Raw genomic sequence first — 115343 nt, forward strand, 5'->3', positions numbered from 1 at the left:
GCCCCGTTAAATTCAACTTGTTGTGCTGTTTGATTGTTATTAAATATCACCACAATAGATTCAATGTTTGGATCTAAATCCTCACCAATTTCATCTGACAAGCTCATCACGATTAACCCAGCTTGATGCTGCTCACCAGTATTATGGAATTGAACCCGGTCAATAACGTCTTTTTCGCTGCGTAACCTAAACAATACCGAACTTGCACGTATATTTATAAACTCAGCGAATACATTGGCGGCAAACTCAATTTGAGTTGCTGATACATGATCTCTTTGTTGATTGTTATTTAAGACAGTAGAAATTATTGGCCAATTGGCTTTATCCTTTTCCGCCGGAGGTAAACCCACATCGTAGTTATTATTTTGTTTAGAAAAATCGACTGCGTTAAACCAATCGCCATAGTCATAACTGTCACGCAAAAACGACTTTGAGCGTAAGAGCTCAGCGCCCATATGTAAAAACGGAATGCCTTGAGCCATTAACGGGTAAGCCAGAGACATATTTTGAATACGAACGCGGTCAGTACTTTCCATAGAATATGGTAAACGATATTGATGATTGTCCCACAAGCTTTGATTGTCGTGTTTTGATACGTAATTAATTGTATCTGCTGGGTCTAACGCATAACCTGCCGGTGAGCCACCGTAGTTGATATCTTTACCAAGTTTGATGTCACCAACTGAGTCTTGAAGTGGAAAGTTTTGTAAATTGCCGGCTAAACCTAATCGTACAACATCCATTAATACTTGATAGTGAGCTAGTTGTTTATCTTCTTGTTGCAGATCATTTGGTATCACCAGTAAACCATTTCCTATGCCTTGGTCTCGGCGTAAGCCTTCGGCATTTGTTTGATAGTTACCGCCACGAATTGCATCTCGTAACCTGTCGGTAAAGGTGCCAATTTCGGTTCCTGCCATTTCATACTGGCTGGCTTGAATAAACTGTTTGTTGTTGGCTACTTCTCCAAAATTCCAACCTTCGCCATAAAAGTAAGTGTCTGGGTCGACTTGCTGTACGGCTTTACGAGCATTTAACATTGCTTGTTTTGGTTGGTGTCCCATTAAGTCAAAACGGAAACCATCTATTTTGTGATCACGAGACCAAACGATGAGGGAGTCTGTCATTAACTTTTCCATCATGGCGTGTTCCGTTGCACTGTTGTCGCAACAAGTAGAGATCTCCATAACACCAGAAATTGGATCGTATCTATGGTAATAACCAGGGACAACTTTATCTAATACAGATTTGTCATTTAAGCCAGATGCAAAGGTGTGGTTGTAAACCACGTCCATGATCACTCTAAAACCTAAGTTATGTAACGACGTGACCATTTCTCTGAATTCAATAATCCGACTTTCCCCCTCTGGATTAACGGCATAGCTGCCCTCTGGTACGGTATAGTGGTATGGGTCATAACCCCAATTGTAATTGTCTTTTGCTCTAATTCTTTCCATGACATCTTGTGCTTGAGAGCCACGAGTATCAAAACTGGCTAATAATTGTTTTAGTGTTTTGTTGGCGATGTCTTGGTCGTTACAGTGTGAAAGCTGAGGATATAGTTGGCACACTTTGGTCATAGAGTCGTTTAAATCAATGGCGCTGTTTGTATCTTCATCTACGGTTGATATATCGTAAGTTGGCAATAAATGGATTGTATTTAAACCTGCTTTTTTAAGCATAGTTAAATGTTGAATGCCATCGGTGTTGGTTTCGCTAAAGGCTTTATATTTACCTTTGAATGCAGGGTTAGAAAGTTGTTGTTCCGATGCACTAAAATCACGGATGTGAGTTTCATATAGTATTAAGTCCTCAGGCGCATTTAAGTTAGCAACGGTTTGCGTTAGCCATCCTTTTGGGAAAGTGTCTGGGTTATTTAAATCTATTATTTGTGAATACTTACTATTAGTTGAAAGGCTAAGGGAATAGGGATCTGTTGTGGTTAAGGTTTCAAACTTTTGTGAAATAGGATGATAAACATCGAGCTGATATTGATAATAGTCGAATGGCTTTGCTTCGCTGGTAGTGACAGACCAAATACCTGTGCTGTTATCTTCTGTCATGGTCAAAGGTGAACCAATAGCTTGATGGTTTTTATCAAATAGTAATACATTTAACTTGGTTGCGGTTGGAGCCCATAATTTAAATGTGACTGTATTTTTATCACTATCCTTATAAATTGTTGCTCCGTAATTGTTTTCTTCATTTGCGTCATTTTCATTAGCGGTATAAACAAAATCTAACACGCCATATATTTGTACGTTAGAGGTCTTAATTAATTGCTCAGCTTGATACTGAATAACTTGGTTATGGCCTTTTAATGCAGCTTTTATATCGAGTTGACTTGGTACTTGTAAAGCCATGAAGCTAGATAAATGTGGGTATTGTTCAACTAACTCTTGAGGCAGGTTAGTGGCGGTTAAACTATGGAGCTGAACGCGACCATCGAGCAACTTAGTTTGTAATTCAAATCTAGTATTGGCTTGGCTATTACCGACGACAATAATGGTGTCGGATAACCAATGTGCTGCACTATCTAGGTTAGTTGGTGTGTTTGGCTGCGTATTCGAATTTACATTCGTTTCATTATTGCAGCCAGTTAATATAGTGAGGGTGGTGATTAATAAAATCAGCACCAAGTGAGTGTTTTTCATAAAGCCCCTGTTGTTGATCAGGCAGGGGAATTAAACCACTCAGTTTCTTGAGTTAAGAAGGACCAAGCGATAAATCGACTAATTTTATTCCCTTGTCCCATATCGATAATTTTTATTTGCTTTGCTTTTGATTTTTTTAGCTCAGCTTGGATTATTTCAATGTTATCTTTCTTGGAGATAAGACTAGTAAACCATAGCACTTGTTGGCTGTAGTTAGAACTTTCACGTACCATCCTGCATACGAATTCAGCTTCTCCACCGTCACACCATAATTCATTTGCTTGGCCGCCAAAGTTAAGTTTGTCTGACGATTCAGACTTACCTTTACGTGTGGCTGCTAAATTATTTAGTTTACGTTGACTGCCTTTTTGCGCTTCTTCAGCAGACTTATGAAAAGGCGGGTTACACATAGTAAATGCAAATTTATCCGTGGCATTTATTACGCCTTTGAATATGTTATTGGCATTGTCTTGGCTACGCAGTTTTATGGTTTTTGTTAATCTTGGATTCACTTTACACAATTGAGTAGCGCAACTGATGGATATTGGATCTATATCTGTTCCAACAAAGATCCACTTATATTCATACGAACCAATAATTGGGTAAATTAAGTTAGCGCCTGTGCCTATATCTAGGCCTTTAATATTTTTGCCTGTCGGTATTTCACCATTAAAGCTTAGTGCTAATAAGTCGGCAATATAATGAATGTAATCGGCACGTCCTGGAATAGGAGGGCACAAATACTGAGGTGGAATATCCCAAAAGCGCAATTGGTAAAAGTGCAGCAATAACGCTTTATTTAGTTGTTTGACGGCATCTGAAATCGCAAAGTCGATGGTAGGATTACCCGCTTGATTGGTGCCAACATATTGGGTTAATTCAGGATTCACTTTACATAAAGTATCAAAGTCATAAGCCACACCATTAACGGCTTGGTGTCTGTTTCTTGGGTGTAAACGCGATTTATTCATTATTAGGTGCGGCCATAGTAAGTATACAAAGAGTGCTATATAAAAGTGCTTCTATAAAGGGTGTTATATAGAAGCGCTTCTATAAAGAGTACTTATATTAAAAATAATGTTGCGATTATAACTCAACATACTCTTTTGTTTCTTCATTATAAGACTCAACCACACCCGTTTTTATATTATAAATCCAACCGTGAAGATTTAACTGACCAGATGTAAGTTTTGAAAACACCGCAGGGTGAGTTTTTAAGTGATGTAATTGCAATACTATGTTCTGTTTCGTTAGCTCATCTAAATGTGAGTCATCCAAACCTGAAGGTTGGCAGTTATGCTTAAATTCAACGGACTCTTTCGCGGCTCTAACGTGATCGATCCATTCTTTTACATGAGGCAAGTTTTTAACTCGTTCAGGATGCATAGCAGCTTTCATTGCTCCACAGTGACTGTGACCACAAATAATAATGTTTTTTACATTCAACACAGAGACAGCATATTCAATGGATGCCGTCATACCACCGGTTTCATTTGAATGCGGAGGAATTATATTTCCCGCGTTACGACAAATGAATAATTCACCGGGATCGGTTTGGGTAATTAAATTAGGATCGACACGGGAGTCGGAGCAAGTGATAAATAATACGTCAGGATCTTGATTTTCTGCCAATTCTTCAAAACGAGTTTGGTGTAATGGATAGATTAAGGTTTGAAATTTCTTCAAACCATCGAGTATTTTTTTCATCTATTAATTCCTAATTAAGAGCCTATTCAAAACAGTATAATTGTTTGAATTTATTATAAATAGTTTTGTTATACACTTTACATACTGATCGGATGTGACCATAAGTACAAACTTGAATCGTTTTCTTTAGTTTAGTTAAGGTAAAACCTTATTTGAAACGAAAAACAGTTATAAAAAAAGCCCTGATAGTCAGAGCTTTAATTATGTATTTATTCTTTTATTTCAGCCAAATTTTTTGCCAATGACTCCGGCAATAAATCATGTACCTGACCAATCAGCTTTTGCAACGCTTGGTTGTTGTCGGCCACTAAATTAATGTGTCCCATTTTTCGTTTTGGTCGGACACTTTTGTCGTACCAATGTAAATGCGTATTGGCTAGCTTCATGATGTCGGTGCTTGGTTTTGGCTCGCCAACGTAATTAACCATAGCGACTAAATGCTGCGCTGAGGTATCACCTAAAGGTAAACCTGCAACCGCTCTAATATGATTTTCAAACTGACTGGCTGCACAACCTTGTTGAGTCCAATGACCTGAGTTATGTACTCTTGGTGCAATCTCATTTACCAACAATTGTTCGCCTGTTTGGAATAGTTCTATAGCCAACAAACCACAATAATCTAATTCGTCTGCAATAGCTTGATGAATCGCTTCTGCACGTTGTTGTAGCTCAGGCGTTAAATCTGGCGCTGGCGCTAATGACAAAACAAGCTGCCCGTCAGCATGATGATTCTCGGTAAGCGGATAGTATTTATGCTGGCCATTGGCGTCGGTAACACCTAATAACGATATCTCACGTTCAAACAAAATACATTGCTCGGCAACTAATGGCATAAACTCAAAGTCAAAATCAGCTAAGTCATTACACACAGTGGTTAAATCCTGTGCCGAAAATATACGCCATTGACCATAACCGTCATATCCATCACGGCTGGTTTTTAAAATTAACTTAGGGCCTAGATTGTCATAAGCATTTTTTAAATCGTTAACACTATTGATAATTTGGTGTGTGCAGTTTGGAATACTTAACTTTTCTAATAATGCTTTTTCAACAATGCGGTCTGCACCTGCGGCAATCGCAGCTGCATTAGGTTTAAACTTTCCGCTATCTTGAGCTTGTTTAACCAAGTCTTTTGGTAAATGCTCAAACTCAGAGGTAATAGCTTTACAGGCTGAAAATGCTTGCTCAATGGTTATATCTAACACGGTTTTATCTACCGCATTTACGCATACTCGTTTGTCTGCATCAACGGCAATAATATTAAGTCCCAACTGAGTAGCACCTAAGTACATCATACGTGCAAGTTGACCATGGCCTAATACGACAATTATGTCGTTGCCATTATTTAAGTAAGACGCGTTACCTATGAATGTTTGAGTCATTTGGATACCGAAAAGTTAAAATAGAAAGTGAAAATTAAAAGTCTAATTTATGATTATCTAATACGTCTTGAGTTTGTGCGGCTCTAAAGTCTTTGATTTTTTGCGTCACAATTGGGTCGTTTAAACCTATGATTTGCGCTGCTAATAAACCAGCATTGCCAGCACCAGCTTCACCAATTGCTAATGTACCAACGGCAACACCTTTTGGCATTTGCACAATAGAATATAAAGAATCAACGCCACTTAGTTTACTTGATTTAACCGGTACACCTAAAACTGGAATATGAGTAAATGCCGCTATCATGCCCGGTAAATGTGCTGCGCCGCCAGCGCCAGCAATAATAACCTGGTAGCCTTTTTCTTCAGCGGTTTCTGCGAACTCTTGTAACAAGTGCGGTGTTCTATGGGCAGACACAACTTCTGCATGATATTCGATACCTAAGGTATCTAACATTTCTGCGGCATGTTTCATTGTTGGCCCGTCTGATTTTGACCCCATAACAATTGCAACTTGTTTCATATTCTAATCTTCTATTTATATAGTTTAGTTAAAAAGACATTGATGTTAATCAATGTAAGCAGTGTTTGTGTGGGCGATCCTAACAAAAAAGGGGGTAGGGATCACCACCGATGTGAGCAAATTAGCCACAGCATTTTTTGAATTTTTTACCGCTACCACAAGAACAAGGACTATTGCGTTCTGGTGTTTTTTCAAAAGTAATTGGTTTTATTTTATTTAACACAGCGGTTAATTCTTCAATGGACTCAACGGCGTCTGTGGAATCATCAACCGAGATGTTGGCAAATAAATTAGCTTCGTTAACCAGAGCTTCTACTTCTTGCTTACGTTGTTCAGAAACAACTTGTAAGGTTAATGGAAACTTCTTACTTCCCAACTTTTGGTTTGATTTGGTATTAAACCCATGGTTTGTGTGATCAAGTCGTGCTGGTTGACGACCTTTAAAGAAAAATTTATCAGACATTCGTTACTCATATAAAACGGTCAATAGGACTTTTTTAGCAAGTCGTAAAAGGATTTGTAGCTTGGCGCGGGATTATACATTAGTTACCGCTAAATACAGTCAAAATATGAACGGATAAAAAGCAATAATGAAATCATCTGCTAAAATTAAATGCATAAGAATTATAAACGGCCAGGACGCTTAAAATAAAAACTTATCTTCAATATGCCAAAAAGTTAAAGAACTACATAAAGTTAATTTGGCTCACCACCATTATCTTCATACTTTGCTTGTTTTTTTATACCACAGAGTTAGTTAATCGACTCTCTGATATTGGATCGTCAGTCCATCAACATAATGACAAAATGATCCAAATTAATGATGGAATATCTAAATTAAACCAAGCGATGGGCTTTGGTGGTTATATCCATAATTTCAAAAACTATGTGATCCGTAATGATAAAGTAATATTAGATGAGCTCGGCAACGACATACTCATGTTTGATTCCGCCATTAAACAACTTTTAGTTTTGTTCACTGAACCAGATGAACACAATGCTATTAACACGCTTAGAGAAACCATCCATCAGTACCAGTTAAATTTAGCCACACTAAAGCAGTCGCGTAATAATTTAAGCGTTAGTCAAAGAGACAAATTAGTTCAAGTTGATGACAGTGATGCACTAGATGCTATGTCCTTGTTAACCAAAAGAACATTCGAGCTAAATAAGTCCCATAATCAAGTTACCCAAGTGGCATTTAACCACATGGTATTGTGGTTGCTTTCTGGTGGTTTTTTATTGCTATTCATCATTATATTCGCTCTTTCTCTATTAAAAGCAATTCATAAACTTAAAACCGTTTATATAGATTTAGCTAAGGCATTAGAGCAAAGTGATTTATTAATTGCTCATGCACCGGATGCTATGGTGAGCATTTCTGAGGAGGGGGTTATTGTTCGGAGTAATGAACAAATGTTCTGTTTATTTGGTTATGAAAAAAACGAATTATTGCATAAGAATATCACTTTTTTATTACCAGACGATGCAAAAGGCGGTCATCACCTCCATGTGAATTCTTATTTTAATTCGCCAAGTTGTCGCGTTATGGGGGGAGGCAATGAAGGAAAGCCGTTATTTGGTAAGCATAAAAATGGCCAGCTGATCCCAGTTGAAATTAGTTTAAGTAGTTCCGTTATTTCTGGAAAGAGAATAAGTACAGCGACAATAAGAGATATCTCGTTACGAGTTGAAGCTGAAGATAAATTGAAAGTGGCCGTTAAGTTAGCCGAGTTTAATTACACAAAACTCCAGCAAGCCCAGAGCAGTTTAAATGAAAAGCAGATGTTCAACTTAATGCTGAATAAACTGCCTTTGTGCACCTTGTTGTTAAATGAGGATGCTGAAGTCTTACTGGTAAATGACACTTTATTAATTGAGACAGGTTTTGACCAACAAGAGATAAAAAAATTAGCATTTGATCAATACATAAAAGCAAATGAAAGTGAATACTGTGCTGTGTTGCACGAACTTAAAAATAAAAAACAAATTAACCCAAATGAAATGTTAACTTTTTTAGGAACTTTGACCACTAAACAGGAGGTTATGATCCCAGTTGAAATTAGCATTTCTAGTTACTCTTACAACCGGCAGGTTTATAGATTGTTGTCACTTAAAAACCTAAGTGACATTAAAGTGATTGAAGATAAATTGGTTAATTCCGTTGAACGATTTACTCGAATTATATCAGCCATTGAGGATGGGATATGGGAGTGGGATTTAGTTAATAATACCGTCGACTACTCTCCTCAATTTATGAAAATAATAGGTTGTGAAAACGAAACAACACCTCAGTTTAGTCATTGGTTTGAACATATTCATCCAGACTATAGAAACAAAGTACACGAGACCATGGCGGCTCATTTTGCATCAAAAGATAAATATGAAGTTGAATATCTAGGTTTAAATCATAGTGGTGAATACAATTGGTTTTTCAGTATTGGGAATTCGATTTTTAATGATGATAATGAAGCCGTGATGATGTCGGGCTCATTACGAAACATTCACCATAGAAAGTTATTAGAAACTGCGTTTGCTGAAAAATCTCAATTTTTAACAACTATCTACGAAGGCTCTAGCCATGCAATTTGGGTATTAAATGTTGAAGCGAATAATGAATTTAGGTTCTCGGCATTTAACCGAACCGCTTGCCGGAGAATAGGTGTTACGGAACAGGATGTTATCAATAAAACCATCACAGAGTTAATGCCATCTATTTTTGAAGATCAGGATCCAGCTTATTTTATTAATCATTACACCGATTGCGTTAAGTCAGGTCAGGATAAAGATTATATTGAGTATATAGACATAGATAATGAAGAGCGTTGGTATCAAACCTCCTTGTATCCAATTAAAGATGCTAACGGACAAGTTATTAAAGTTGTTGGAACCGCCATTGATATCAGTGAACAAAAAAGATCCGAGAAGGATCTTGAAGAACATAAGTTATTTTTAGAAAAAATGATAGATTCTGCAGTTTGTGGGCTCTATGTTTATAATTTACCAAGACAAAAAAACGTTTTAATCAACACCCGCCATACCGAAATTTTAGGCTATAGCATGGATGAATTAAACAACCACGCTGATTTTATTAGTTTATTCCACCCTGATGATTATTCTCGTGTATTGGCTCATACCAAAAAAGTGGCAAAGTCTAAAGATGGTGAGCTCTCTTCTTTGAAGTTCCGCTTTAAGAGCAAAGAAGGGGCTTGGGTTTGCTGTTATTTATTTAGCTGTATTATCAAATATGATGCGGATAATAAGCCATTATTAATGTTGGGAACTTTTGTTGATATTACCGAGATCACATTACTGATGGATCAGTTACAAGAGTCTAATGAATATTTAGAACGTTTTGCATTTGTCGCCAGCCATGACTTACAAGAGCCATTAAGAAAAATAACCGCCTTTTCAACTTCACTGGCCAACCGATTAGAAACTGAAATACAAAATGACAGCACAATAGAATTTGAATTTTCACGATTGATCAATGCCTCCGAGCGCATGCGCGATATGATCAAAGACTTATTAAAATTATCACGAATAAGCAGCTCAGGTTTAGAGCTGAAAACATACTATTTGTCTGACATCTTAAAGCAAAGTATTGACTTGCTGAGTCACTCAATTGAAGAGAAACAGGTTGAATTTGAGTTAATGGATACTAAGAATAAGCTACAGGTTGACCAAGGTTTACTGGTTCAGTTATTTCAAAATCTGATTTCTAATAGTATTAAATTCAAAGTTGCCGATATAGCACCTAAAATAAAAATAAGTAGTGAGATACTGGACGGTAATTTAGTTATTACCTATAAAGATAATGGGATTGGTATTGCTGCAAAATTTGTTGAGCAAATATTTGAACCATTTAGACGTCTACATAGTAAAGATAAATATACCGGAAGTGGAATTGGACTCGCTTTGTGCCGTCAAATAGTGACAGTTCATGGTGGCGTTATTGAGTGTAGCCAAGATGTGAAATACGGGGCTGAATTTATAATTACAATACCACTGGTTGCCAATTAAAAGGTATTTGAATGAATGACATCATATTAGTAGAAGATGACTTAGATGATATATATTTTTTTAAAAGAGCGTGTGATTCAGTCACACCTAAACCCAATTTAATTACATTAAACGACGGAACCGAATTAATTACATACGTACAAGAAAATAACTGTTCAGGCAAAGTCATATTACTTGATTTAAACATGCCAAAGATGGGCGGGTTAGAAGCATTACGTAAGTTAAATGAACTCGATAAAATCAATCAATTAGTTATTATTGCTTATACGACATCGGATCACGCAATCGATATCAAGACTGCATACCAACTAGGCGTGAAGTCATATTTGACGAAACCAGACAATTTACCGCAACTAATTAATTTAGTGGATCATATTTCACAATACTGGTTTAAGCTCAATTTAACGTTAAAGGAATAGAAATGAGAAGTGAGCTAACAATTTATCTATTAGAAGATAATAGCGATGATGTTTATCTATTTAAGAAGTTGTTGGAAAACGACAATGCCATCAAATATTCTACTTTAGAGACCGATAGCTTAACCGAGCTGAATAAAATGATAGATTCGTTAGTGCCTGACGTTTTAGTTATCGATTTAAATATTAGTGAGTCGTTAGGATTAGAAACATTAGTTGCTGTTCGCAAGTTTAGTTTGGATATACCAATAATTGTATTAACGGGGAATGATGATGCATTGGGTATTAAAGCTATCCAATTAGGTGCTCAGGACTATTTATTAAAAACGGAAATAACCCCGTCGTCATTAAAACGAGCGATTCAATTTGCCCGTGAAAGGCTTATTTTGTATACCGCACTTAGTCAGTTAGCCACACGTGACAAATTAACTATGTTACATAACCGTGCTGCCTTTGACGAACGCCTGGAAGGCGTTGAATCTGACTTTCAGCGTTACCAAGTTAAGTATTCAATATTAATGATAGATATCAATCACTTTAAACCGATTAATGACTCTTATGGTCACCTGGTTGGCGATAAAATTTTGCAGCATATTGCACATAGATTACAGATGTTTAATCGTGCTTGTGACTTTGTTGGCCGTTTTGGTGGTGATGAGTTTGTACTGATAGTGCCTAAGCTCGATAGCAAAGAAAAATTGCATGATTTCATCGACAATAAAAGAAAGGTATTGAACGATCAATATGCGATTCAAACCATATCTGATGAAGTGGTTAATATTCCAATCACGGTTTCTATTGGTGGTGCTATTCGTGGTCTTGATGGACTTTGCCCTAAAGAGCTAATTAGTATTGCAGATAAAAACATGTATAAAGACAAGCCCTCAGCTTAGGCGCATCAACTTAGCTATTAGCTCTCATGTATTGTCATAGGTTACAAAGAGGCTGAAGGTTAATAGCTAGCTCGTTTGTTGAAGGCTAGCTGTTTTTGCTTTTAACAGGGTAATTAATTGCTCTGGATTAATCTCTATTTCTAGCCCTCTTTGGCCTGCACTGACATAAATATTGTTATGCTGTAAGGCTGAATTATCAATAACCGTAACTAAGCGTTTTTTTTGTCCAAAAGGACTCACGCCTCCTAAAATATATCCGCTAGAACGTTCTACGACAGCAGGCTCTGCCATTACAATCTTTTTACAGCTGATTAGTTTTGCCACGCTTTTTAGATTCAATTTTGCAGCCACGGGAATAATAGCCACAACCAACTGTTGTTTTTCGGTACTGACCACTAACGTCTTAAATACTTGTTGTTCAGGTAAGTTCAATTTACTCGCTGCTTCTAATCCATAGGATTGGGCATTTACATCGTGTTGGTAATTAAGAACCTGGTGGAGGATGTTGTACTTTTTTAAGTAGTCGATGGCTGGCGTCATTTAATTTCCAGTTATTGTCGTTAACGAGTATTAATTTAGCGTATTAAGCTTGGCATTTAAAGTGATTGAATTATACTGTGAATATTAACAGCTAACTTGTAAGACAAGGATGCCAGTCATGAATCCACTATCAACTGATTTAAATCCAGCAGGGCTTAATCCAAAAGAGCTCAGCCCAATCAAACAAACATTACTGCAATACTTTGGTTTTTCCGAATTCCGATTAGGCCAAGAACCTGTGATTAACGCAGTGGTGAGTGGACGTTCTAGCGCAGCTATATTCCCAACGGGGTCAGGCAAAAGTCTGTGTTATCAATTGCCCGCGCTGCATATGCCAAATTTAACCTTGGTTATCTCTCCACTTTTAGCGTTAATGCAAGATCAGATAAGTTTTTTAAACAGCAAAAACATTCCAGCTGCTAGCATCGACTCTAGTTTGTCCCGTGAGCAAGTTAATCAAATAATGCAGGATGTAAGAGCAGGCCACATTAAAATATTAATGGTGGCAGTAGAGCGTTTAAAGAATGAACGTTTTAGACATTTCCTACAAAGCATAGCTATATCATTATTAGTGGTGGATGAAGCGCATTGTATCTCTGAGTGGGGTCATAACTTTCGTCCCGATTACCTAAAGCTGCCACAATATCAAAAAGACTTTAATATACCGCAAGCCTTATTATTAACGGCCACCGCCACACCTCAAGTAATTGAAGATATGGCGAACAAATTTAATATCCAGCGAGAAGATGTAACAGCCACTGGCTTTTACCGCCCTAATTTAGATTTAAGCGTTGAAGCGGTAAGTGATAAAAATAAGTTGTTTTTCTTAGAAAACTGGCTGCTACACGAAGCCAGATACAAACCCGCATTTAATCATAATATTCGAGATAAAAAAGATAGAACGGCCAGTATAGAGCCGACTATAGTTTATGTGACTTTGCAGCAAAGCGCAGAAGTTGTAGCTGGATCATTGGCTAAAGCTGGTTTTAATGCAAAAGCCTATCATGCGGGAATGAACAGTGAGATACGCCAGGTTATTCAAAGTGACTTTATGGCGGGTAATACGGATATTATCGTGGCAACAATAGCCTTTGGTATGGGCATAGATAAAAGCAATATTCGTCACGTTGTGCATTATGACTTACCTAAATCAATTGAAAACTATTCTCAGGAAATCGGCCGTGCAGGGCGTGATGGACAAAAATCTGATTGTTTAGTTTTGGTGAATCGCGACAATATTAGCGTATTAGAAAACTTTATATACGGTGATACGCCAGAATACGCCGGTATCGAACATGTGCTGCAAGATATTAATCAAAACAAACAAAACGGTAAGTGGGAGTTTCAACTTTATACCTTGTCTATGGAAGCCAATATTAGGCAGTTACCGTTAAAAACCTTATTAGTTTATTTGGAAATCCAAGGCTTGATACAGCCTATGTATTCTTATTTTGCTGAATATAAATTTAAGTTGCTGGTGGATGAACAAGTCTTGTTATCGCAATTTAACGGCGAAAGGTTATCTTTCGTTCAAGCCATTTTACAATATTCACAACGCGCAAAAACCTGGTGGACAGCAGACATAGATGCAATTTGTCAGCAATACAAAACTGATAATGCAATTAACGACAGAGCTCGTGTGGTTAAAGCATTAGAGTACTTTGATGAAAAGGGTTGGATAGAATTACAAGCCAAACAAATTACAGAAGTGTATCGAGTTAATGTAGAGCAGATAAACGTAGCTCAGCAAAGTCAAAACTTAACCAGTTACTTTGAACAAAAGCAACAAGGCGAAGTAGCTAAAATTCATAATATGCTGCAAATGTTTGAACAAAATAAATGCATAACCCATCAATTGGCGACTTATTTTGGTGATAACCAAGTGCCTCTTCAATGTGGGCATTGTAGTGTGTGTGCAGGCCATCAAGTTATCATTCCTCAACCTGTTGGAAGAGTGCCATTGGAGCAAACCCGCGTCCATCAGTTAGCCAAAGAATTTGTAGATCATTATTACGCTAAATTCTCCAGTCAGCCGTCTTTGGTATTAACAACACGTTTCCTATGTGGAATAACCACACCAATTTTTACTAAATTAAAAGCCAGAAGTATTAACGGTTTTGGTCAGTTAGCTGAATATCCTTATGCTGAAATTCAACAAATGTTGAGCACTAATATTTAACTAGGGGAAATCCCTATAAAACTGAATGACGATTGTTTGTATTTGAGATTTAAAAATAGTTCTGTTATAAAACAGCCGTTTAAAATCATTAAACTTTCATTTATAGGGAATTAGAAGTATGAAATCACTCGTTATATTAGCCTTGTTGCTTTTACCTTTCGTATCACATTCAGCAGAAATGGATGATCAAACGGTTGTGGAAATACCACAAGGTTGGGCTATTAATCTTCAGTTGGGGTTGGCATCTTTAAATCCTGAATTAAGCTCTCAAGGGATTGGTGATAGCGCATCAAGCTTTGGTCTGTCATTTGATAAGCTGAATGATGATATATACATGAGCTTTTTAATTAACGTTTTAAACTTAGACGACAATGAAGGTTACAGTGAAGAGGTTGTAGGCACTAGTTATAGTAATTCAGGTCAACGTTCAACTGCAAAATCGAACGCCTCAGCATCATTGCTAGGCGCCGCAGTCGGTAAAGCTTGGTTTGTAAATAACAATAAAACGATGCTTTACGCTCAAGGTGGTTTTAACTTTGTAGCAGAAGCGTCACGTAATATACCTAATTGCTCTAATTGTGGAGGAACAGATCTAAATATTGATAGTGGGTTGTTTACTCGTTTTGGCGCAAATATTTTTCTTGATAATGCAATTATCGGTGTATTTTCAATTGTTTCTTTAACTGGCGATATTGACAATAATTTTGGAATCTCAGTTGGATTTCAATATTAAATGTTAAGCATTGAAAAACTTAAGTTTACTTAAAACATAAAAAAAGCCCACATTATGAATGTGGGCTTTTTTATATTTATAACTTAAATAAAGTTTTGTTACAGGAAAATTAAAACCCACACTCTTTTTCAAACACCATCAGTTCTTCTGTGTCAGGATGTTTTATTTCTAATCTTTGTGCGTGCAATAACAATCTATCTGCTTGTTTAATAATGTCTTCAGGTGCATATAAACGGTCGCCAAGAATAGGGTGGCCTAACTCTTTTAAATGCACACGTAATTGATGACTACGGCCGGTAATTGGAATTAACTTAACTCTACTCCAATCATTTCCATCTGTGTTGCCACGTTCTAATACTTCATAATGCGTTAACGATTGTTTACCATTTTCGTAACAAACCATTTGTTTTGGACGATTTGGCCAGTCACAAATTAATGGCAAGTCGATACTGCCTTTGTCTTGCTCAATGTGGCCAGAAGCGACGGCGATATAAAACTTATTGGTTGCACGCTCGGCAAATTGGCGGTTTAAAAAACGCAGTGCCTCTTTGTGCATCGACATCACAATAATGCCAGATGTCATCATATCTAGCCTGTGAACTATGCCTGCATTTGGCCAAACTGTCTGTACACGCAACATTAAAGAATCAAAGTGCTCTTTGTGTCTACCTGGTACCGACAGTAATCCACTTGGTTTATTCAGCGCCAGTATATGTTCATCTTGATATAAAATGTCGATGTACGGGTCAGTCGGTGGATTATATTCCAACAATGCCACAGGCAATTATCCTTGTGTTACAACAATTAAGCGTATGGCGTCTAAGCTAACTTGTGCCATTTCAATTTCTTTTACTGAGTTATCAATCTGCTGCTGTAAGAAGTTAATCTCTTCATCACGAATCGCCGGATTAACTTTTTGTAATGCAGTTAATCTGTTTAACTCTTGTTGGCGGTTAGTTAACATCTTGTCTTTAGCGTCTAACTTTATTTCAGTAGCGTGCGTCGCGGCTATGGCTTCACTCTTTTCAACAAGTACGCCTATCTCTTCTTTTAATGCTTTAATTAATTGTAATGACATTGTTTTTTTAGCATTTTTAAGCATTTTATCTAACGAGCCTTGTTTCACTTTGTCGGCTAAATTATTACCATTTTTATCCAACAATAAACGGATAGCGGTATTTGGCAAAAAGCGATGAAGTTGCAGTGATTTTGGCGCTGTGGTGGACACCACAAAGCTAGCTTCAAGCAAAATAGTACCTGGTGCTAGTTGTTTATGAGGTAATAAACACACTGAGCTATTACCCAACTCACCAGAGGTAAGCATATCTAATACGCCAATAACCATAGGGTGTTCCCAACTCATAAAGTGTTGGTCTTCTTGTGATAATGCCGTTTCGCGGTCAAAACAAACCGTCATGCCATCTTCTAGCAAACTAGGGAAGTGGTCATTTAACATGTGTTCGCCTGGATGCAATATAGTACTAAATGTGGCTTTCTCTTCTTGCTGAACGCCAAATTGATCCCAGACTCGGCCCATGTAAGTCATTAACTCTGTGGAGTCATCCATTTCATCAATTTCTTGGCATATCTGTTTAGCTTTTTCGCCACCGCTTGAATTAAGTTCAAGTAAGCGGTCGCGGCCATTTTCAACATCTTGTTTTAATTCTAAGTTTCTAACATGACAAGCGTTAATTAAGTCGGCTTGGGTATCTTGTTCTGATCTATTTAACAGCACGTCAGATATTTGTTGTTTAAATTCTTCGGCCACAATACGTGCTGTGGTTGACGTTTGTTCAAACGCATTAAAGCTATTTTGGAACCAATTGAACAAATTCTCTTGTGCGCTGTTGATTAAATATGGAACGTGAGTTTTTACCGTTTCTGTTTGACCAATACGATCCAAGCGGCCAATACGCTGCTCTAGCAAGTCAGGGTTAGCGGGTAAATCAAATAACACTAAATGATGAGCAAACTGGAAGTTACGGCCTTCAGAGCCTATTTCAGAACAAATTAACGCTTGTGCGCTATTTTCTTCATCGGCAAAATAAGCGGCAGCTTTGTCTCGTTCAATTATGGTCATGCCTTCGTGGAATACGGTGGACTTTAACCCTTCTTTTTCAAACAGAGCATCATCTATCTTCATCGCGGTTTCAGCATGAGCACAAATCACTAAAACTTTTTCGCCTTTGTTTTCTAGTAAGAAATTACAAAGCCACTGAACTCTAGGATCTAAATTCCACCATGCATTATTTTCCGTAAAAGATTCTGTCACGCCACTGTCGTGTTGAGTCTCTGGTTGCAAGCCCATAAACGTCGTACCGTTTGGATAACCCTCTGGAGCAGTTAGCGGATAAGGCGTTACGCTACGTTCTGGAAATCCTTTAATACCTTGACGACTATTCCTGAACATAATTCGGCCAGTACCGTGACGGTCTAACAAGTCAGAAATTAAGGTTTGTGCTAATTCAGTTTTATCTGAGCTCGCTTGATAGTCGTCTACGTTTTTAATACTACTACTGTCATTTAATAAACCAGATAAAACCTTATACTGCTCACTGGATAATGCTTGTTCAGATACTAATGCATTAGCGATTTCTGCAATTTGTTGGTAATGACTTTCTTCTTGTTTAAATTTTTCATAATCATGGAAACGGTTTGGATCTAACAATTGTAAACGAGAGAAGTGTCCAAAGTGACCTAATTGATCAGGCGTGGCTGTTAATAGCACTAAACCTTTAGTTTGCTGTCCAATTGTTTGCACGTGAGTGTATAACTGTTGAATTTCAGAATGTGCATTATTCAACGTTGACTCATTTTCAGGAGTAATATGATGTGCTTCATCCACAACAACCAAATCCCATTGGCTTTGTAATAATGCTTTTTGCCATTTTTCATCACGAGATAACCATTCCTGGCTAATAAGAATTAACTGTTCGCTATCAAATGGCGATACCGCGTCTTCTTCTTCCCCTGCGGTTTCTAATTCAGCTTGGCAGCGTTGGTCGTCGAAGATGGAGAAATGTAAATTAAAGCGGCGTAACATTTCGACTAACCATTGATGTTGTAAACTCTCAGGCAGTACTAACAATACGCGCTGTGAGCGGCCACTAATTAATTGCTGATGGATGATCAAACCGGCTTCAATGGTTTTACCTAAGCCCACTTCGTCGGCTAGCAACACTCTTGGCGCAAAACGTTTACCTACGGTGTCGGCAATAAATAACTGATGAGGTATCAAGCTAACTCGAGCGCCTTGTAAGCCTTGCAAATTCGATGACTCTAATTCTGCTTTATGCTGATGGGCTTCCATTCTTAATGAAAACCATTGGCTACGGTCAAAGTTACCTGTGTATAAACGAGCTTCTGGTGTATTTAATTTAATGTGATGGTCGAGCATGATCTCTTTTACTGAGACATCTTCGCCTGTGTCGGTACGCTTACCTTTATAAATTAGTGTGTTTTGCATTTCTTCAACATGCTCAACAACAAATTTAAACTCTTCCAAGGAAGATAAGGTTTCACCCGCTGAGAATTCGACACGCATTAATGGAGCTTGGTCTTGGGCGTAATTTCTTGTTTCATCCGCCGCAGGAAACAGGACTTGAACAAATCGAGTGTCCACTTGGATAATGGTACCTAAACCTAAATTATTTTCGGCTTGACTTACCCAACGTTGACCAATTGCAAAATTCATTAATGAAACTCCTAGAATACCCAGATTACACCGCTTTTGAGGGCGCGTATTGTACTTGCCTTAACGAACAATTACAGTAATTAATTTAGTTAACACAAACGTGACAAACTATTACTGTTAACGATAGGTCAGAATCAATGAATTTGATTTAAAATAGAACAATATTATTCTAAATAATAGAAGTGCAGGGCGATTTGTATCGAACCAATTTACTGGAGACGTTGTAGGTAAGAAACCATCTGTGTTATTGCCGCTTTTATTACACTGCAATAACACATGTTTTTGATAGGTTACAAAGAATAGCCTTTTACTATATTTGCCAGTGAGGTCGCTGTATTTTTCAACTCATGGCTTTCTTTGGTTATTTCTTCCATATTGGCGGCGGTTAACACACTAATTGAACTTGCTTCTTGGATACCTGTATCGACTTCATTGGTGCTATTTTGTTGCTGCTCTGTAGCGCTTAGTATTCTCTCATTCATTTGTTCTATTTGAACAACAGACAAAGACATAGTCTCTAACGCTTCTTTAATATTAATGTTTTCATCAACACATACTTTTGTTCTGCTGATGTTTATTTCCATATTTTTTCCAGAACTTAACACGCTCTGTTGAATACGTTCCACAATGGACTCAATATCGCCTGTCGATTTTTGCGTTCTAATTGCCAAGGTTCTTACTTCATCTGCAACAACAGCAAAACCACGACCAGTTTCACCTGCTCTTGCCGCTTCAATGGCCGCATTGAGAGCGAGTAAATTTGTTTGATCAGCAATGCCTTTAATTACTTCAAGCACTTTACTAACCTCGGCGCTGCTTTCTGTCAGCTCACTAATATTTTCAGATGTTTTGGTAATAGAAGATGAAAGTTCGTTGATACTGTGCAGTGTTTTTTCCGATACATCTTTGGTGTGCTGTACATTGTTAGAAACATCTTTGGATACGTCAGACGCATCATGGGCTTCATTTACAATCGAATTTGTGAATGACCTAAGTTGCTCCGTTTTTTCTGCTGCACCGTTAATAATAGTGTTTTGTTTTTCAATGTTTTGATTAATGTTAACAATATTACGCTGTGCGTTGTCGGTGGCATCCGTTAATTCTTTTGCTGAGCTTGCAACCATACGTACCATGTCTTGTAGCGTGGTCATAAACAAATTAAATTTTAAAGCTACTTGAGTAATCTCGTCATTACCAATTACTTTCATACGTTGACTTAAGTCTCCTTTTCCGTCAGCTAACTTTGCCATAAATGCATGTAGAGTTTGGATAGGGAGGGTAATAGAGCGCGTAACGACTAGCGTAAGTGCAATGCCAGCAATAAGAACCAGCGTGACTATGATAATGGCAAAAGTAATCGAATTGTTCACATCTTCGATGGCCATTAACTGTTTTTCTTTCCCCATATCAATGGTTTGTTTTATGACATTGGCGAGTAATAACTGTAAGTCACTTTCAACTTTATCTAGGTAAGCGTCTGCGGGAATAACCGCTAATCCTTGCCCGGCAATAATACTTAACTGTTCGTCGCGCCATAAAGCCGAAACATTAATAACTTCATTGATCATTTTTAATGTTTCAGCAGAGGTAGATAGTTGTTTTAATGTGGAAAAGTCGTCCATCATTAGGTTGTATTTGTTATGGACAGTGTCAGTGACTTCTTTGTTGTCATAAGGTTGGATTTTTAATTTTATCCGGTCTATAAAGCTTTTCAGGTCACGAAAACCATCCCAAGCTTCACGCGCATGGTCGACTTGGCTTAATGTGATATTAGAGGTACTAATTGTTTGATTACTCAAACTGTAAAGCTGATAAGAAAGTATGATAGCTAACAGTATTGAAATACTGTTCATTAAGGAAAAGCTAAGTAATATGCGTTTATAAATACTCATGAATATGTCCTATTGCGGTAAAATCGGAAGTGACACAACCATCGCAGGCCCAGTCAGAGTATGTAAAAACTCAATGATATCTTGCATTTCTTGAGCATTCAGAGCGATTGGTGACATAAGTGGGCTGAGAGATGGTCTTGGCATGCCGCCGCTAATATAATGCACAATAACGCTTTCTAAAGATGCAAGGCTTCCGTCATGCATGTAAGGTGCACGTTCGTTAATATTCCTCAGTCCTGGAGTTTTAAAGGCGTGTTTATCGTATTCTTGTTGTGTTAGTTCGTAGCGACCTAAATCCACGCTGTCGAATACACCAGCATCATGAAATTTATTATCGGTAAAGTTCCAACCTGTATGACATGTGGAGCATTGAGCTTTACCGTTAAAAAGACTGAATCCATTTTTTGCCGAATCACTAATCGCGTCTTCTTCACCATTTACCCATAAATCAAAAGGGGCTTGAGAAGAAACTATTGTTCTTTCGTACGTGGCAATTGCTTTTGAAATGGTTTCTTTGCTTATGCCCTTTGACGGAAATGCTTTTTCAAACCAGTCTCTATAACCTTCAATTTTACTTAAGCGTTGAATCGCTTCCTGTATAGGTAGGTTCATTTCTACATTACTTTCTATTGGACCTAGAGCTTGCTCTTCTAGTGTGGCGGCTCGGCCATCCCAAAAAAACGGTTCTACCCATGCCATATTTAATACTGTGGGTGCGTGTCTTGGTAACTCTTGTGCTTGAGCGCCAACGGCTTTGGCTCTTGGAACTTCCCAACCGAAGGAAGGATTATGGCAAGAGCTACAATTTAGGTTTTCATCTTTACTTAATCTTGGATCAAAAAATAACATTTTACCTAACATGGCTTTGGTTGCTGAATATTGATTATCTGCTGGGAAGGGGATGCTATCAGGGCGTTTGTACTGTTGTTTTAAAGCAGTTATATCTGCTAAGGCACTGAATGGAATAACTAAAATCAATAGCAGTTTGACTAGGAGGCTATACTTCATGAAAATTCTTAACCCTTTAATTAATATTAAACATCGTGAGTTTAGTAGACAAAACGACTTAATGTATATTTAAAGACCTGAGTAACAATGAAAAAATTTCATCAAACATTCATATTTATTGGCTACATTTATATTAAGCACTGATATTTATTTAAAGGGCGATATATGAAAAAACAACAAGAAAGTAGCGCTGATAAAAAATTATTTGTTTTAGACACCAACATATTACTGCACGACCCCCATGCATTTTTCAATTTCCAAGAACATGATGTATTAATTCCAATGACCGTATTGGAAGAGCTTGACCATATTAAAGATCGTAACAAAGATGTATCCCGCGATGCACGTGTGGCTATTCGTTCATTAGAAAACACCTTACAAGATGTAACTCCAGAGTTAATGATTGCAGGTGTGCCGCTTAACCGAGGGGATTTAAAAGACAGTACAGTGACTGGGCATCTTCTTATTTTAAACGATCACCATATTAATCCAGAAGTGTCAGGTTTACCTGGTGGTGAAAATGACAATAAAATTATAAACGCGGCGTTATTTCTACAAAAAAAATACAGTCAAAAAAATGAGCCGGATGTCACCGTTGTTCTGGTTACCAAAGACATTAACATGCGATTAAAAGCTAAAGGTGCAGGGTTAAAACATGTTGAAGACTATAGAACCGATCAGCTAATTGATGACATACGTTTCCTTACCAAAGGTTATGAAGAGTTTGAAGGTGACTTTTGGCAAAACGTTGCTGCAGTTGAAACAACCACAATAGGCCGAGACACCACACATTCAGTTAAAGCGGAGAATTTAGAAAATACATTTATCAATGAATATTTACTGGACGATAAATCTGACTTTGCAGCACGTGTGGTAAAAAAAGACGATGATCATATCGACTTACTTGATTTAGGCCGACAGCGTCTGCTTGCTAGAGAAGCTTGGGGAATTAAACCTAAAAACATTTATCAGGGAATGGCACTTAATGCCTTACTTGACCCCAATATAGAACTGGTTATTTTAACCGGCCCTGCTGGCTGCGGAAAGACCTTGCTGGCGTTAGCTGCTGCACTTGAGATGGTGGTGGAACAAGGTATTTACGATAAAATATTAGTGACGCGTAATACGCCAGAAATCGCGGAGTCGATAGGTTTTTTACCGGGAACGGAAGAAGAAAAAATGGCACCTTGGTTAGCTGCGATTACGGACTCGTTAGAAGTGCTGCATAAAAACGATGAGAACCCGAGCTCTAGCCTTAATTACATTATGGAAAAAGCCAACATCCAGTTTAAGTCCGTTAACTTTATGCGCGGTCGCAGTATACAAAATGCAGTGGTGTTGTTAGATGAATGTCAGAACTTAACCGCATCACAATTAAAAACAATTATTACTCGCTGCGGTGAGGGGACTAAATTAGTGTGTTCAGGCAACTTAGCGCAAATTGATAGTAACTATCTTACCGCGGTAACTTCAGGATTAACTTATATAGTTGAGAGATTTAAAAACTTTGAAGGCAGTGCAACTGTGAACTTAAACGGTGTTGTTCGCAGTCGTTTAGCGCAATTTGCGGAAGAAAATTTATAACGGTTAACGTGTATTTATATTAAAAATGGATGTTAGTGGCCGATTCACTCGGTCACTAACACAATATATACCTTGAAAATAAAACGAATAACTATCGATGGATTGGCTGTGCAAGAACTAGAAGGAGTTAATGACTTTCCTGTGGTAAATGGTCGTCAAACTGACTTCTAATCTCGTTAAAAAGATGGAACTTGTTAAAGAATATATCAATTAGTTCAGGGTCAAAGTGTTTGCCTTTTTGCTCATTAAGTAACTGAAATATCTGTTCATCGCTCCACGCTTCTTTGTAAACTCGATTACTACCTAATGCATCAAATACGTCAGCTATCGCGGTAATTCTTCCATATATATGGATGTTATCGCCCACTTTATTATTTGGATAACCTGTGCCATCCCATTTTTCATGATGCTCATAAGCAACAATAGCTGCGGCTTGTAAAATGTCTCTGTTACTACTGCGCAACATGTCGTAGCCTAATACCGCATGCGAGTCCATGATCTCGCGTTCATCCGCAGTAAGTGGCCCTGGTTTATTTAATATGGAGTCTGGTATTGCAACCTTTCCAATGTCATGCATTGGGCTGGCTTGTTTTAATATTTCAGACTCTTTTCTGGATAAGCCATATTCCACCGCTAATACTCTAGAATATTCCGCCACTCTTTTTACATGGTTGCCGGTTTCTTTTGAGCGGCTTTCACCAATAGCCCCCATCATAAAAATGATTTCTTTTTGAGTTTCTACAATATCTTTATTAAGACTACCAATTTCATACGCCATATTATTTAAGCTATCCATTAAATAGCCGATTTCATCAAAACTCGTGATTTTAAGATTAATATCATAATCACCATTACTTATTTTCTTTGTTGCTACGTTAAGTTCTTTAAATGAATGTTTGAATGTGGCCAATAACATTTCTGACAAACTCCAGCCAAAGGCGATGACGACAAATAACATAAAAAATAACACTGGATATTGATTGTTTATAAATACTGAATCTTCGGTGATCAGTAGGAAATAGATAATGATCCCAAATAAAGCGCAAGGAAATAATACAACGGCGAGAAAAAGCATCTGAATTTTATTTCTAAAACTTAGGGCTTTGTTTTCATGACTAAACATTGAGTTGTCATTTTTGAAAATTGATGTGAAAAATATTCTTTTATTGTAAATGTCTAAAGCAAAAAAGGTAAAGGCATAAGCCGCAACACTAATGGTTAATTGTACGGCCAGATTGGTGGTAATAAATCCACTGGATGGGATTAAATCTAAAAACACTAAAACCATGATTTGAAATATGGAAAAGAACCAACCGTATAAAATCACTTTAGATAAGGTGATAGGTAAGTTAATTATTTGTGTTTTAACTTGTTGTGAAATCTTTAATTCTTTGCTGCCAATAGCTTTAAGTAATGGGTAATGAATGTAAATTCCAGCCAGAATAGGCACTAAGTAAGCTGTAAGGTATAAGTATATAAATTCATTAATGAGCAATTCATGTGTGGTTGCTAGAGAGAAATTGGTTATGTCAGTCGTTGCTTGAATATGCGATGAGAATATTTGGTGGAAAAATAATAATAACCAAGTCATTAAAAAATTAATGGCTAAGACGATTAACACTACTGTCGACAGATGTTTGATCAGGATAATTTGTGTCTTATTTATTGCCATACTCTGAACATACTCATTTTTAATACTAAATCTGTAAAATTAAATGTTTAACAAGACATCACATCACCGGAAACTTATAGATGCTAGCCGCACACTCCACATGACTTTATTAAAGGAGTAGTAACTATAGCTTGCAAGGCTCTATTAGCAAATGTGTATTTGTCTGTTGGTCGCTGTGGTTTTAAGGAGATATTAGGAAAATGATAAGATTGATTATTGCGGAACTAAATTACTGCTGCTCTAGGGCAGTAAGTAGATACTCTCGTAATGTATTTAGGTTGGCATCGTAACTTTTACGATGAGGTAATATCATATTTAGTGGTGAGTTTTCTTTTTCAAACTCAGGTAACAAAGGGATTAAACGTCCAGCTTCAATATCCTGGATAACATCAAACCCTGTCTTATAAACAATCCCAGCCCCTTTTAATGCTAATCGGCGAAGGTAGTCGCCGTCATCGGATAAATGTTTCCCCGTTACTTTTACTGAAAATACCTGTTTGTTTTGAAAGAAGCGCCAGATATCCGTTAGGTTATCGTCACCGGTAAAGTGCAAACAATTATGTTGTCGTAAATCTTCAGGTTTTAATGGGGTACCGTGCAAAGCTAAATACTCTGGAGATGCACATAAGATTCGAGTGTTGTTTCTTATTAAAGGTAAAGATATTAAAGATGAGTCGTTTGGCTCACCGTAACGTAAAGCCGCATCAACGGTTTGCGAGTAAAAGTTGGCATACTTATCACTTAAGCGCACTTTTAGTTTTATATCTGGATATTGAATTTGAAACTCACAAAGGTGTTCCATAAGAATATTGCGGCCAAAGTCTGACGGTACCGATAAGGTCATGCTTCCTTGTAAGCTATTGAGCTGAACTGACTGTTTCCCTTGAGTTAAGCTCTCCAGCGCTTTTCTGGCGTGAGGCAAAAAGTTATGACCGGTTTGCGTTAAGGTTAAACTGCGGGTAGAACGTTGTATTAAACGGGTGTCTAAATCTAGCTCTAGCCTTTTTAGCGCGGCACTTGCAGCCGCAGGGGTTACTGATAATTCACGTGCTACTGCAGATAAGTTACCTAGCTCGCTTGCGAGTACAAAAACCTTAACGTCAAAAAATTTCATGGTTATTTTCAAAATTTAATTGAAAGTGAATTCGATTTTACCACCATTATCAAAAATAATTTATCTTTTATACTGCTAATTCATAATCAGAGGAGATTAAGTTATGTCATTAAAACGTTCATTTTTATTCACGGTATTTACGGTAGCAGTTTCTTTGTTATCTAGTGTGTCAGCTAATGCGGCTGATTTTGCAAAAGCGCCTTTTGAAAAAGAGTTGTTTGATAAATTACAAGCTAACGGCGAAGTTGTGCTTGTTGATGTATATGCACCTTGGTGTCCTACTTGTAAAAAACAACAGAAAGTAATTGGTCAGTATTTTTCTGCCAACCCAGAAAGCAAAGTTAAAGTCTTAGTTGTTGATTACGACAATCAAACTGAGTGGGTTAAATATTTTAAAGCGCCACGTCAATCAACCTTATATTTATATAAAAATGGTGAACAAAAGTGGTTTAGTGTTGCTGAAACTCGCAAAGAAAAAATCTTTGCCGCAATAGACTCAGCCGTTAAATAATATGGACTTGGTCGCTATTCCATTAGCATTCCTTGCTGGGGTGCTAAGTTTACTATCCCCATGTGTATTACCAATGATACCCGTTGTTGCCAGTTCTGCTGTTCGCAGTTCTCGTAAAGGGATCATAATGTTAGCACTTGGCCTTAGCCTTTCATTTGCGTTGGCGGGGACTTTACTCACCTTTGCACTGATAAGTTTAGGCTTGTCACCTGAAGTCTTAAGGTACTTTTCTGCGAGTTTATTATTATTCATTGCTGCTGCAATATTAATACAGCCGATTGGTGATTGGTTAACCCTTAGGTTGTCTTTATTGATGAGTCGTTTGCCAAATCATAACGTGCAAGGCGACGGTGTTTTAACACAATTTGCCGTAGGTGCTTCGTTAGGATTAGTTTGGTTACCTTGTGTTGGGCCAACGTTGGGAGCCGCTATTGCGTTAGCATCTACAGGGCAAAGCTTAGGGTCTGCATTTTTAGTCATGTTGGCATTTGGTATTGGAACCGCGATTCCTTTAATTGGCTTTAGTTTGTTAGTGCGAAAATCATTAAGCAAATGGGCGACTAAGGCATCAGTAGCCAAAAAAGTTATGGGGGTATCATTGATACTGTTGTCCTTGATAATCTTTACTGGCTTTGACCGTACACTAGAAATGTTAGCTTTAGATATCATGCCTGAATGGCTATACAACATATAAAATAGAAAGAGTAGAAAATGAAAGTTAAGTTATTTATTATCTGCACTTTGTTGGCGCTGATCACAACGCCTTCAATCGCAAAAGAAAGTCTACAGAATGAACAGAAAGCCTTACCTAAAGTTATCTTTTTTGATGTTAACCAAACATTATTAGACTTAAGTAATGTCGCTAAGTCGGTGACGGTTGCCTTGAAAGGCAGAGATGATCTGGTAAGTAGTTGGTTCACAACTATGTTGCATTACTCTTTAGTGAGCAATGCGATTAACGATTACCATCATTTTGGTGAAATTGGCGTAGCGGCTTTGCAATTGGTGGCTAAGCAAAACAATATTCCATTAACTGAAAATGAAGCTAAGCTGGCTATCCAAACACCATTTAGAGACTTACAGCCACATCTTGATGTTGTTATGGGATTGAAAAAATTTAAAGACAGCGGCATTAAATTAATAACCCTGACTAATTCGTCAGATGCGGGTATTGCAAGCCAACTTAAAAATGCGAAATTAACTGAGTATTTTGAAGGCTCATTAACTGTGCAGCATTTACAGGTTTTTAAACCAGACTTACGAGTATATAAATGGGCGCTAGAACAAATGAATGTGGACGCCGCTGATGCAATGTTAATTGCAGCACATACGTGGGACATTGCCGGAGCTGCTAAAGTCGGCATGCAAACGGGTTTTATAGCACGTCCTGGTCAATATGAATTTGAATTGGTCGATAAAGCCGATTACGCGGCACCTGATTTAATTCAATTAGCGGATAAAATTCTAACTCGCTAATTTCCCCCCGCAGGCCAGTAAATTTACTCTGCTTAAGATAATCCTGCACCTTGCTAAGGTGTGGTTTTTTTTATATTAATATCTGTGACACAGCAAGTTAAACGTAAAATCAAAATCAACTCATACTTTTCTTGATACTATTTAGTCTCATTGTTTATCTCTAGCTTTTCATCTCCAATTTTTACTTCATTTGCAGCTATCGTTAAAATTTGTAAACTTTTGCCTCTTTTTAAGTAAGCTAAACGCTACTATTTATAAATAGCCAAATTAGCTCCTATTGGTTTTATTGTTTTTTTTGCTGTTACAATATGATTTTAGAGCTATTCTTCCTTTTGCTTCTTTCATGTATCCAACTATAGGACAATTATTCATGGGTCATAATCACTCTCATCATCATGGGCATTCTCACTCTCACCATGGGCACTCGCACGATGGCAAATTAAGTATTGCTGTGTTCATTAATATTTTATTAACGGTAGTACAAATTATAGGTGGATTAGTTTCAGGTAGCCTATCGCTTATCGCAGATGCGCTGCATAACTTAAGTGATGCAGGCGCGATTGTTATTGCTATTGTGGCTAGGAAAGTTGCTAGACGACCCGCCAGTAAAGAAATGACCTATGGCTTTAAACGTGCCGAAATTTTAGGTGCGTTAATCAATAGTACAACCTTGATCATTGTGGGTTTGTATTTGGTTTACGAGGCCGTATCTAGTTATTTTAACCCTGAGCCGATAGACGGTTGGATAGTCGTTTGGATAGCAACAATTGCATTGTTGATCGATACCGCAACAGCATGGTTAACGTATAAGTCGGGTGCGAAAGATAACTTAAATTTGAAAGCCGCTTTTATTCATAATTTATCAGATGCGTTTGCATCAGTCGTGGTGATTGTGGCTGGTACTTTGATCATTCTATATCAGTGGTATGTAGTGGATTTAATTGCCACAATCGCTATCTCTATTTATGTTATTTACCACGGTTTATCATTAGCAAAACAAAGTATTAATATTTTAATGCAGGCTGCACCAGAGGGGATTGATGTTGATGAGCTATGCAATCAAATTGAGTCGTTAACAAATATAGAAAAAGTACATCATATTCATGTTTGGCAACTTGATGATAACGAAACCTTGTTAGAAGCGAGTTTGTCATTACAAGAACAAGCCAGTTCCGGCAGCCTATTGCAAGTTAAGCAATTGTTGGCAATGCAGTATGCTATTAAGCATTCAACTATTGAGATTGTATTTGATAAAGGCACTGAAGAAGGTAATTGTTACCAATTAGGTTAATCTAGCTAAATAAATAAGCCGCTGTAAGCTCAAAAAAAACTGGGGCTGCATAGTGAGTTTATTAAATGTTTAAGTCGACAATTTCGGTGAAAAGCATGTTATATCTTAATAAAGTAGTTAAACATGTAGATAAAATTAGATACTATGCTCAACAATAAAGATTGTCAGTCTTATGCTTAGTTATGCACCTAAGCGGACTATGTAAAATAAAAGCAATCGTAGAATAAAAACAATAAAATAATGAAATTTAAGGGGAAGCTTCAATGTCTGTAATTGAAAGAGAATCAATGGACTTTGATGTCGTGATTGTCGGTGCGGGACCAGCTGGTTTGTCAGCAGCGATAAGATTGATGCAAAAAGCACAAGAAAATGAACAAGAGTTAATGGTCTGTGTGGTAGAAAAAGGCTCTGAAGTTGGCGCTCATGTATTATCAGGTGCTGTATTTGAACCTAAAGCGTTAGACGAATTAATTCCAGATTGGAAAGAAAAGGGCGCACCTTTAAACACAAAAGTCAGTCATGACGAAGTTTATTACTTACGCGGTGATGCAGCTTCAACAAAAATCCCTAGCTTTTCATTCCCAAAAACAATGCACAATAACGGTAACTATATCGTTTCGATGGGAAATGTTTGTCGCTGGTTAGCTGAGCAAGCTGAAGCGATGGGCGTTGAGATCTTTCCAGGCTTTCCTGCATCAAAAATATTATACGACGAGCAAGATAACGTCGTTGGTATTCAAACGGGTGATATGGGATTAAATGAAGCTGGAGAGCAAAAAGATTCATTTATGCCGGGTATGGAACTAAGAGCAAAATACACAATTTTTGCTGAGGGTTGTCGTGGCCATTTAGGTAAAGAGTTAATTAACAAATATCAATTAGATGCCGACAAGTCGCCACAGCATTATGGACTTGGTTTCAAAGAAATTTGGGATGTCCCCGCTGAGCAACATCAAGAAGGTTTAGTTATCCATTCTGCAGGTTGGCCGTTAACCGGTGAGCTAAGTGGCGGTGGTTATTTATATCACGCAGAAGGCAATCAAGTTGTTTGTGGTTTGATTATCGACCTTAATTACCAAAACCCTAATGTGAGCCCGTTTGACGAGTTTCAGCGTATGAAACATCATCCAATATTCGCTAAACACTTAACTGGCGCTAAACGCATTGCGTACGGCGCTAGAGCCATTGCCAAAGGTGGTTTAAATTCGTTACCTAAGATGTCGATGCCAGGTGGTTTTTTAGTGGGTTGTAATGCGGGTACGCTAAATTACGCAAAAATTAAAGGTAATCACGCAGCGATGAAATCTGCGATGATCACTGCGGAAGTTATTGCTGATGCGTTAAAAGCAGGCGATGAAGGTCAGTCTGATTTAACTCAATTACAAGATAAGTTTGAGCAAAGTTGGTTGTATGACGAATTAAAATCAAGCCGTAATTTTGGCCCAGTAATGCACAAACTCGGTGTGTTCTTAGGTGGCGCTTATAATACGCTCGACCAAAATTGGTTTGGTGGTAAATTGCCATTTAACTTTACCGACAACACGCCAGATCATGCCAATATGAAGCTTGCTGGAGAATGCTCAAAACCTGATTACAGTAAGCCAGATGGCAAACTGAGCTTTGACCGTTTATCGTCAGTGTTTTTGTCTAATACTAACCATGAAGAAGATCAGCCTGTTCATTTGCAACTCGCGGACCCTACAATTCCTTTAGTTAATTTAGAGAAATTTGATGAGCCAGCACAACGTTACTGTCCTGCAGGCGTTTACGAATTTGTTAAAAGTGAAACTGGTGAAAACCAATTCCAGATTAACTCACAAAACTGCGTACATTGTAAAACTTGTGATATAAAAGACCCGGCCCAAAATATTACCTGGGTAACACCTGAAGGTGGTGGCGGTCCTAATTACCCAAATATGTAATAATTCATATAAGGAAATTAGATCAGCAAAAAAAGGCGCAAAAGCAGCGCCTTTTTTTATTTTTAGTAGTATAAAACTGGTACTTTCTTTAAGTAGGCACAGTGATAATTAAGATAACGAATGAAGATTAAATCAATAATGGTTCCGGCAAAAATTAATGCAGCGCCTGAATCAAACTTTAAGCAATTACTCAATGAGATGTTAGTTAATAATCATTCATGTGGATTAATTGGTTATGGCAGTAAATTACATGGCATGGTGGTCGCACGCGATATCATGTTGATGTGTCAGCAATCATTTAATAATGAGAACTGTTTTCCTTCGCCAGAATTAACGGTTGCTGATGTGATGCACTCTAAACCTTTCTGTTTGCACCAAGATACCTCGGTTTATGAGGCATTAGTGACCGCTAAAGTCAATCAACTAAAAAACTTACCTGTGGTTGACGATGACGACAATCTAGTTGGGATCATATCTCAAACCGAACTCCTAAATACTTATATTGATTTGATGGACTTGGACCAAGCACTAAGAAAAACAAATAAAAAATTAGAGTCATTAGCGCTAGAAGACGCACTAATGAAAATTGGTAGCCGTCATGCCATGGAAATTGATTTAAAGTACAAACAAGCTGAGGCGAAACGCAATAAGTCGTCTTATGCTATTGCCTTGATAGATGTCGATTTTTTCAAAAACTACAACGATCATTATGGCCATCAATTAGGTGATAAAGCATTGCAGTCCGTTGCTAAAATCATCAAAAAAGTTAAGCGTAAATCAGATAGAGTTTATCGCTACGGCGGTGAAGAAATATTAATTATCATGAATGATATTGAACAGGAAGGTGCCCATCTTGCTGCTGAGCGAATAAGAGCGGCGATTGAACAGGCTAATATCGAACACTTAGGCAGTAAATTAAATGTGCTAACGGTTAGTATTGGCTTGTGTAGCCAAAAAGCAGGTTCCTGGAAAGACATGGTTAAATTAGCAGATCTTGCGCTTTATAAAGCCAAACAAGAGGGAAGGAATCGCGTTTTATAGTGTTGTTAGCATATAGCCTAATATACCTAGTAAAAATCCACAAACTGCACCCATAGGTGGGAAATAGTGATTCTTTAACCTAACCTGAGGTGCAATATCTTGAAATACTACATATAAAATCCCACCGGATGCAAAAATCATAATAATTGATAACAATTCAGGATCTTCAACCAGCCATAAATATCCAGCCACAGCACTCAATGGCCCAAGCAATGAAAATAAACTAAATAGAATAATGATTTTTGTTGCTGAGTACGCACTTGTTTTTTTTAGTTCAGTAAAAGCATTAAATCCCTCTGGAATATTTTGCATTGCGATCATCGCTGCGAGTAATAACGCCAGTTCTTGATTGATGGTAAAGGTTGCGCCAAGCGCTAAAGATTCAGGCACAAAATCACTCAGCATTGCCAGTAATTGACTTGCTGATGTTTTAACTTTCTGCTGTAAAATATCTAGTCCCATAAACAACAAAGCACCTAAGCTAAACCAAAGTGCAGTACTGGGTAAAGATAAGCTACGACTGCCTTCTGGGACTAAAACTAGACTTACCGCCGACAACAAAGCACCACCGCCAAATGCCACAATAAAATGTTGGAATTCACTTTGTAAAATTCTACTTTTAATAAACTTCCTGCTTGCCAGAAAAGCGCCAAGAGGCATCGCTAAGCCAGCGAGTAGAGTTAATATAATGACCGTTATGAGTGGAAGCATAAATACAAATTCTTAAATTCTCTTATTGCCTTATCATACCGTATGAACTGGCATTGTATTGGTTGATTTTAATCTTAAGAAATAAATAATTACATTTAAAGCTTGAATATAGGAAAGAAATCTACAATATTAGTTAGACGAGTCTTATTTAAGTTTTAATTCAGGAGGTAAGTGCAATGTTATTTAAACTATTATTTGTTTTCGCTTTTGTATTAAGCACTTTTTCTGGAAAAGAAATTGAACTCAGTGGCGAGCATAGTTTAACTTCAGCGGATTCAAGCTTAGTGACGGTTGATGGAATATCAATTCCTGACTTTGACTTAGATGACCCGTTTGCTGTCGATAATGCACGTGTTAGCTTTATTGCTGATTATTATACTCAGTCGGCTTCAAGCTACTCTCAGCCATACCTTCCACTACAACACTTTGAAAATACCAAATCAAGAGCTCCCCCAACTCTACATTCATAAATCAAACTAAATGTTTTAAAAATCAGACGTTTTACCTTTTAGTAAAATGTTATAGATAAAGTTCAGTGATCAAAATTTAAAATAAAAGTTATGTAATAGGCTGCTTAATAAACCATTTAAAGCACCATTATCGTATTCAATCTGTTAAATAACAGAATTACACAATAACTTTTTTGATCGCGTAGATTATGAATAAAGAGATCAAAATGAAAAATTTACAATTATTTAACTTAGACGTAACCGACAATGTAGTTTCACCAGATGAGTTTGAAACGACAAACTTAAACTCACCAGCTACGACTATATTTACCGACTTTAAAAAGCACGAAGCCTTAGTCGTAGACAGTGATACTTCAGCGGAAGCTGCATTGCAATTGATGTTGAAAACCCACGTTAGAATGAAGTTGGTCGTATCTCAAGGTGATGATTTCTTAGGGATAATCAGTAGTAATGAGCTTACTGAGCAAAAGATACAGGCTAAAGTTTCTAAAAGTAATAGCCGTAAAGATGTATTGGTGAAAGACTTGATGATACCTAAATATCGTTTACACGCATTTGATTTTGATGAGTTACAAAACGCTACCGTTAACGACGTGTTAAAGGCACTGGACAACTACAAACTTCGTCACTGCTTAGTATTAGATAGAAATAGTCACCACATACGTGGCGTTATTTCATCGAGTGACATTGTCAGAAAGTTAAAATTGAATATGAACCTAGGTTTAGAAAATACATTCAACTCTATCTACCAAGCTGCTCATGCTGCGTAATTAAAGAGTAATACAGCAATTAATCTAGATTCATAACTAGAACAAAAACGGCCTAACATGGTAAATCATGTTAGGCCGTTTTTATTTAACTAGAGTTTTTTCTTGTCGAATATTTAGTGTTCTCCACTTGATTGTGTTTGAATTTTCTTAGCACTTTCTAGTAAGGGTAAAGGTACAAAGCTAGCGGATTTACAGCCGTAAAATGGATCGTTTTTGATATGGTGAGTTTTACTTTTTACTGAGGTAATACTGAGTACAGCATCAAATACCATATCGTGAGAAAAGACATTGGTAGATTTGTTTTTTAAACAGGTTAAATCTATATCAGGTGTTGAGTTTGAAACCTGTGCACTGGCCCAAAATATCATGGGGACATGGGTTTGTTCCTGCGGAGCGAAGGCATAAGGTAGTCCATGCAAATACATTCCTTTTTCACCTAAAGATTCACCATGGTCAGATACATACAACATAGAACTAGCGACATCTTCAGTTTCAGATAAACGTGATAATTCGATAATGATTTGATTAAGTACATAATCGGTATAGGCAATTGAATTATCATAAGAGTTAACGAGTTGCTCTTGCGTACAGTTTTGGATATCGCTACGTTGACAGTCTGGCGTGAACAGGATTTTATTTGACGGATAGCGTTTAAAATAAGTTGGGCCATGAGAGCCAATCATATGTAATACAATTAACGTATTGTCATACTCTAGTTTATGTAACTTTTCACGTAATGGTTGCAGTAAGGCTTCGTCATAACAGTATTCACCATCACATAAAGGGTTGCTCTTTGTTGTTGCAATCTGTTGCGTATTAACCCGAGTGCAAACGCCTTTGCAGCTACCATTGTTATTGCTGATCCATAATACGTCAGTGCCAGCTAAGTGCACTATATCTATGACATTTTGCTGCGAAGTCGCAAGTCGTTTGTCGTAATTACTTTTGTTTAAACGTGAAAACATACAAGGCACAGAAACGGCGGTGGCTGTGCCACATGAACTTATATTAGTGAATGAGATAACATCTTGATTTGCGGTATATCGATTGGTTAATCTGTTGTAACCATTTAGTGAGAAGTTCTGCGCTCGTGCGGTTTCCCCTAATACAAATACCGTCACATGTTTGTTGTTATTTTTATTTATAATCTGAGGTGATGTATCTAACAGTTGGAATTTTAGTGGTGGATAAAAGTAATGTTTACGGGCAAATTTATAAATAGAATCGATACCTTTATAGGGGGTGATATAATCAATTAAATCTTTGTTATTTCTGCCTACTGAGGCGTAATTAGAATAAAAGATTGTACCAATCAATACGGTGATTAACGTCGCTCCCGCAAACAATGTAATTCGGTTAAATAACTCTTTTAAAAAAGGTTGGTAACTTATTTTAATTGAGCAAATCAAAACTGCAGGAATAACCGCAAAGACAATAAAGAAGACTACGGCGTATAAGTTTAAATAAGAGAGTAACTCTGCACTGTCGCTTTCAACCGTGTTTTGTACCATGCCATAATCAAATACAATTCCATAAGTCAGTGTGGCGTAAAACATTAAAGTGGAAATAATAACTGTGATGATCAATATAGGTTTTATTAACCACTTAACGGCAAAAAGACTTTGTATTAAAAGGGTTATAGAAAAGAGAAATATTGGAAAGGTAATTAAAAACAACCAATTAAAATCATCTAAGCCGGTAATCGCATTCGCGCTTTTAAATAAAAATGGAAGGTTTAAAATTAGTGCAATGTAAGCACAAACGATGAGTAATAATTGATTGCTTGTTAAAGTTAAATCTTTAACAAAGTTATCGGCTCTAGTGAAAAGTGGTAAACGGTTAGAATTCATATAAACACCTATAAGTAAGTGCTTCTATGTTAAAATATGAAACTTAAGTTAAGCTTAATCTAAGCTGAAATTTGCCTTTGAAATAAAAAATCCCCGCACAGTGCGAGGATTTAGTCTGTTTAAAAGAGCGGTTATATTCTAACGGTCTATAACTTTAAACTCGATTGAACTTGGGTATTTGTCGCTGTGATAAAGCTTGTGCTCTGCTCTTACATAATCTTCAGCTTTAGCCTTGAATATATTGTCTACGTATTTTTGTGGATTCATATCCATGAACGGAAACATACTGCTTTGCACTTGGATTTGTAATTTATGCCCACGTTTTATGGTGTGCAATACATCCAATAACTCAAACTTAACCAATGTTGGTTTATTTGCTTCAAATGGCTCAGGGATGCTCATGCTGTTTCTGAAACGACCACGAATAATGCCCCAACGAACTAACTCATGACGGTTGCCAGTCTCTTTATCAACCTTATTACTGTTTGCGTCCATACCTGGAAATACATCCACTAATTTAACCACAATATCCGCTGCACTTTGGTCTGTAGAGAACCATAAGTTTAAGTCGATTGCACCTGCAATGGTTTGATCTTCTGTTGCCACATCAGTGTTAAATACTAGAACATCAGTACGACGAGCTGTGAAACGTTGATCTTCAGCCATGTATGGGCGATCCCAGCCACGACTTGTGTGTGCAGAGTGTGGCACTGGTTTTTTAGGATCACTAATGTAATCGCTAAAGCCGCCTTGTTTGTCTTTATGAGTAAGTAACTTTTCATTATTACCTAAATATAAAGTGACATCTTTGCCTTGTTTTGGTGGCCAGGTGTCAAACTCACGCCAGCGATTGGCCCCAGTTTCAAATATAGTTGCTTGTGCTAAAAAACCAGCTTCATTGTTAGAGTCCGCGTCTTTTAAGTTGTCTTTGAAAAACGGCAGTAAAATACGTTCTTGGAACCATTCACTGGTGTTAAAGCCTAAATCAGCTTCACCCATTTTTGAGCCATCTTTACTATTCCATTGACCGTGATACCAAGGCCCCATAATAATATGAACATTGTCTTTTTTATTGTCTTTCGACATTTTTTTATAAGTCGCTAAAGGACCGTATAAGTCTTCAGTGTCATACCAGCCGCCAACAACTAGAGTTGCAGGTTTTACATTATCAAGGTGCTGCAACAGATCTCGTTTCTGCCAGTATGAATCGTAATTTGGATGTTCGGTTAATTCATTCCAAAACGGACGCTCGCCTTTAAAGTAGTTTTTATTAACATTTGAAAGAGGCCCTAAGTTACGGAAAAACTCATAACCATCAGGTGTTACAGAGTCCATTCCTTTAGGCCAATAAGCAAATTCACCGTCGCGTTGTTTATCAAATGTATCAAAGAAAATAAATGCCATTGGCGTAGAGAAAGCACCGTTACGATGAAAATCATCAAAAAACCAATCTGCAATTGGTGCTTGTGGTGATATTGCTTTTAACGCTTTGTGGCTATTTATCGCAGCGACAGAAGTGTAGTAACCAGGATAAGAGGTTCCCCACATGCCGACTTTGCCATTGTTATTTGGTACATTTTTAACTAACCAATCTATGGTGTCGTAGGTATCCGTAGCATCGTCAGTGGCTTTTCCGCCTTTATCGCCTGCATCCTGAGGACGCATGTTGACGTACTTGCCTTCCGACATGAACTTACCGCGCACATCTTGGAATACAAAGATAAAACCTTCTTTTTCAAAGATTTCACTTGGACCTAACTTAGTCTTATATTTATCGGCACCATAAGGAGCAACACGATATGGTGTACGTTGCATCATCATCGGATATTCAGACTTTTTATCGTAAGGAATATAAACTGAAGTAAATAGCTTTATACCGTCTCGCATTGGAATTTGGTATTCATATTTAGCGTAGTGAGAACGTATGTAGTCGGCTCTTTTATCTTGTTTTTTTGTTTCAGCAGCTTGTGTGAAGCCAGCTAAAACTAATAAAACAAATAAGCCAAATAATCTCGGTAAGGCTTTTTTATTCATTTAGTTATCCTTAAATAATTTAAAGTTAGAAAAGTAATTAGAACATGCTCGTTAAAATATTACGCCTGTACTCTGTGACATCATATAAATTCACGCTGAAACAATGTAATTCAACGATGAGTGTTATTGTTTGAAGTTATTAGCTAAAGAATAGAATTAACTGTCGTTGAGCAATAAATAGTGGATGCGAATAGTTTGTATGTAAGCGATACCAATTAATTGTTGGCGTGATAAAGTAGCGTCAATATTAAGTAATGAAACCTAATGTAGAAATAAAATGAAAATATCCCCAGTTGTTCTGTATACAATCATAGTGTCCTTAGGCGGATTTATTTTTGGCTTTGACGCCTCAGTGATCTCTGGAACATTAAATTATATTGTTGCAGAGTTTAATTTAAGCTCAATAGAGCAAGGTTTAGTGGTTAGCGCTCCCACCTTAGGCGCTATTATTGCCACGGTCACAGCTGGTGTACTAGCTGACCGTTTTGGCCGTCGTAATCTACTTATTGCTATTGCATTGCTTTATTTGTTGTCAGCATTTGCATCTGCATTTTCTACTAGCTATTGGATGTTAGTGTCTGCTCGCTTTATTGGCGGATTAGCCTTTTGTTCACTTATGATAGCACCTATGTATATTGCTGAAATCAGCCAACCCAAACAGCGTGGTAAGCTGGTTTCAATTAACCAGCTTAATATTGTTATTGGTTTCTCTGCCGCGTACTTTGCCAATTATTATGTGCTTGAACTTAGTCAGTCTGCAGCAACTTGGGTAACGGCTATTGGGCTTGATACTCATACTTGGCGTTGGATGTTAGGGTTAGAAATTCTGCCTGCGTTAGCTTGGTTTGTATTGTTGTTTTACATACCTCGTAGTCCTCGTTGGTTAGCATTAAAAGGCCAAGACGAAGAGGCCGTTGAAGTTCTCAAGAAATTGAACCCCAATGAGACAGCTCACAATTATCAAGACGATATCAATGAAATTAAGCAATCTTTAAAAAATAAAGACACCTCATTACTAGCAAGCATTAAGTTTTTGTTTAATTCAAAAATTAGATTCGCTATTACCATAGGTATTATTGTTGGTATCGCACAGCAAATTACCGGGATTAATGCCATTTTCTTTTATGCTCCAAGTATCTTTGAGCAAAGTGGAGTAGGGACTAACGCAGCGTTTGCCCAAGCCGTGTTAGTTGGGGTTATCAATGTGTTGTTTACCATTGCCGCTATGATGCTTATTGATAAGTTAGGACGTAAGCCTTTGTTAACTATAGGTTTGGCAGGTGTAGCTCTGAGCATGGCTTTATGTGCTTATGGTTTCTCTCAAGCGACCTATAAATTATCTTCGCAAGATATAGAACAGCTCGAGCTAAAAGAGCCACTTTTAACTCAATTGCATGCCATAGAGCCTGAGACTTATCAGTCAGATGTTGAGTTTAAACAGGCTGCGATTAAATTAGTTGGTCAACAGATATTTAGTACACATCAAGGTGATATTTTAAAACTAGCGGCGACCATGAATGCGACCATTATTTTATTGGGGATTTTAGGCTTTGTTGCCTCTTTTGCATTTTCTTTAGGGCCAGTAATGTGGGTGATGTTTTCTGAAATATTCCCCAATCATGTACGGGGTATCGCTATCTCGTTTGTCAGTGTTATTAACAGCATTGTTAGCTTTACCGTCACCTTTGTATTTCCTTGGGAGTTGGAGGTTCTTGGTTCGGCAGTAACCTTCTTAATTTACGGTGTGTGTGCTTTAGTTAGTTTAGTGTTAGTTATAAAACTATTCCCAGAAACCAAAGGTAAGTCATTAGAAGAGATTGAAGCTGAGATGATGCGTTAGTTCTTTGGTAAGCAATTGCTCAGTCTAAATTGGCTTTAGACAATATTATTGAAAATTTATAAGTTGGAGTAATACATGGCTCGATTAGCATTAATAGGCATGAGTTTATTGTCATTAGTTGGGTGCGATAAAGTGGTAGAAGTAGCCTCTGAACCTCAACTAAAAAGAATCACCTATCAAAGTAAAACTGAGCAAGTAGACCGCGATTATTTTGTTTATTTGCCAAAAGGTTATGAAACAGCCAAAGATAAAAAGTGGCCAGTAATGCTATTTTTACATGGCAATGGCGAACGTGGTGATGGAAATGAACAGTTGGGACATGTATTAAAACATGGACCTTTATATGAAGCCTGGATCCAAAAGAAAGATCTACCTTTTATTATAATATCCCCTCAATTGCCTATGTTTGGTTTTGACCGAGTCGGTATTGATTACATAGATAATCGCAGCAACGACAGTATTCCAAAACGGTTACCAACCGGCGTACCTAAAAGACCAGCCGCATTTGATGTTAGTGGTGAATTAACAGGTGTTCCAGCAGTTGATATGACTCAGATATCACCATTATTTCCTATGGGGTGGGAGCAAGTTGAGCAAGACTTATTAGATATGTTGGTTCAGGTTAAGCAAAGCTTTAATACGGATAACTCTAGAGTTTATATTACCGGGTTAAGTTATGGCGGTGTAGGCACTTGGTATATGGCCAGTAGGCATCCTGAGTTATTTGCGGCCATGGTGCCTGTTGTAGGTTGGGGACATCCTAGTTTAATGGAGCCAATAGCGGAACGTCAGTTACCTGTATGGGCATTTGCTGGAGGGCGAGATTCAGCCGTGGTGGTTGAGTTGTTTTATCATGGTCTTAATCGGTTAGAACAATTGGGGCATAAAGACGTCAGGTTTACGGTTCACGAAGATATGGGGCACGATGCTTGGACTAGAGTGTACTCAGGTGATGATGTTTATACCTGGCTGCTAAGCAATGAATTAAATAGTCACAATCTATAAACCACAACCAATAAACTACAACCAATAAACAATAAAAGTGCACTAGATGGAGATTGTAGAGTCTCGTTCAACTAACTCTGGTAGAAATTGATGACGAATATCTAACTTCTTCTGACCGTATATATTTTTCAATACTAGCCTTGCTGCCATATGACCCATGTCTCTGATTGGGTAGTCTATGGTAGTGAGAGTTGGGAATAATAAACTGGCATAAATTACGTTATCAAATCCAACAATAGATAGGTCTTTAGGTACATCTAAGCCTTTTTGACGAGCGGTTGCTAATGCCCCAGATGCCATTTCATCATTACCGCAAATCAAAACAGTAAAAGGACGACCAACTTCTAGTAGGCTGGATATGCCTTCACAACCACCGCTTTGGGTAAAGTCACCTTGATACATGAGTTGTTCATTAAATGGCAGGTTGTATTCTTGTAAGGCTTTTTTATGACCTTTAATTCTCTCGTTGGAATCTGATTTCCACTTAGGCCCAGAGATATAAGCTATCTCAGTATGACCTTTTTCTAGGATAGACTTTGTCATTAAGTATCCACCTAGTGCATTGTCTAAAGTAATGCAGCTGTCGGCCATTTCTTCAATGAAACGATTAATAAGAACAATGGGCACTTTGCCTTTATTTAATTTTATTAAGTATTCATCAGATACGGCTTCAACATGTAAAATTAATGCATCACAATTTCGGCTTAATAAAAATTCAATACCGTCAATTTCTTTTTCTTCATCACTGTGTCCAGTGGTGATAATGACGTGTTTTCCTGCGTCACGTAACTCAGACTCAGTTCCACCCATCATTTGGCCGAAAAAAGGCCCATGTAGCTCCGAAACTAACAAGCCGACACTATCACTGCGGCTCGATGCAAGGGAACGAGCTGTTGCATTTGGGCGATAGCCTAGCTCTTTCATGGCATCCACTACTTTTTGTTTCGTTTTATCACTTACTTTGGCATTGTTGTTCATAACGCGGGAAACCGTCGCTAATGAAACGCCAGCAAGAGCAGAAACTTGGTATATGGTGGCCATTGTGTTCCTTTTGAGGGGGTATAAGGGAATTTATTTTGCCAGTCTAACCTTAATGGTTGTTAATACCAATTGAATTAATTGGTAATAACAACCTCAGCTTTAGATGAGTAATAAATAGTAGTAAGAATACTTATTATTTATTGTCTAATCGACGTTGGATTAAGTCTTTACTCATTTGTTGTTGTTTTAAATCAGTTAGTGGATAAAAAACCATTAACGCTGCTGCGGCAAAGCCAAATGCGGCAGGTATCCAACTCATAAGGAGTTGCATGCCAGGTAATGAATTTTCAATGGTTGCTTGGTCCATACCGTCATATCCATAACCCGCAAGTACGATTAACACTAATGCTCCAGCAAAGCCGCCGCCAGTTTTTTGTACGAAGGTGCCTGCAGAATAAATTAAACCAGTTGCGCGACGACCATTCTTCCATTCAGAGTAATCAGCTGAGTCGCCTAACATAGAGAAATATAGTGTTGGTAATATTGCGGCGAAAAACTCAGCACTACAACCGACAATAAATACATAAGTTGCATCACCTTGAGGTGCCCAAAAAAGAGCTATTGTCAGTAAACCACTTAATATTAACGATACAATAAATAATTTTTTACGGCCTAACCATTTAGAAAGCGGGCTAGTACATAAAGCTCCAATGATAGAAACAACTAATAAGCCAACAAAATATTGCCCAGCCATCAAATCATCACCAATGAAATATTTAAAGTAATAAGCAATAGCACCGTACTTAATGCCATTTAGCATCATAGTCAAAAAGCCCATACCTAATAAGATTAACCAAGGTTTATTAGTTAACAAATCAACCATATCTCTTTGAGTTCCGCTCATCTCGTCGGAGTTTTTATTAATTAGTTTTTTGATTACAAACCACATGGCAACCATTACAGCAGCAAAGAATAATCCGCTGTTTAAATCTCGGTAATAGAAAAACAGAGTGATAGATAATAGTGGTAAAATGATAAATGGTAGGTTTTTGGTTAAATCAAATAGTTCAGATTTTAAATCAGTGTCAGCTGAAACTGGCGGTGTAATACGTTCCTTTGTGCTAGTAAAACTGATAAGCATTAGTATCACTAATGCACCTGAAAACACATACATAGTGTACTGATAACCCATGGCATCATCACCGGCACCTAACCAAGCAACAAGTTGTGGGGTAAAGCCCATAACCGCCAAACCACCTAAAAATGCACCAGCAAAACGAAAGCCAGACAAACTAGTACGTTCTTTGTCGTCGTCAGTCATTACGCCCATAAGTGCAGAGTAAGGCACGTTGTTAACGGTATAAGCTAAGGTTAAACCAATATATGTGAAGTATGCATAAGCTAGCTTACCGCCTTCACTTAAATCTGGTGTGGTGAAAACTAGGACCATAAATAGGCCTAAAAATGGCGTAGACCATATAATCCAAGGTCTAAATTTACCCCATTTAGTGTCTGTTCTGTCGGCGATCATACCCATTATAATATCGGTAATACCGTCGGTAAGACGAACCACAAGGAATAACATAGCGGCTGCTGCTGCCGTTAAGCCAAATGTATCAGTATAAAATACTGCAAGATACGCTAATGCACCACGCCAAACTAAGTTAGCTGCTGCATCCCCAAAGGCGTATCCTACTTTTTCGTAAAATGGAATTTTTGTCATGATTGATTCTTATTGTTATTTTTTTTGATTTTAAGATAAAAACAAGGCCTTTTAAAAGGCCTTGTTTGCATTATTTTTGACGTTGGCTAATTAACGCTTTATAAGCGTGACCACTATTTTTAATGGTTCTTTCTTGTGTCACATAATCAACACGAACAATACCAAAGCGTTTTAAATAACCTTCAGCCCATTCAAAGTTGTCCATTAAGCTCCAAGCAAAATAACCTTGTACATTAACACCTTGTTCAATGGCGTCGTTTACTGCATTAAGGTGAGTGTTGTAATAATCGATACGATCTAAGTCGTTGATCACGCCATTCTCTACTTTATCAGGCATAGCTGCGCCATTTTCTGCTATGTATACCGGAGGCAATTTGTATAGCTTGTTTAAAGACACTAACAATTCAGTTAATGCTTTTGGATAAATTTCCCAGCCGATGTCTGTTCTAGGATATAGATGTTCTAACTCAGTATAAAACTCACCAACTTCGGTAGGAGCTGTGTAAGTTAAACGTGTGTAATAATTAACACCAAGGAAATCAAGAGGCTGAGCAATAATCTCCATGTCGCCATCAAGTATTACTGGTTTACAGTTATCAGGTAATTCATCAATCATTGCAGGGTAAGCTGCATCAAAGATAGGTTTGCAATACCATTGGTTAATGTATTGATCGGCGTAATCTGCTGCTAGTTTATCTTCAGGTGAGTCTGTAGATGGGTAACAAGGGGTAAAGTTTAGAACAATACCATTCATGCTATCAGGGCTGTTTTTTTGTAGTACTTTCATACCTAAGCCATGGGCTAATAAAATATGATGAGCTGCTTTACGACCAAACTCTTTACCGACAACACCTGGAGCATGTACCCCAATTTCGTAACCTAAGAATGCACTGCAAAATGGTTCGTTAAACGTGGCATAAGAATGAACTCGAGTGCCAAATGCTTTAGTAATTAAATCAACATATTCTGCATATTTGTAAGCTGTTTCACGATTTAACCAACCGCCTTGATCTTCAAGATGTTGTGGTAAATCCCAGTGGTATAAAGTAACAAAAGTTTTAATTCCTTTGGCATTTAAGGTATCTAATAAGTCAGTGTAAAACTTTACACCCTTTGGATTTAATTGACCGTCAAGGGTAATAACACGTGGCCATGAAATAGAAAGGCGGTAAGCATCAACAGATAAAGATTCAATTAATTCAACATCTTGCTGCCATAAATTATAATGATCACAAGCAACTTTACCGTCTGAGTTGTCTACAACGGTACCTTCTTTGGCACAAAAGGTATCCCATATACATGGTAGTCGGTCGTCTATACCACCTTCAATTTGGAAGGAGGCGGTTGCTACACCAAAGGTGAACTTTGGCGATAACATTTTTGAATTTAGTGGTAATTTAATTACGGTCATAATAACTCTAACTCAGTTTTTGTTTTAGTTTGCAGCGTACATATAGAAAGCGCTTATAAAACACTTGAAAAAATAGGCATAAACCTTTCTAATACGGACAATGAAAGCGCTTACAATTGAGCTAAGGGTAATTAGTAATTGGGCAAAGGTCAATAATGATTTTTAATCCGACAAATTATTCTTTTCTCCTATATATTCACCAGTAAATATTCAATAATAATAAAAAAATCAATCTTGAGGGGAACACCATGGCTTCATCTGGTCATTCAACAGATATGCATAACACAATAAATGACGGTAAGAATTACAACTTTGCCTTAACGTCATTAACGACTTTGTTCTTCATGTGGGGCTTTATTACCTGCTTGAACGATATATTAATACCGCATTTAAAAGGGGTTTTTGACCTTAACTACACACAATCTATGTTAATTCAGTTCTGCTTTTTTGGTGCTTACTTCTTAGTGTCATTACCAGCAGGGTCTTTAGTTAAAAAGCTAGGCTACCAAAAAGGTATTGTTATTGGTTTGGTTATTGCCGCATTAGGTTGTTTGATGTTTTATCCCGCCGCAGCTGTTCATAGTTATCCGCTGTTTTTAGGTGCTTTATTTGTATTAGCCAGTGGTATTACATTACTGCAAGTGTCCGCTAATCCTTATGTAACCTTGTTAGGTCCGACAAAGACAGCCTCATCTCGTCTTACAATGACGCAAGGATTTAATGCTCTAGGTACGACAGTAGCTCCATATTTGGGCGCTATATTAATACTGGATCAAGCAACCTCTGAAGTTGCTAAAGCCGACACGGCTGAGTCAGTACAAATACCTTATCTTGTGTTAACTGCAATGTTATTGCTATTAGCCGCAGTATTTGCCTATTTAAAACTTCCACATTTAGAAGATGCTGAAACTCAAGAGGGCGAAGTACTTGAAGGTTCTGCATGGCAGTATCGCCACTTAGTGTTAGGTGCGCTTGGTATTTTTGTTTATGTGGGCGCTGAAGTATCTATTGGTAGTTTCTTAGTGAGCTTATTCGGTGAGGCAGACATTGCAGGCTTAGAAGAAGCAGAAGCGGCTAAATACCTTACTTATTACTGGGGGGGCGCGATGGTTGGTCGTTTCCTTGGTGCAGCTGTTATGCAAAAAGTTGAAGCCGGAAAAGTGTTGGCGTTTAACGCATCGATGGCTTCGATATTAATTGCTGTGACTATTTTGACATCTGGTGCTGTTGCCATGTGGTCTATTTTATTAGTGGGATTATTTAATTCGATTATGTTCCCAACTATTTTCAGCTTAGCGTTAAATGGTTTAGGTAAACACACAAGCCAAGGTTCAGGCGTTTTATGTCTAGCCATTGTTGGTGGTGCTATTGTTCCTTTACTTCAAGGTGTATTAGCTGACTCAATTGGTGTTCAACTTGCCTTTGTTTTACCAATCGTATGTTACGGCTACATTGCCTATTACGGTTTAGTAGGTAGCAAACCAGAATCAGTTAACGTTTAAAGTAAAATAATTTATGAGAAATATTAATATGAAAAAATCATTTTTAAACCATAAGACGGTAATCGCTTCTGTTGTCGCAATGACATTAGCTGCCTGTGGAACTGGCCCTGAAACATCTGAAAAAGATGCTAGTGATATTTGGCCTGTATTAGATATTGCTGTTAAAAAAGATGACAAAATCGAAAGTAAAATTGTTGAAATAATGTCAACAATGACACTTGAGCAAAAAGTTGCGCAAATGATGCAACCTGAAATTCGAGATATTACCGTTGAAGACATGCGTAAGTATGGTTTTGGTTCTTACCTAAATGGTGGCGGTGCATTTCCAAATAATAATAAACATTCAACACCTGCGGATTGGATTAAATTAGCTGAAGATTTGTATCAAGCATCTATTGATGACAGCGTTGATGGTTCTAATATTCCAACAATGTGGGGAACGGATGCGGTTCATGGGCATAACAATGTTATTGGCGCGACCTTGTTCCCGCATAACATAGGTCTTGGTGCAGCTAACAATCCAGACTTAATTGAAGAGATTGCAAAGGTAACGGCTACAGAAGTAATGGTTACTGGTATTGATTGGGTATTTGCTCCTACTGTAGCTGTCGTTCGTGATGACCGTTGGGGTCGTACTTATGAAGGTTACTCTGAAGATCCTGAGATTGTTCGTAGTTATGCAGCGTCTATTGTAAAAGGTTTACAAGGTCATGCAGATAAAGACTTCTTAAGTAATGACCGTGTTATCAGTACGGTTAAACATTTCATTGGTGACGGCGGTACCGTAAAAGGTGATGACCAGGGTGATAATGTTTCATCTGAACAAGAGTTATTTGATATTCATGCACAAGGTTACGTTGGCGGTTTATCTGCTGGTGCGCAATCTGTAATGGCGTCATTTAATAGCTGGCACGGTGATAAAATTCACGGTAATAAATATCTATTAACTAATGTTCTTAAAGAACAAATGGGTTTTGATGGATTTATTGTTGGTGACTGGAATGGTCATGGTCAAATTAAAGGCTGTACTAACGAAAATTGCCCTCAAGCAATTAATGCTGGTTTAGACATCTTTATGGTGCCAACCGCTGCTTGGAAACCTTTGTTTGAAAATACAGTACAACAAGTTAAAGACGGCGTGATAGCAATGAGCCGCATTGACGATGCAGTTACTCGTATTTTACGTGTTAAGTTACGTGCGGATTTGTTTAATAAACCAAGCCCAGCTAAACGTCAATTCTCTGGTAAAGTTGAATTGATAGGTGCTCAAGCTCATAGAGATGTAGCACGCCAAGCGGTACAAGAATCTTTGGTATTGTTAAAAAACAAAAATGTATTACCTATTAAACCAACTAGTCATATTTTAGTTGCTGGCAACGGTGCTGATAATATTGGCAAGCAGTCTGGTGGTTGGTCAATTACTTGGCAAGGTACTAACAACATAAATGCTGACTTCCCAGGTGGCACATCTATTTATAAAGGGATTGCGGATCAAGTAAACGCAGCAGGCGGTAAAGTAACATTAAGTGAAGATGGTACGTTCAAAACTAAACCTGACGTTGCAGTGGTTGTATTTGGTGAAGAACCTTATGCTGAAGGCCATGGTGACCGTGAAAACCTAGATTACCAACGTGGCGAAAAGTCAGACTTAGCTTTGTTAAAGAAACTTAAAGCTCAAGGTATTCCAGTTGTTTCAATCTTTTTATCTGGTCGTCCTATGTGGGTTAATGCAGAGTTAAATGCAAGTGATGCATTTATAGCGGCATGGTTACCAGGTTCAGAGGGACAAGGTGTTGCTGATGTTATTTTAGCCAATGCAGATGGTTCAGTTCAAAATGACTTCAAAGGTAAGTTATCTTTTACTTGGCCTAAATCTCCAGACCAAGCAGTGATTAATCGCTTTGACGAAAACTACGCTCCATTATTACCGTATGGTTTTGGTCTGCAGTATGGCGATGAAAATGTATTGGCTGATGATTTAAACGATGTTGTTAAACGTGACTTATCTCAAGTAACGACGAGACAAATATTTAACGGTGAAATGCAGAAGCCTTGGTTGTTATGGTTATTCTCTGGCGACAAAGAAGTGGAAGTTAAATCTAGTGCGCAAACATTAGGTGCATTAGCTTATCGTACCGTTGATAAAGTCGTGCAAGAAGATGCTCGTCAAATAACATTAGACGGCTCAGAAAGAGCGGGCTTAAGAATCGCGAGTAAGAGTAGTTTCCGTGAAGACTTACGTTCAGATTTAGAAGTTAACTCTGCATTACATTTCCAAATTAACGTTATGGAAAAGCCAACTGGTAAAGTTGAACTATCGATGAACTGCGAAGGTGAAGGCGATAGTCAAAATAGCTGTGGTTCAAGCATTGATATTACAAAACAGCTAAACGCAATGCCTTTAAACGAATGGCAAACTCTGTCAATTGATATGGCTTGTTATGCAAATACAGGCACTATCATGAGTAACTTAGTTGTACCATTTGAATTATCATCAAAAGGTAAGCTTAAACTTAGTGTTGCAGACATTAAACTTGAGCCTAATACAGCTGCTCAAGCGACAATTAGCTGTCAGTAATCAATAGTGTTTAAATGCTAGGTGCTACGTACCTTTCATTCACGAAACGTTGATACATAAATAATGATTAAAAATGGAAGCCTAGCTTCCATTTTTTTTTGGGGAAATAATTATCTACTTTTATTTTTTAATGAAAACTAAGTGGATTACTTGATTAACACCATTTCAATAAATATTTTATTAGTTCACGATAAAAATATTTTGAGGATATGGATATAGGCTCCAAAACCGTTCTCATTATCCTGCACTTAACATAATTGCAAATGTGTACTTTGATTTAACTGTTTGAAATTTATGGATTAATTGTCAGGTGTTGTTGATTTCCTCTGTGCTTATATCTAGAAAAAACATCATCAAAACATCTATTTTATTGAATAATAAAAAGTTGCATTAGACCAGAAATTATTTATTATCCCGCCACTTCTTGTTGATAGCCAATCCAAGTACATCGCAAATGCGGCCAGGCAATAGAGCAACTATCCAAGAGTGAATTTGAATATTTAAATATGTTGAACTCGCTCAAACCTTAATTGGTTTATATAGCTTTATGAAAACGTTTGGAGAAATTGCGATGTCTGTTACAAACTTAGAAAAGAACTTAACCTCAACCATTGTTTCACCTATTAACGGTGATGTTGCTAACTCATTAGACAGTAATACTATTGGCTCTTTAGTTACGCAGTTTGGCACGCCGTTAATGGTATTAGATTGTGACGTGGTTCGTCAGCAATATCGTGCATTACAAGATGCATTACCAAACGTTGAATTGCATTACGCACTTAAGCCATTACCTCATCCAGCGGTAGTTAGAACGTTACTGGCAGAAGGGGCTTATTTTGATTTAGCCACTAACGGCGAAGTCGATTTAGTGCAATCTGTTGGCGTACCTAGCGAACGTACAATTCAAACGCATCCAATAAAACGTGACAGTGATATTCAACACGCATTACGTTATGGCTGTACTGTGTTTGTGGTAGATAATGTTAATGAATTAGAAAAGTTTATTCCTTATCGTGATCAAGTTGAGCTTTTATTGCGCGTTAGCTTTCCTAATGCCGATGTTCTTGCCGACTTATCTAAAAAGTTTGGTTGTAAACCAGAGCAAGCATTAGAGCTTATAACTCATGCGTTTGACTTAGGTATTCGTATTAAAGGTTTGTCGTTTCATGTTGGGTCACAAACGCGTTCTGGCGACAAATACGCTATCGCAATATCACGTTGTAATGAAATCATGCAACAAGTGACCGATGCAGGCTTACCAGTTTTAAGCACGCTTGATATTGGCGGTGGTTTTCCAGTGCAATATACGGCAGATGTATTACCAATAAGTATATTTTGCGAGCCTATTCGCCAAGCATTAAACGTATTGCCAGAAACGGTTAGAGTTATTGCAGAGCCGGGACGTTACTTAGTGGCGCCATCAGTCACCAATATTGCCTCTGTAATGGGACAGGCTGAACGCAATGGACAAACTTGGTACTATCTAGACGATGGAATTTATGGGTCGTTTAGCGGCTTAATGTTTGACGAAGCTAAGTACGAAACTAAAAGTGTAAAGCAGTCTAATGAGGTTTACTCTTCGGTTTTAGCAGGTCCTACTTGTGACAGTATTGATGTGATATCAGACAATATTATGTTACCAAAACTAAACAATGGTGACTTAATTGTCAGCACTATGATGGGCGCGTATTGTTCATGCACTGCAACGGACTTTAACTTCTTCAAAAAAGCAGACGTGATAGTGATGGGCGAAGAAACTGTATTTGATTCTAATTCCATCAGTGCTTAATTAGTACTTAAATAGTGCTTAGTATTTTCTCTTCACACGTACATATGATTAAAAATAAAAAAGCCGCTAAATTAGCGGCTTCTTTTAACTAAGTTATTCTTTAATGTGTCATAATTTTAATCTTATAAATCAATATAATTATAATATGGTAAATAATTATGAGTGAAGCCGTGAGAAGAATCGTCATTGTTGGTGGTGGAACCGCTGGTTGGTTAACTGCAGGTGTTATTGCTGCCGAGCATAATTCAAAGTCTGAGTCAGGTTTACAAGTTACTTTAATTGAATCACCGGATGTCAGTGCCATAGGTGTTGGAGAAGGTACTTGGCCAACAATGCGCGAGACATTAGATAAAATCGGAATTAATGAAACTGATTTATTTCGAGAATGTGAGGCATCATTTAAGCAAGGTTCTAAATTTTCCAAGTGGGTTACCGGAGATGTAGACGATAATTATACCCACCCATTTGTATTACCTCACGGCTATTTGAAAACAGACCTTGTTTTTCCATGGCAGAAAAATAGAGAGGCTATTTCATTTTCTGACGCCATGAGTTATCAAGGCCATATATGTGAGAATGGCAGAGCTCCTAAGTTAATTTCAACTCCAGAATACGCTGGAGTTACAAATTATGCTTATCACCTCAATGCAACAAAGCTAGGTCTCTTTTTACAAAAACATTGTATTGAGAGCTTAGGTGTTAAGCATATAGTTGATCATGTGACAGGTATAATTTCATCTGATGATGGCGATATTGAATTATTGAACACTAATGTCAGCGGTAAGATTGGTGGTGATTTGTTTATCGATTGTTCAGGCTTATCTTCAATACTGCTAGGTAAACATTTCGATGTACCATTTATTAGCAAAAAACACATACTATTCAATGACACCGCTTTAGCTGTGCAGGTACCTTATCTTGATGACAATGCACCAATAGCTTCACATACAATATCTACCGCTCAAAGCTCAGGTTGGATTTGGGATATAGGATTACCCTCAAGGCGTGGGGTAGGTTATGTCTATTCGAGTCAACACTCTAATGATAAAGATGCTGAGATAGAATTACGTGCATATATAGAGACTTCAATTGGTAAAGTAGAAACTGACAAACTAAACGTTAGAAAAATAAGTTTCAATCCAGGACATCGTGAAAAATTTTGGCACCGAAATTGTGTTGCCATTGGTATGGCTGCTGGTTTTTTAGAGCCACTTGAAGCGTCAGCACTAGTATTAGTTGAACTTGCAGCAGCTAAAATAAGCAATGAAATGCCAGCTACACGTGAAACAATGGATATTGTGGCCAAACGTTACAATAAACAGTTCCTTTATCGTTGGGATCGGATTATTGATTTTTTAAAACTACATTATGCTTTAACTAAAAGAACGGATTCAGCATATTGGTTAGATAACAGGAAACCAGAATCGATTCCTGAAAGTTTAAGTGAATTATTAACTCTGTGGAAGTATCATCCTCCAGGGCCGCAAGACTTTAACCATGCAGAAGAGGTTTTCCCTTCGGCTAGTTGGCAATATATATTATATGGTATGGGCTTTGAAACAACCGAGAGTACAATGACTCGAAAATTTCATGATGAAGAAGCTGCACAGCGATTTTATAATGAGAATAAAAGTTTAACTCAAAAGTATTTGTCAGCTTTACCTAGCAATAGAGATTTGATTGATAAAATAAAATTATATGGCTTACAAAAGGTCTAACGTTAAGTTGCTTTTATTTAGTGTAATTCTTCGAGCTACTTAAATTAAGGCTGAGTATAGATAACTTTAAAATATCCATAGCTCAGCCTTTCTGTAATTAAGTTAAGGTGTTGAACGACAGTACTGATCTAGAAATGTTTGATGAGAAGGTAATTTATCCACTGCATTATCTATAGTTTCTCTAATTTGAGTTAAGAAACTCTCCAACTCATGTTGTTTCATAATAGCTGCTATTTGGTGATATTGTTTAGGATAAGCTCCTTGTCCTAACATAACTTGTGACCAAGAATCGACACGGAATAACTCACTCTCAGTTGTGAACACTCGACCAGTTTCCTTAAATAAATTTAATCTTTGTTTTAAGGTGCCAGGTATTTCCATATTTTTACAATATTGCCAAAATGGAGAATCGTCTCTTTCAGTACAATGGTAATGGAGAATAATGAAATCTCTAATATGCTCAAGCTCTGATGTAAATTGTTTATTATATTCGTTCACAGCAGAAGGCGTTATACCTTGAAAAGGAAATAATCTAATTAGTCGCAAAATACCAGACATAATTAAGTGTATGCTTGTCGATTCTAAAGGCTCTAAGAAGCCACTAGATAATCCTAGTGCTACACAGTTTTTGTTCCAACCTTTTCTACGCCGACCCGTTTTAAATTTAATAACTTTGGGGTGCTTAAGTGGTTCACTTTCAATGTTTTTTAATAATAAATTCTTAGCATCTTCATCAGACAAATATTTGCTACAAAATACTAATCCGTTTCCTACTCTATGCTGTAAAGGAATACGCCATTGCCAGCCACTTTTATGAGCGATGGAGCGTGTATATGGGAGAGGCTCTGATACTGTTTTGGTTTGCACTGCTACCGCACTATCACACGGTAACCAATGTGACCAATCTTCATAGCCAGTATGTAGTGACTTTTCTATAAGTACGCCCGCAAAGCCAGTGCAATCTATAAAGAGCTGACCTTCAATTGAGGCTCCATTCTCTAGCTGTATAGACGTGATATCACCAGTGTCCTTGTTTTTAGAGACTGTACTTATTTTACCTTCAATGCGCTTAACCCCGTGAGATTCTGAAAACGTCCTTAAGTACTTAGCATACAAAGTTGCGTCAAGGTGATACGAGTAATTAAGCCCTCCCTTAGAAAGGGCGAACTTTCTAGCTTTTGCTGCTTGGATTTCAAAGCAGTAGTTGTCAAAGTTATAATCGATGTTATTTTTTTTTCCATGTAACCAAAAATGTTGAAACTCACCAGCCCAGCAATCCTTACCTACACGCCCAAAGCCATGCATATATTCGTCGTTACCATTTCTCCAATTTTCAAAGTTAATACCTAACTTAAATGTCGAATGGGTAGCTTTCATAAAGTCTTGTTCATTAATACCTAATAATCGATGAAATGCTGCCAGTGTAGGTATAGCTGCCTCTCCTACACCAACGGTACCAATCTCATCTGATTCAACTAATGTGATATCGAAAGCTTTACCTAATAGTTTAGATAAGGAGGCTGCCGCCATCCAGCCAGCAGTTCCGCCACCAGCAATAACCACTTTTACTATGTTTTTATTATTCATTTAAAACTCCAATCCAGATGGTTGGTTATTGAATTATAAATCGTTTTTTATATCGACCAATCGTTGAATATTACCCAAAGACGCTGTAATTAAATAGGCAAGTCTTAAGAAACCTGATGAATGAAGCTCATTTAAGGCATCACCGGTAAGGTTAGATAGTTTTTCTTCGTTAATCGTATAGTTTCCATTAAGTGATAACTTGTCACCATTTTTTAACTCAATGTTTAAGACTAAAGGTTCAATTAGATCATATTTTAAGAAAAGCTTAAACATTTTTGGACTTAGTTGTGAGCCTTCATGTAAAGCTTTTAAAGATTGGTTTACATGTTGGAGGTATGGACTAGCTTGACCGTTTTCTAGAAAAATAGACTCACCAAGGGTTTTATTAACTCTTGGGTTATCCATATCAATAGCGACAACTGGGTTTTTAGTTACTTTGCCATTTTCATCTTTCTCTTCAAAACCTATAGTAAAAGGGCCTTTCTTGATCATCGCTGGTATATAACTGGCTTGCCAACCATTATTAATATACAGGTTTTCGTCAGTAACTAATCCAAGTAATACTACACTTTGAAATTGGCCTGTTTCAGGGCTTTTAATGAATAGAATAGGGTAATCACGTTGAGCTTCTTTAATTTCTGTTGGAAATATTAATGCACTGTTAACTTTTTCAGAAAATGCATCATTAAAATGAGTAATTATTTTTATATCTTTGTGGTTTTTATTATCGAGAATGCTGAGGTTAGCCATGGAAGGTCCTGTTAATAGATATGCAATTTAATTATTTTTATTATGCATTTGAGTAATTAATGTACCGGAGTAGAAAATAATAAACCGCTGAATTTAAAATTCAGCGGTTTATATTAGACCTTTAGTTTATTAAAGATCTATTTTTACATTGAGCTCGTTATTATTAGAAGTTGTAACTAACTCCAAGTTCATAACGTGAACTCCACTCTTCTGCATAAGTTAATTGATTTTCAGTACGACCATGTCTACGAGGATCTTCGCCAGTAATATTTATACCTGCAAATGTCATAGATAGCTGTTCATTTATTTGGTAGCCAATACTAAAGTCAATTTGAGAATAAGCTTCAGTAAACTCAGGTTCATTTTCATAAATCGCTGCATTGTTTAAGAACTCGTCACGCCAGTTGTAGGCAATTCGAGCTGAGAAACCATCCTTCTCATACAAACCAACGATGTTGGCCGTGTCACTTAAACCAAGTAAAGCAAACTGTTCAGCTGTACTGGTTAAATCAAACTCAATGTCGCCATCAACAAGAGTATAATTAGCTTGAACACCAAAACCAGTATCACCAAAGAAATGTTGAGTTGCTAATTCCCAACCATCAATAACAGCTGTTTTATTGTTAACAGGTGATTGTGATAAAAATGTCATCAATGGATCATCACTATTAGCGATAACATCCACTGCTGATTCATAGTAGTTGTCAGTGTGTCCATTAGCATACAATGCTTCGCCTAATTGCGTTGCTGCAACTTGTGAAAACAGTGTTGTATCGTTTAATGCTATACCCGCAGTTGCCAAATCAGCAATTGCTTGCTCGACTCTTGGGCCACCAGTAGCATCTGTTAAATCGTAATAGTCATTTACAAGAGGTCCGTTACCTATAAACTTATCAACGTCTTTTCTGAAGTAACCTACAGAAACATAACTTGTGTCTTGAAAGTACCATTCAACAGAAAGGTCTATGTTACTTGACTCTATTGGAACTAGATTTGGGTTACCTGTACTTGCTGCTCCATTAGTACCACCAAGCGCTGTCGGTGTAGATGGGCCAGCATTAATGATTGTTGCATTACTTAACTGACCATATTGCGGACGAGCAATGGTTTGACTGTAAGATGCGCGAGCTTTTACGTCGTTTGTTAAATTAATATCAAAATCAATATTAGGTAAAAAATGCTCGTAAGAGTTAGTTGTAGTAACTAATTCTGCAGCTTCTGCGTCGCCTTGAACGACTTCAAAATCATTATTACTTTTCCATATTACAGCAGTAGGTTTTGCTACATAAGAAATAGAGGAAGAGTCAGTGCTTTCATAACGTAAACCGACAAATACATTGTAAGACATCTCAGCTACTTCACCCGCGTATGATGCTTTTACATAAGCGGCTGTAATATCTTCTTGAATACGACGGCGAACATTTGTATTTGGATTACGGCTTAAATCGATACCGTATTCTTCAGCTGCCCACTCCGCTAATTCAATTGTGTCGCCTCTAAAGCCTTGAGTCCAACCTTCTGTTTTATAATCGTCCAATGAATCATTAAAATCAATTGCTTCTAATATACCCTCTGGTAGTTCACCAGGGTTATTTACCCCCCAGTCACCCATTGCTAAATTTGCATCTGATTGAACTGAATAATTATCCATTTCTCTTGATTCAATCCCAAAGTCAATTTGACCGTCGTCAAATAACCAAGTTCCGTCTATGCGAGCTTGGGTAATGTCATTAGTATTAACAGCATATGATTTTTGGTAGATAGAAGAACCTACATCACTTTGATCAAGGGTATTGCTACAATTCAAGCCACCATTATCGATACTATCATCAGTTTTGTCATTAATACGAGGATCACAATCATCAAAAGCAATAGTGATTGCTGGTAAGCCTGATGCTGAAAAAGTACCACCTTGGCCAGCTAGCACATTAGCACCAAGGCCAAACGTTATAGCATTACCATAGTCTGACATAGGAGACGATTCAGAAGAGGAGTCGTTATAATCGAATTTTAACGTTAAGTCATCATTCACTAACCATTCGATGTTTAGACCAATAGAGTCATCTTCTGTTACGGAGTTACGATATTTTTGTTTTACTGCAATATCACGAGGCGCTTGTTCTATTCTGTTTTCAGCATAAAATAAAGGAGAAGGGTTTAAGCCTTCAGTAAATGCAATCGTACTTTTATAAGAATCCATCCAAATTGATAAATCAGTACCTTGCTGTTCTTGCTCTAATTTAGAGTAAGTGTAATCAAGAGTAGCGGTAATATTTTCTATAGGACGATATTGAAGTGTTAACTGTGCGTTTGTACGTTCACGCTGTCTATCCCATAACGTGTATGCAATGTCTGAAGGAAGTGCATAAGACTCTCCAATATCAGGAGCACTCATTAATAGAGTTGGTGTGTCTGCACCATCAGGTATTTGGTTATCTATAGTGCCATCAAATGCAGAATTACGCCATTGGGCAACACCAGCACTTGTTGAGCTGCTATCACGTTGAGAGAAACTACCATTAAAAGATGCTCCAAACATTTCCTCTTCATCAGTCCAGCTTAATAGACCAGAAAGTTCAGGGGTAACTAAGTCGCTATAATCACGAACACCATCTCTTACAGTATTATCCATCATTAATTTACCACCAATATTGGCAACAAATCCTGGATTATCAAGAGGTTTAGCTGTGTTGATGTTAATTGTTGCACCAATACCGCCACTTGCCGCCGCCGCATTAGCTGTTTTATAAATCTCTACTGAATCTATAGCATTAGATGATAAATTTTGAAAGTCAAACGCTCTAGAGTCTGAAGCGCCTCCTCCTTCTGGCAATGAAGTAGATGCCATTGCTCGGCCATTTAGAGTGATCATGTTGTACTGAGGGCCAAATCCACGAACCGTTACACGACTGCCTTCACCATTTGAACGATCAATTGATACACCTGTAATACGTTGCATTGACTCTGCAAGATTTGTATCTGGGAATTTACCTATGTCTTCTGCTGAAATTGCATCTACAACACCAGAGGCGTCACGTTTCATTGCTGTCGATTTAATAATACTTCCGCGTATACCACGTACTTCGATTACTTCTACATTGTCTGCAGCTTCATCGGCTGCATAAACCATAGGAGCAGTAAATGCACCTAAAGCGATTGATAAGCTGGTTGCTATTTGTGTTTTTGTAAAGCGATTATTTTTCATATTATTCTCGCACTTTCCTGTTGATGTTGTGATTATATATTATTAGGGTCACTCGCACTGAAAGCGCTTACATTGTTTCCTGTTGCAAAAACTGAAAGCGCTTACATCCATAAAATAATCCAAAATATGCACATCGTCAAGGGTAAATTTGTAATGGTATTATAGAGTTAAAGCTCTATAACCCCTTACGCTACGGCGGCTGTGGGCTAGATTGTAATAAATAACAAGTATGATCAAAATTTCATTGTAAGCGCTTACATAAGATGGTTGAATAGTCACAAATAATAATAGCAAGGTTAAGTTATATGGAAGTCAGCAGTTCATCTATTAAGCAATCGAATAAATTATCGTTAAAAGAAAAGGTTGGTTACGCATGTGGGGATGTAGCATCTAATTTTTACTGGCGTGTTTTTGATGTATTTTTATTTATATTTTATACCGATGTATTTGGTCTATCTGCAACCGCTGTAGGTACCATGATGTTGGTGACGCGTTTAATCGACGCCTTTTCAGATCCGCTTATGGGCGCGATGGCAGATAGAACGTCAACCAAGTACGGTAAATTCAGACCTTATCTACTTTGGGGCATAACTCCTATCGTGGCGGCAGGTGTCTTAACCTTTACCGTTCCAGATGTTGGGGACTCAGGTAAGCTGATTTGGGCGTATGCTACTTATATCTTTATGATGTTAGCTTACACCTTCATTAACGTGCCATACGGTGCGCTTATGGGCGTGATCACCTCAGACTCTAATCAACGTACCACATTAACCAGTTTCCGCTTTATCGGTGCATTCTCTGGCGGAACTATCGTTGCGTACTTAACACCAGACTTAGTGGCATACTTAGGCAATGGTAATGAAATTTTAGGTTGGCAGTTAACGATGGCGCTTTATGGTGCGGTTGCAGCGGTTCTATTTTTTATTACTTTTGCTACGACTAAAGAAAGAATATCACCTCCAGCAGAGCAGAAAACACCAATACTGCAAGACTTGAAAGACCTCACTCAGAATAAACCTTGGATTATCTTGTTTAGTCTTGCCTTGATCATCATGTTAACCATTACCTTACGTGGTAGCTCCGGCACATTTTACTTTAAATACTTTGTTGGCAGGGAAGACTTAATAGGCTCATTTTCTATGGCGTATATGCTGAGTTTAATGGTTGGTGCCGCCAGCACACCTATATTGGTGAAGTTTTTAGACAAAAAGAAACTGTTACTTATCTTAATGGGACTAGTGGCAATCCTGTCCGTAATCTTTTTCTTTCTGCCAAAAGACAACCTTCCTTTGATATTCGCCGTTCAGATCTTAATTGGCTTATGTTTAGGCCCTAAATCACCACTGGTTTTTTCTATGTATGCCGACACGGCTGATTATTCCGAATGGAAAAATGGTCGACGTGCTACGGCTATGATCTTTTCTGCCGCAGCTTTTGCTCAGAAATTAGGTGGAGCTATCGCTGGTGGCATGATGGGCTGGCTTTTAGGCTCTCTAGGTTATGTAGCAAACCAAGCACAAAATTCAGCGTCGGAAATGGGCATCTTACTATTGATGTCGATAATTCCAGCCGTGTTTGCGGTATTAGCGGTAGCGTGTATTTGGTTTTATCCGCTAGGTCAGCAAACGCTGTCACAAGTGCAAAACGAATTAAAACAAAAAAGTAATTATCAAGCAGGGGCTTCAGAATAAGATCATGGCAATGAATACATTTACCAATACAATCAAAAATGACTTAGCAAGAACAGAATTGTTCAGTCCTTTAACTATGTCTAGTGCGACCACTTTTTTGTGGAATTCTAAAATGGTGGCTCAAATAAACTGCCGAGGTTATATGACCTCACAGTTTATGCAGCCAGAGCCATCAAAGTATTCTTATGCGCCTAATCTAGAAGCAAAGACGTTTATTCAACCAGAGCAACCTTATTATGCCGATCATCCAGGTCGTTTCTTCTATATAAAAAATGAAGAAACGGGCGAAATGTTTTCTGCACCATATGAACCTATGCGCGTTGAACTCGACTCTTTCTGCTTTTCTGCCGGAACAAGTGATGTTAAATGGATCATCAACAAATGGGGCATTGAGTTCACGATTACTTTATCTTTAACCAAAGATTTGGTTGTTGAATTGTGGTCTGTAGAAGTTGTGAATGGCAACTCTAAAGCGCTATCAGTATCGATTTATCCATGTTTCTCTATTGGTTATATGTCATGGATGAGTCAGTCTGCTGATTTTAATGCTGAGTTGTCAGGCATCGTTGCTACTTCGGTTACGCCATATCAAAAAGTAGAAGATTACTTTAAGAACCAAGAGTTAAAAGACTTAACGTATATGGTGGCAGATCAAGTTCCAGATTCTTGGTGCTGTAATTTATTAACCTTCCGTGGTGAAGGGGGGATGCATAATCCATCCATGCTGCAAGAAACGCGTTTGGAAAACAAACCAGCCTGTTATGAAACACCCGTTGGAGTGCAACAGTTTAAGCAACACTTGTTACCAAATGAGAAGCAAAACTTAAATATCATTTTTGGCCCAGCTAAAAACGTAGAAGAGATTAAAACATTAAAAGCAAAACTGTTAGCTAAGCCTGAGCAGTTTAAAGACGTAAGACAAGACTATTCAGACTACATAAATAAAGGCAAAGGTACGTTATCGATAACGTCGCCAGATGCCGACTTTGATCATTACGTAAATCATTGGTTACCGCGTCAGGTATTTTATCATGGTGACGTGAACAGACTCAGTACCGACCCACAAACTCGAAACTTCTTACAAGATGCTATGGGAATGATTTACATTGCGCCAGCGGTCACCAGAGAAAGGTTGTTACTTGCCTTGTCTCAACAAAAACGTTCAGGTGCGATGCCAGACGGTATTTTACTAACAGATGAAGCTGAGCTTAAATATATCAATCAAGTACCTCACACAGACCACTGTGTTTGGCTGTCGATATGTTTACAAGCTTACTTAGATGAAACTGGCGATAGCAGTATTTTAAGCGAGCAGGTTGCTTTTGAGGCGACGCCGGACGCTGAACCTGAAACCGCAAGCGTTAAAGTTCATTTAGACAGAGCCATGCAGTGGTTATTAAGTGCCACCGACGCTAGAGGTTTGAGCTACATAGAACAGGGTGACTGGTGCGATCCAATGAATATGGTTGGCTACAAAGGTAAAGGTGTTTCTGCTTGGTTATCGTTAGCTAGCTCTTATGCCATCAGTTGTTGGAATCAGGTGTGTGAAACCTATTATCTGAGCTCTGAGTTAACTAACGCTGAATTGTCTGAGTCTAAAAAGACAATCGCTGAATTTGCTAGTGCTGCCGATACATTAAATTTACAAGTAAATAAACATTGCTGGAATGGTGATTGGTTTGCCCGTGGCATAACAGATGATGGTAATGTTTTTGGTACAAAAACAGACGTTGAAGGTCGAATATTCTTAAACCCACAAAGCTGGGCCATGTTAAGTAATGCCGCCTCAGACAGTCAATATAAGTTAATGAATAACCAAATATTTTCACAATTAGCCACACCTTACGGCGTGACTATGTTAGCGCCGAGTTTTACCCAAATGCGTGAAGACATTGGCCGGGTTACACAAAAGTCAGCTGGTGTGTCAGAAAACGGTTCTGTGTATAACCATGCTGCTATGTTTTATGGTTTTGCTTTATACACCAAAGGTCAAAATGACCTAGCATTTGACGTGTTAAAACGCATGTTGCCGAGTCAACAAAATGCAGACGCTCAAGGCCAGTTACCTGTTTTTGTGCCTAATTATTACCGCGGTGCTTATTACCAACATCCTCATCATGCAGGACGTTCAAGTCATTTATTTAATACCGGCACCGTTGCTTGGTATTTCCGTAGTGTGGTTGAAGGTTTATGTGGTCTTAAAGGTTGTGGGAACGACTTACTTATTCAGCCTCAACTGCCATCACATTGGCCAACATTAAAGGTTCAGCGTGAGTTTAGAGGCGCGAGTATTGAACTAAATGTTATCAAATCAGATAAAATCAAAGACACAGTCGTTACTATTAACGGTGAAGTGTCAGCGCAGCATAAAATTTGCGATGTACAAGCTGGGCAAACTTATAAAGTGGAAGTTTTGTTGCCACTAGAGAAGCTATCACTTCCGCAATTAACCATAGTGATGGGCGTTAGCGGTTGTGGTAAAAATGCAGTTGGCGAGCAAGTCGCGGCATTAAATAATCGTGTATTTGTAGATGCCGATAGTTTTCACGATGAAAGTGCAAAGCAAAAAATGGCAAGTGGCACACCATTAACGGACGACGACAGACTGCCTTGGTTGGCACGTATTCAAAAGTTTTTAGCTATGCTGTTGGATAATCGCCAATCTTGCGTATTAGCGTATTCAGGCTTAAAAGCGGCTCATAGAGAAATGTTTACTCAGTTAGGTTTTGAGTTAAATGTGGTTCACCTTAATGTGGCGCAAGAGGTTATTGCTGCAAGGCTTGAACAAAGAGAAAGTCACTTCTTTGATCCTAAATTATTGTCATCACAATTTGATGCACTTGAAGTGCCGAGCTCTAGTGAAGCCGTTATAACAATTGATGCTGATAAGCCATTAGAAGACATTGTTAGAGAAATTAATCAGGAATTATCAAATGACTAAATATATCAATACACTAAGAAAACGTGCTTTGGCTGGTTTGATTGCCAGTGCTTTTATCAGTAGTGCTTTTATAAGTAATGCCGTCGCGAATGACAAAAATAAAAACGAAAGTGAAAAAGCAAACGAAAGAGAAAGCTTTGTCGCACTTCACACTAGCAGCGCGATAAAGATTGATGGTAAAGCGGATGAAAGTACCTGGTCACAAGCAACCTGGTATCCAATGCACAGTGACATGATTGGCAACCTGCCAACGAGCGATGACTTTAGCGGACGTTTTAAATTGGCTTGGGACAAAGGCCAGTTGTATTTACTTGCTGAAATTGTTGATGACGTTTTGTTTGATCAATACCCAAATCCGTTAAATTTATACTGGGATGACGACTGCTTAGAAGTATTTATTGATGAAGATAAATCTGGTGGTAATCACCAGTTTAACTTTAACGCTTTTGCCTATCATGTGGCGCTGGATAATCAAGCGGTAGATATCGGCGAGCAAACTCTAACAAATAAAGAACCTTTTGTTCTACTTAACGATCATGTAGAAAGTCGCTGGGCAAGAGACGCCAATGATCACACTAAGATCATTTGGGAACTGGCGATAAAAATATATGACGATAGCTTTAAAGTAAGCGATGCAAGTGTAAAACCTGTTGAGCTTAACGCCAATAAACAAATGGGCTTTATGTTGGCTTATTGCGATAACGACGGTAGCAAGCAAAGAGAACACTTTATGGGCTCTACTACCATTGAAGCGGTAAATGGCGACAAAAACTTAGGTTATATTGACGCTAGCGTGTTTTCGACTTTAACGTTAAAGCCGTCAGTAAAAAACAGTAAATAACATGTGGTGGAGTCGTTATCAGTTAGCTGATGCTTGGTTACACAGAAATTGGTTAATTAAAAGCGTATTAGCTGCCAGTCTCTTAACTAGTGGCCTAGTGATAACGACTTCTTGTTTGGCAAGCATGACACCTGTTGTGCTCGTTGACTCATGTTTTCCCAAGGCTGCCACAAACCAACTAAACTTAAACAATCCAAGCATTAACAAGCTAAGTGTTAAAGATCTGTCTTACTGGGATCATACCAATACTCACAGTGATGAGTTTTCAGGTTTACGTTTTTTGGGAGCTGAAAATGGAAATTCTAAATACAGGCTAACATCGGTACGCAGCAGTAATAGTGAAAGTAAAAGCAAAAGTATAAACACTCAGTCACCACACGCAGAGTGTTATAATCGCGAAATCGTCTTAGTAAAAAAGCTAATTCACAATAAACGCCAGCACGCCAATGGCATTGAAATGAGATTAAAAGAGCGAGAGTTTACCTTTGGTAACTTAGCCTCGTTTAAAATGCGCTTTCAGTTAAATCGCGCTTTGAGCTTTACTCCACAAGTTGCAAGTTTGTCATCCGTTGTTAATACAGCACTGCAGCACAAAGAACAGCAGCACAACGAGCAAGCGCTTGGTCAGGCAAACGAAAAACAGCCTTCACAGCAAAAAATAATTAATGATTTAATAGGCCAAAACATAAGATTTAAATTAATGTTTTATGGTGAAAACCATTCGGACTATACAGTCAAAACCGCTTACTCTGAAAAGCTAATCGTATTGCCATCCAGTTTGTCTGATGTTGTTTTAGATACTGACACTCCTGATTTAACTGATAGCGCTTGGCTAGAACTTGAAATAAAAAGTACAGATCTTACGGCTTATTGGCAGCAAAACTGGCAAGAAACCCCCGCAACATTATCTGAGCTAACACAACAGCCGATATTAGGTTTTATACTCGTGGCAGAAACACCCAGTGGTAAAACTTTGGAGAGTTTAGTTAGTGGTTTCAGTGAACCAAACGTTAAGTTAAAAGATAAGCTAAAAGATAAAGAATTATTTATCGAAACCTATCTCCGCTTAGGCTCAATGAGCATTGAACGCAGAACTAAATAAAAAGCTAAATAAAAAAGCTAATAGAACAAGATCAAAAAAGCCAGTTTCCATTAACTGAAAACTAGCTTTTTATTTTTGTATTCAAGGTTTAGTGTCTAACTCTTTTACAGCCTTACAGCCTTACAGCATTAAAGCATCAGCTTATTTCTTATGACGTTCTTTTAACACACCAATCACATCAGATAAGTTTAAGTCTGACGCTTGTAGCAAAACTAACAAATGATAAAGCAAGTCAGCGCTTTCGTTTTTAAGCTCTTCTAAATCTTTAACGGTTGCAGCAAGTGCGGTTTCAACACCTTCTTCACCCACTTTCTGTGCAATACGCTTAATGCCACTGGCGTATAAAGAAGCGGTGTAAGACGAGTCTGGATCAGCACCTTTACGTGAAGCAATTAAACGCTCAAGATCAGCAATAAAGCTAATATCTGGTTGCGCTGCATCGTCATTCCAGCAAGACTCAGTACCTGTATGGCACGTAGGGCCATTTGGTGTTGCTAAAGCGATAATAGAGTCGTTGTCGCAATCTGACGATAACTCAACCAAGTCTAATGTGTTGTTAGACACTTCGCCTTTGGTCCACAGTCTTTGTTTGCTGCGGCTAAAGAAGGTAACTTGTTTAGTCGTTAATGTATGAGCCATGGCTTCTTGATTCATAAAGCCTTGCATTAATATCTTGCCGCTCATTGCATCTTGTACGATACATGGCAATAGACCATCCATCTTATCCCAAGCCAGTTGGCTCAGGTTATCAGTATTTAATTTCATATTTTAACTACTTTTAATCTGTTTATTTTTAATTTAGTAATGCTAATTCGCTAGTTAAACAGCAAATTATTATTTTATTTTGTTAACAACAAACGCAACCGCTTCATCTATGGTCAATAACGTTTTCTCACCACTAATGCGATCTTTATGTTCCACTTGGTCGTTATCAAGGTTACGTTCACCAATAACAATTTGATGCGGAATACCCATCAATTCCATGTCGTTAAACATAACACCAGGACGTTCTTTTCTGTCATCAAATAATACTTCAATGCCAGCGGCTTTTAATTCGTCATAAATCTTTTGTGCAACATCAGGAATACGATGTGACTTGTGCATATTCATAGGCACAATAGCAACGGTAAACGGTGCTAGCGCTAGTGGCCATTTAATCCCGTACTTATCATGGTTTTGCTCAATAGCTGCAGCAACAATACGCGTAATACCAATACCGTAACAACCCATTTCTAATACTTGGTGTTTACCGCTTTCTGTTAACACGCCAGCGTTCATAGCGGTTGAGTATTTGTTACCAAGTTGGAATATATGACCCACTTCAATACCACGTTTAATGGTTAATGTGCCTTTTCCGCATGGGCTAACATCGCCTTCAACCACGTTACGAAGATCTGCAACCTCTGGTAGTGGTAAATCACGTTCCCAGTTAATGCCAAAGTAATGTTTGCCATCTTGGTTTGCGCCAGCACTAAAGTCAGAAGCAACCGCAGCCGCTCTGTCTACAATCACTGGAATAGGGCAGTTGATTGGCCCTAAAGAACCCGGTGCCGCTTTCATTACGTCTTTAATTGCATCATCCGACGCCATTTCTAACGGCTCAGCAACAAAGGCTAATTTCTCAGCTTTGATTTCGTTAAGTTCGTGGTCGCCGCGAATAACTAACGCAACATATTCAGCGCCATTTTCAGCAACACACTCAGCCGAGGCTTTAACGATTAAGGTTTTAACTGTTTTCTCAACAGGCACATTAAATTGCTCAACTAATTCAGCAATGGTTTTTGCATTTGGTGTGTCTGTTAAGGTTAACTCTTGTGTTGGCGCATCTGCAGCATCTTGTGGCGCAAAGGCTTCCGCTTTTTCTATGTTAGCAGCGTAATCACTTTCTGTAGAGAATGCGATATCGTCTTCACCAGAGTCAGCAAGTACATGGAATTCATGAGACGCGTCACCACCAATAGAACCGGTATCAGCAATAACCGGACGGAAATCTAAACCTAAACGAGTAAAGATATTACAATATGCTTGATACATAATGTCGTAAGTTTCTTGTAAAGACGCTTGGTCTAAATGGAAAGAGTAAGCGTCTTTCATTGTAAATTCACGGCTACGCATTACACCAAAGCGAGGACGAACTTCGTCTCTGAATTTAGTTTGAATTTGGTACAAGTTAAGAGGCAACTGCTTGTAGCTGTTTATTTCTTTACGAACAAACTCAGTAATAACTTCTTCATGAGTTGGCCCTAAAGCAAAATCACGATTTTGACGGTCTTTAATACGTAGTAATTCTGGACCGTATTCTTGCCAACGACCAGACTCAATCCACAAATCGGCAGGTTGAACAACAGGCATTAACATTTCAATCGCGCCAGCTTTGTCCATTTCTTCACGAACAATTGCTTCAACTTTACGTACAACTTTTAAACCAGTGGGTAACCAAGTGTATAAACCTGAAGCAAGTCTGCGGATCATTCCAGCTCTTAACATAAGCTGATGGCTAATGACTTCAGCGTCTGAAGGCGTTTCTTTTAAAGTCGCGATAATATACTGGCTAGTACGCATTCGTATTTGTCCGTTCACATAAATATTAAATAATGCCTAATCAATTGTTTTAATTAGGCTAGAATGGCGGCGATTTTAGCAATCAAACCTTTAGTTATAAACAATTAATATCAAATAACTCATGTTATTTTGCTGCTTAGTGTTAAAAAGCTGAACTTGTTGAGTGAAACCCCAGTAAAAGGATCTCCAGATGTACGTATGCCAGTTGTCTTTTAAATGCGAATTAGACATAGAGCTTGATGAAGCCCAACAAGCCATTTCCATGTTATTAGACCAATACCGTTACAACGGACAAATCATTGGCCGCGAGTTCCCACTTACATTGGTTGACGATAAGTTTGAGATCACCTTTGTTTGCCCAGAACAAGACTCGTTAGCGGTTAAATATAATAACGACTCTGTACTAAAAGCCTTTGAACAATTAAAACAACTTGGATTAGCCGCACCAGAATTCAAATTAAAAGGACTGGAATGCCAGTCTGATTTTTCTGATACGTGTGACCAACCCAAAGCACTGGTTTTATATTCTACTTATGTACAGTCTTGCTCACCGCTGCGCTGCTTAGAACACTTTGCTCCAGTGCCGTTATACAAAATGCCTGAACAGGTAAGAAAACCGCTAATTAAATGGCAAGAAAGCCAAGCAGCTTGTGACCAATTGCAAATGAATGAAATCACAGAAATAGAACCCTTTGCCATTGAGCAGTTATCGCAACTTGATAGTGAGTTATTACAAAACGGCAACGCCATAGCTAAAACCATTCAACAACAAATTAACCTACCGGTTTATCAATACTTGTATCGTGTTGGTGGCGAAAGCTTGGAAGCAGAGCAACAACGTTGTTGTCCAAGTTGTGATGGTGATTGGCTGCTAACACAGGTGGATCGGCAAGGTAAAATACAAGAGCCATTACATGGCTTGTTCGATTTTAAATGTGATGCGTGTTTGTTGGTGTCTAATGTGAGTTGGGATTGGCAGTAGCCGTTCACTTCAGGCGTGAAGTGAGGGCACTTTTAAGAGCTAATTTGCTTTATATGAATATTTATTAGTAATAGTTTTGGATTTATTTTCTTCTTAACTCTAAGGTTTCGCCCCTCGGCGAGTGACCTTTTTGCAACAGCCCAAAAACGTAACCCAAAAAGGCCGCTTCCAAACAAAATCTAATACTTCATTAAATAGTTATTTTTGTTTATAAAAAAGGACTGGAAAATCGTCCCTGACAACCAGTCCTTTCTCAGCATCCATGCTTCGAATTTTATAAAAAATAATATTTAACAAAGTGATTTTGTGATGGAGAGTTAAGAGCAAAAAGACGAACCTGCGGTTCGTTGCTGATCAATTGACTTATTAGTTTGTGCAAATTAGAGTGGGTGCTCACGTTATACTTTTGTGTAATAAATGAACTTTTTGATAATGGATTTAAAGAAGAGTTTGCTTTACACAATCATACTTCATTGAAGTTACTAGGAAAAGTAAGTTTTATGGCTGAAACAATTGATAAACTTCGATTATTAAAGAAATTAGATTCTATGTTTCCAGTCGGATCTGATTCGAGAGAATATTATAATAATTATTCTGAAGAAGAGTATTTAACACTTTTAGAGTCATTAAAAAAAAACATCGACTTAAACAAACATGATAATAGATTTTCAATTTTAAACTTTCTTTATACTGGTTGTCTTAAATTTGATAGATTCAACATTCCAACTCCATTTGTATATGAAATAAATAAACAACGATATTTTGATGACTTTATAAAAGAGTTCATTAAATCTGTACATCACGATCCCACAAATACAGCTATTTTTTCACTTAGAGCTGTTCGAAATCGAGTTTATTCTGAGTTTGATAGCATCCCAATTAATAATATAGAAAACCAAGTTATTGACTCTATAAAAAGTGAAGTTGAGAATATCTCTAGCCCAGTACAGCCAGAAAAGTTGAAAGAGTTCCAAGACGATAAATATAAAATATTGTCTATTTTAGACGGTATATTAGATAGATCTCTAAGAACCAGTATAAAAACACGAATTCCATTTGTTATCCATTCGTCGCCATTAATACTAGATCTGAAATGGAATGGTTTGAATATTTGTTTGAAAACACAACCAATATTTACAAAAACAGAAAATAGTTTTGTCTCTACCAATGCTGCAATACAACAAAAAGCACCATCTAGATGGAATAGTGGATATACAAACATTCATTTATGTTTTGAAGCTCTCATTGACTGTGATTTGTATGCACAACCATTACAAGCCATACATAAAGAAAAAAGCCCTGTTAATGGATGGCCAAAGTGTTTTAATATTGCTTTTGAAATTATTAAAAAAGTAGCCTGGAGCCTCAGGTTAAAGCACGGTGGGTTAACACAGTGGGTTCCTGCTCCTACTGATATTTTTGATATTGAGTGGTGTTTTCATTCATCGAACAACCCTCAAATTGAGTGGAAAAAGAAAAGTTCACCTTCTGTATTAATGCAACTATTTACTCCATCTGATGTTCCTTTATCTATTGACTTGGGGGAGATAAAGGAACCTAATTGGTCAGAACAGTGTAGAATATTTTCAATTATGTACTTCGAAATGGGACAAAAAGAAGAAGCTCTATTTTGGCTAAATGTAGGCGTGGAAGCATTATTTGAAGAGCAAATACCCTTGATCGCTGAGTATTCAGGTTTATCTACATTGGAAGATGACTTGAAAAGTCCAAAGGCTTTTTGGCTGGAAGCTGAGGAAACAATATCTAATCAATATCCTGAATTGAAAGGTAAGATTAGTTGGCCACCTGATAAAGTTCATGTAAGTATTTTTGCTAAATTGAAGTATTTATATAAAGCTGTAGATATGGCAACAACCCACAGAGATCTAATTAAACATTATTCAAAAATTCAACAATTTAGAAATGATCTTTTCCATGGCCGAGTAAACTCTGTTGTTACAGTCGACAACGTTACTATTGGAATAGATAGTTTTGATTGGATTAAAGATAATTTCAAATTAAGAGAATAAAACTAGTCAGGGTCTGTCCTATCCCCACAAGTAGGTGGTGGAGATTTCACACATGCTAATGCAGTTACGTGGGCAAAACAGAAATTATCTGAGCTTTAAGCCTAACAGGGATAGTCAAAATCAACAGGATCAGATCACTTTGATTTTAAATGGATACATACAATTTATATTCGAGTGGTTGTATACGTTATTTCTTTTAGCTTTTCCTCGAAACTCGTGGCTCGCACCTCGGAACTACAGTCCTAAATTAAACATATAAGATAAAAAATTATGGATGTAAAACCAGTGATCGTGGAAGGTATAAAACTTAGTGGTCTGTCTGTTCAGTTAACTCGTTCTCAAAATCAAAACCATCAAATAATCGCAAAACACTGGCAAGCATTTAATCATATTTTAAAATCCAAAGATTTAAAGCTAGGGCGTAATTGGGTGAAGTACGGTATCACTAAGAAGGTGGGTGATAGTTATTATTATATGACGGCAATTCCGTCTGATGTTGTTGCTTATGGGGGTGAGATTGACGGCTTTGAGACTTTAATACTCGACACTGCAGAGTATTGTTGTTTTCAGCATATGGGTTCAATGGATTTAATTAAATCAACTATCTATAAGATTTATAAAGAAATTATTCCATCATTGGGTATTCGTTTAAACGAAAACCGGGAGCTTATTCACTACGAACGATATGACTATCGTTTTAATTGGAACAAACCCAATTCTATTATTGATATATATGTGCCGACAACGGAGTGAAAGGGAAGGGTAAAAGTGAAATTCACTCAAATTACCCTAGATAATGATAATTATAATTATAAGAATAAATTGGTGATCATTGTCCAAGCCTGTAACGTTTTTTTGCTTACAGCTGACATAGGTACTCGCCTTTCGTCGCTAAAGCGGATAAAAGGCCATCCACTGTAATTAAACCATCTCATCTATATTTTTTAAAACAGCAACGCTATTTAACAGTTCATATCTAGTTGAAAAATCAGCTCTGTATTGATAGCTCTGTTTAAAAATATCGTCTTTTCGTGAATCTATAGGGCTACCTTCGTCCCACATAAAATCCAGTACATCATCCATAAAAGATAAAATATTAATATTACCTGCAACGTCTTCTTTTATATAAGGTTTAGCTTCATCTACGCGTAAACCCGTTCCGTTAACGGTCTGCCATTGTATGGTCTTAGCTTCAGCAAATACTTGGTTATAGTTATCTGAACCATCTACAAGGTTGCGGTTGTTATTAGCAACGTATTTAACGTAGTTATATTCAGACTCTGTTAGGTTATGCTCAACGACTTCAACTCCATCCATGGTACGAGTAAAGTCAAAATCCTTAGCCAGTATTTCAGGGTGTTCTAGTGAAATTTGTGCAATTACCTCTTTAGCTCCTTTTTCCATTTGCTGGTAACTGTCTGTACGTCTTGATGGTAAAGAAAATAGTCTTTCTCCTTCAATAGCAAGTAACTCTTTATAATGCTCTGTTGAGTCTTGTATTTGAGGTGAGGCTTTTGTTTCTTCCCAAGCTTTGTTAGCGGTTTCTCTTCTTGCGACAACTTCATCATCTGAATTAGACGTTGAAGGTGTGAATTTAACACTGCTTGTGTTTAGTTGGCTAACACCAGAGTTAACCGTTGATAATGGAATTGTTTTCATATCTTCATCCCTAAAATATAAAGAACTCTTTTAAAACAGTTGCTTAATATATCGGCAGCTAAGATAAGCACTTTAGAATAAATTAACAAAAGCATGTATGGCTTTACAAAGCTGCCGCAAAAAAATGTAAATCAATCCACCCAAAAAATCACACAAAACGCATCATTAAAAACTCATAAACATAAGTGGTGAAAAACACTAAGTCATTGGTTTAGTTAACTACTTTTTGGTTTTTGCACTTCGCTACATTCCAACAAATTAAAAAATAACCATTTAAAACAAATGGTTAAGGTTTGGCACACGCGCTGCAAATACTTTTATAAATTAGACGAATTATAAATTACACAAATTGTAAATTTGATAATTATCAATTCGATAAACCATAAAAATAATGAGCAGTACATGGAAAACTTAACAAGCAGCACACCTAATGCATCTAACACATCCAGCAAAGCTAACTCAGGTATGGCAATGGACAAGGTCGTAGAAACCAAACCGTCACGATGGAAAATGTATCTAACCTTAACGGCTGTTGTTATAGCTTGTGTGACTTATTATTCAAGTCAGTCGTCTTTTGATGGTAAAGCGATGACAGTATCAGGCAGTGATATCAGTATTGAGTCGGTATCATCTGGTGTATTTGAAGATTACATTCCAATAAGAAGCCGCGTAGTTCCGTTAAAAACGGTTTATCTCGACGCGGTTGAAGGAGGACGAGTAGAAAAAATATTGGTGGATGACGGGACATTATTGAAAATAGGTCAACCTATTGTTGTCTTGTCTAATACTCAATTGCAGTTAGACGTGATGCGTAATGAAGCTGCCGTGACTGAGCAATTAAATAATATGCGCACCATTGAGTTGTCGTTGGAACAAAACCGCTTAAATCACAAACGTAACTTAATTGAGATTGAATACGAAGTAAAAAAACTTAACCGCCAACTCACCAGAGAACAAAGTGCATTAGCCGCTGGCAATCTCACCTTAAGCGCACTTGAACAAACAACAGACCTGCTTGATTACCACAACCAACGCAAACAAATCACCTTAGAGAGCCAAAAAACAGATGCGTTAATGCAAGAACATCAACTTAAGTTTTTAACCTTATCTGGTGGACGTTTAGAGCAAAGCTTGGAATTTGCTCGTGAAAACATCGACAACCTAAATATGAAAGCACCAGTGCAAGGGAAGTTATCCGGCTTTGATTTAGAAATTGGTCAGTCTATTAGTCGCGGCGAACGTATAGGTCAGATTGATGAGCCGTCGGCGTTTAAATTAGAGGCGAGTATTGACGAGTTTTATTTAGGCCGAGTCACTATAGGTCAATTGGCCAGCACCACTCATAACGGTGAAACTTATCAATTAAGTGTTAGCAAAATTTATCCTCAAATCGTCAACGGCACCTTTAGAGTGGATCTTAAATTTGAGCAAACCCAGCCTAGTAATATTCGCCGAGGACAAGCCATGGCCACCAAATTTAGCTTAGGTGAGCCGGTAAATACTTTGTTGATCCCAAATGGTTCATTTTATCAAGACACTGGCGGACATTGGTTATTTGTTATCGATAAAAGTACCAACACGGCAAGTCGCCGCAACATCAAACTTGGCCGCAAAAACAATCAATTTATTGAGGTGGTAACAGGCTTAACCGCAGGTGAGCAGTTTATTAGCTCAACCTACCAAGCTTATACCGATATAGAACAAATAAAGATCACTGACAATCATTACTAAACAAGAATTAATAGGGAATAACAACAATGTTAAAAATTCAAAATTTATCTAAGAGTTACCGTACTGAAAACGTTGAGACAACGGCATTAAACAATATCGAGATTGAGATAAAAAAAGGTGAATTCATTGCCATTATGGGGCCGTCGGGCTGTGGTAAATCTACCTTATTAAATACTATTGGCATGTTAGACAGCCCAACGTCTGGTCATTATTGGTTTAACGATGAAGACGTAGCAAATTACTCAGAGGCAAAACTAGCCAATATTAGAAAGCATAATATTGGCTTTATCTTCCAAAGCTTTAACTTAATCGATGAGCTAAGCGTAAGAGAAAATATTGAACTGGCATTGCTTTATCACAACATTCCAAGCGCTGAGCGTAAAGAAAGAGTGGAGAAAGTCATGCAACAAGTTGGCATTACCCACAGAGCCAATCATATGCCAAGCCAGTTATCTGGTGGTCAGCAACAACGTGTTGCCGTGGCAAGAGCTGTGGTTGGCGACCAAACCATGATCTTAGCCGATGAGCCTACCGGAAACTTAGATACCCAACACGGTCATGAAGTGATGGAAATGCTACAAGAACTCAATGCAAACGGTAAGACCATCGTTATGGTTACTCACTCGCCAGCACATGCTGAATTTGCCACTCGCACTATCACCTTATTAGATGGTCAAGTTGTAGAGCCTGCTTTAAAAGCCGTTAGCTAAGGAATACTGACATGTTAATTTATAATTATTTATTAAGTGGCTGGCGCAACATCAACCACAATAAGCTGTTTTCAAGCATTAATATATTAGGTTTAGCTATTGGTTTAGCGGCAGTTACCTTGATCACCTTATTTGTTCGTTCTGAATTATCCTATGATACCTTTTGGAAAAACGCCGATACATTACACCGTTCTCATATTGTATTTAAAATTCCAGGACGCGACCCGTTTAAAGCGGTGTCAGCTCCAGGACCATTAATCCATGCATTAAAAAAAGATTACCCACAAGTAACTCAAGCTTCTCGTGTGGCAAATATTTCACCTGCAATTATGGTGGGCGCAGAAACCTTTATTCAACAAGTTAGCTTGGTTGATAAAGACTTTTTAACTATGTTTGATTTAACCTCATTATCTGGCGACTTAACTAATGCGTTAAACGACCCTCACTCGTTAATATTAACCAAAGAATTAGCGGTCAAATACTTTGGTCAAGAAGACCCGATAGGTAAGACTCTCAGTTTAGATTACGACTATTTTAAACGGGATTACAAAATAACCGCGGTTATTGAAAACTCAGTATCAAATACCCAACTACCAATTAAAGCGCTGGCGTTAATTGATGAAAATGACTGGACTGATCGCACCTCTCTTTTTGCACAGTGGTTTTCAGTCAACGCACAGCTTTATTTTCAAACTAAAAACCCGTCTGACTTAGATCATATCAACGCAACGTTTGACGATTTTTCAAATCGTAATTTTCCAAAACTTCCAATAGGTGGTGCAGACGCTAAAGCATCTGACTTTATAGAATTAAGTGCCATGAATATTAAAGACTTACACTTACATGCGGTAGGCAGCGGTGAAATGACTGAACGTGGCAATGCGACTCGAGTCTTTATTTTCTCAGCAATAGCGGTACTTATATTAATTATCGCCATCATCAATTTTATGAACTTATCAACGGCGCGTGCTAGTCAAAGAGCAAAAGAAGTGTCATTACGTAAAGTGATGGGCGCGTCTCGTTCCAACTTAATTTTCCAGTTTTTAGGTGAGTCGGTATTAGTAACCTTTATTGCGTTAGCCATTTCTATTGGTTTGGTTGAACTTGCATTGCCTTTTTATAACGAGGTTTTAAATAAAGAGCTAGCCATCAATTATGCTTCCACCGACATGTTACAAATTACAGGACTGGCATTAATCGTTGGTATTTTAGGTGGGCTTTACCCTGCTTTTGTATTGTCTAACTTTAGACCCGCAACGGTATTAAAAGCCAATAAATCGGCTGAATCTAGCGCCTCGGTTAAATTAAGAGCCATTTTAGTTGTCATGCAATTTGCGGTATCCATTGGCTTGTTTATTTCTACCGCTGTGGTTTATAGCCAAATGCAATATGCAGAAAAAATGAATCCCGGCTTTAATAAAGACAATATGCTGTTAGTCCACCGCATTGGTTTAGATGTGGTAAGCGAAAAACTGGATATGCTAGTTAAAGAGATCAGCAAAACGCCACAAGTTACCGCAGTTACTTGGTCAAATGAAACCCCTGGCAACACCAATGAAAACAATACCATGCTCCGTTTACCGGGTATGTCGAAAGACGACGCATTATTGATGGGGCAGCGTGGTGTTGGTTATGACTTCTTTGCTACTTATGAAATTAAGGTGTTGGCTGGACGTACTTATCAAAAAGAACGTAATGACACGCCACTTGCTACCGCTCAAATACGTGAAGGTGCGAGTAGAAAGTCCTCCATCGTTATTAACTCGTCTGCAGCTCGTCGTTTAGGTTTCAACAGTGCATCTGATGCAATAGGACAATCTATATTTACTAGCCGAGGAAACCCTAATGAAAATTTAGAAGCTGAATTGGAAGTGGTTGGCGTGGTTGATGATGTGCACTTTGATAGCTTACGCGCGACCATAAGACCTGAAATATATAACTTAAATGCAACTTGGGGCCAAACCCTTTCAGTCAGATTTAATGGGAACCCAGATACATTAAAAACAAACGTTGAAGCGATTTGGGGCAATGCGATAGCCAACATTCCATTTCGTTATTCATTTTTACGCCAAGACGTTGCTGACATGTATAAAACCGAACAAGGCCAAGCCAAAATGTTTGCAGCCTTTTCTGGCTTAGCTATTTTTATCGCTTGTCTTGGTTTATATGGTTTAGCTAATTTCACAGCAACTCGCCGCACCAAAGAAATCGGTATTAGAAAAGTCATGGGCGCATCGGTATTCGATATTGTGAAATTACTATTATGGCAATTTAGCAAACCGGTATTTATCGCCAACTTAATTGCTTGGCCAATAGCATATTGGGCTATGAGTGATTGGTTAGAGTTATTTGTGTACCGTATTGATAATAGCTACATCTTATTATTATCAGCCATCGCTGGTATTGGCGCTCTGCTTATTGCATGGATAACGGTTGCCACTAACTCTATTAGCGTAGCAAAAGCTAATCCAATAAAAGCATTAAGACATGAATAATATGATTTAAGTGTATTAAGTGTTTTTACTAAAAACGTAAAACAAAAAAGAAGCGAACCTTGAGTGATAAACAGGTTCGCTTTTTTGTAACTAATTGAAATTAATACCACACCCAGGCTGATGTCCTTGCTATTTTTAGTACTATTTTTTATTAGCTACTTTTTGTGGTTATTTGAGCCTGTAGATAACTCTATCTAAGATTTAAACATAAGGTTAAGCATAAAATGTAAATCAGAAAAAGAATAATAACTAACTCTCCGTTTACAAACCAAGGGGCTTTAATTTAAAGTGGGAGTGTCTGTTCAAGTTTTATTGTTGAAACTCATCTTTTATGTAAAACCATAGACTGGAAAATGTCCCTCTTTTTTTGAATTTTAAATTAGCTGTAGATGGAATTATAAGTTATGCGACATAATCAATTATTTTTAAAAGTGAGTATCTTGTTATTCACTACTTTTATATTAAATGCTTGTAGTGGTGATTCAGATTTAGACGAGTCGGTAATAACACCAGAACCTGAAGTAACAGCCACACCAGTTCAAACACAAACACCAGTTCCAATACTTATAACCGAACTAGCTCCTCCAAATCTCAAAGCTCCGGAACTACAAACCTTGATTACGCATACTGCGATTGCCCCCTTTGTTTTTACAAATGATGGCGGTGGTGAATTAACAGAATGTAGAGCGGATAGTTTACCAGTCGGTTTAACGATAGCGATTTCTTCAGACTTAACTAGTTGTGAAATCAATGGCATCCCTAGAACATCAGAAGCTAGAACGACTCATACCGTTATAACGAATAATAATGCAGGTAGTAGCATTGTAAATATTGATATTAAAGTGTTGATTGCTGCACCAGCTCTTAATGATGCTAATTTAACTTTTGTGCGAGGCAAATGGGTTGGTATTTTGCTTGAAAATAGCAATGGCGGTGAATTAACGTCATGTACTTTAGATGATGTACTGGATGAATTTGTCGATAGTTTAGATGTAGCAGTATCTGCAGATACAAATACTTGCAATGTCAGCGCAAAGCTTGAATTGGTGTCGGATGACATTAGTTTTACTGTAACAGCCATTAATACAAACGGTAGCTCATCGGCTTTGGTTTCATTAGAGGTTACCGAGCCTAGTGCATTTATCACTATATGGAAAACTGACAATTCGAATACATTAAGTTCCGACAACCAAATCACAATCTCTACATCTTCTTCATATAGTTATGATTTCAATGTTGATTGGGGGGATGACAATATTGATTCTAATATCACCGAAAGTATTACCCACACTTATGATGTAGCGGGTGAATATACCGTGTCGATTACCGGGCAGTTCCCGCAGCTTTACTTCAATGACATTGATTCAAATAATAAAACCGAGGCAGTAAAGCTGATTTCAATTGAACAGTGGGGAGATAGAGTTTGGTTATCGATGGAGCAGTTTTTCTATGGTGCAACAGATTTAGTGATCAATGATAGTAAAACCCCTGATCTTTCTAGAGTTGAAAGTATGAAAAGCCTGTTTGCTCAAGCAACAAACTTTAACAGCGATATCACTCACTGGAATGTTTCTAATGTTTCGGAAGTAAGTTCTATGTTTAAAGGCGCAGCGAGTTTTAATCAAGACATTAGTGATTGGTATATGACTAAGGTCACAGATATGAATTCTATGTTTTATGGCGCAGCTAGCTTTAATCAAAACATTCGAGGTTGGTATGTGTCTAAGATCACAGACATGAGTTTTATGTTTTATGGTGCGACGAATTTTGATCAAGATATTAAAGATTGGCATGTTTCTAATGTCACTAATATGAACTCTATGTTTTATGGTGCGACGAACTTTAATCAGGATATTGGTGGTTGGGATGTAGCTAATGTGACTAGCATGAACTCTATGTTTTATGGCGCAGCTCGTTTTAATCAGGATATTGGCGGTTGGAATGTCTCTAATGTGGCGAGTATGAACTCTATGTTCTATGGCGCTGCTCGTTTTAATCAGGATATTGGCGGTTGGAATGTCTCTAATGTAATAGACATGCATGCTATGTTTGGTGAAGCTTTAGTTTTTGCTCAAAGTATTGATGATTGGGACGTGTCTAATGTCACTGACATGAGCTCGATGTTCGATGGTACTAGATCTTTTAATCAAAGTATTGGAGCTTGGGATGTATCTAATGTCACTAATATGAGCTCTATGTTTCAAAACAGTTATTATAATCAAGACATCAGTGGTTGGGATGTGTCTAATGTCACTAATATGAGTAATATGTTTTATATAGCTTCTTATTTTAATCAAGTTATCGATACTTGGGATGTGACTAATGTGACTGATATGAGTTGGATGTTGGCGCATACTCGCGATTTTCGCCAAGAAATAAGTGGGTGGGATGTGAGTAATGTGAAAAATATGAGTGGTATGTTTAAGGGCTCTATGTACTTTAATCAAGATATTAGTGGTTGGGACGTATCTAATGTGACTGATATGAGTTGGATGTTTAGAGAGGCTCTTAATTTTAATCAAGATATAAGTGGATGGAATGTGTCTAATGTAACCAATATGATCTATATTTTTTCTTATGCATATGATTTTAATCAAGATATTGGTAGTTGGGATGTGTCAAAATTGACGGATATGAGCCGCATGTTTTTTGGCGCGGCTCGTTTTAATCAAGATATTAGCGGTTGGGACGTATCTAATGTGACTGATATGAGTTGGATGTTTTATAAGGCTTATAATTTTAATCAAGATCTTGGTGGTTGGAATGTATCAAGTGTTGCGGATATGACTAATATGTTTTCATCTTCAGCTTTGTCGATAGAAAATTACGATGCTTTGCTTAGTGGTTGGGCAACATTGGAGTTACAGCATACTGTTCAATTTGATGTTGAGGCTAAATTTTCTGATGAAGCACAGTCTGCAAGAGATGTGTTAGTCGATAGTTTTAATTGGGTTATTACAGACTTTGGTTTATTCCTAAATGAGTAGCTATAAATTTAGATTGTTTATTTTAAGTATTCTAACGAATTTAAAGTGAACGTCTGAGTTAATCCTTAATTAATAAAGGAAGTTTATGTCATATTTTTACGTTGTGGTTTTATTTATTATTTTACCAATGTCTGTTCTTGCTGAGGAACTTGATAAGTGTGGTAATAATGCAGAAGCTAAAGCTTTAGTTAAGCTAATTAAAGAAGATGAAGGTCAGCGTCGAACAAGTCTTCGTTGTAACCAGTTATTAACTGATGTAGCTGAAGCTAAGGCTAAAGCCATGTCTGAACGAGGCTTGGTTTCTCATAATTTAGAAGGAAGTCCTAATTTACGTCTACGAAATGCAAATTATAAATTGCCAAGCTATTATGGTGTTAATTTTAATAGTAACCAAGTTGAAGCAATTGCTGGTGGATACAGTACTGCAGTCGATGTTTGGGATGCCTTTAAAAAATCAGAAAAGCATAGAGCACATTTATTAGGTGAAATTGAATTTTATAAAGAACAAGACGAAATAGGGGCTGCTTTTATAGAGAAGTGGAAATCTCCTCATGTTGAATATTGGGTAGTATATTTAACAAAAGGTTACAGAAAGAATCAAACTAAATCCGATAAGATCACCGAGATCCCAAATAAGAATTTATTTATATTAGAAGTAGAGAAGAAGTAAAATGTCAGAGTCGTTTGTTAACTAATGAGAATTTACAGCCTTAATGCATTACGATAAAAGCGCTCTGTTTATTTCTGCGGCTCTGAATTAATTACTATTATCCCCAGTTAAATTCGCGGCTAACGCCCAATATGAACAATAACTTTATCCGTTATTTGCTGTTTTTCTACCATGCCTCCAATGGTTATCCAGTTGCCGTTTACATCTAATAAACCTCTGTGATCCATACTGGCTTGTGGGCTGTTGCTTACTTGCCATGAACGTTTGGCTATGTTGTAAATCCAAATCTCGCTGTTGGGCGTTAGGGCTTTTGGTTTTTTGCTATCGTTAGAGTTTGCTTTGCCATCAATTCTTTCACCATTAGCACCATGCGGCGCATTTGTACCGCCAACAAAGATTATTCTGTCGTTTTCTGTATCACCGGCTGCGGCCATTCTAAATCTTCCTGCGTCGGTAGGGTGTACCCATTGATACCAGCTTATTTTGTCGGCTCTGGTAACGTTGATTTCACCTAAGTAACAGCTGGCTTGTTGGGTGATGGTTCTGTTTGCCGCTAGTTGTGGTGTTACTTTTGCACCATCACAAATCATGATCACGTTATCAACTATGCCACCTGCATGACCAAAAACAGGCGTGCCAATGAATGGGCTTGCTTGAAACCATTCATTTTTTAAGGTGTCGAATACTTGCACTAAGTTAACAGCGGCATCGTTATTCCAGCCCGAAATTACATAGATATAACGATCTCGGTAAACCAAAGCTACTGCATCATTAACGGATACTGGCATAGGTTCTAATTGCGCATAAGTGTCAGTTGGTACATGGTATTTATAAACTCCGGGCGCAGTATCAAAAGACTTTGAACTGCTTAAGTTGTAACCACCAAAAATATATACGCTGTCATTAACACCAACGGCTGTACTGCCAATACGACCATGAGGCTCTTGTAGCGACGGCAATGATGTTATGGCTTGCCACTTATTTTTAAAATCAGCTGCAACCTTTACTCTTGTGTTTGCTTCTATTTCAAAAGAAAAATTAGCGGGAGAGAGCGGTTTTGATTCTGTCTTTAATTCAGAGCTAATGCTCTTCTTATTGAGCTTGTCGTTAGCGCTGCTGTTAGTTGCGTTTTGAGTGCTGTCATTAGCTACGTCATTAACAACATCTAATCTCCAAGCCTTGTTGTGCATACCGCTGAGTTTTTTATCCGCACTTAAGCCAGAAAAACTTAAAATACTTTGTTGACCATCAATAATGACAGACGCCACTGCATTGTTGGTAACTGGCTCTGGGAGTGGTGGTAAGTTAAGTTTGGCATGTGATTGAAACGACAAAATAGCGCTAAAAATTAATACGGTTTTGAACAAGATATTTGTAGAGGTCATAAATTCACATCTCCTTTTTTTCTAGTTTTAGTTAAGGGCGGTTATTAACAAAATACATATCAGCCATGTATTTTGTACTAACTATTGTGATGAGGCAATCTCAAGTACGTCACATTGATTGTTGGTAACTTGCCAGCGGATATTCAAATTATATAAAAGTATGCCGTAAATTTTATCATCAGCTTTATTTTGTTTATAAGATGGTCTTGGGTCTTGTTGCAATACTTGTTCAATTAATAGGGCGAGCTTTGGATATTGTTCTGCTTTTTCTGACAGTGCTTCTAACTGATTTTTCGCCTGACTTGTAAATTTAACATCAAGTGAATTAACCGGAGCGGTATCGGCTAATTCAGATTGAGCATCTGGGATGTTATCAGAATAAGGAATATACGGTTTTATATCCACCACAGGTGTACCGTCCAACAAATCTAACCCTTTTACGTCAATAAACCACTGTTTACCTGACTTTCTGACACCTAATAATTTTACTGCAGACATGCCAATGCCGTTAGGTCTAAATGGCGAGCGGGTAGCTAATACGCCCATTTTTTCATTGCCGCCTAATCTTGGTGGCCTAACGCTGGGTTTCCAGCCTTGTTTAAGGTTCTGATGAAAAAGAAATAAAATCCAAATATGGCTATGCAAACTTAAGTCTTTTACTGCTTCATCACTATTACATTCACCCAATAGTTTGATACTGCCAACGGCGGCATTGCACAAACCTGGTTGCCTTGGAATGCCAAACTTTTCATTAAAAGGCGATTGGATTTCACCTATTGGGGACAAGGAGTAGCTCTGGGACAGGTCTTGGTTTTGGGACATAATTTATTTTTCGTAGTAATGAACTGAATGTATTCTAAACAGACAAACAAGATTGTGAAATGTTAATTGTTAAATACGCTATTAAATAAGTTATTAGGTAATGGTTAGTGAGCAACTAGTGTAATATCCTTGTACTTTGTTGTAGTTAAGGTGTAGTTCAGGTGTAGTTCAATTTGAACGAAATATATTCAAGTTAAAATGATTTTAAAATCTTTTGATTCAAATGATAAATGCATAACTTGAATTCGTGAAAAACGACAATATAAAATTCTAATAATTAACAAATATAGTTATTAACACATACAGTTGCCTACACTGGCAGGGGTAATGAAATAGATGATCGAAATAAAAAATATAACCAAACGATTTGGCGACTTTGTCGCGGTAAATGATTTGTCATTCGATGTTAAACCGGGTGAAGTTGTTGGCTTTTTAGGACCAAACGGCGCAGGCAAATCAACCACTATGAAAATGCTCACGGGCTTCTTGCAAGCAAGTTCAGGCTCCATCACCATAAATGGGATAAATATAGAAGACGATCCCTTGAGCATAAAACAAGGTTTAGGTTATTTACCTGAAGGTGCACCAGCTTATGGTGACATGACGGTATTACAATTTTTAAGCTTTATTGCTGATGTTCGTGGATTAACTGGCAGAAAAAAACAAGCTAGAGTCGCCCGTGTTATTAAAGATGTCGAGCTAGCATCGGTGCTAGACCGCAACATAGAAAACCTATCTAAAGGCTTTAAACGCCGAGTCGGTTTAGCTCAAGCTATTATTCACGATCCTAAAGTGCTTATTCTAGATGAACCAACCGACGGATTAGATCCTAATCAAAAATATCATGTTAGAGAGTTAATCAAGAATCTTGCAAAAGATAAGATTGTTATTATTTCTACCCACATTTTAGAAGAAGTGACGGCTGTTTGTAATCGGGCATTAATCATAGCTGAGGGCGTTAAAATATTTGATGGCACACCAGAAGAGTTGCAAGCCAAGTCATCATTTCATCATGCGGTCACTATTGAATTAAGTGCGGAAGTAGAAAATACCAACGCGTTAACTTCGTTACCGGAAGTGGCTTTTGTTCTTACTGAGAAAAACAAAGTGACGGTGTTGCCAAGTGAAGGTCAGAGTATTTTTACTGCGGTTTACGACAAAGTACGTGAGCTAGATTGGCCGTTTTATTCTATCTACAGTGAAAAAGGCCGACTCGACGATATATTCCGTGAGTTAACCACTTCATCTAATTCAACTGACTTATAAGGGAGACGTTATTATGAATCAGTCGTCTAGTAACCAATCAGTTATGGACCAATTGTCCATGATCTCTATTTTGACTAAACGTGAGTTTATGTCATTTTTTGCTACCCCAATTGCCTATGTCTTTATCGCTATATTTTTGATCATGAGCGGTATTATGACCTTCAATTTAGGCTCCCTTTATGAAAGAGGGCAGGCCGACTTATTACCCTTTTTTAATTTCCATCCCTGGTTATATCTATTTTTAGTTCCGGCATTTGCCATGCGCTCATGGAGCGAAGAACGTCGCAGCGGTAGCATAGAATTGTTAATGACGTTACCGATAACCGCATTCCAAGCTATGGTGGCTAAGTTTATTTCAGCTTGGTTGGTGTTAGGACTTGCATTGGTATTAACGTTTCCGCTTTGGATAACGATTAACTACTTGGGGCAACCAGATAACGGCGTTATTTTTGCTGCTTATATTGGCAGCTGGTTAATGGCGGGGGCGTTTTTAGCCATAGGCATTTGTATGTCAGCGCTATCTAAGTCGCAAGTTATTGCGTTTATCTTGTCTATCTCTATCAGTTTTTTGTTTGTATTAAGTGGTACAGAAGCGGTTATTAACTCATTTAAAGGTGTGCTACCTACAGGCGCGATTGACGTTATTGCGTCGTTATCTTTTATCCAACATTTTGACTCAATCGCCAAAGGCGTAATTGCATTGAATGATGTGGGTTATTTTTTACTGGTGATCATTAGTTGGTTAACCGCTGGTTTAGTGATCATTGAAGATAAAAAGGCGAGCTAGTATGGCAAAGAAAAATACAACGGACACTAAAATGGAGACCCAAATGCATTCAAAATCGTCAATTAAACGAGTTTCTTTTCCAATTGCACTCGGCGTTATCGCGTTTGCTTTTCTGGCACTGGTATTATTAAACAATGTGTTGTTAAACAAAGTTAGATTGGACTTAACTGAAGGTAATGTGTATTCCATTACCGATGGAACTCATCAAGTATTGTCAGCAATAGATGAGCCTATTACCTTGTACTTTTTCTTTTCAGATAAAGCCACTGAAGGATTAACGTCTTTACGTAATTATGCCAATCGTGTGAAAACCTTATTACAAGAATATGAGCTTTACGCTGATGGCAAAATTAAATTACAGATCATTGACCCAGAGGCATTTTCTGAAGCGGAAGATAAAGCATCTGAAATGGGATTAGTGGCTGCACCAATTAACGCAACGGGCGACTCTATTTACTTTGGTCTAGCAGGGACAAATTCATTAGATGATAAAGAAATCATCGCATTTTTTGACCCAAGCCAAGAAAGCCTATTGGAATATGAACTGAGCAAATTAGTACATAAGTTGTCAGATCCAACCCCAATTAAAGTTTCTATACTGTCGTCACTGCCAATTCAAGGCGGAACCAATCCAAATCCAATGGCGATGCAAATGGGGCAGGCTCAAACATTTCCAGAATGGGCTGTGTTGAATCAATTGAAACAGTTGTATCAAGTTGAAATGTTAGAGACGAACGCAGAAACAATTCCAGAAGACACCAATGTGTTAATGATCATCCACCCTAAAGAGCTAGCCGACGCTCAATTGTTCGCCATAGAGCAGTATGTGTTAGCGGGTGGCAAAACCTTTATTTTGGTAGACCCATCGTCCGACTCAGACTCACAAGGGACTAACGTGATGGGCGTTCCAGAAGTATCAACGTCAAACCTTGAACCATTATTTACTGCTTGGGGAATCGACTACGACCCTGACACTGTCGTGTTAGATGGCGCAAAAGGGTTAGAGATTATGATGCCCGACGGTATGCCTGGACGTCATATCGGTTATTTAGGTTTGGATAAAGACAACATAGATGAACTTGATGTTGTCACAGCTTCACTATCAAGTATTAATGGCGCAAGTATGGGCGCGTTACGCTTATTGGATGATGCGACAACAAGCTTATCACCTTTGTTAATTAGTTCAGAATACACAGACTTTACCGATCTTGCGCGCTATCAAATGTCAGGAACCAATCCTGATATTTTATTGACTGATTTCACCGCGAGAAATGCCAATGTGGTATTAGCTGCAAGAATAAGCGGTGCAGCTAAAACCGCATTCGACACGTTACCTGAAGGTGTTGCTGGTACAGATTGGATTAAGTTTTCTGACAATATACAGTTAATTGTGGTTGCCGATACTGATTTGTTAACTGACCGTTTTTGGGTGCAAAGTAGTAACTTTTTTGGTGAAACTGTTTTACAACCATTTGCTAATAATGGCGACTTTGTTGTTAACGCCGTAGATAACTTAGGTGGTAATTCAGCCTTACTTTCAATCCGTGGCCGTGGTGATTATCAACGTCCATTTGATGTTGTTGAACAATTAACGGTTGAAGCCGAAGCTAAGTTCAGAGAGCAAGAGCAGCAACTGCAACAGCAGTTAAATGAAACTGAAAACCAATTAGCTGAACTGCAAAATCAACAAGCTGATAATGGTTCTCTAGTATTAAGTCCTGAGCAAGAGGCGGCTGTTGAGTCATTTGTGGCTAAGAAATTGGAAATTAGAAAACAGCTTAGAGAAGTACAGCACCAGTTGAATAAAGATATTGAATCTTTAGGTACTGTGATTAAGTTACTTAATATTGCATTCTTCCCACTGATTTTAACGTTAGGGTTAGGATTATTAGCTAGACGCATTCGTTATAAAATGTCGGCTCAATACCAAGTTAAGCCACAAGCTGAAGCTAAACAAACGCCTGAAGCTACAAAAGCTAAAACTAAGAAGTAGGAATTAACATGAGAATTAGTTTTTTAATTAAGGTATTAGCCGTTGGCGTATTAGCGGTATTGCTAAGTAGTTACTTTATTAGTAAAAACAAAGGCGTGCAAAGTTTTGACGACACCTTGTTGTTGACCGATTTTGACGTCAATTTAGTTGATAAAATTCAAATACAAAATGCGGCTAGTAAACAATTTATTAGTGCCGAGAAAGTATCTGGTAAGTGGGTTTTACCTAATAAATTTGGTTATGCAGCGGATGTTAAAAAATTATCAAAGCTGTTACAAAATTTAAAAGATACGCAAATAGTTGAATTGAAAACCAAGCAAGCAAAGTATTATTCGCGCTTGGGTTTACAAAGCTTAGATCAAGGCAATGAACTAGATGCAGAAAAAAGCCAGGCACAACTGTTAACATTAGTTGCGGGTGATGAGTTTACTCAGCTTTTAATTGGAAATGAAAGCCAATCATCAACAGGACGTTATGTACGTTTTGCTAGACAAGAGCAGAGTTACTTAGTGACATTGGATATTAATCTCCCTAGCGACGACTCATCTTGGTTAATGCCGAAGATAATCCCAATAAACGTTAACCAAGTCAGCCAGGTTGATATTGCTTTTTTTAATGAAAAGTCGAATAAAAAATCCAGCAATAAGTTTGCTATTGCACGTCAAGCCCATGAAGAAAGTGAGACTGATAGTTTAGCAGGGAACTTTGAGCTGTTAAACAAGACTAAAGAACAAGTACCACAATACGACTCTATTTTTACTGGCTTAGTTAGAAACATAATTAACATAACGGCCAAAGATATTAAGTTAGCAGAGTCGAGTGAAATGAAGTTGCAGCAAAGTATCGTGTTAACGTATTTGGATAACGGCTTAATCGACAAGCCAGATAATAAAGTCATGCTGGACGATAAAGTACAAAGCAAAACGTTGACCTTACAGCTGTATAAAAATGATAGAGAGACTCTAAGTTACTGGGTTCGTTTGGAACAAAGTAAATATTTAATAAATATATCGGAGTTCGACTTTAAGCAAATAAGTAAACCTGTGAATGATTATTTGGAGTGATAACATTTTCTTTTAACCTAGATTACATTGTTATTGTTCAGCCACTATGGCTGTATAATAAAAGCACAATTAAAATAGGTTAAAGTTTGTTCAGTGTGATGTAAAGGTGTACTATACACATTGATTCTAAGTGCATAAAAAGGTTGTATAAATGTCTGTTTTATCTAATGAAGAACTCGCTTATTTTAGCGGTGCCTTTTCTCCAATAGACGATAGCGCTGATAATTCACTATCGAGACATTCATTAAGTGTCGCGACTGAAATACCAGACGTGTTGACTCATATTTTAGGTAACGCTAAATTAACTTTGCTGGCTGAAATTAGCTATTATCGTTTGTGGTTTCCATTAACGCTAAAAGTCGATGATTTTGGTACGCTTTCACCTGAGTTAGGCATACCTGAAGTTATTGATACGCGTGGTGGCGAACGTAGTTGGCGTCTTGACCATGTTAAAAATGTAAAGCTAGTTGATAATGACACCGAAAAAGATGTTGAGGTTTTATCTCTATCAAGCTCAGGTATGACAATTAAAGTACCGCAAGACTTTGATACTACAATGACACACCTTAGCCAATTGATTTTACCTAATGGTGCTTGCCTTGACGTAATGTTAGACCCAGTTAGAACTGAGAATGGTGTCATGGCTGCAAAAATTAGTGCCGAAGGTGAGTCCCGGGAAATATTACGACAATTTCTATTTAGCGAACATAAAGCTAAATATGAACATCTTTATAAAAATATTAAGCATTAACCAAGCTAAGCATTAACTAAGCTAAGTGTTGCAAGCGCTTAGACTCAATTTCAATGACTAACGTCAAGAGTGAATTGCTTAGTCTTATGTACAGACTAAGCAAACGCTACTCACTTTATAGAAAGTCACTATCTACTTATCCTGTTATATATATCAAAATCATATCTTTAAAAGTGGCTGATGTTTCTTTGGCTATTTTTTTGTGCACAATCTTTGCATAGGAAAAGCTAATTAAAATAAATGAACGTTATTGCTACTATGAATAATAAAATGAAAGTTGAAATTTGGTCAGATATCGCTTGTCCTTACTGTTACATAGGCAAACGCCGTTTTGAAATGGCCCTTGAAAAATTTGACGGTAGAGATAATGTTGAAATTATTTGGCGTAGCTTTGAACTAGATCCAAACGCAGAATTATCCTATCAAGAAAATAAATATGAGTTATTGGCTAAAAAATACGACCAACCATTAAAGTGGGCTGAATTAGCATGCGACGATATGGCCAAACAAGGTGCTGAAATTGGCTTAACTCTTGATTTTGATATTAACAAACCTACCAACACATTTAACGCCCAACGCTTAATCCATTTAGCGACTGAGTCAGGTAAAGAGCAAGAAGTACAAAACTTATTGTTTGAAAGCTTTTTCGCTAAAGGTGAGCTTATTAGCCAAAATGATATCCTGTTAAATATCGCCGCAAACGCTGGTATTGATAAAACTAAAGCCGAGCAATTATTAAACTCTGATGTTTATAGTGACCAAGTAAAAGAAGATGAAGCTTTGGCAACCGAGCTTGGTATTGAATCTGTTCCATTTTTTATTATAGATGAAGCTTATGGGATGGAAGGTGCACAACCGGTTGATCATATCTTAACTATGCTGGAAAACGTTTCTAACGGCGCTATTTAACTTTCATAAATTCCAGCGATAAAGCTTTAAAATTAATACCCAGAAAATCCCGCAAAAAACTCAGTTATATCTGTCACAAAAACCTGCATTAATTACCTTGTTGTTTTTATAAACAACGAGGTTTTACTTTTCGCTATCAATTCACAAGTGTTGCTTTATTGTACCGCTTGAGTGTAAATTAATCGTATTGATTAGTTTAAATAACCTCAATATTTACAAAAGATTAGAAAAAATAATCTATTATTTTGTTTTTTTATATCTAATTAGTGGCAATTCTAGAAATAACTATTACGTTATAAATTAGGTTTATGAAATTAATCATCATAAATCCAATAATAATTATAAAAATAAAATAATAATAACAATACGAATACGGGAATACATATGTACAAATTATCTCCATTATCAAAATTAGTAAAACTGTCATTAATGACAGGACTAACAATTTCTGCAGCATCCACCTCTACTTTTGCTTTTGCCGAAGAAGATGATCTTATTAAAAATGTTGAACGCATAGCCGTTGTTGGCTCTCGAGGCGCTCCTCGTTCAGTTGATGACTCACCAGTTCCAATTGACCTAATTGGTGGTGAAGAATTAGAACGTGGTGGCAACACCGATATGCTTGAACTGCTTAAAGGCTCAATACCTTCTTTCAATGTCCACAGTAATCCAATCTCGGATGCTGCAAGCTTAGTTAAACCAGCTAACTTACGTGGATTGTCATCGGATAGCACATTAATACTGGTTAATGGTAAACGTCGCCATAGAGCTTCAGTTATTGCTTTATTAGGCGGTGGTATCAATGATGGTGCTCAAGGACCTGATATATCAGTTATTCCTAGCTCAGCATTAAAACAGGTTGAAGTACTTCGTGATGGTGCCGCGGCTCAATACGGCTCTGATGCTATCGCTGGTGTTATGAACTTTGTGTTAAAAGACGATGCAGAAGGCGGCTCGTTAACGGCTCGTTATGGTTCTTATTATGAAGGTGATGGCGACGCTGTAGAAATCTCGGGCAACATTGGTATGCCGCTTACAGAAGCTGGTTTTGTTAATGTAAGTTTTCAATATAAAGACTCTGAGGCGACGAGTCGCAGTGTTCAACGTCCAGATGCCGCTGGCTTAATTGCCGCCGGTAATACAGCTGTTTCTGACTTAGCACAAATTTGGGGTTCTCCTGAAGTTAACGATGACCTAACTATTTTTGTGAATTCAGGTTTGGACTTAGCAAACGATGCCGAAGCATATATGTTTGGTAATTACTCTAAGCGTGATGTTCGTGGTGGCTTCTATTATCGTAATCCACACGACCGTGGTGGTGTATATTCAAATGACGGTGGCGAGACATTACTCATTGGTGATATTGCTGAAGCTGGCGGAGCTGCAAGAACATGTCTTGATGTACCAATTACAAGTGGCAATGTGTTAACTCAAGACAATTACATTAATAATGTTGTTAATAACGATAACTGTTTTAGTTTTAATGAAATGTTACCTGGTGGTTTTACGCCTAACTTCGGTGGCAGTATCGTTGATACTTCAATCACTATGGGGACTCGTGGTGAATTTGATAGTGGTATCACATACGATTTCAGTGGTTCAGTTGGTTACAATCAATCTAGTTATGTTATTTATGACACAGTAAATGCCTCATTAGGTCTTGATACTGGACGTGATTTTAATCCGGGTAAACACACTCAATTAGAAAAAACATTCAACATGGATTTCACCAAAGAAATTAATGTAGATATGTTTGAATCACTAATGCTTGCTGGTGGTTATGAGTGGCATGATGAATCTTTTGAAGTGACGGCTGGTGATGTAGATTCTTATACTGCAGGCCCATATACCTCACAAGGTTTTGGTATTGGTTCAAATGGTTTTCCAGGATTTAAGCCGGAAGCCGCTGGTGAATATACTCGTAAAAATAGTGCCTTTTACGTTGATTCAGAGGCTCAAGTTACTGATGGATTCTTAATCGGTGCAGCCATACGTTTTGAAGATTATAGTACATTTGGTACTGATACTAATTACAAGTTAACTGCACAGCTGAATTTGACGGATGACTTCTCATTACGCAGTTCAGTGAGTACTGGTTTCCGTGCTCCAACAGTTGGTCAAGCAAACTACTCTAATGTGCAAACTGCGTTAGAAGATGGGGCATTGGTTGATTCTGCATTGTTACCAGCAACTAACCCTGTTGCGATTCAATTAGGTGCAACCGAGTTAACACCAGAAGAATCTCAAAGCTATACATTGGGCGCGGTTTTAAACGTAGGTGAAGTATTTATCACTCTTGATTATTACAATATCTCTGTTGAAGACCGAGTTTCTCAATCGACTAAATACGAGCTAAGTGACGCTGATAAAATAGCTCTTAAAGCAGACGGTGTTGCTAATGTAGATTCAATTCAATTAGTAAGTTTCTTTACCAATGACTTTGATACGACGACACAAGGTGTAGACTTTATTGCTAACTACGCGACCGACCTTTTTGATGGTAATGCGACCTTTAGTTTGGCCTACAACTATAATGAAACTGAAGTAGATAACTTTACTGAAATCACTGGTGATTTTAAAGTATCTCGTTTAGAAAATGACTTGCCAAATCACCGTGCTACATTAACTTGGGCGCAAAAGTGGGAGAAAGTAAACTTCTTGCTACGTGGTAATTACTATGGTGAATATCAAGGCGTACACGTTGATTACGATGCAACCATTAATACAGGTGAAGCAGCTGTAACGCTAGATGCGGAGTTAAGTTACTCTGTTACTAATGAGATAATTGTATCTGTTGGTGCACAAAACTTACTTGACCAAAAAGCAACTGAAATTAACTTTACTGAAGCCGGAGCAGCTGCTTGTGGCGGTTGTAGCAATAGTCAGTGGGGCGGACAATATTACGAAACGTCTCCATTTGGTTTCAACGGTGGACTTTATTACGTAAAAGCTACGTATAAATTCTAATAGAGTTTAATTCAAAGTAACAAAAAGGCTCCTATAAGGAGCCTTTTTTAGTTTAAGTCGTCAGTATTAATGCACTGATTTATAAATAAACAAAGTTATAACCAAGTCTTAGTTTATAAACACGCCTTCGTTTATAAACCCAATACTTCTTTACCTTGCTCAAATACAATATCAACTGGGATATTTGCAGTTGTTAGTCTTTCCAAATCAGCGGCTAGTTGTGCTTTTATAACGCCTTTTTCAGCAACTAATTTAGCTACGCCAGTGTAATCACCGTCGCCTTGTATAGTTAATATTAGTTTTGATAAACCGTTCATTGCATCACGCATCTTAGTCATATCAACGCTGTATAAACCTTGTTCATTACGTTTAAATGCGTTGTTTTCTGCAAAGTAGTTAAAGCGGATCATATTTGCTTTACCGTGAGCAGAACTTGCGCCAAAACGTACTGAGCGGAAGATACCAGCTAAGAACGTAGTGTAATAATCTTCCAATTTACCTTCTGTGATCACGCCTTGTTCAAACAACTGAGTGATCATGTACAAGCCTAAAATATCGGCTTTGCCTTCTTCTAACGCAGAAGCATATTCTTTTAATGACTGACGTACGGTGCCTTTATCGTTGATCGTATTTTTAATGCCTAAACCGTGAGCAACTTCGTGAAACATAGTGTTATTAAAAAACGCATTAAAGGTAATGTTTTCACGTTGTTCAGGCACAATTAATAAGTCGGCGATAGGTAACAATATTTTGTCGAACTTAGCTTGCATTGCATTTTTAAGTTGTAAACGACGTGTACCTTTCTTTAATTGCACTTCTTCATCATTTGGCAGGTTAATCGCGATGGTTTTAGAACCCGCGTTTGAATGACCAGCGTAATACACAACGTCATAGGCATTTAATTCAGCATTAGAACCTGGCATTTCAGCTTTGTACTTATCTGCAACCGGTAAGCCTTTTTGTAATTCAGGAAGGGTAGAAGCGTATTTAACTAACTTTTCACTCCATGCCATATCTTTAATTAATACATAAGCTTCAAACGCTGCACGGTAGCCGTATAACATATCTTCGTAGTTTTCGATTGGACCGTAAACTAATTCGATTGAGTTTGACTTCATATCCATCCAAGCAAAATCAGATGCTTGGTATTCATTGGTTAATAAAGCGTCGGCTCTCAGTTTTAAGTAATTTGCGAACTCTTTGTTGCTAGCTAATTTAGATGCTTTTAATAGCAACTCAGCTGCTTTGGTTAATTTCTCCAAGTAATAAACTGAATAAGGTACCGAATATAACTGGCCTTTATCGTTACGTTCAACAACAGAGTATAAACCTGTCTTATCAACAATATCCGCTGACTCGAATTCTTCTTTAGTCATATCTTCAGGATAAAACTGTGCGCCTAATGGCTTTGCTGTTTGGCCCGCTAAAAATGCTTCATCACCTTGTAATCTATCCCAAGGGCCGTAGTTTACGTCGGCATAAGTTCTGGTTTTTTCATCAGCAATACTAGCTAAAAACTCATCTTTGTTTTTACCGTAAGCTTGTTGCCAGAATAACTCGTCCATGATTTTTGATGCATCAATTAACACAGCAAGCATTTGTTTTTGTTTATCACTTAAATGTGACAAGTCGGCAGTTAATGTGACGGGAGTATAGATATCAAGGCGAGATGCAAATTCAGGCTTTAATGTGTCGACAGTCGTCGTTTCTTCAGTCGTATTTTGTCCACATCCAGCAAGTACTAAAGATGTTAGTAAACCTAATGCTAAGGTCAGCTTAAGCTTAGATGTTTTTGATTGTAATCGTTTCATAGATGATCCTTTTTTTGCAATTATGTGTGCGCTTATAATTATTTTTTTGTTAACGGTTAAATGGTAAGGCTTTTAACTCAGGGCCTTCATCCGACAACACTAACACTGAACCTTGAGTGTACCAATCGCCAACCACAATTCGTTGCTTGTTCTGTGGTCTGCTATGTATGTTCGGTCTGTGGGTGTGGCCGTGAATTAACCAATCGCATCTTGAGTTTGACATTACGCGTTGTACTTCACGTTCTGCAACGTCCATGATGGATTCTGGTTTATCCATTTGGCTTTTTTTGCTGATATTGCGGTATTTGGCTGCTTTCTTTTTACGTAAGAACAAAGGCAAACTTAACATTAAGGTTTGCCACCACCAAGAACGGCTTTTTCTTCTAAATACTTGATAATCCACATCGTCGATACAAAGCTGATCGCCGTGCATAAACAAAATGGTTTTATTGAATTCTGTTGTTATAAAACTCTCGGGTAGTAATGTCATGCCACAGCGTTTTGCGTATTTTTTACCAAGTAAAAAGTCACGATTACCATGAATGAAAAACACAGGCGTATGCTGTGAGAATTTGCTGATAGAGTCTGCGATTAATGTACTGAATTGGTTGATGTCGTCATCCCCAATCCAAGATTCAAATAAGTCGCCTAAAATATATAACGATGAGTGTTGGTTAGCTTCCGCTTGTAAAAAGTCTAAAAAACATTGAGTAATGTCTGGGCGGTCTGGATTTAAGTGTAAGTCTGCAATGACTAATATTGATGGCATATAATTTTCAGTCTTAATAAAAAGGGCATCAAACGATGCCCTATAACGATATTGAATTAGTCAGTTACAACTGCTTTTTCAATAATAACGTCTTCAACTGGTACATCTTGATGATAACCTGCATTACCTGTTTTAGTCGCAGAGATTTTATCTACAATGTCCATACCTTCAACAACTTTTGCGAATACACAGTATCCCCAACCATCAGGCGTTTCAGAACGGAAGTTTAAGAATGCATTGTCAGCACTGTTAATGAAAAACTGTGAAGAAGCTGAATGAGGTTCTTGAGTACGAGCCATCGCTAGCGTACCACGGTCATTTTTAAGGCCGTTGTTTGCTTCGTTGTTGATTGACGCATTACCGTCTTTCTCTTCCATACCAGGTAGCATGCCACCACCTTGAACCATGAAACCAGGAATGACACGGTGAAAGATCACACCGTCATAAAAACCAGATGTCACATAGTTTAAAAAGTTCTCAACTGTTTTTGGAGCTTCTTCAGCAAATAATTCAATTTTAATGTCGCCAAAGTTTGTTGTTAAAACAACCATAATATTTCCTAATAATTAGATTTTGATTTTGTGGGCAATTGTAACGAATAACCTAGCTAAGAGCTAGATCTGCTACTAATAAACAGTTACCAAGGAAGTACTTCACCGTTGGTATGCCAAAACCCACCTGTATTCGATAAATTTAATTCTTCAATTCGGTCAATTAATCCGGCAGTTGAGTCTTCTGGACTAATTAGCCCGTTAAAATCAACCATACGAGTTTGTACCCAACCCGGATGCAATTGTGCAACCGCAATGCCTTTGCCTTTTAAGTCTTCAGCAAGAGATTTACCAATCGCATTTAATGCCGCTTTTGACGCTCTGTAACCATAACGACCACCTGAGTCGTTGTCAGTCATAGACCCCATACGACTAGTGATGTTAGCGATTTTACTGCCTTCAACCATATTAGGAATAAGTGCTTCAGTGACGCGCAATGGTGACAAAGCGTTTACTTCAAATTGCTCACGTAAAGAGTCGTAATCGATATTGCCGAGTTCTTCATTTCGTAATAAACCAGCGTTATTCACTAGTAAGTCAACTTGTTGATCGCCAATGATCTTTTTGATTTGTTCAATATCATCTGGATTGGTTACGTCGATGCCAGAAATAACCATACCCGCAACTGCTTCAATTTCTTCTGATTCGCTGCGGCATATTGCAATAATATCCCAGCCTTTGGCTGCAAGTTGTTGGCTTAGAGATAAACCAATACCACGGTTTGCACCGGTAATAACTGCTGTTTTCATAATTTAATTTCCAGGTTCAATGGTAAATACATAACTTGATTCTTTACATGTGTTAACTAAGTGGTGTTGGCAGGGAGGGATTTCAATGTTAACAATAAATTTACTCCTAACATGTGTCGTTAATTGGCTATTCATTTAGTTGAGGTGATAAAAGAAAAATTAGTCGTTTGTGAACTGAGCTAAACACGGTAAAATCAAGGTAATTAACTTTAGTACTAACTTTGTACGATAAATAAGTCGTACAAATTCAACGGAGATAAAATGGCAATTAACTGGTTTCCGGGCCATATGCACAAGGCTCGAAAAGAAATTGCAGAGATCATGCCTCAAGTAGATGTGATCATAGAGATACTCGATGCCAGAATTCCATTTTCTAGTGAGAACCCTCTAGTGCCAGAACTTAGAGGTGATACTCCGGTTCTTAAAATACTAAATAAAAGCGATTTAGCCGACCCAATCCAAACGCAAAAATGGCTAGAGTACTTACAGCAAGAACGTGGTATCACAGCTATTGCCGTAACCTCGCAAGATCCAAAACAAATAAAAGATCTGTTAAACGTTATTTCAGACATGGTTCCACACAGAGTGAGCCAGGACAAACAATTGCGCGCACTTATTTGTGGTATTCCAAATGTTGGGAAATCCACCGCGATTAATATTTTGGCCAACCGTATTATAGCTAAAACAGGTAATGAAGCTGGTGTAACCAAGGCACAGCAACGTATCCGTTTAGATAACAATATTGTATTGCACGACACACCGGGATTCTTATGGCCTAAATTAGAGCCAGAAGATTGTGGTTATCGTCTAGCCATTACAGGCGGCATTAAAGACACAGTGACAGAAAAGGAAGACGTAGCGTATTACGCCATTGAATATTTAATGACTCATTACCCTGAGCTATTGATTGAACGTTACCAATTAAAAGAAATGCCAGAAACGCCAATTAAGGTGATGGACGCCATTGCCGTAAACCGTGCTTGTATCCGTAAAGGCGGCATAGCTGACTTATATAAAGTATCGGAAATTATCCTAAACGATTATCGCTCAGGAATGCTTGGTGCAATCACGCTAGAAACGGTAGAGCAAGGCATTGAAGCAAAAGCGATTGGTAAAATACAAGAAGCTGAACGTCTTGCTAAGAAAAAAGCATTTGAAGAGAAAAAGAAAGGTAAAAAGCGCCCGCGCAGATAGTTGTGGTGTTTTTACTCAGTTATTTAGGCCTCACTCATGCGATGGGCTTGAATAACTTTTCTCATAACAAGGTTCATGATTTCTAATACTATTAGAGTAAACATATATGAAATTAGCTGCATCGATTATCGCAATGTTTATTGTCATTCTGCTTATCTGGGGTGACTCAAGTATGTGGGAAGATGACGTATATGCTGTTTATTATATAGATGGCGATGTTAAGTTAGGGATTAAAGTTGATGATGATGGTTCTTTTATTGGCCGAGTCGAGAATAAAGTAATCGCAGTAGGGTCTAATGAAAAGTATGTCGTTGTTAAACAATTAACTTCGGAGCCTGATGTGATTTCTTATTTTGTACTAGATAAGGAAAATGACAATATTTACCTTAAGCCTTATGAAGTAATAGAAGGGCCATACACTGAGCCCCAATTTACAAAGCTAAACCAAAAATTAGACTTACCCAAATTTAGTGAAACGTTTTAAGTAAAAGTAAAAGTAAAAGTAAAAAGTCAGCTTTTATTGTAAATAAGGTTTATGCGTAGATCATAGCCATATTGTTGCTGCCAAACGTTTTTAACTGTTAGCTCCGTGGGCTAGCCAAATTAATTTATTAAGGATAAACATGAGTCACACATCACAAATCAAAGTTCGCGGTTTTCACCTAGACGTTTATCAGCATGTAAATAATGCAAGATACCTAGAGTTTTTAGAAGAAGCGCGTTGGGAATATTTAGAAGACAGTGGCGATATTGAGTTCTTTCAATCTCTTGGTTTAGCCTGGGTAATTGTAAACATTAATATTAATTACCGAGCTTCAGCAACTATGGGTCATACCTTAGATGTCAAAACTTCTTTGTCTAAAGTAGGCGGTAAGAGCGCAGTTTTCCATCAAGACATTTCAATCGCAGGAAGCGGCGTAGCCATAGCCGATGCGGATATTACGTTTGTGGTGTTAAATCAAAAAACAGGCAAAGCAGTACCAATTGAAGGTGATTTGTTAGAGCGTATGCAGTCGCATTTAAATAGCTCTAAAGAAGAACTATAGGTTTGATTTAATTCATATTTAATTCGGTTGTAAATCTACACTAATATAATACATGGTCCTATTCAAGATGTAGTCCTATATAAAGAGTACAGCTTGATACTAGAACTATACGCCTATGCTGAAAGACCCCAATTAATAGATGAAATAGAACAGATCGTGGTCTCGTGTTTAGATAATACAAGCGGTTGTGTTGAACTTTCACCTGATCATAAAAAGCTTTATTTTTTTAGGAACAACAGATAATAATGGAAACGTGATTCCATTAGATAAGCTTATGATTTTATAAGTAATTTAAGTTATAAGCTTAATCGCTATTGTTAACCCCGAAGTATTCGCCTTTGAATGAGGCATTATATACAGTATTAGTCATGGAGAATTTATCAATGAATTTAGAACAGCAAAAAGTTACAGATAGATTAAAGGTCATTGAAAAAAAGATGATGTATCTGGGTCTTTACAATGCACCAGCTATGATCGTAATCGCCATCGGTTTATTTTCTAAATTTGGAGCTTCACCAGAGGCACTTCATCCTTTACTTGCGGATGTTAGTTTAGTAAATAAAGCTCTTTTTGTTGCTGTGCCTTGGGCATTATTTATTACATTTAGATCAATAGTTTTGGCGCTAGAAGTAAATAAATTAAAACGGGGTTAATAGATAAAGAGCGTCTTTGACCTATGAATAAAAATTAGAAATTTTTGCTAGGTTAGTCATTAAGCTAATTTCTAAATTTTTTGAACTCATAATGCATAACCTATATCGAGCCATCATTTTATTCTTATACATTTGTATTGCTGTTTGTTTTTGTTGTTCATTCATTGATTTGTTAGAGACAAAAAAGTAAGTGCGATTTTTATTTCTAAGAAATAAATTCATTTACTAGCCAATAAAAAAGCGCTGATTTCAGCGCTTTTTTTGTAAGACTTGTGTCGTCCTGAAATAAGGTGACACCTTCGTACCTTAAATTATTAATATGATATTAATTCTGAAATATCCTATTTTACTGATAGTACAGCTTGTTTATAAAAATATTGAGCGAAAATAGACTAGCTTTGCTAAAGCGATTAAGTTCAAAGGCTCATATCAAAAAATAAACCTACCGCTTAAGTAACGCAAACATATATGTGTATGCATATAACGCAGTGAATAGAATGCTAGGTGCGACGGTTAGTGCTAGGTTAGGTGTTTGATTTGCAACATTAACACCTATAACTAAAACAGATTGAACGGCAATTGGTATGATGGGAGCGAATAGTGTTCCTGCTAACTTTTTGTGTTTGAAGTATGCAGCAGAACGGTTAATTGCGTTATTAAGGCTTTGTTTCACGGCTAAGTTTTGCGGTGTTTTAGAATGAAATAAACATAGGATTGGGGTTACAAAAGCCAAAGACAGGTAACTGGTTTTATACTTATTAACGACCTTTTCCAATATTAAAGTGAAAAACAAAGTAACAAATCCGCTGTACAAGCCTTGTACCAAAGCAGCCTGTAAAGTAACAGAGCTTGGTATATTATCTGCAGAGTTGGCCCAGTAAGCCCAACCAAAGTAAAAAACAAACGATACAACACCAGATAATATAAGACGGCTATTCAATGTGTTTCCTTAATTAATACGTTTCCTCAATATGAGTTTTAATATTATTGCTTATAACTTAAGTTTTGTCGCTGAGTATTATTTCCTCAGCCTTTTCTATTACAGATAAAGTAACTGTGGTTAATTGCTTTATTTGTAACAGGAAAGGTCGCATAATCTGGGCTTATATTTCTTTAAAAGGACTCGTATGAAAACCGTTAAATTTGCGCTTATTACTTGTGGTGTTATGTTCGCACTTACAGGCTGTATGAAGACAGAATCGTCATTGGAAAATGTAGATGCACAGGCATCTGAAATGTCTAAATCATCACATGAACAACAATTAGATTTACTTGTTAGCCAATACTTCGACGACTCACTTGTCTTTAGCCCTATCGGCGCAACCTATATTGGCCGCGAAGGTTTCAATGATAAATTCACTCCGGTTATTTCAAAAGAGAATAGAACTAAAGTTGCCGCGTTTTATAAAGATTACCAAGCTCGTTTAGCGTTAATTGATAAAGCGCAGCTCAAAGGCCAGTCACTACTAAGTTATGAAATTCTTGAACGTGATTTAGCGCTAAAATTAGAAGGCATGCAGTTTTTAAGTTATTTGCTGCCAATTAATCAAATGTCTGGCGCGCATAATACATTTGCATCTTTGGGCTCGGGTGAAAGTGCTCAACCATTTAATACAGTTCAAGATTATACTGACTTCTTAAAACGTGCAGATGGTTTTATTGCTTGGTTTGATAGCGTTCAAACGTCAATGGCTGAGGGGATCAAACAAGGCATTGTGTTACCAAAGCCATTGTCACAAAAGCTACAAGGTCAATTTGAAACTCATATAGTAGAAAAAGCCGAAGACTCGTTGTTTTGGTCACCTATTAAAAACTTACCAGCGTCATTTACTCCAGAGCAAAAGCAACAGATCACGGCTCAATATCGTGAACTTATCATGAATGGTTTAGTACCAGCATATCAGCGTATGAATACGTTTTTTGTTGAACAGTATATTCCTAACAGTCGTGACTCGGTTGGTTATAGTGATTTGCCAAATGGTAAGGCTTGGTATGAATATCAGATTAAGACCAATACAACATTAAGTTTATCAGCAGATGAAATCCACGAAATAGGCTTGAGCGAAGTTGCGCGTATTTTATCTGAAATGAAAAAAGTAAAAGACACGGTTGGTTTTAAAGGTGACTTAAAAGCCTTCTTTAGTCATTTACGTAACTCAGATGAGTTTTATTTTAATACCGCAGATGAGCTAATAGCTGCGTACGAGAATGTAAAACAAAAAATTGATGCGAGTTTGCCGCTGTTGTTTGATATCGCACCAAAGGCGTCGTATGTTGTAAAACCAGTTGAAGCCTACCGTGCTCAATCTGCAGCGGGTGCGTCGTATCAATCTCCAGCTCCTGATGGTTCACGACCAGGCATTTTTTATATTAATACGTTCAATTTAAAAGCTCAGCCTAAGTTTTTACTTGAAACGCTTTCTATTCATGAAGCGGCTCCAGGCCATCACTTTCAAATAGCGTTACAGCAAGAAATTGACGGCTTACCTGATTTTCGTAAATTTGGTGGTTACACTGTATTCGCTGAAGGGTGGGCACTTTATGCTGAAAGCCTTGGTAAAGAGCTAGGTTTATTTACCGACCCATATATGTGGTACGGCCGTTTATCTGATGAGCAGTTACGTGCAATGCGTTTAGTTCTAGATACTGGATTTCATGTAAAAGGTTGGACTCGTCAGCAGGGGATAGATTATATGCTGGCCAACTCTTCAATGGCTAAAAGTGATGTGGTTGCTGAAGTTGAACGTTATATAGCGTGGCCTGGACAAGCACTTTCTTACAAGCTTGGTCAGTTCAAAATTCAAGAGTTACGCGATTATTCTAAACAAGCTCTGGGCGAAAAGTTTGATATTAAAGCTTTCCATACGCAAATATTAATTGATGGTGCTTTACCTATGCCTATTTTAGAACAAAAGATAAAACGTTGGGTTCAATCTCAACTGGCTTTATAAGCTTCTTTGAAAATTTTAAATTATGTATGTGGCCTTAAGTTTTAGGCCACATGCTTTATAAAACTAATCTGTTTTATAAAGCTAATACATTTTACCGAGAGTTGTTCTAACTTTTTTTACAGCTTCCTACCTCAATGTTGTCCTGTGAATTACCGACAAGATCACTGGTCATTATCGCTAACGTTTCTTCACCTACTGACTCACTATCGCCAAAGGTTGATGATTGTTTTCTTGTATAAGTTTGGCTGGTATTTACTAGGCGGTTACCCACTACTTGATATTGGCTTGTCGAAGTTTGTTCCATTTCAAGACTAAAAAATACGTAAGCACTACCACTACCGGCAAACGTTAATTCACTTTCTATTGGGACTCCTTGGTTATCTACTACCAGTCGATATTGACCTGCAAATTCGTCAATATACTCCCTTGCGTCTTCTCCAGTAATAATACTCTCAATAGGCAGATCAAAAATTAATTCCGTTGCAGAACTGCCTCGATGTTCTATTGTTTTTTCACTGGCAAATTTTGCTTTGTTTAAAAAGCGTAATAAAGAAGATGCTGATGATAATTGCTCTAAAAGATCTGAGCTTTCAACACGAGACATGGCACTTAAGGTTGGTGTGTTCGCACCTTCATCCTGCTCTTTTTGGGACTCTTCTTTAGCTACCTTGTCGAGTATGTCTTTGTTGTAAGTTATTTGTAGGCCTTTATGGTTATAACTTAACGGTAAAGTGATAAGTCCACTTTTAGCTTCGTCGTCTTTGCCTGAGGTTTCTGTGTATTTTGAGGTGAATTCAACATTGATGGCCGAGTCGCCGTTTAAGGTTTCTAACTTTGATTTAACATCACTTAATGTATCGGCGTTCACAGAAAAATTAACAGATGAAACAAGCAAAAGACTGACGGCCAGATAGACACGATTGAATGACATAACAAACTCCATTTTCATAAATTTTTATTCTTAATTTTAGAGTCTAGAGTTTGTTAATTCGTCATTAAAGTCAAACCTATCTTTGTAAATAAATGTATGAGCTGTAGATACTATTGTTAATTGTAACCTCGATATTAATAGTAACGCAGCTCTTGTACCTTACCCCAAAACACTCTGTAAGAATAAGCCGTGTACATCAAAATCGTAGGTACCACCACAATAGCGCCGTACAGTAAGAAGTTTAATGCCTCTGGTGCCGCAACTGCCTGCCAAATAGTTAATTGATTTGGCACTATGTACGGAAAGAAACTAAAACCTAATCCAGCAAAACTTAAGGTAAATATTAAAATACATAGTAAGAAGGGGAAACCTGCTCCTGTGTGTGGATTTTTTTGTAAGCGTTTTAACAACATAAATGCCAGGGCAAATAACGCACCACACACTATTGGAATTGGCATCAAAAATAAGATGTTAGGGAAGGTGAACCACTTAGCGTAAATATCTGGATTAAATAATAAGTTAGTCGCCGATACTGTTGCGATACCAATAAAGGCAATAACCAAAGTTCGTTTTGCGGTTTTGATTGATTTTAACTGTAGCTCTCCTTCGGTTTTCATTACCAACCAAGTTGCGCCAATAAAGCAATAAGCACAGCTAACGCCAATCGCACTGAGCATGGCAAATAAGTAACCAGATAGAGAAGTATCAAAGCCGTTCACATACATGCCAAGCATATAACCTTGGGTTAACGCTGCAAATAAAGATCCTAGCTTAAATAATTTATCCCACGTAGGACGATGACCAAAAGACGCTTTGGCACGAAAGTCAAAAGCCACACCTCGTAAAATAAGCCCAATCAACATAAAGGTTGCGGGTAAATATAATGCTTTGAGTGTCAGGCTATGTGCGGCAGGAAAAGCAATAAGTAACAAACCAATTGCCAATACTAGCCAGGTTTCATTGGCATCCCAAAATGGACCAATGGAGGCCACCATAATGTCGGCATGTTGTTGGTTATCCAGTGGTAGCAACATGCCAACACCAAGATCGTAACCGTCTAAAATTGCATACATTAAAACGGATAATCCCATTAAGCCAACAAATATAACGGCTAGAGTCTCTTTATCAAACATGATCATTCTCCACTTTTTTGTCTAAATTGGTGTCTAGGCTGTTGGTGACTGTGCTCTTTGTGACTGCGCTATTAAGCAGAATACTTTTTTCTTCATTTTCCTGTTCTTGCTCATTTAGCTGATCAGAGATTTCTTCAATCTCTACTGCTCTGCGCGCCATCACAAAAATGGTGTGTAAATACGCGTATAACAAACCAAGATAGACAATTACATACAGGGCAAGTGAGATAGCTACATTCTCCGGAGCGATATCAGTGGCCGCTTCTTTTACCGTTAATACGCCAGAGACAATATAAGGTTGACGGCCAATCTCGGTTACATACCAGCCCGCCAATGTAGCGACCCAACCTGAAAAGCTAAGCGTGACTAATACTTTTAACATCCAGTTCGGTAATTCGTTGTTTTTGTACAAGGTTAAACGAGTAACCCAGGCAACCAATAACAACAACATACCTAAGCCAACCATGACTCTAAATGAATAAAATACAGGTTTGACTGGTGGATGTTTACCTACAAATTCGTTTAACCCTTTGATCTCTCCGTCTGCATCGTGAGTTAAAATTAAACTTGCCATGTTAGGTATGCCAATTTCAAAATGGTTACTACGAGTTTCTTCATCAGGAATGGCAAATAACAATAAAGGTGCGCCTTTCTCTGTTTCCCAAACACCTTCCATTGCTGCAATCTTTTGTGGCTGATGCTCTAAGGTATTTAATCCGTGTAAGTCACCAACAAACGCTTGTACAGGCGTTAATATCATGGCGGCGGTTAAGGCGACTTTAAGCGTCATTTTAGGCGCTCGTTTGTTGTCACCATGTAATAAACGGTATGCACTAATGCCGGCAATTAAAAACGATGCAGTAATAGCCGAGGCTAACAACACATGGAAAAATCGATACGGAAATGATGGGTTAAATATAATCGCTAACCAGTCGGTTGGAATAACCACACCGTCTCGCATTTCAAAGCCTGTTGGCGTGTGCATCCATGAGTTTAACGACAATATCCAAAATGCCGACATAGTAGTACCAAGGGCAACAATGGCGGTTGCCAATGTATGAACCTTTTGTGGTACTCGCTGACTACCAAATAACATAATGCCTAAAAACGTGGCTTCTAAGAAAAACGCCGTGAGCACTTCGTAACCCAGCAAAGGTCCTGCGACATTACCAACCTTTTCCATAAACCCTGGCCAGTTGGTACCAAATTGGAATGACATAGTGATCCCACTTACCACACCAAGAGCAAAGGTTAAGGCGAATATCTTCACCCAAAAACGATAAGCGCGCATCCAAATAGGATCGGCGGTTTGGTCAAAACGTATTTTAAAAAACAACAAAAACCAGCATAGCGCTATGGTGATAGTTGGAAATAAAATATGGAAACTGATATTGGTTGCAAATTGAATTCGAGATAACAATAACGTGTCTAACATGTCGGCCTCGTTCGCTCATATAATGAGTGGTTAAGAAATAAATATGTTGTTGAGTGTGCTTTGTTTAAATGACTGAGCTTGATTAACCGCTTAGCCATTATGAATAATTTAGTAGCGAGCTTGTATTAGTTGCCAGACCTAAGCAGCTTATCTTTCATGTCTAATACCTTGCCAACGCCAGCACCTAGTTTCATTAAGGTTTTTAGTTTTTCAGGGCTCATGTTTTGCAGCTCACTTGCCCATAAAGTAACGGACTCAAGTAAGTCATGAATTTCATGCATCTTCTCTTGCGCGTACTCTTCTTGCTGGTTAGCGGGTTGGTCTAAAATACTTGAACGTAACAAGGATAGAGTCGGGTCCATTTCACGTTTTCGGCGTTCTTCAAACACGCGTGTGGCTAAATCCCAAATACTGCCTGCAGGTGCATAGTAATCTTTTCTATCGCCAGGAATATGTTGGACTTGGATTAAGCGCCAAGACTGTAATTCTTTAATTCCCATGCTGACGTTGCCACGAGAAATATTTAATGTTTCAGCCAATTCGTTGGCACTGACTGGATTTTCGCTGACAATAATCAACCCAATCATTTGACCAACCGTACGGTTAAAGCCCCAACGACTGCCCATTTCACCACAGTGCATAACAAACGATTCTAGTTTTGGACTAAGTAACATATCAAACCTTTCTAAAGTTTCAGTAATTTCTGAAACTTTAGAACTTAACTTGATCTAGATCAAGCATTATCTTTGAAATTAAGGTTTTATTTGTGGCTGAATAAATAGCAGGAATGAAAAAGAAAAATAAGCCTGTAGCAGAAGGTGTAATGAATAGCCGTGTTCACTTTGTTTAGGGCTGGTGGTAGAGAAACAAAAGGCTAGTTAAACTAGCCTTTTGTTATTTATATAAATGAGTTTAAAGAGATTTTCTAAAACTCTATTTGTAAACCAATGGATGGAATTGGTGTATCTGGGAACTGGTATGAAGGATCTCTTTCAGTGTAGTCCTCGTTGTAATCATAGCCTGTTAAGCTTTTCTTACCGTACACATTGAGCACTTCAAAGTATAAGTTAGTTTCTTGTCCCCACCATTGAGTTTTGTAATCAAGTCTAACGTCTAAACGATGAAAATCATCTAAACGTTGTTCGTTTATGCCACCTTCAATTGGGTCATAAAAGATTGGCTCTTGGCTGCTATCCGGTTCGTTGTTAACCAGAGGGTATACAGGAACGGCACCATTGATTGGTGTATATAAAGCACCACTTTGGAAGCGCCAGCGGCCACCAAATTGCCAGTTGTCGTTTATTTCGTAGTTAGCGACTAAGTTAATGATCCAAGGTTTATCAAATTCATAATTAAACTCATCTCCGGTTAATTCATTAGTACGCTCTGTTTTACTGTAAGCGATACTTAACCAACCATACCAGTTGTCAGAAATTGCTTTGTTTAGTAGAAACTCAACACCGTACGCGGTGCCAACTCCGGCATTTAAATAGTTGTCGGCTTGCATTAAATCATTTTCAACTGCGCTGTCTCTGTCAGTTAAAGATGTTACTTGTTGAGATGGATTACTAACAATTAAGTCATCCATATCTTTGTAATAACTTTCTATGCGCCATGCCCAATCTGAGTCACCTTCGTATTCGATACCAAATATGTAATGCTCGGCCGTAACTTGGTCTAAGTTCAAGCTACCAAAGGTTTCCGATAAGTATTTATATTCTCTAAACCATTGGTGATGTTGGCCGTATGCGAATTTTAATCCGTAATCATCAAAGGCTTGCCATTTCAGCATCAATCTTGGCTCTGCTATGGTTTCATCATTAAAGTCGTTAGTATTTACCGCGCCGCCTAAACGTAGCATAACGGAATCTGATAAATCCCAGTCGTAATCAGCAAACACTGTCATAAAACTAATGTCTATTTCTGCCGCTTCTGAAACCGATGGTGCGTAGTAACTAGGTGCACAAATTTCAAACTCATTATTACAAGGTGAGCTTTTGCCCGTTACTTGGTAATCAATGTTTTGTTGTCTGAATTCAAAACCAGAGTTTAACGCGCCACTATCGAATAACTGGGTATTGAGTACTTTAAACATGCTGTCGGTGGTAATTGCATTAAGCTCGATTATTTGACCAACAAAAAAGTCTGAATTACGAACTAAACGGTTAAGGAATACTTGCGTTTGACCAAAGTCAGACTCATTGGTCCAAATAATACTTTGGTTGTCGTAATAGGTTTCAAAGCCAATGCCGCCGGTTAGTTCAGGATTCTTTTGTACTTGTGAAGATTCGTCAGAGAATAACAATTCAACATCATCATTAGCGCCAGTGGCTTGCACAACAATTTTATTATTGTCGTCAAGGTAATTGATGTATTTGAATTGGTAATCGTTATTGATAGGTGCTTGGGTAAATTTAAAATCTTCATCATCTAAAAATGCATCTATATAAATATGGATCAAACTTTGTCTGGCCGCTAAATAAAATGCTGACGAGTCAGTTAGTTTAGATTCAATCAATAAGCCTGTACGTAAAAAGCTAAAGTCAGCGACACCGCTAAAGTCTTTAATTTCTGGGTCTCTTAATTTAGTGTCGATAACTCCACCAATAGAGTCAGAGAAACCAGACTCCCAAGCGCCGGTTTTTAATTCAAAGCTTTTAATCAGGTTAGGGTGAAAGCTACTGTAACTATCGTTATGAAATACATAACCGACAGGCACGCCGTCGGTTTGATAATACATATCACTTGGCGAGCTACCTCTTACTGCAGGTGCAAAACCATTAGCCAGTACGACACCCGGTAAGCTTTCAATTGCTCTTATTGGATCATTACCCGCACCTGGTACTTTTAATATTTTGTCTGAGCTTAATTCGATGCCAGAGTCTCTGCTGCCAATAACGCGAATTGTTTCAGGCGGGCGGCCGACACTCGTTAATTGAGGAGGCGCTGTTAAAGGTTGCTCAACCTCATCTTCAGTTGTCGAAACTTCTACCTCTGGGCTAGCTTCAATTAGCTTGGCGTCAGTCGCATTAGCCATCAATGGTAATAGACCAACTATTAAAAGTGGGGTAAATGATAAATATCGCAAAACACATCCTATTATAATTACGTGGTTTATTTTGTTCGTATGTCACCTTATACGTTAAATGTGACAAAATGGATCTTAATTAATTTCAAGATGTTAATATATACCAATCGTATCTTAAATAAATACGGTTTTATCTGGAGGTTCTCGAATATTTAATTCAGAATCCCCGCAAATTACTGTAGAAATTGGAAATTAAATGTCTCACTTGTGTATTTATCATAAAAGTTGCCCAGACGGGTTTGGCGCAGCACTAGCTGTAAACGTATTTTTGCAACGAGAGCATAGCGAAGATGAACATGAATGGTTACCGGCTCGCCACGATGATGATGCACCAGATGTAACAGGCAAACATGTTTACATTGTTGACTTTGCTTATTCTAGAGAGACGTTAATTAAGATGCATGAACAAGCTGCATCGTTAATTGTTATTGACCATCACAAAACGGCACAAGCGGCATTGGAAGGATTGGACTTTTGCCAATTTGATATGAGCAAAAGTGGCGCGTATTTAGCGTGGGAACACTTTAATAAAGACTTACCTGTGCCTAAGTTAATTGCTTATATTCAAGATCGTGATATCTGGCAGTGGAAATTACCAGATAGCAAAGAGTTCTCTGCTGGTTTACAACTAATGGAAATGAGTTTTGAAACTTGGAGTGAGTTGTTAACTGATGAGGCTGTGTTGCCAATTATAGAGCAGGGCAGAACTATCTTAGCTTACCAACAAATGGAAATTAAACGCGCGATGAAGAAAACGCCTGAGATGATCACATTATGTGGTTACTTAGTGCCATGCGTGAATACCACAACGTTGATTAGTGATTTGGGTAATGAGTTATGCCAAGGGCATCCTTTTGCTGCTATGTATTTTGAAACAGACACTAAACGCATTTATTCATTACGTTCATCTGCAGATGGTATTGATGTGTCGGCCATTGCCAATAAGTTTGGTGGAGGCGGTCACTTTAATGCAGCAGGTTTTTCTGTTGAAAAACCAGCGATAACATTCCCTAACGTGGATTAGTTGATTTAGTTTCTGGTTTGATAAGAATTTATAATCAAATCAAATCAAAGCAAGATAAACAGAACAAAAAAGGCCGCGTATTATGGTTAATACGCGGCCTTTTTATATGCATTTTATTGTTTTGTTAGATAACGTACTCAGAAACTAGAGCAGCTTAGAAACTAAAATGCTCTGCATCCAATGCCATCATGCTTTCTGCACCAGCGGTAATACAAGCGGCATGACCTTTAGCTCTCGGTAATATACGGTCAAAGTAGAATTGACCTGTTTGTATTTTCGCTAAGTAAAAGTCTTTTTCGTCAGTACCCGCATCTAATTTTTTCTGTGCGCATGCAACCATTTTTGCCCAGTAATAAGCGAGTGTGACGTAGCCAGAAAACATAAGGTAGTCAACCGAAGCTGCACCTATTTCGTCTGGGTTATTAGCTGCCTTTTTACCTATTTCCATTGTGGTTGATTGCCACTCTTTTAAGTAACTTGCTAGTGTTTGGCAGTGACTTGTAAGACTTGGTGTTCCTGCGTTATTTTGACAAAAGCTCACTACTTCAGCCGCAAAGCCTTTTAGTAGCTCACCTTGTGAACCTAATATTTTACGACCTAATAAATCTAACGCCTGAATACCCGTTGTCCCTTCATACAAACAACTGATTTTGGTATCTCGCATTAGCTGCTCCATACCCCATTCTTTGATAAACCCATGACCACCAAATACTTGAATGCCATGGCTGGTGGACTCTAAACCGGTTTCAGTCAAAAAGGCTTTTGCAATAGGGGTTAATAACGCCAACTTAGCTTCTGCAAGTGCTTTGTGATTTTCATTGTTACTTGCGTGTACGGTATCGACTAATTGCGCTAAGTCAGACGCCAATGCTCGGCCACCTTCGGCAAATGATTTTTGAGTTAGTAACATACGGCGTACATCTGGATGCACTATAATTGGATCAGCTGGGCCATTTGGATTTTTAACACCAGACATAGAACGCATTTGTAATCTGTCTTTAGCGTAAGTAAGCGCACCTTGGAATGACGCTTCAGATGCAGCAACACCTTCATTAGCAACGCCTAAACGAGCTGCATTCATAAAGGTAAACATACAATTTAATCCGCGATTAACTTCGCCAATTAAATAACCTTTGGCGTTATCAAAGTTGATCACACAAGTTGCGTTAGCGTTAATCCCCATTTTATGTTCAATAGAGCCACAGTTAACGCCGTTTCTATCTTCTACTACGCCATCATCTGTAATGTTAAACTTAGGGACTGCAAATAACGAAATACCACGAGTGCCTTCTGGCGAACCAGGAATACGGGCGATAACGATATGAACGATATTGTCAGAAAGGTCATGTTCCCCAGCTGAGATAAATATTTTGCTGCCGTTTAAGCGATAAGAACCGTCATCATTTAATTCAGCTTTAGTACGTAACATACCTAAGTCTGTACCACAGTGAGCTTCTGTAAGGCACATAGTACCTGTCCAGCTACCTTCCACTAATTTAGGTAAAAACATTTGTTTTTGCGTGTCAGTGCCGTGGGCTAATAAAGTGGCTATTGCGCCGTGGCTTAACCCTGGATACATAGCAAAACTATGATTGGCTGCTGACATCATTTCGCCAATTGCGGTGTTGACTGAATGAGGTAAGTCTTGACCACCAAATTCTTCTGGCAAGGAGAGGGTTGGCCATCCACCATCAACGTATTGTTGATACGCTTCTTTAAAACCATCCGGTGTGGTGACATTACCGTCTGTCCAAGTACAACCTTGCTCATCGCCAATTTGGTTTAATGGGGCTATCACTTGTTCGGTAAATTTACCGGCTTCTGACAATATTGCATCGAGCATATCTAAGCTGGCATCTTCATAACCAAGAGTACTGTAGTGCGTTTCACAATCTAACAACTCTTGCATGACAAATTTGTAATCGCGTAAGGGCGCTTTATATTCAGGCATTTCCATTCTCTCAATTTATTATTATTTGGTTCTGGTCAGACTAGCAGTAAATGGAACTGAATTACAAAGAAAGAAATAAAGGGAAGGATAAAATTGAGATAATAATGATGTCGATCAAATGTTAGTTTGTATGCTTGTCGTAAAGTTAAATGTACCTTTATTTGCATTGCACTAAATGTGATTAACCTCGCGAGCATTGAATTGTGTTATCCAAATACCATTTTAATTAGTAAACTCGCCCTGAATTAGTGACAAAGGTGAAGCTATTACCTATATAACAAAGTCATGGTTAATAAGTTTGTTTATTGTTGTATATTTAACTTAGCTGTTTGTCTTCTTTGTTGGCGCTGCTGACAGGAATAACAATTAAATTAAAACAACCGTTTGAATTTTCCAGTAAATAAAGTAAATTGTGCAACACTCTGGATACAACAGATATAAAAATTAGAAAAGTGAGTAATTTTAATGAAAGTATTAGTCCCAATAAAACGCGTAATTGACTACAACGTCAAAGTACGTGTTAAAGCCGATAATTCTGATGTTGATTTAACTAACACAAAAATGGCTATTAACCCGTTTTGTGAAATCGCTGTTGAAGAAGCTGTACGTTTAAAAGAAGCTGGCACAGTAACAGAAATCATTGTTGTATCTGTTGGCGATAAAACATGTCAGGAGCAGTTACGAACTGCACTAGCATTAGGTGCTGACCGTGCTATTCAAATTGAAACTGACGAATCGTTAGATGCTCTGAACATAGCAAAATTATTACAAAAAGTAGTTGAAGAAGAACAACCTCAATTAGTTATTTTAGGTAAGCAGTCAATAGACAGCGATAACAACCAAACAGGTCAAATGCTAGCCGCCCTTACTGGGATGTCTCAAGGTACATTTGCCTCTGAAGTGGTAGTTGATGGCGATAAAGTAAACGTAACTCGTGAAGTTGACGGTGGTTTACAAACATTAGCATTAACTCTTCCTGCTGTTGTGACAACAGACTTACGTTTAAATGAACCTCGTTATGCATCATTACCAAATATAATGAAAGCCAAACGTAAACCTTTAGATGTAAAACCAGCGGCTGATTTTGGTATCAACTTAACGGCTCGTACATCGTTGTTAAAAGTAACACCACCTGCTGAGCGTCAAGCTGGCATTATGGTTGGATCAATTGATGAATTAATAGAAAAATTGAAGACTGAAGCGAAGGTGATCTCATGAGCATTTTAGTTTACGCAGAACATGATAATACTGAGTTAAAAGCGGATACGCTTAAAACGGTAACGGCAGCATTAAAAATTGGTAGTGATGTGCATCTGCTAGTTGCTGGCGCTAATTGCCAATCAGTTGTAGAGCAAGCTGCAAAAGTAACTGGTGTTACAAAAGTATTGGTTGCTGATAACGCAGCTTATGAACACCAACTTGCTGAAAACGTAAGTGCGCTTGTATTAGAGCTTGCAGCTGATTACGACACTATTATGGCAACAGCATTAACAACGGGTAAAAACTTTGTGCCTCGCGTTGCTGCTTTGTTAGATGTTGCACAAATCTCTGACATTATTGATGTTGAAAGTGCCGATACGTTTGTACGTCCAATCTATGCGGGTAATGCCATCGCTACGGTAAAAAGTTTAGATGTTAAAAAAGTACTTACTGTACGTGCAACGGCATTTGATGCAGCTGACACAGACGGAAGCGCTGAAGTAGTAACGCTTTCAAATGTAACTGACGCTGGGATTTCTAGCCATGTTAAAGATGAGTTAACGGTTTCTGCTCGTCCTGATTTAGGCGCAGCGAGTATTGTGATCTCTGGTGGTCGTGGTATGCAAAATGGCGAGAACTTTAAATTGTTAGACGGTATTGCTGACAAGTTAGGCGCGGCTATTGGTGCATCACGTGCAGCGGTTGATGCTGGTTTCGTACCAAACGATATGCAAGTCGGTCAAACAGGTAAAATTGTTGCTCCTGACTTATATATTGCGGTTGGTATCTCAGGTGCAATTCAGCATTTAGCTGGTATGAAAGACTCAAAAGTCATTGTTGCTATTAATAAAGACCCTGAAGCACCAATTTTTCAGGTTGCGGATTATGGTTTGGAAGCAGACTTGTTTGATGCGCTACCTGAGCTTGAAGCTAAATTATAAATTAACTATTTCAGTTAAAGATAGTTAACCGAAAAAAAGACCATTGTTTAATGGTCTTTTTTTATGTCTATATTTTATATATTGTTTTTAACGATAGCTCTATACTACGCAGATACATGAAGCAGATACTTAACTAGCCAGTTAATACGCGTTTTAATACAGGGAATGCAATGAAATTTATTAAGCCAGTTGGGATCGTATTCGGCACAGTTCTGAGTCTTATTATTTTGCTGTGGGCGAACTCTTCTCTTCAACCTGTTTCCTGGTACCCAGATGAAAGCGCAGGCTTAGTGGGCGATTTTGACAAAAATAATAAATTAGATAGCAGTTCATTGATCCTACAAAATTTAGGTAAAGGACCAGAAGATATTGTCTTATCAAACAATGGACGTTTATATACAGGGTTTGAAGACGGCCGAATTATCAGCTTTAAGCTGGAAAATAATACACAGTCAGATGTTCAACTATTAACGAATACCGGTGGACGACCTTTAGGTTTAAAGTTTAATAAAGCAGGCGATTTAATTGTTGCCGATGCCGAAAAAGGGTTGTTGTCAGTGTCAAAAAATGGTGATGTGTCAGTACTCACTGACTCTATTAATGGCATTAAGATGAAGTTTGTGGACCACCTTGATATTGCTGATGATGGCACTATTTGGTTTTCTGATGCATCACAACGGTTTGGTCATAAACAAGTTGTTTATGACTTTGTTGAGGTTAGCGCCACAGGGCGTTTGTTAAGTTATTCTCCTGTTACCAAAAAGACTCAAGTTCATATCTCTAATTTGTTTTTTGGAAATGGTGTTGCTCTTGGGCCAAATGATGATTTTGTATTAATTAACGAAACCGGAAAAGCACAAATACACCGTTTATGGCTAAAGGGCGATAAACAAGGCACCACAGATATCTTCATTAAAAACTTACCTGCCATGCCGGATAACCTTACCTTTAATGGTAAAGATACCTTTTGGATACCGCTGATTAACCTAAGAGACCCTTTAATAGATGGATTAGCTCAATATCCATTTATTAGAAAGTTAGCGGGTGGCCTACCGATAGCTTGGTTAAAACCAGCTCAGCCATATGGTTTTGTCATTGGTGTTGGTTTAGATGGAAAAGTGAAATCTAATCTACAAGGTGGCAATAAATTATTCGCTATTACGAGCGTGATTGAATATCAGGATAGTTTAATACTTGGCAGCTTAGAAATGAACAATGCCGCGGTTTATAAAATTAACAATTAGTCGTTGGATTACCAAGCAGCACTGCTGTGAATAAAACTTAGGTTGACTAAAAACGCACGTCCCCATAAAGTGGTTGATGAGTTGAGTGGTTGTTTAACCTATGTTCGCTCAAACAAAGGCAGAAAAACCAAATCTAGCAAAGACAAGTTCA

At 37.8% G+C, this 115343-nt stretch carries 86 protein-coding genes (1 of these 86 only partly in view); 48 read left to right on the forward strand and 38 right to left on the reverse strand.

Annotated features, from left to right (window positions below):
* From pulA to BTO11_RS07625, 6 genes are all read right to left on the reverse strand, one after another.
* On the reverse strand, positions 1-2654 hold the 5' portion of the coding sequence (gene pulA, locus BTO11_RS07600; RefSeq protein ID WP_105052038.1) for a pullulanase-type alpha-1,6-glucosidase. The gene continues 121 nt to the left of window position 1, outside the view; only the first 2654 of its 2775 coding nucleotides appear in the window; it begins with the start codon at positions 2652-2654; the stop codon falls past the left edge of the window.
* Between the two features lie 17 nt (positions 2655-2671).
* Positions 2672-3625 carry a 23S rRNA (adenine(1618)-N(6))-methyltransferase RlmF gene (gene rlmF / locus BTO11_RS07605; RefSeq protein ID WP_105052039.1) on the reverse strand — a complete coding sequence of 318 codons (954 nt, stop codon included), beginning with the start codon at positions 3623-3625 and terminating at the stop codon, positions 2672-2674.
* Positions 3626-3740: 115 nt separating this feature from the next.
* Positions 3741-4361 carry a carbonic anhydrase gene (locus BTO11_RS07610; protein ID WP_105052040.1) on the reverse strand — a complete coding sequence of 207 codons (621 nt, stop codon included), beginning with the start codon at positions 4359-4361 and terminating at the stop codon, positions 3741-3743.
* A 209-nt stretch (positions 4362-4570) separates the two neighbouring features.
* Positions 4571-5743: a 5-(carboxyamino)imidazole ribonucleotide synthase gene (locus BTO11_RS07615; RefSeq protein WP_105052041.1), complete on the reverse strand. Its 1173-nt coding sequence runs from the start codon at positions 5741-5743 to the stop codon at positions 4571-4573.
* Between the two features lie 34 nt (positions 5744-5777).
* Positions 5778-6263, reverse strand: a complete 486-nt coding sequence (gene purE, locus BTO11_RS07620) for a 5-(carboxyamino)imidazole ribonucleotide mutase (protein ID WP_105052042.1) — start codon at positions 6261-6263, stop codon at positions 5778-5780.
* A gap of 121 nt (positions 6264-6384) precedes the next feature.
* On the reverse strand, positions 6385-6726 hold the full coding sequence (locus BTO11_RS07625; protein WP_105052043.1) for a PBPRA1643 family SWIM/SEC-C metal-binding motif protein: 342 nt from the start codon (positions 6724-6726) through the stop codon (positions 6385-6387).
* Between the two features lie 344 nt (positions 6727-7070).
* Here BTO11_RS07625 and BTO11_RS07630 point away from each other — a divergent pair, with 344 nt between their 5' ends.
* From BTO11_RS07630 to BTO11_RS07640, 3 genes are read left to right on the forward strand one after another with little or no spacing between them, the layout of a single operon-like run.
* On the forward strand, positions 7071-10286 hold the full coding sequence (locus tag BTO11_RS07630) for a PAS domain S-box protein (RefSeq protein ID WP_105052044.1): 3216 nt from the start codon (positions 7071-7073) through the stop codon (positions 10284-10286).
* An 11-nt stretch (positions 10287-10297) separates the two neighbouring features.
* A complete protein-coding gene (locus BTO11_RS07635) occupies positions 10298-10705 on the forward strand; it encodes a response regulator (RefSeq protein WP_105052045.1) in 408 nt (135 codons plus the stop codon).
* Between the two features lie 2 nt (positions 10706-10707).
* Complete coding sequence (locus tag BTO11_RS07640) at positions 10708-11595, forward strand: GGDEF domain-containing protein (protein WP_105052046.1); 888 nt, start codon at positions 10708-10710, stop codon at positions 11593-11595.
* A 66-nt stretch (positions 11596-11661) separates the two neighbouring features.
* Here the strand turns inward: BTO11_RS07640 and ybaK are convergent, their stop codons facing one another.
* Entirely contained in the window at positions 11662-12135 is a 474-nt protein-coding gene (ybaK, locus tag BTO11_RS07645) for a Cys-tRNA(Pro) deacylase (protein WP_105052047.1), read from the reverse strand.
* A 118-nt stretch (positions 12136-12253) separates the two neighbouring features.
* Between ybaK and BTO11_RS07650 the strand changes: the two genes are divergently transcribed.
* Together BTO11_RS07650 and BTO11_RS07655 are read left to right on the forward strand one after the other, a co-directional pair.
* Complete coding sequence (locus BTO11_RS07650; RefSeq protein WP_105052048.1) at positions 12254-14314, forward strand: RecQ family ATP-dependent DNA helicase; 2061 nt, start codon at positions 12254-12256, stop codon at positions 14312-14314.
* 118 nt (positions 14315-14432) lie between these two features.
* Positions 14433-15047: a hypothetical protein gene (locus tag BTO11_RS07655; protein ID WP_105052049.1), complete on the forward strand. Its 615-nt coding sequence runs from the start codon at positions 14433-14435 to the stop codon at positions 15045-15047.
* 109 nt (positions 15048-15156) lie between these two features.
* On the opposite strand, the gene rluA is transcribed toward BTO11_RS07655, so the two are convergent.
* The 4 genes from rluA to BTO11_RS07675 all read right to left on the reverse strand — a co-directional run bounded on the left by rluA (position 15157) and on the right by BTO11_RS07675 (position 21641).
* On the reverse strand, positions 15157-15825 hold the full coding sequence (rluA, locus tag BTO11_RS07660; protein ID WP_219846461.1) for a bifunctional tRNA pseudouridine(32) synthase/23S rRNA pseudouridine(746) synthase RluA: 669 nt from the start codon (positions 15823-15825) through the stop codon (positions 15157-15159).
* 6 nt (positions 15826-15831) lie between these two features.
* On the reverse strand, positions 15832-18741 hold the full coding sequence (rapA, locus tag BTO11_RS07665) for an RNA polymerase-associated protein RapA (RefSeq protein WP_105052050.1): 2910 nt from the start codon (positions 18739-18741) through the stop codon (positions 15832-15834).
* 290 nt (positions 18742-19031) lie between these two features.
* Entirely contained in the window at positions 19032-20633 is a 1602-nt protein-coding gene (locus tag BTO11_RS16485; protein WP_105052051.1) for a methyl-accepting chemotaxis protein, read from the reverse strand.
* A 9-nt stretch (positions 20634-20642) separates the two neighbouring features.
* Positions 20643-21641 (reverse strand): cytochrome-c peroxidase, encoded by a 999-nt coding sequence (locus BTO11_RS07675; RefSeq protein ID WP_105052052.1) that lies wholly within the window; start codon positions 21639-21641, stop codon positions 20643-20645.
* A gap of 165 nt (positions 21642-21806) precedes the next feature.
* Between BTO11_RS07675 and BTO11_RS07680 the strand changes: the two genes are divergently transcribed.
* Positions 21807-23225 (forward strand): PhoH family protein, encoded by a 1419-nt coding sequence (locus BTO11_RS07680; RefSeq protein ID WP_105052053.1) that lies wholly within the window; start codon positions 21807-21809, stop codon positions 23223-23225.
* Between the two features lie 127 nt (positions 23226-23352).
* On the opposite strand, the gene BTO11_RS16605 is transcribed toward BTO11_RS07680, so the two are convergent.
* A complete protein-coding gene (locus tag BTO11_RS16605) occupies positions 23353-24897 on the reverse strand; it encodes an HD domain-containing phosphohydrolase (RefSeq protein WP_105052054.1) in 1545 nt (514 codons plus the stop codon).
* Positions 24898-25126: 229 nt separating this feature from the next.
* Complete coding sequence (locus BTO11_RS07690) at positions 25127-26011, reverse strand: LysR family transcriptional regulator (RefSeq protein ID WP_105052055.1); 885 nt, start codon at positions 26009-26011, stop codon at positions 25127-25129.
* A 103-nt stretch (positions 26012-26114) separates the two neighbouring features.
* Between BTO11_RS07690 and BTO11_RS07695 the strand changes: the two genes are divergently transcribed.
* From BTO11_RS07695 to BTO11_RS07720, 6 genes are all read left to right on the forward strand, one after another.
* Positions 26115-26522, forward strand: a complete 408-nt coding sequence (locus tag BTO11_RS07695) for a thioredoxin family protein (protein ID WP_105052056.1) — start codon at positions 26115-26117, stop codon at positions 26520-26522.
* A 1-nt stretch (position 26523) separates the two neighbouring features.
* Positions 26524-27216 carry a cytochrome c biogenesis CcdA family protein gene (locus BTO11_RS07700; RefSeq protein ID WP_105052057.1) on the forward strand — a complete coding sequence of 231 codons (693 nt, stop codon included), beginning with the start codon at positions 26524-26526 and terminating at the stop codon, positions 27214-27216.
* A gap of 17 nt (positions 27217-27233) precedes the next feature.
* Positions 27234-27998, forward strand: coding sequence for a haloacid dehalogenase type II (locus BTO11_RS07705; RefSeq protein ID WP_105052058.1), 765 nt, complete (start codon positions 27234-27236; stop codon positions 27996-27998).
* Positions 27999-28368: 370 nt separating this feature from the next.
* A complete protein-coding gene (locus BTO11_RS07710) occupies positions 28369-29289 on the forward strand; it encodes a cation diffusion facilitator family transporter (RefSeq protein ID WP_105052059.1) in 921 nt (306 codons plus the stop codon).
* Between the two features lie 287 nt (positions 29290-29576).
* Complete coding sequence (locus BTO11_RS07715) at positions 29577-31211, forward strand: electron transfer flavoprotein-ubiquinone oxidoreductase (RefSeq protein ID WP_105053699.1); 1635 nt, start codon at positions 29577-29579, stop codon at positions 31209-31211.
* Positions 31212-31331: 120 nt separating this feature from the next.
* Entirely contained in the window at positions 31332-32252 is a 921-nt protein-coding gene (locus BTO11_RS07720; protein ID WP_105052060.1) for a diguanylate cyclase, read from the forward strand.
* On the opposite strand, the gene BTO11_RS07725 is transcribed toward BTO11_RS07720, so the two are convergent.
* Positions 32247-32963 (reverse strand): ZIP family metal transporter, encoded by a 717-nt coding sequence (locus BTO11_RS07725; RefSeq protein WP_105052061.1) that lies wholly within the window; start codon positions 32961-32963, stop codon positions 32247-32249. The genes BTO11_RS07720 and BTO11_RS07725 overlap by 6 nt on opposite strands.
* A 176-nt stretch (positions 32964-33139) precedes the next feature.
* Between BTO11_RS07725 and BTO11_RS07730 the strand changes: the two genes are divergently transcribed.
* Together BTO11_RS07730 and BTO11_RS07735 are read left to right on the forward strand one after the other, a co-directional pair.
* Positions 33140-33433, forward strand: a complete 294-nt coding sequence (locus tag BTO11_RS07730; RefSeq protein WP_105052062.1) for a hypothetical protein — start codon at positions 33140-33142, stop codon at positions 33431-33433.
* 206 nt (positions 33434-33639) lie between these two features.
* Positions 33640-34203 carry a CBS domain-containing protein gene (locus BTO11_RS07735; RefSeq protein ID WP_181135868.1) on the forward strand — a complete coding sequence of 188 codons (564 nt, stop codon included), beginning with the start codon at positions 33640-33642 and terminating at the stop codon, positions 34201-34203.
* Positions 34204-34316: 113 nt separating this feature from the next.
* On the opposite strand, the gene BTO11_RS07740 is transcribed toward BTO11_RS07735, so the two are convergent.
* Both BTO11_RS07740 and BTO11_RS07745 read right to left on the reverse strand, forming a co-directional pair.
* Positions 34317-36053 (reverse strand): phosphoethanolamine transferase, encoded by a 1737-nt coding sequence (locus BTO11_RS07740; RefSeq protein WP_105052064.1) that lies wholly within the window; start codon positions 36051-36053, stop codon positions 34317-34319.
* 138 nt (positions 36054-36191) lie between these two features.
* Positions 36192-38087 carry a CocE/NonD family hydrolase gene (locus BTO11_RS07745; protein ID WP_105052065.1) on the reverse strand — a complete coding sequence of 632 codons (1896 nt, stop codon included), beginning with the start codon at positions 38085-38087 and terminating at the stop codon, positions 36192-36194.
* A 277-nt stretch (positions 38088-38364) separates the two neighbouring features.
* Here BTO11_RS07745 and BTO11_RS07750 point away from each other — a divergent pair, with 277 nt between their 5' ends.
* Both BTO11_RS07750 and BTO11_RS07755 read left to right on the forward strand, forming a co-directional pair.
* A complete protein-coding gene (locus tag BTO11_RS07750) occupies positions 38365-39927 on the forward strand; it encodes a sugar porter family MFS transporter (protein ID WP_105052066.1) in 1563 nt (520 codons plus the stop codon).
* Between the two features lie 75 nt (positions 39928-40002).
* Positions 40003-40932 (forward strand): carboxylesterase family protein, encoded by a 930-nt coding sequence (locus BTO11_RS07755; protein ID WP_105052067.1) that lies wholly within the window; start codon positions 40003-40005, stop codon positions 40930-40932.
* Between the two features lie 42 nt (positions 40933-40974).
* On the opposite strand, the gene BTO11_RS07760 is transcribed toward BTO11_RS07755, so the two are convergent.
* The 3 genes from BTO11_RS07760 to BTO11_RS07770 all read right to left on the reverse strand — a co-directional run bounded on the left by BTO11_RS07760 (position 40975) and on the right by BTO11_RS07770 (position 45047).
* Positions 40975-41973 carry a LacI family DNA-binding transcriptional regulator gene (locus BTO11_RS07760; protein ID WP_105052068.1) on the reverse strand — a complete coding sequence of 333 codons (999 nt, stop codon included), beginning with the start codon at positions 41971-41973 and terminating at the stop codon, positions 40975-40977.
* A 133-nt stretch (positions 41974-42106) separates the two neighbouring features.
* Positions 42107-43636 carry an MFS transporter gene (locus BTO11_RS07765; RefSeq protein WP_105052069.1) on the reverse strand — a complete coding sequence of 510 codons (1530 nt, stop codon included), beginning with the start codon at positions 43634-43636 and terminating at the stop codon, positions 42107-42109.
* A gap of 70 nt (positions 43637-43706) precedes the next feature.
* Positions 43707-45047, reverse strand: a complete 1341-nt coding sequence (locus tag BTO11_RS07770) for a GH1 family beta-glucosidase (RefSeq protein WP_105052070.1) — start codon at positions 45045-45047, stop codon at positions 43707-43709.
* 248 nt (positions 45048-45295) lie between these two features.
* On the opposite strand from BTO11_RS07770, the gene BTO11_RS07775 reads away from it, so the two are divergent.
* The 4 genes from BTO11_RS07775 to BTO11_RS07790 all read left to right on the forward strand — a co-directional run bounded on the left by BTO11_RS07775 (position 45296) and on the right by BTO11_RS07790 (position 52634).
* Positions 45296-46549, forward strand: a complete 1254-nt coding sequence (locus BTO11_RS07775; RefSeq protein WP_105052071.1) for a sugar MFS transporter — start codon at positions 45296-45298, stop codon at positions 46547-46549.
* A gap of 28 nt (positions 46550-46577) precedes the next feature.
* Positions 46578-49127, forward strand: coding sequence for a glycoside hydrolase family 3 protein (locus BTO11_RS07780; RefSeq protein WP_105053700.1), 2550 nt, complete (start codon positions 46578-46580; stop codon positions 49125-49127).
* A 571-nt stretch (positions 49128-49698) separates the two neighbouring features.
* Positions 49699-50916: a type III PLP-dependent enzyme gene (locus tag BTO11_RS07785; protein WP_105053701.1), complete on the forward strand. Its 1218-nt coding sequence runs from the start codon at positions 49699-49701 to the stop codon at positions 50914-50916.
* Positions 50917-51074: 158 nt separating this feature from the next.
* On the forward strand, positions 51075-52634 hold the full coding sequence (locus tag BTO11_RS07790; protein ID WP_105052072.1) for a tryptophan halogenase family protein: 1560 nt from the start codon (positions 51075-51077) through the stop codon (positions 52632-52634).
* A gap of 102 nt (positions 52635-52736) precedes the next feature.
* Here BTO11_RS07790 and BTO11_RS07795 read toward each other — a convergent pair whose 3' ends face one another.
* The 3 genes from BTO11_RS07795 to BTO11_RS07805 all read right to left on the reverse strand — a co-directional run bounded on the left by BTO11_RS07795 (position 52737) and on the right by BTO11_RS07805 (position 58176).
* Entirely contained in the window at positions 52737-54221 is a 1485-nt protein-coding gene (locus BTO11_RS07795) for a tryptophan halogenase family protein (protein WP_105052073.1), read from the reverse strand.
* 33 nt (positions 54222-54254) lie between these two features.
* The gene (locus BTO11_RS07800) at positions 54255-54971 is read right to left on the reverse strand and encodes a SapC family protein (RefSeq protein WP_105052074.1); all 717 of its coding nucleotides are present in this window, start codon (positions 54969-54971) and stop codon (positions 54255-54257) included.
* Between the two features lie 163 nt (positions 54972-55134).
* Positions 55135-58176, reverse strand: coding sequence for a TonB-dependent receptor (locus tag BTO11_RS07805; protein ID WP_105052075.1), 3042 nt, complete (start codon positions 58174-58176; stop codon positions 55135-55137).
* A gap of 305 nt (positions 58177-58481) precedes the next feature.
* Between BTO11_RS07805 and BTO11_RS07810 the strand changes: the two genes are divergently transcribed.
* Genes BTO11_RS07810 through BTO11_RS07825 form a run of 4 tightly spaced genes read left to right on the forward strand, consistent with a single transcriptional unit; the run spans position 58482 to position 64751 of the window.
* Complete coding sequence (locus BTO11_RS07810; RefSeq protein ID WP_105052076.1) at positions 58482-59867, forward strand: MFS transporter; 1386 nt, start codon at positions 58482-58484, stop codon at positions 59865-59867.
* A 10-nt stretch (positions 59868-59877) separates the two neighbouring features.
* Positions 59878-62808: a gluconokinase, GntK/IdnK-type gene (locus BTO11_RS07815; RefSeq protein WP_146105471.1), complete on the forward strand. Its 2931-nt coding sequence runs from the start codon at positions 59878-59880 to the stop codon at positions 62806-62808.
* Complete coding sequence (locus BTO11_RS07820) at positions 62801-63649, forward strand: sugar-binding protein (RefSeq protein WP_105052078.1); 849 nt, start codon at positions 62801-62803, stop codon at positions 63647-63649. Before BTO11_RS07815 ends, BTO11_RS07820 begins: the two co-directional genes overlap by 8 nt.
* 1 nt (position 63650) lies before the next feature.
* A complete protein-coding gene (locus BTO11_RS07825; protein WP_105052079.1) occupies positions 63651-64751 on the forward strand; it encodes a hypothetical protein in 1101 nt (366 codons plus the stop codon).
* 141 nt (positions 64752-64892) lie between these two features.
* Here the strand turns inward: BTO11_RS07825 and hisIE are convergent, their stop codons facing one another.
* Positions 64893-65516 carry a bifunctional phosphoribosyl-AMP cyclohydrolase/phosphoribosyl-ATP diphosphatase HisIE gene (hisIE, locus tag BTO11_RS07830; RefSeq protein WP_105052080.1) on the reverse strand — a complete coding sequence of 208 codons (624 nt, stop codon included), beginning with the start codon at positions 65514-65516 and terminating at the stop codon, positions 64893-64895.
* A 69-nt stretch (positions 65517-65585) separates the two neighbouring features.
* The gene (locus tag BTO11_RS07835; RefSeq protein WP_105052081.1) at positions 65586-67313 is read right to left on the reverse strand and encodes a proline--tRNA ligase; all 1728 of its coding nucleotides are present in this window, start codon (positions 67311-67313) and stop codon (positions 65586-65588) included.
* Between the two features lie 190 nt (positions 67314-67503).
* Between BTO11_RS07835 and BTO11_RS07840 the strand changes: the two genes are divergently transcribed.
* From BTO11_RS07840 to BTO11_RS07850, 3 genes are all read left to right on the forward strand, one after another.
* The gene (locus BTO11_RS07840) at positions 67504-68295 is read left to right on the forward strand and encodes a Zn-ribbon-containing protein (RefSeq protein WP_105052082.1); all 792 of its coding nucleotides are present in this window, start codon (positions 67504-67506) and stop codon (positions 68293-68295) included.
* Between the two features lie 500 nt (positions 68296-68795).
* Positions 68796-70325 carry a hypothetical protein gene (locus BTO11_RS07845; RefSeq protein ID WP_105052083.1) on the forward strand — a complete coding sequence of 510 codons (1530 nt, stop codon included), beginning with the start codon at positions 68796-68798 and terminating at the stop codon, positions 70323-70325.
* A gap of 270 nt (positions 70326-70595) precedes the next feature.
* Positions 70596-71078, forward strand: coding sequence for a GyrI-like domain-containing protein (locus tag BTO11_RS07850; RefSeq protein WP_105052084.1), 483 nt, complete (start codon positions 70596-70598; stop codon positions 71076-71078).
* Positions 71079-71246: 168 nt separating this feature from the next.
* On the opposite strand, the gene BTO11_RS07855 is transcribed toward BTO11_RS07850, so the two are convergent.
* Positions 71247-71984 (reverse strand): hypothetical protein, encoded by a 738-nt coding sequence (locus BTO11_RS07855; protein ID WP_105052085.1) that lies wholly within the window; start codon positions 71982-71984, stop codon positions 71247-71249.
* Positions 71985-72386: 402 nt separating this feature from the next.
* Here BTO11_RS07855 and BTO11_RS07860 point away from each other — a divergent pair, with 402 nt between their 5' ends.
* The 5 genes from BTO11_RS07860 to BTO11_RS07880 all read left to right on the forward strand — a co-directional run bounded on the left by BTO11_RS07860 (position 72387) and on the right by BTO11_RS07880 (position 80577).
* Entirely contained in the window at positions 72387-73715 is a 1329-nt protein-coding gene (locus BTO11_RS07860; protein WP_105052086.1) for an efflux RND transporter periplasmic adaptor subunit, read from the forward strand.
* Between the two features lie 26 nt (positions 73716-73741).
* Positions 73742-74425 (forward strand): ABC transporter ATP-binding protein, encoded by a 684-nt coding sequence (locus BTO11_RS07865; protein WP_105052087.1) that lies wholly within the window; start codon positions 73742-73744, stop codon positions 74423-74425.
* Positions 74426-74436: 11 nt separating this feature from the next.
* A complete protein-coding gene (locus tag BTO11_RS07870; protein WP_105052088.1) occupies positions 74437-76920 on the forward strand; it encodes an ABC transporter permease in 2484 nt (827 codons plus the stop codon).
* Between the two features lie 404 nt (positions 76921-77324).
* Positions 77325-79907: a BspA family leucine-rich repeat surface protein gene (locus BTO11_RS07875; protein WP_105052089.1), complete on the forward strand. Its 2583-nt coding sequence runs from the start codon at positions 77325-77327 to the stop codon at positions 79905-79907.
* An 85-nt stretch (positions 79908-79992) separates the two neighbouring features.
* Positions 79993-80577: a CAP domain-containing protein gene (locus BTO11_RS07880; RefSeq protein ID WP_105052090.1), complete on the forward strand. Its 585-nt coding sequence runs from the start codon at positions 79993-79995 to the stop codon at positions 80575-80577.
* A gap of 119 nt (positions 80578-80696) precedes the next feature.
* Here BTO11_RS07880 and BTO11_RS07885 read toward each other — a convergent pair whose 3' ends face one another.
* Positions 80697-81962 (reverse strand): Kelch repeat-containing protein, encoded by a 1266-nt coding sequence (locus tag BTO11_RS07885; protein WP_105052091.1) that lies wholly within the window; start codon positions 81960-81962, stop codon positions 80697-80699.
* An 81-nt stretch (positions 81963-82043) separates the two neighbouring features.
* Entirely contained in the window at positions 82044-82784 is a 741-nt protein-coding gene (gene tsaA, locus BTO11_RS07890; RefSeq protein WP_105052092.1) for a tRNA (N6-threonylcarbamoyladenosine(37)-N6)-methyltransferase TrmO, read from the reverse strand.
* Between the two features lie 336 nt (positions 82785-83120).
* Here tsaA and BTO11_RS07895 point away from each other — a divergent pair, with 336 nt between their 5' ends.
* The 7 genes from BTO11_RS07895 to BTO11_RS07925 all read left to right on the forward strand — a co-directional run bounded on the left by BTO11_RS07895 (position 83121) and on the right by BTO11_RS07925 (position 92521).
* On the forward strand, positions 83121-84050 hold the full coding sequence (locus BTO11_RS07895) for an ABC transporter ATP-binding protein (RefSeq protein ID WP_105052093.1): 930 nt from the start codon (positions 83121-83123) through the stop codon (positions 84048-84050).
* A 52-nt stretch (positions 84051-84102) separates the two neighbouring features.
* Positions 84103-84837 (forward strand): ABC transporter permease subunit, encoded by a 735-nt coding sequence (locus BTO11_RS07900; RefSeq protein ID WP_105053702.1) that lies wholly within the window; start codon positions 84103-84105, stop codon positions 84835-84837.
* 1 nt (position 84838) lies between these two features.
* Entirely contained in the window at positions 84839-86830 is a 1992-nt protein-coding gene (locus tag BTO11_RS07905; RefSeq protein ID WP_229793319.1) for a GldG family protein, read from the forward strand.
* Between the two features lie 8 nt (positions 86831-86838).
* On the forward strand, positions 86839-87894 hold the full coding sequence (locus BTO11_RS07910) for a DUF4340 domain-containing protein (protein ID WP_105052094.1): 1056 nt from the start codon (positions 86839-86841) through the stop codon (positions 87892-87894).
* Between the two features lie 151 nt (positions 87895-88045).
* Positions 88046-88645: a hypothetical protein gene (locus BTO11_RS07915; protein WP_105052095.1), complete on the forward strand. Its 600-nt coding sequence runs from the start codon at positions 88046-88048 to the stop codon at positions 88643-88645.
* A 270-nt stretch (positions 88646-88915) separates the two neighbouring features.
* On the forward strand, positions 88916-89554 hold the full coding sequence (locus BTO11_RS07920) for a DsbA family oxidoreductase (protein WP_181135869.1): 639 nt from the start codon (positions 88916-88918) through the stop codon (positions 89552-89554).
* A gap of 384 nt (positions 89555-89938) precedes the next feature.
* Positions 89939-92521, forward strand: a complete 2583-nt coding sequence (locus tag BTO11_RS07925) for a TonB-dependent receptor plug domain-containing protein (RefSeq protein ID WP_105052097.1) — start codon at positions 89939-89941, stop codon at positions 92519-92521.
* 131 nt (positions 92522-92652) lie between these two features.
* Here BTO11_RS07925 and BTO11_RS07930 read toward each other — a convergent pair whose 3' ends face one another.
* The 4 genes from BTO11_RS07930 to BTO11_RS07945 form a co-directional block, all read right to left on the reverse strand.
* Positions 92653-94332, reverse strand: coding sequence for a dipeptidyl-peptidase 3 family protein (locus tag BTO11_RS07930; RefSeq protein WP_105052098.1), 1680 nt, complete (start codon positions 94330-94332; stop codon positions 92653-92655).
* 49 nt (positions 94333-94381) lie between these two features.
* On the reverse strand, positions 94382-95101 hold the full coding sequence (locus tag BTO11_RS07935; protein ID WP_105052099.1) for a UDP-2,3-diacylglucosamine diphosphatase: 720 nt from the start codon (positions 95099-95101) through the stop codon (positions 94382-94384).
* 56 nt (positions 95102-95157) lie between these two features.
* On the reverse strand, positions 95158-95652 hold the full coding sequence (locus BTO11_RS07940) for a peptidylprolyl isomerase (protein WP_105052100.1): 495 nt from the start codon (positions 95650-95652) through the stop codon (positions 95158-95160).
* Positions 95653-95738: 86 nt separating this feature from the next.
* Positions 95739-96401 (reverse strand): SDR family oxidoreductase, encoded by a 663-nt coding sequence (locus tag BTO11_RS07945; protein WP_105052101.1) that lies wholly within the window; start codon positions 96399-96401, stop codon positions 95739-95741.
* Positions 96402-96662: 261 nt separating this feature from the next.
* Here BTO11_RS07945 and ylqF point away from each other — a divergent pair, with 261 nt between their 5' ends.
* The 4 genes from ylqF to BTO11_RS07965 all read left to right on the forward strand — a co-directional run bounded on the left by ylqF (position 96663) and on the right by BTO11_RS07965 (position 99294).
* The gene (ylqF, locus tag BTO11_RS07950) at positions 96663-97595 is read left to right on the forward strand and encodes a ribosome biogenesis GTPase YlqF (RefSeq protein ID WP_105052102.1); all 933 of its coding nucleotides are present in this window, start codon (positions 96663-96665) and stop codon (positions 97593-97595) included.
* Between the two features lie 106 nt (positions 97596-97701).
* On the forward strand, positions 97702-98079 hold the full coding sequence (locus tag BTO11_RS07955) for a hypothetical protein (protein WP_105052103.1): 378 nt from the start codon (positions 97702-97704) through the stop codon (positions 98077-98079).
* 139 nt (positions 98080-98218) lie between these two features.
* A complete protein-coding gene (locus BTO11_RS07960) occupies positions 98219-98641 on the forward strand; it encodes an acyl-CoA thioesterase (protein WP_105052104.1) in 423 nt (140 codons plus the stop codon).
* A 383-nt stretch (positions 98642-99024) separates the two neighbouring features.
* Positions 99025-99294, forward strand: a complete 270-nt coding sequence (locus BTO11_RS07965) for a hypothetical protein (RefSeq protein WP_105052105.1) — start codon at positions 99025-99027, stop codon at positions 99292-99294.
* A gap of 442 nt (positions 99295-99736) precedes the next feature.
* On the opposite strand, the gene BTO11_RS07970 is transcribed toward BTO11_RS07965, so the two are convergent.
* Positions 99737-100234, reverse strand: a complete 498-nt coding sequence (locus tag BTO11_RS07970) for a hypothetical protein (RefSeq protein WP_105052106.1) — start codon at positions 100232-100234, stop codon at positions 99737-99739.
* 187 nt (positions 100235-100421) lie between these two features.
* Between BTO11_RS07970 and BTO11_RS07975 the strand changes: the two genes are divergently transcribed.
* The gene (locus BTO11_RS07975) at positions 100422-102245 is read left to right on the forward strand and encodes a DUF885 domain-containing protein (RefSeq protein WP_105052107.1); all 1824 of its coding nucleotides are present in this window, start codon (positions 100422-100424) and stop codon (positions 102243-102245) included.
* A gap of 106 nt (positions 102246-102351) precedes the next feature.
* On the opposite strand, the gene BTO11_RS07980 is transcribed toward BTO11_RS07975, so the two are convergent.
* From BTO11_RS07980 to BTO11_RS08000, 5 genes are all read right to left on the reverse strand, one after another.
* Positions 102352-103176 (reverse strand): hypothetical protein, encoded by an 825-nt coding sequence (locus tag BTO11_RS07980; RefSeq protein ID WP_146105472.1) that lies wholly within the window; start codon positions 103174-103176, stop codon positions 102352-102354.
* A 134-nt stretch (positions 103177-103310) separates the two neighbouring features.
* Positions 103311-104309 carry a cytochrome d ubiquinol oxidase subunit II gene (locus tag BTO11_RS07985; RefSeq protein WP_105052109.1) on the reverse strand — a complete coding sequence of 333 codons (999 nt, stop codon included), beginning with the start codon at positions 104307-104309 and terminating at the stop codon, positions 103311-103313.
* Entirely contained in the window at positions 104302-105744 is a 1443-nt protein-coding gene (locus tag BTO11_RS07990; protein ID WP_105052110.1) for a cytochrome ubiquinol oxidase subunit I, read from the reverse strand. Before BTO11_RS07990 ends, BTO11_RS07985 begins: the two co-directional genes overlap by 8 nt.
* A 125-nt stretch (positions 105745-105869) precedes the next feature.
* A complete protein-coding gene (locus BTO11_RS07995; RefSeq protein ID WP_105052111.1) occupies positions 105870-106418 on the reverse strand; it encodes a GbsR/MarR family transcriptional regulator in 549 nt (182 codons plus the stop codon).
* Between the two features lie 251 nt (positions 106419-106669).
* Positions 106670-108832, reverse strand: coding sequence for a TonB-dependent receptor plug domain-containing protein (locus tag BTO11_RS08000; protein ID WP_105052112.1), 2163 nt, complete (start codon positions 108830-108832; stop codon positions 106670-106672).
* Positions 108833-109028: 196 nt separating this feature from the next.
* Here BTO11_RS08000 and BTO11_RS08005 point away from each other — a divergent pair, with 196 nt between their 5' ends.
* Positions 109029-109856 (forward strand): DHHA1 domain-containing protein, encoded by an 828-nt coding sequence (locus tag BTO11_RS08005; RefSeq protein ID WP_105052113.1) that lies wholly within the window; start codon positions 109029-109031, stop codon positions 109854-109856.
* Between the two features lie 154 nt (positions 109857-110010).
* Here BTO11_RS08005 and BTO11_RS08010 read toward each other — a convergent pair whose 3' ends face one another.
* Complete coding sequence (locus BTO11_RS08010) at positions 110011-111807, reverse strand: acyl-CoA dehydrogenase C-terminal domain-containing protein (protein ID WP_105052114.1); 1797 nt, start codon at positions 111805-111807, stop codon at positions 110011-110013.
* Positions 111808-112272: 465 nt separating this feature from the next.
* On the opposite strand from BTO11_RS08010, the gene BTO11_RS08015 reads away from it, so the two are divergent.
* The 3 genes from BTO11_RS08015 (at position 112273) to BTO11_RS08025 (ending at position 115192) form a co-directional block, all read left to right on the forward strand.
* Positions 112273-113025, forward strand: a complete 753-nt coding sequence (locus tag BTO11_RS08015) for an electron transfer flavoprotein subunit beta/FixA family protein (RefSeq protein ID WP_105052115.1) — start codon at positions 112273-112275, stop codon at positions 113023-113025.
* Positions 113022-113948, forward strand: coding sequence for an electron transfer flavoprotein subunit alpha/FixB family protein (locus BTO11_RS08020; RefSeq protein ID WP_105052116.1), 927 nt, complete (start codon positions 113022-113024; stop codon positions 113946-113948). Before BTO11_RS08015 ends, BTO11_RS08020 begins: the two co-directional genes overlap by 4 nt.
* Positions 113949-114118: 170 nt before the next feature.
* Positions 114119-115192, forward strand: a complete 1074-nt coding sequence (locus BTO11_RS08025) for a strictosidine synthase family protein (RefSeq protein WP_105052117.1) — start codon at positions 114119-114121, stop codon at positions 115190-115192.
* Positions 115193-115343: the final 151 nt, after the last annotated feature.

Source organism: Psychrosphaera saromensis (assembly GCF_002954545.1).
GTDB lineage: Bacteria > Pseudomonadota > Gammaproteobacteria > Enterobacterales > Alteromonadaceae > Psychrosphaera > Psychrosphaera saromensis.

Excerpts from the sequence above, each read along its gene's own strand:
- rlmF (WP_105052039.1), bottom strand. The coding sequence starts at position 3,625 with ATGAATAAATCGCGTTTACACCCAAGAAACAGACACCAAGCCGTTAAT.
- BTO11_RS07610 (WP_105052040.1), bottom strand. The coding sequence starts at position 4,361 with ATGAAAAAAATACTCGATGGTTTGAAGAAATTTCAAACCTTAATCTAT.
- BTO11_RS07615 (WP_105052041.1), bottom strand. The coding sequence starts at position 5,743 with ATGACTCAAACATTCATAGGTAACGCGTCTTACTTAAATAATGGCAAC.
- purE (WP_105052042.1), bottom strand. The coding sequence starts at position 6,263 with ATGAAACAAGTTGCAATTGTTATGGGGTCAAAATCAGACGGGCCAACA.
- BTO11_RS07625 (WP_105052043.1), bottom strand. The coding sequence starts at position 6,726 with ATGTCTGATAAATTTTTCTTTAAAGGTCGTCAACCAGCACGACTTGAT.
- BTO11_RS07630 (WP_105052044.1), top strand. The coding sequence starts at position 7,071 with ATGATCCAAATTAATGATGGAATATCTAAATTAAACCAAGCGATGGGC.
- BTO11_RS07635 (WP_105052045.1), top strand. The coding sequence starts at position 10,298 with ATGAATGACATCATATTAGTAGAAGATGACTTAGATGATATATATTTT.
- BTO11_RS07640 (WP_105052046.1), top strand. The coding sequence starts at position 10,708 with ATGAGAAGTGAGCTAACAATTTATCTATTAGAAGATAATAGCGATGAT.
- ybaK (WP_105052047.1), bottom strand. The coding sequence starts at position 12,135 with ATGACGCCAGCCATCGACTACTTAAAAAAGTACAACATCCTCCACCAG.
- BTO11_RS07650 (WP_105052048.1), top strand. The coding sequence starts at position 12,254 with ATGAATCCACTATCAACTGATTTAAATCCAGCAGGGCTTAATCCAAAA.
- BTO11_RS07655 (WP_105052049.1), top strand. The coding sequence starts at position 14,433 with ATGAAATCACTCGTTATATTAGCCTTGTTGCTTTTACCTTTCGTATCA.
- rapA (WP_105052050.1), bottom strand. The coding sequence starts at position 18,741 with ATGAATTTTGCAATTGGTCAACGTTGGGTAAGTCAAGCCGAAAATAAT.
- BTO11_RS16485 (WP_105052051.1), bottom strand. The coding sequence starts at position 20,633 with ATGAGTATTTATAAACGCATATTACTTAGCTTTTCCTTAATGAACAGT.
- BTO11_RS07675 (WP_105052052.1), bottom strand. The coding sequence starts at position 21,641 with ATGAAGTATAGCCTCCTAGTCAAACTGCTATTGATTTTAGTTATTCCA.
- BTO11_RS07680 (WP_105052053.1), top strand. The coding sequence starts at position 21,807 with ATGAAAAAACAACAAGAAAGTAGCGCTGATAAAAAATTATTTGTTTTA.
- BTO11_RS16605 (WP_105052054.1), bottom strand. The coding sequence starts at position 24,897 with ATGGCAATAAATAAGACACAAATTATCCTGATCAAACATCTGTCGACA.
- BTO11_RS07690 (WP_105052055.1), bottom strand. The coding sequence starts at position 26,011 with ATGAAATTTTTTGACGTTAAGGTTTTTGTACTCGCAAGCGAGCTAGGT.
- BTO11_RS07695 (WP_105052056.1), top strand. The coding sequence starts at position 26,115 with ATGTCATTAAAACGTTCATTTTTATTCACGGTATTTACGGTAGCAGTT.
- BTO11_RS07700 (WP_105052057.1), top strand. The coding sequence starts at position 26,524 with ATGGACTTGGTCGCTATTCCATTAGCATTCCTTGCTGGGGTGCTAAGT.
- BTO11_RS07705 (WP_105052058.1), top strand. The coding sequence starts at position 27,234 with ATGAAAGTTAAGTTATTTATTATCTGCACTTTGTTGGCGCTGATCACA.
- BTO11_RS07710 (WP_105052059.1), top strand. The coding sequence starts at position 28,369 with ATGGGTCATAATCACTCTCATCATCATGGGCATTCTCACTCTCACCAT.
- BTO11_RS07715 (WP_105053699.1), top strand. The coding sequence starts at position 29,577 with ATGGACTTTGATGTCGTGATTGTCGGTGCGGGACCAGCTGGTTTGTCA.
- BTO11_RS07720 (WP_105052060.1), top strand. The coding sequence starts at position 31,332 with ATGAAGATTAAATCAATAATGGTTCCGGCAAAAATTAATGCAGCGCCT.
- BTO11_RS07725 (WP_105052061.1), bottom strand. The coding sequence starts at position 32,963 with ATGCTTCCACTCATAACGGTCATTATATTAACTCTACTCGCTGGCTTA.
- BTO11_RS07730 (WP_105052062.1), top strand. The coding sequence starts at position 33,140 with ATGTTATTTAAACTATTATTTGTTTTCGCTTTTGTATTAAGCACTTTT.
- BTO11_RS07735 (WP_181135868.1), top strand. The coding sequence starts at position 33,640 with ATGAAAAATTTACAATTATTTAACTTAGACGTAACCGACAATGTAGTT.
- BTO11_RS07740 (WP_105052064.1), bottom strand. The coding sequence starts at position 36,053 with ATGAATTCTAACCGTTTACCACTTTTCACTAGAGCCGATAACTTTGTT.
- BTO11_RS07745 (WP_105052065.1), bottom strand. The coding sequence starts at position 38,087 with ATGAATAAAAAAGCCTTACCGAGATTATTTGGCTTATTTGTTTTATTA.
- BTO11_RS07750 (WP_105052066.1), top strand. The coding sequence starts at position 38,365 with ATGAAAATATCCCCAGTTGTTCTGTATACAATCATAGTGTCCTTAGGC.
- BTO11_RS07755 (WP_105052067.1), top strand. The coding sequence starts at position 40,003 with ATGGCTCGATTAGCATTAATAGGCATGAGTTTATTGTCATTAGTTGGG.
- BTO11_RS07760 (WP_105052068.1), bottom strand. The coding sequence starts at position 41,973 with ATGGCCACCATATACCAAGTTTCTGCTCTTGCTGGCGTTTCATTAGCG.
- BTO11_RS07765 (WP_105052069.1), bottom strand. The coding sequence starts at position 43,636 with ATGACAAAAATTCCATTTTACGAAAAAGTAGGATACGCCTTTGGGGAT.
- BTO11_RS07770 (WP_105052070.1), bottom strand. The coding sequence starts at position 45,047 with ATGACCGTAATTAAATTACCACTAAATTCAAAAATGTTATCGCCAAAG.
- BTO11_RS07775 (WP_105052071.1), top strand. The coding sequence starts at position 45,296 with ATGGCTTCATCTGGTCATTCAACAGATATGCATAACACAATAAATGAC.
- BTO11_RS07780 (WP_105053700.1), top strand. The coding sequence starts at position 46,578 with ATGAAAAAATCATTTTTAAACCATAAGACGGTAATCGCTTCTGTTGTC.
- BTO11_RS07785 (WP_105053701.1), top strand. The coding sequence starts at position 49,699 with ATGTCTGTTACAAACTTAGAAAAGAACTTAACCTCAACCATTGTTTCA.
- BTO11_RS07790 (WP_105052072.1), top strand. The coding sequence starts at position 51,075 with ATGAGTGAAGCCGTGAGAAGAATCGTCATTGTTGGTGGTGGAACCGCT.
- BTO11_RS07795 (WP_105052073.1), bottom strand. The coding sequence starts at position 54,221 with ATGAATAATAAAAACATAGTAAAAGTGGTTATTGCTGGTGGCGGAACT.
- BTO11_RS07800 (WP_105052074.1), bottom strand. The coding sequence starts at position 54,971 with ATGGCTAACCTCAGCATTCTCGATAATAAAAACCACAAAGATATAAAA.
- BTO11_RS07805 (WP_105052075.1), bottom strand. The coding sequence starts at position 58,176 with ATGAAAAATAATCGCTTTACAAAAACACAAATAGCAACCAGCTTATCA.
- BTO11_RS07810 (WP_105052076.1), top strand. The coding sequence starts at position 58,482 with ATGGAAGTCAGCAGTTCATCTATTAAGCAATCGAATAAATTATCGTTA.
- BTO11_RS07815 (WP_146105471.1), top strand. The coding sequence starts at position 59,878 with ATGAATACATTTACCAATACAATCAAAAATGACTTAGCAAGAACAGAA.
- BTO11_RS07820 (WP_105052078.1), top strand. The coding sequence starts at position 62,801 with ATGACTAAATATATCAATACACTAAGAAAACGTGCTTTGGCTGGTTTG.
- BTO11_RS07825 (WP_105052079.1), top strand. The coding sequence starts at position 63,651 with ATGTGGTGGAGTCGTTATCAGTTAGCTGATGCTTGGTTACACAGAAAT.
- hisIE (WP_105052080.1), bottom strand. The coding sequence starts at position 65,516 with ATGAAATTAAATACTGATAACCTGAGCCAACTGGCTTGGGATAAGATG.
- BTO11_RS07835 (WP_105052081.1), bottom strand. The coding sequence starts at position 67,313 with ATGCGTACTAGCCAGTATATTATCGCGACTTTAAAAGAAACGCCTTCA.
- BTO11_RS07840 (WP_105052082.1), top strand. The coding sequence starts at position 67,504 with ATGTACGTATGCCAGTTGTCTTTTAAATGCGAATTAGACATAGAGCTT.
- BTO11_RS07845 (WP_105052083.1), top strand. The coding sequence starts at position 68,796 with ATGGCTGAAACAATTGATAAACTTCGATTATTAAAGAAATTAGATTCT.
- BTO11_RS07850 (WP_105052084.1), top strand. The coding sequence starts at position 70,596 with ATGGATGTAAAACCAGTGATCGTGGAAGGTATAAAACTTAGTGGTCTG.
- BTO11_RS07855 (WP_105052085.1), bottom strand. The coding sequence starts at position 71,984 with ATGAAAACAATTCCATTATCAACGGTTAACTCTGGTGTTAGCCAACTA.
- BTO11_RS07860 (WP_105052086.1), top strand. The coding sequence starts at position 72,387 with ATGGAAAACTTAACAAGCAGCACACCTAATGCATCTAACACATCCAGC.
- BTO11_RS07865 (WP_105052087.1), top strand. The coding sequence starts at position 73,742 with ATGTTAAAAATTCAAAATTTATCTAAGAGTTACCGTACTGAAAACGTT.
- BTO11_RS07870 (WP_105052088.1), top strand. The coding sequence starts at position 74,437 with ATGTTAATTTATAATTATTTATTAAGTGGCTGGCGCAACATCAACCAC.
- BTO11_RS07875 (WP_105052089.1), top strand. The coding sequence starts at position 77,325 with ATGCGACATAATCAATTATTTTTAAAAGTGAGTATCTTGTTATTCACT.
- BTO11_RS07880 (WP_105052090.1), top strand. The coding sequence starts at position 79,993 with ATGTCATATTTTTACGTTGTGGTTTTATTTATTATTTTACCAATGTCT.
- BTO11_RS07885 (WP_105052091.1), bottom strand. The coding sequence starts at position 81,962 with ATGACCTCTACAAATATCTTGTTCAAAACCGTATTAATTTTTAGCGCT.
- tsaA (WP_105052092.1), bottom strand. The coding sequence starts at position 82,784 with ATGTCCCAAAACCAAGACCTGTCCCAGAGCTACTCCTTGTCCCCAATA.
- BTO11_RS07895 (WP_105052093.1), top strand. The coding sequence starts at position 83,121 with ATGATCGAAATAAAAAATATAACCAAACGATTTGGCGACTTTGTCGCG.
- BTO11_RS07905 (WP_229793319.1), top strand. The coding sequence starts at position 84,839 with ATGGCAAAGAAAAATACAACGGACACTAAAATGGAGACCCAAATGCAT.
- BTO11_RS07910 (WP_105052094.1), top strand. The coding sequence starts at position 86,839 with ATGAGAATTAGTTTTTTAATTAAGGTATTAGCCGTTGGCGTATTAGCG.
- BTO11_RS07915 (WP_105052095.1), top strand. The coding sequence starts at position 88,046 with ATGTCTGTTTTATCTAATGAAGAACTCGCTTATTTTAGCGGTGCCTTT.
- BTO11_RS07920 (WP_181135869.1), top strand. The coding sequence starts at position 88,916 with ATGAAAGTTGAAATTTGGTCAGATATCGCTTGTCCTTACTGTTACATA.
- BTO11_RS07925 (WP_105052097.1), top strand. The coding sequence starts at position 89,939 with ATGTACAAATTATCTCCATTATCAAAATTAGTAAAACTGTCATTAATG.
- BTO11_RS07930 (WP_105052098.1), bottom strand. The coding sequence starts at position 94,332 with ATGAAACGATTACAATCAAAAACATCTAAGCTTAAGCTGACCTTAGCA.
- BTO11_RS07935 (WP_105052099.1), bottom strand. The coding sequence starts at position 95,101 with ATGCCATCAATATTAGTCATTGCAGACTTACACTTAAATCCAGACCGC.
- BTO11_RS07940 (WP_105052100.1), bottom strand. The coding sequence starts at position 95,652 with ATGGTTGTTTTAACAACAAACTTTGGCGACATTAAAATTGAATTATTT.
- BTO11_RS07945 (WP_105052101.1), bottom strand. The coding sequence starts at position 96,401 with ATGAAAACAGCAGTTATTACCGGTGCAAACCGTGGTATTGGTTTATCT.
- ylqF (WP_105052102.1), top strand. The coding sequence starts at position 96,663 with ATGGCAATTAACTGGTTTCCGGGCCATATGCACAAGGCTCGAAAAGAA.
- BTO11_RS07955 (WP_105052103.1), top strand. The coding sequence starts at position 97,702 with ATGAAATTAGCTGCATCGATTATCGCAATGTTTATTGTCATTCTGCTT.
- BTO11_RS07960 (WP_105052104.1), top strand. The coding sequence starts at position 98,219 with ATGAGTCACACATCACAAATCAAAGTTCGCGGTTTTCACCTAGACGTT.
- BTO11_RS07965 (WP_105052105.1), top strand. The coding sequence starts at position 99,025 with ATGAATTTAGAACAGCAAAAAGTTACAGATAGATTAAAGGTCATTGAA.
- BTO11_RS07975 (WP_105052107.1), top strand. The coding sequence starts at position 100,422 with ATGAAAACCGTTAAATTTGCGCTTATTACTTGTGGTGTTATGTTCGCA.
- BTO11_RS07980 (WP_146105472.1), bottom strand. The coding sequence starts at position 103,176 with ATGTCATTCAATCGTGTCTATCTGGCCGTCAGTCTTTTGCTTGTTTCA.
- BTO11_RS07985 (WP_105052109.1), bottom strand. The coding sequence starts at position 104,309 with ATGTTTGATAAAGAGACTCTAGCCGTTATATTTGTTGGCTTAATGGGA.
- BTO11_RS07990 (WP_105052110.1), bottom strand. The coding sequence starts at position 105,744 with ATGTTAGACACGTTATTGTTATCTCGAATTCAATTTGCAACCAATATC.
- BTO11_RS07995 (WP_105052111.1), bottom strand. The coding sequence starts at position 106,418 with ATGTTACTTAGTCCAAAACTAGAATCGTTTGTTATGCACTGTGGTGAA.
- BTO11_RS08005 (WP_105052113.1), top strand. The coding sequence starts at position 109,029 with ATGTCTCACTTGTGTATTTATCATAAAAGTTGCCCAGACGGGTTTGGC.
- BTO11_RS08010 (WP_105052114.1), bottom strand. The coding sequence starts at position 111,807 with ATGCCTGAATATAAAGCGCCCTTACGCGATTACAAATTTGTCATGCAA.
- BTO11_RS08015 (WP_105052115.1), top strand. The coding sequence starts at position 112,273 with ATGAAAGTATTAGTCCCAATAAAACGCGTAATTGACTACAACGTCAAA.
- BTO11_RS08020 (WP_105052116.1), top strand. The coding sequence starts at position 113,022 with ATGAGCATTTTAGTTTACGCAGAACATGATAATACTGAGTTAAAAGCG.
- BTO11_RS08025 (WP_105052117.1), top strand. The coding sequence starts at position 114,119 with ATGAAATTTATTAAGCCAGTTGGGATCGTATTCGGCACAGTTCTGAGT.